This is a genomic window from Enterobacter sp. MGH85 (assembly GCF_001037655.1).
Classification (GTDB): domain Bacteria; phylum Pseudomonadota; class Gammaproteobacteria; order Enterobacterales; family Enterobacteriaceae; genus Enterobacter; species Enterobacter intestinihominis.
Window position 1 is genome coordinate 3,479,795 of sequence record NZ_KQ089925.1, and the last position, 110,748, is coordinate 3,590,542.

Here is a 110,748-nt window from a genome sequence, read left to right on the forward strand (position 1 = left end):
TCTGCCTTCCCACTGACAGCCCTTACGCCATAAGGCTTAACTCAGGTTGTCACTAATTTCATAGGGTTACTGTTTTACCCCCTTTGCTGGAACCCTTCCGTTTCGCTTGCTATAGGTGAAGTACCCCTGCCGAAACATGGCATAACAACAGGCAACCGCAACAGGTGGTTGCTATAACGCATGCGCACAGGGAGACACACCGCAATGCACCCATTACTTAAACGTTCGCTGCTTTTTGTCGGCGCGATTATCGTGGTCCTCGCTCTCCTCGCCTGGGGAATTGGACTGGAGACGATTAAGGCGCGCCAGGTTGACCTGCTCTACCTCGGTCAACAGCACCTGATTCTGGTCTTTTCATCAATGTTCTTTGCCCTGCTGGTGGGCATTCCAAGCGGTATTCTGCTGAGCCGTCCGGCGGCACGGGGTATCGCCGAATACGTGATGCAAATCTTTAACGTGGGCAACACCCTGCCGCCGCTGGCCGTTCTGGCGCTGGCGATGGTGGTGATTGGCATCGGTGATAAACCGGCCATTATCGCCCTCTTTCTCGCTTCTTTGCTGCCAATTGTGCGTAACACCTATGCCGGGCTGTGCTCTGTTCCCGCGTCGTTGCTGGAAGCGGCAAACGGCATCGGCATGACCAAATGGCAGCGCCTGCATCAGGTCGAAATTCCTAACGCCTGGCCGGTGATGCTTTCCGGTATTCGCATTGCCACTGCGATTAACGTCGGTACCGCACCGCTGGCATTCCTGATTGGCGCCAGCAGCTACGGCGAGCTGATTTTCCCGGGGATCTATCTGAATGACTTCCCGACGCTGATCCTGGGCGCGGCGGCCACCGCCCTGTTCGCCCTGATTCTGGATACGCTGCTGGCGGCACTGGGTCGACTACTGAGCCCGCATCTCGCGCGATAATTATAACAAGGAGCTTCTATGAGACTGTTTTCCGGCCTGACGGCGCTGTGCGCCGCCGCGCTCTTCACCAGCCAGGCGCTCGCCGCGCCGCTGATCCTGGCAACAAAGAGCTTTACCGAGCAGCACATTCTCTCGGCCATGACCGTACAGTATCTGCAAAAGAAAGGAATTCAGGTGCAGCCGCAGACTAATATTGCGACGGTGATTTCCCGTAACGCGATGATTAACAAGCAGATTGATATGACCTGGGAGTACACCGGCACGTCGCTGATCATCTTCAACCATATCAACAAACGCATGTCGCCGCAGGAGTCATACGAGACGGTGAAACGCCTCGACGCAAAGCACGGTCTGGTGTGGCTTAAACCTGCCGATATGAACAATACCTATGCCTTTGCCATGCAGCGCAAGCGCGCCGAGGCTGAACATATCAATACCATGTCTGAGATGGTGGCAAAGATTGAGCAGATCCGTAAAACCGATCCAGATAACAACTGGCTGCTGGGCCTTGACCTGGAATTTGCCGGGCGTAGCGACGGGATGAAACCGTTGCAGGCGGCCTACAACATGGAGCTGGACCGCCCGCAGATCCGCCAGATGGATCCGGGGCTGGTCTATAACGCGGTGCGCGACGGGTTTGTCGATGCCGGGCTGATCTACACCACCGATGGGCGCGTGAAGGGCTTCGATCTTAAAGTGCTGGAAGACGATAAAGGCTTCTTCCCGAGTTACGCCGTGACGCCAGTTGTTCGAAAAGACACGCTGGAGGCTAACCCGGGGCTGGAGGAGGCGCTGAACACCCTCTCAGCCCAGCTCAACAACGACGTTATCACCGAACTGAATAAAAAGGTGGATATCGACCATCAGTCACCGCAGCAGGTCGCCCGTGATTTCCTGCGTAGCAAACAGTTGCTGTAGGAGGCGCTATGGAGACGATTCACTATATTCTCGACAACTGGGACTATCTCTTAACCCTGACGCTGCAACACCTCTGGCTGGTGGCACTCGCCGTGGGCCTGGCGATTGTTATTGGCGTGCCGCTGGGTATTTTAATTGTCCGCCATAAATGGCTGGCAACGCCGGTGCTGGGGATTGCCACCATTGTGCTCACCATCCCGTCAATTGCGCTTTTCGGCCTGATGATCCCGCTCTTTTCGCTGATCGGTCAGGGCATTGGCGCCCTGCCCGCGATTACGGCGGTGTTCCTCTATTCACTGCTGCCGATTGTGCGCAACACCCACACGGCGCTCGACAGCCTGCCACCCGGCCTGCGCGAAGCGGGACGCGGCATCGGCATGACCTTCTGGCAGCGTCTGCGCTGGGTGGAAATCCCAATGGCGCTGCCGGTCATTTTTGGCGGCATCCGCACCGCCGTGGTGATGAACATCGGCGTCATGGCGATTGCTGCCGTGATTGGCGCGGGCGGTCTGGGCCTGCTGCTGCTTAACGGTATTGGCGGGAGTGATATTCGTATGTTAATTGCGGGCGCGCTGATGATTTGTCTTTTAGCGATTGTGCTCGACTGGTTGCTGCACCGTTTGCAGGTGGTACTGACTCCGAAGGGGATTCGATAATGATAAAACTGGAAAACCTCACCAAACAATTTTCACAGAAGCACGGCCAGACGTTTAAGGCCGTCGACAACGTCAATCTGAACGTGCCTGAAGGGGAAATGTGCGTGCTGCTCGGCCCGTCCGGCTGCGGGAAAACCACTACCCTGAAGATGATTAACCGTCTCATTACGCCAAGCAGCGGGACGATCCTGATTAACGGCGAAGACACCAGCGGGATGGACACCGTGACCCTGCGCCGCAACATTGGCTACGTGATCCAGCAGATTGGCCTGTTCCCGAACATGACTATCGAAGAGAACATTACCGTCGTGCCGCGCATGCTGGGCTGGGACAAAGCGCGCTGTAAATCCCGTGCCGAGGAGCTGATGGATATGGTGGCAATGGATCCACATAAATTCCTTCACCGCTATCCGCGCGAAATGTCCGGCGGTCAGCAGCAGCGTATCGGCGTCATCCGCGCGCTGGCAGCGGATCCTCCGGTCCTGCTGATGGATGAACCATTCGGCGCGGTTGACCCGATTAACCGTGAGGTGATCCAGAACCAGTTCCTGGAGATGCAGCGCAAGCTGAAAAAGACCGTGATGCTGGTGAGCCACGATATTGACGAAGCGCTGAAGCTGGGCGACCGTATTGCCGTCTTCCGTCAGGGGCGTATTGTTCAGTGCGCCAGCCCGGACGAGCTGCTGGCGAAACCCGCCAATGAGTTTGTCGGCTCGTTTGTTGGTCAGGACCGGACGTTGAAACGCCTGCTGCTGGTATCCGCGGGCGACGTCACCGACCAGCAGCCGACGATTACGGTACGCGAATCGACGCCGCTGCCAGAGGCCTTCGCCACCATGGATGACAACGATATTCGCGCCATTACCGTGGTTGATGATCTCGGCAAACCGCTGGGCTTTGTGAAGCGCCGCGAAGCGCGTAATGCCAGCGGCAGCTGCGGTGATATTCTGCATCCGTTCCGCATGACAGGTAAGGCCGAGGATAACCTGCGCGTGGTGCTTTCTCGCCTGTATGAGAGCAACACCAGCTGGATGCCGATTGTGGACGAGGACGGACGCTATAACGGCGAGATATCCCAGGATTATATTGCGGAGTATTTGAGCTCAGGGCGTACGCGCCGGGCGTTGAATATTCATAGCGAGAGTTAAGCATTCAGGCCGGGTACTGCCCGGCCTTTTTCCGCACGCATACCTTTTGCTAACCTCACGTTTTCCCGCCACAATATCGTATCGTCCCCGTTAATCACGACTTCATGCAACGTCTTCACGCTTACCCCGACATCCGCGCGATGTTTCGCCGTCTCCTGATTGCTACTGTCACCGGCGTGCTGGCAGCGCTGGCCGTTGCGGTGTTCCGCCACAGCATGTATCTGCTGGAGTGGTTGTTTCTCAGCAACGAAAGCGGAAGCCTGGTGAATGCCGCTGCCGCGTTATCGCCCTGGCGGCGGGCGCTCACGCCTGCGCTGGGTGGTCTGGCCGCGGGAGTGCTACTGTGGGGATGGCAGCGCATGACGGCACAACGTCCCCACGCCCCGACCGATTATATGGAGGCGCTGGAGACGGGTGATGGCCAGTTTGATTACGGCGCCAGCCTGGTGAAATCCCTCGCCTCGTTGCTGGTGGTCGCCAGCGGCAGCGCCATCGGCCGGGAAGGCGCCATGATCCTGCTTGCCGCCCTCGCTGCCTCCTTTTTTGCACAACGTTGTACGCCGAAATCCGAATGGAAACTGTGGATCGCCTGCGGTGCCGCCGCCGGGATGGCCAGCGCCTATCATGCGCCGCTGGCGGGCAGCCTGTTTATCGCAGAGATCCTGTTTGGCACGCTGATGCTGGCCTCCCTCGGCCCGGTGGTGATTGCCGCTGTGGTGGCCCTGCTGACCACGCGCCTGTTAAGTCCCGGCGCGAATACACTTTATGATGTCCATCTCAGCGAGATGCTTACGGCGGTGGATTATTTCCTGATCGTTGGCGTGGGTCTGCTGGCTGGCGTTTGCGGCCCGCTGCTGATGTGGCTGATGGCGGCCAGCCACAGGCTGTTTCTGCGTATCAAACTTTCACCGCCGTGGCAGCTGGCGCTGGGGGGGCTGATCGTCGGGCTGCTGTCGCTGCTGACGCCGAAGGTATGGGGGAATGGCTACAGCGTGGTTCAGGCGTTTTTGCAGTCGCCGCCGTTGCTGTCGGTAATTGCCGGCGTCTTTATCTGCAAGCTCCTGGCGGTGCTGGCAAGCAGCGGGTCCGGCGCACCGGGAGGCGTGTTTACGCCAACCTTGTTCGTTGGTATGGCAACGGGAATGCTGTTTGCGCAGATCTTTGCGCTGTGGTTTCCTGGCTCTGAGACGGCGATCCTGCTTGGGCTGGCAGGAATGGCGACGCTGCTCGCCGCCACAACGCATGCGCCAATCATGTCGGCCTTGATGGTATGTGAGATGACCGGGCAGTATTTTTTACTTCCCGGTTTGCTGGTTGCCTGTGTTGTGGCGTCGGTATTGTCGAGAACGCTACGCCACGACTCGATCTACGGCCAGCATACCGCCGAAAGCCGAGAGATCGATATAGTGCGCTAATTCGCGCTGCTCGGCGCGGGGCAGATAAGGCAGTTCGCCTACCAACGGGCCAGGCAGCTTTTTGCTCAACACGTCGATGATTTCTGCGTAGTGCGCAAGGCCCGGGTTAATACGGTTCGCCACCCAACCAATCAGTGGCAGGCCGTCATTAGCGATAGCCTGCGCCGTCAGCAAGGCATGGTTGATGCACCCTTCCTGAATGCCCACGACCATAATCACCGGCAGCTGCTCCTGCACCACCCACTCGGAAAGGGGACGTAAATCGTTCATCAGGCTGCGCCAGCCACCGGTCCCTTCAACGACAACGTGGTCAACCTTTTCACTCAGATTTGCCAGGCCATCAGAGAGCAGACTGTAGTTGATAAGCCCACTGTGAGCGACGCTGCTTTCCTCTTCGCTTAACGCGATGGGATTGACGGCATCATAAGGCAGTTCCAGAGACGAGACGCTTTGCAGAACCAGGGCGTCCTTATTGCGCAGCCCTTCTGGCGTCTCTTTACTGCCTTTTGCTACCGGCTTGTATCCTGCAACGCGTTTACCGCTTGCCGCCAGGGCCTGAAGTAACGCGCGGGATACGACGGTCTTCCCGACAGACGTATCCGTACCAGTAATAAAGAAACGCTTAAGCATGACTCATTCCACCTCTTGGGTATGCTTCAAAAAATATAAACCAGGTAAATAATTCAGTGGGGAAAGTCTACGGGAAGCGTGCGCTACCCGGCTTGAGATAGCGCAATTTTTCGTACATCTATGGAAAAGAGTTAGCCCTGAAGCAAACGAATCAGTAACGAGCCGTTGTACATCGCATCTTTTACCAGCGCGGCGCCAGCCATCGTACCTTGGTTGGAAAATTGCGTACTTTCCACCACGATGTTTTTACTGTATGCGGGAAGCGCCTGCTGGTTGATGCAGGCGGAAATCGCCGGAAAGAGGATATCCGCCGCCTGGCTGAGCGGGGAGCCAATCAGTATTTTTTGCGGGTTAAACAGGTTCACCATAATGGCCAGAATGCGCCCGACATTATTGCCCACGCCGGTAATGATGTCCTTCGCCAGCAGATCGCCCTGCCTTGCCGCAGTGCACAATGCCTCGACGCTCAACGGTTGACCGTGCAGCGTGGAGCTCATTGACTGGCTGAGCCGCACCTGCGCCAGCTCCAGCACGCTTTCAACGCTGGCAATTGTCTCCAGACAGCCATGGTTACCGCAGTAGCAGCGTTTTCCGTACGGATCGACCTGCGTATGGCCAATCTCCACCAGGCTACTGCTGCCAGCATGCAACAGACGCCCGTCGGTGATCACACCTGCGCCAACGTTATGATCAATCACCACCTGAATCACGTCGCGCGCGCCCCGGGAAGCGCCAAACAACGCCTCCGCCATCGTCCAGGCGCTGATATCATGCTGAATGTAGACCGGCACACCGGTGTGGTTTTCCAGCACGTCGCCCAGCGGCATCTCTTTGACGTTTTCATAAAACGGCATGCGGTGCACAATGCCATTTTCGGTATCAATAATTCCCGGCAGGGTGATCGCAATCGCCGTTAAACGTTCAAGGCGCTGCTGGTGACGAATAAAGAACTGGTCGATGTGGGTCAGAATGGCATCGAGAAGTGGTTGCTCTGCATCGAGCGGGAGGTCCAGCCGGTCTTCCACCACCAGCTTGCTGCTGAGGTCGCGCAGCGCGAGGAAGATTTCCCCGCGGCTAATTCGCAGCGACAGGTAGTGCCAGGCTTCCGTTTCCACCACCAGCCCTACCGCCGGACGGCCACGGCTGCCCGGCTCCTGAATTTCTGTCTCCTGAACCAGATGGGCTTCCAGCATTTCGCGGACAATCTTGGTAATACTGGCGGGTGCCAGTTGTGCCAGGCGCGAAAGATCGATACGCGAAACCGGACCCAGCTGATCAATCAGGCGATAAACGGCGCCCGCGTTGGTCTGCTTGATCTGATCGATATGCCCTGGCTGACTATCAGCAACCACCTCGTACTCCCTTATTTTCGAGCTTCGAAATAAACTGAGGGCTATGGTGAAGCACTTCAATGGCTGACGTCAAATTTTTACTTAGCCATGTGATTTACTGCACATTTTCGCCCGCTTTTCCCTATAAATAACGCCCGTAAGAAGCGGTAATTAATTGTTCTTTGAAACGCTGTGCCGCATGGCTCTGTTCATGATGTTTAGACCACACCAGCCACATCTCCGAGACCGCATCCTGCTCGGCAATATTCACCCAGCGCATTTCCGGCAGTTGTACCCGTTTAAACGAGGCCGGAAGAATCGACACGCCAAGCCCTGCGGCAACGAGACCAATGATCGTCATGGCTTCCCCCACTTCCTGCGCGATAGTCGGGACAAGGCCATATCGCCGCATCAGACCAAGAATATCGTCATACAATCCGGTACCCACCTGTGGGTCAAAAAAGACAAAGGGTTCTTTCGCCAGTTCAGCCAGCGTGACGCTATGCTGCGCGGCGAGCGGGTGATCCCGGGGGATCATCGCCATCAGCGGTTCGCGGAGGATCACCTGCCACGCCAGGGTATCAGGCAACTGCGTGTTACGCATTAGCCCCAGGTCGAGCGATCCTTCATTAAGCGGCGATATTTGCTCCCGGGTATTTATTTCGCGCGTCTGAATATGCACATCCGGAAAGTTACTGCGAAACGAGGATAGCGTTTGTGAAACAGCGCTGATGAAGGGGGCCGACGAGGTAAACCCGATGCGCAGCTCTCCCGTCTCCCCGAGATGAAGCCGTTCCGCTCTGGCGGCGGCGTCCACCACCATACTCAGGATCTGTCGGCTATCGGCGAGAAACTGTTTTCCCGCCGCCGTCAGGCTCACGCTGCGGTTGGTTCGCGCCAGCAGACGCGCCCCAACCTGCTGCTCAAGGATCTGGATCTGTTGGCTCAGCGGTGGCTGGGAGATATTCAGCCTTGCCGCAGCACGACCAAAATGGAGCTCTTCAGCGACGGCGACAAAATAGCGCAGATGGCGCAGCTCGATATTCATATTTTTAAAGTATCATTTGAGATTATTAATATATTAGACAGAATATTTACATTTTCCTACCCTAATCTTGTGGTCATACCCGTCACCAGAAACCACGGGGAAGTTTAAGCAAGGATTATGTGTGAGCCGTACAACGACCGTTGATATCGCGCCGGCCAGCGACATTGATGATTTACCCGCAGTACCGCAGCCGGTTCAGTTTATAAAACGTGGTACCCCCCAGTTTATGCGCGTCACGCTGGCGCTCTTTTCAGCGGGTCTCGCCACTTTCGCCCTGCTCTACTGCGTTCAGCCGATCCTGCCGGTCCTGTCGCATGAATTTGGCGTGTCGCCAGCCAGCAGCAGTATTTCACTCTCCATTTCAACCGGGATGCTGGCGATCGGTCTGCTGTTCACCGGGCCACTTTCAGATGCCATCGGGCGTAAGCAGGTCATGGTAACGGCGTTAATGCTGGCCTCCGTGTGTACCTTGCTGTCCACCATGATGACCAGCTGGCACGGCATTCTGGTCATGCGCGCGCTGATTGGGTTATCCCTCAGCGGCGTGGCGGCGGTCGGGATGACCTATCTCAGCGAGGAGATCCACCCGAGTTTCGTGGCCTTCTCCATGGGGCTGTACATTAGCGGGAACTCTATCGGCGGGATGAGCGGACGCCTGCTCAGCGGTGTGTTTACCGATTTCTTTAACTGGCGCATTGCGCTGGCCGTAATCGGCTGCTTCGCCCTCGCTTCGGCGCTGATGTTCTGGAAAATCCTGCCGGAATCGCGCCATTTCCGCCCGACTTCTCTGCGTCCGAAAACACTGTTTATCAACTTCCGTCTGCACTGGCGCGACAAAGGTTTGCCGCGATTGTTTCTGATGGGATTCCTGCTGATGGGGTCATTTGTCACGCTGTTTAACTATATTGGCTACCGGCTGATGCTCTCGCCGTGGCATCTTAGCCAGGCATTGGTGGGTTTGCTCTCTGTGGCGTATCTCACCGGGACGTGGAGTTCACCAAAAGCGGGCGCCATGACCGCGCGCTTCGGCCGTGGTCCGGTGATGCTGGTGTCCACCGCTGTGATGTTGTTCGGACTGCTGATGACGCTTGTCTCTTCCCTGTGGCTGATTTTTGCCGGAATGCTGCTCTTCTCTGCGGGATTCTTTGCCGCGCATTCTGTTGCCAGCAGCTGGATTGGCCCACGCGCGCGCCGCGCTAAAGGTCAGGCTTCGTCTCTGTATCTGTTCAGTTACTATCTCGGTTCCAGCATTGCCGGGACTCTCGGCGGGGTGTTCTGGCATAACTACGGCTGGAACGGCGTGGGCGGATTTATCGCGCTGATGTTGTGTGCGGCACTGCTGGTGGGCGCGAGCCTGCATAAACGACTGCATTAACATTCAGCCCTCTTCGTGTTTAAATCGAGCCGATGCTAATTTTTGTCATCGGCTGATTCAGACACGAGGACTTCATGAAAAACAATAACTATCAACAACTCACCCGCACCTTCCAGCGTCTCTCCCGCTTCACTCACCTCTCCTCCATCGCCAGCTGGGACATGTTTACCATGATGCCGCCCGGCGGCAGCGCCGCGCGCGGTGAAGCGCTGGCGGAGATGAGCGTCCTGCAACATCAGATCCTGACCGATAAAAAAGTGGGTGAATGGCTGGCGGCGGCGGCAGAAGAAGATCTGAACGACGTTGAGCAGGCCAACCTGCGTGAAATGACGCGCCACTACCAGCAGGCCACTTTACTGCCGGAATCGCTGGTAGAGGCCAAATCGCTGGCGGGCAGCAGGTGTGAACACGCCTGGCGTACTCAGCGTCCGGCCAACGACTGGCAGGGCTTTTCAGCCAACCTGAAAGAGGTGGTGAAACTCAGTCGTGAAGAAGCCCGCCTGCGCGCTGAGGCTAAAGACTGCACGCCTTACGACGCGCTGCTGGATATCTTTGAACCCGACATGACCAGCGCTCGCCTGGATGTGCTGTTCGGCGATCTGAAGTCCTGGCTGCCGGAGCTGCTGGCAAAGGTTGTGGAAAAACAGGCTCAACGATCGTTCGTTCCGCCACAGGGTCCCTTCCCCACCGCCACCCAGCGCGAGCTGGGCCTGGAAGCGATGAAAATGCTTGGCTTCGATTTTAACGGCGGTCGTCTGGACGTTAGCGCCCACCCGTTCTGCGGCGGCGTGCCGGAAGATGTGCGTATCACCACGCGTTACGATGAAGATGAACTGCTCAGCGCGCTTTTCGGCGTGATCCACGAAACCGGACATGCCCGCTACGAGCAAAACCTTCCGCGAGCGTGGGCCGGCCAGCCCGTTGCGCTGGCGCGCTCTACGGCGATCCATGAATCCCAGAGTCTGTTTTTTGAAATGCAGCTGGGCCGCAGCGACGCTTTCCTGAAGCATCTGCTTCGGGCGGTCCATGCCCGTTTCGGCAGCCAGGCGGCATTCAGTGAAGAGAATTTTATTGCCTGGAATCAGCGCGTGAAACCGGGCTACATCCGCGTTGACGCAGATGAAGTGAGCTATCCGGCGCATGTGGTATTGCGCTATGAGATTGAGCGCGCGCTGATCAATGGCGAAATCGAAGTGGATGATATCCCCGCGTTATGGGATGAGAAAATGCAGGCCTGGCTTGGATTATCCACCAAAGATAACTACCGCAACGGCTGTATGCAGGACATCCACTGGACCGACGGCGGTTTTGGCTACTTCCCGTCTTACACGCTGGGGGCAATGTATGCGGCACAGCTGTTTCATGCCGCCAAAACTGCGCTGCCCGGGTTGCAGGCATCCATTGCCGGGGGCGATTTCTCGGCGCTGTTTGACTGGCTGCGTCAGAATATCTGGCAGCACGGCAGCCGTTTCAGCACGTCGCAGCTCATCACCCAGGCCACAGGTGAAGATCTGAATATCCGCTACTTCCGCGAACACCTGACGTCCCGCTACCTGTAAACGAACGCGCCGGGGGCCACCCCGGCGTTGTACATATGGTTACACGCCGATACCAATCACTCACGGAAACCCCGAATTTACAGGGATATAGTTATTTCAACGGCCCCGCAGTGGGGTTAAATGAAAAACCAAATTCGAGGGTATGAAAATGAAAAAAGTATTAGCTCTGGTTGTTGCCGCTGCTATGGGTCTTTCTTCCGCTGCATTCGCGGCTGAAACTACCGCCACCGCAGCGCCTGCGGCATCCACCGCTGCTCCGGCCAAAACGGTTCACCATAAAAAACATCACAAAGCGGCTAAACCAGCGGCAGCACAGAAAGCGCAGGCCGCGAAAAAGCACCACAAAAAAGCGGCAAAACCTGCGGTAGAGCAGAAAGCCCAGGCGGCTAAAAAGCATCACAAAAAAGCGGCAAAACACGAAGCGGCTAAACCTGCTGCACAGCCAGCAGCGTAAGAGTACAAGCTTAACCGTGCCCTTCGGGGCACGTTGGTAAACCGGCGCTGAACGGGATTGCGGTCAGCGCCGTTTTTTTATCCGGAGGGCGTATGCTGCGGCGCTATCGGTTTGAGTTCATTCTTATCCTGCTAATTTTATGCGCGCTCATCGCCAGCCACTTTTATCTTTCCTGAATGTAGCACGCTGATTTTACTCCCACTTTCTCGCCGTCGCGTCTATAGTATTTTCATAGGGTTCACTTTTAATAATCATAATTACCCCCACCAGAGTGTGATATGCGTAAATCTGTTGTGTTGTTACTGGGAACGTTTAGCCTTTTTGCAGGCTTTTCACATGCGGATGAGGGCGACGATGACGCCATCAGCGCCAAAGAGGTAAAGACGCTGTTTTTTGGTCATGACGATCGTACGCGTGTCACCGATCCTACCGAAGCGCCCTGGGATGCCATCGGGCAACTGGAAACCGCCAGCGGCAATCTATGTACCGCAACTCTCATAACGCCACGCCTTGCGCTGACGGCGGGTCATTGCCTGTTAATGCCGCCCGAAGGCAAACCGGATAAAGCGATCGCCCTGCGCTTTGTCTCGCAGAAAGGGATTTGGCGCTACGAAATTCACGGTATTGAGGGGCGGGTGGATCCGTCGCTCGGGAAACGCCTGAAACCGGATGGCGATGGATGGATTGTGCCGCCCGGGGCGGCATCCTGGGATTTCGGGCTGATCGTTTTACGTTATCCGCCGTCCGGGATCGCTCCGCTACCGCTCTTTGATGGTGACAAAGACGCGCTCACCGCCGCCCTGAAAGCCGCCGATCGAAAAGTGACGCAGTCAGGCTACCCTGTTGATCACCTCGATTCGCTGTACACCCATACGGACTGCGTGGTGACGGGCTGGGCGCAAAACAGCGTGCTTTCGCATCAGTGCGATACGCTACCGGGTGATAGCGGATCGCCCCTGATGTTAAAAACCGTTAACGGCTGGCAACTGATTGGCGTTCAGAGTTCTGCTCCGGCAGCGAAAGACCGCTGGCGCGCCGATAACCGAGCGTTAGCGGTGACCGGTTTTCGCGACCGGCTGGAAGCCCTGGCGCAGCAGTAGGTCACTCAGGCCAGTTTAATCATGATCATGCCAGCGAGCAGTAATACCAGCCCTATCCAGCCTTTATGGTTTAAACGCTGCCCGAACATAATCCAGCCTGCCGCCAGGGTGGCGGCAATACCGAAGCCGCCCCACAGCGCGTAGGCCACGGAAAGATCGATGCCTTTCACCGCCTGCGACAGGGCGCTAAACGCCCCCAGAACCGCGGCAATCGATAACAGGCCGTAGGCTTTGCGACGAAAGCCGTCGGAGAACTTCAAAAAGACGTTCGCAATAATTTCCAGAACGATGGCGAAAGCCAGCCAGGCCGCGTGGATCCATTCAAACTGCTGCATGGGTCTGCTCCTTCTGCTGTTTGGCTGGTTTGCGCGTACCCGATTTAATCAGCACGATACCTGCGACCAGGGTCGTCAGCCCGGCAATTTTCATTGTCGTCAGGGTTTCATCAAATATCATGACGCTGAACAGCGTGATCAATAAAATACCAACACCTTCCCACAAAGCGTATGCCACGCCCAGCGCGATTTTTTTAACCGCGAAAGAGAGGAATATATAGGAAAGTGTAATCATGATCAGCATCAAAATAAATCCGGTGTTGCCGTCACTCACGCTCGCCCATTTCATCGACAAGGTGCCGGTAATTTCAGCAACGATAGCCAGAGCTAATAAAATCCAGTAAAACATGTTTTTCTCCTGCTTGAGAATATAATCCATCGAGGCTCGCTGCGAACAGCAAACCAAAAAAGTGGGAATTAAATCAGTTAGCTAAGCGCATAGCGCCAGCTCAGGCAGAAGACGTGACTATAGCGCGGAACGCCAGTGTTGTTCACCGGAAAGCGTGCAGAGGGAGGTAGAAAACAGAGCAGAGTTGTTTGAAAAATACGTCCTGAACAAATTGTCCATAAAATTACAATTATCCGCGGTGTTGCTTCTCGTCTTTGCGGATGAAAATTGTCCTCAGTAGTTGAACACGCCTGATTTGTATCATAAGCCAGGAATTTACTCAAAGCCTTTTCATTTCTTTACCCAGTCTGTTTGATTTTGGTTAGTTTTTTTAATCCGCTTTCCCCTCTATTATAAATAAAAAACTGTTCAGGAACGTCCATGGCCAAACCCATTATCACCCTCAACGGGCTTAAGATCGTCATCATGCTGGGCATGCTGGTGATCATTCTGACCGGCGTTCGTTTTGCGGCCGATATCATCGTGCCCTTTATCCTGGCGCTTTTTATCGCGGTGATCCTCAATCCACTGGTGCAGCGAATGGTGCGGCTGCGCATCCCGCGTGTGCTGGCGATAAGCCTGCTTATCAGTATTATTATCGTTGCGATGGTGCTGTTAGTCGCCTATCTGGGAACCTCCCTGAACGAGCTGGCGCGGACGCTGCCGACATACCGCTCTTCCCTGGCGACCCCGCTGCTGCAAATTGAACCCTGGCTGCAACGCGCGGGTATCGAAGTCTCGGTTGAGGAACTGCTTAAATACATCGATCCGAATGCCGCCATGACGATTGTCACCAGCCTGCTGGCACAGCTCTCCAACGCCATGACCTCGATTTTCCTGCTGTTCCTGACGGTTGTGTTTATGCTGCTGGAAGTTCCACAGCTGCCTGCAAAACTCCAGCACATCATGGTGCGTCCGGTAGAGGGAATGGGTGCTATTCAGCGCGCGCTCGACAGCGTTTCACGCTATCTGGTGCTGAAAACGGCCATCAGCCTCGTGACGGGATTAGTGGTCTGGGGGATGCTCGCCGCGCTGGATGTGCGTTTTGCCTTCGTCTGGGGGCTGCTGGCCTTTGCGCTCAACTATATTCCTAACATTGGCTCCGTGCTGGCGGCGATCCCCCCTATCCTTCAGGTGCTGGTTTTCAGCGGTTTGTATGATGCCCTGATTCTGCTGGCAGGCTATCTGGTGATTAACCTTGTCTTCGGGAACATTCTCGAACCACGGATAATGGGACGCGGGCTGGGGCTTTCAACTCTTGTTGTGTTCCTGTCCCTGATTTTCTGGGGCTGGCTGCTCGGGCCTGTCGGCATGCTGCTCTCCGTTCCGCTGACAATTATTGTCAAAATTGGCCTGGAGCAGACCGCCGGTGGACAAAGTATCGCTGTACTGCTGAGCGACATGAGCCATAAGGCCGATTAATTGTCCATCGACAGCATAGGCTTGCCCGTTCTTCCCGCTTCGCGGTAGTTGCCCACTGCCCGCTGCCATTCCGACAGCGGGTAGAGGGTAACATCGCTGCACTGGCTGGCGCGCAGTTTAGGCCAGATGCGCCGAAACTCCGCCTGCCACGCCTCAGCGCTCAGCGCGTCCAGATAGTTACGAATGTGAAACCACGCCACGCGCGGCAACGGCCGCTGCTGCCGGAAGGTCTGCCCGGAGAGTAGCCCGTAGCAGACAAAGGTACCGGTTTCGGGCATCACGCTCAGGATCGCCTCCGCCAGGCTGCCGCCCGTGGCGTCGTACACCACCTCCGCTTGCGCGGCGGCAGCGTTGACGGCGGCCGTATCATCTTGCGCAATCGGGACGATCCCCATTTCAGCCAGACGTTGAGCGTGCACGGGCGAGCGATGGATCCCGTAAACCGCCTCTGCACCCGCCTGGCGTGCCCATTGCCCGAGCAGAACGGCGCAGTCAGAACCGGCAGCGGTGAGCAGCACCGTTTTCCCGACCGGAGGATAACGGTCCAGCATCATCTGAGCGGCAAGCGGGTTGATATACGCCCGCGCGGCAAGAAGCGAGTCGATGTCGTCCGGGACGGGAACCGCATACGCCACCGGGCAGTCGACATAGCGCTGCCAGGTTCCCTGCCCCCGTAACGGCAGAACCCGCTTGCCCAGCATCGCCGGGTAAGCGGCGGGCGTTTCGGTCACTATTCCGACCCCTTCATAACCGGCTATTGCGGGCAGCGGCGTGCGATGGCGATATGCCCCGGTGATGGGGATGAGATCGGAGGCGTTCACCGGAGAAAAAAGCATGCGCACACGTATCTCTCCCGGCTGTCGCGGTGACAATGGTGTGGTTTCCGCTTGCAGTACCGATTCAGGCTCACCAAACCGGCGATACCAGAGGGCCAGATTACGCATTGCGATCGCGCCATCCCATTTCCGGTGCGACATGTTTCAGGATGGACTCGATCACATGTGCGTTGTATTCCACGCCCAGCTGATTCGGCACGGTAAGCAACAGCGTATCCGCTTCCGCGATCGCTTCATCCTTTTTCAACTGTTCAATCAGCTTGACTGGCTCTGCGGCATAGCTGCGTCCGAAAATGGCCCGCGTTTTCTCATCCAGATAGCCAACGCTGTCGCTCTCATTGCGGCTTGAACCGAAATACATCCGGTCGCGATCGTCCATCAGGGCAAAAATACTGCGGCTGACCGAAACGCGTGGCTGACGGGTATGCCCTGCCTCGGCCCAGGCCTGTCGGTAGGCACGGATCTGTTTTGCCTGCTGAATATGGAACGGCTCGCCGGTTTCATCATCTTTCAGCGTTGAGCTTTGCAGGTTCATCCCCAGTTTTGCCGCCCATACTGCCGTTGCATTGGAGCCAGCCCCCCACCAGATACGATCGCGTAAGCCCTCTGAATGCGGCTCCAGACGCAACAATCCCGGCGGGTTTGGGAACATCGGCTGTGGGTTAGGCTTCGCAAACCCTTCACCGCGTAATACATCAAGCAGTACCTCAGTGTGACGGCGCGCCATATCAGATTCGTTTTCCCCGTCCTGCGGCACGTAACCAAAATAACGCCAACCATCAATCACCTGCTCCGGGGAGCCCCGGCTGATACCAAGCTGTAATCGCCCGCCGGAGATGAGATCTGCCGCGCCAGCATCTTCCGCCATATACAGCGGATTCTCGTACCGCATGTCGATCACGCCCGTCCCGATTTCGATGCGTTTGGTTTTCGCGCCTATCGCAGCCAGCAAGGGGAATGGCGAACTGAGCTGGCGGGCAAAGTGGTGCACGCGGAAATAAGCCCCGTCCGCGCCCAGCTCTTCAGCGGCGACAGCCAGATCGATGGACTGTAGCAGCGTGTCAGCTGCGGTTTGCGTGCCGGACTGGGAAGACGGCGTCCAGTGACCAAACGACAAAAATCCGATCTTTTTCATAGTGGAGTATCCTGATAAAGCATTGCGTTATCCCTACTCTACGCATTAACCGATGAGAATAAATGGTGATTATTTAACGGAATGCTTCAAATAAACTGACAGAAATACGCAAATCGCACGCTGCCTTCCCGCAGAGGAGGCATTCTCCTGGCATCTCAAAATGGGATATAGTGTGAACTGTTCTCTTTTTTAACAGGTAACATCAGCAATGGCTCTGATTCCCAAAAACTACGCACGGCTGGAAAGCGGCTACCGTGAAAAAGCGCTAAAAATTTACCCGTGGGTCTGTGGACGCTGCTCGCGGGAGTTTGTGTATTCGAATCTTCGTGAACTCACGGTCCACCATATCGACCACGATCACACCAATAATCCGGAAGATGGCAGTAACTGGGAGTTGTTGTGCCTGTTTTGCCATGACCACGAACACTCAAAGTACACCGAAGCGGATCAGTATGGCACCACCGTTGTCGCAGGTGAGGATGCGCAAAAAGACGTGGGTGTCGCCACGTTTAACCCCTTTGCCGATCTCAAGGCGATGATGAACAAGAAGAAGTAATATCGGCGGCTTTACTGCCCATACCTGCCGTATGGGCAGTCAGAAAGATAAAGGTAATGTATTCCAGTCACAGATTGAACAAGGAGACGGCCTTAATATCGGCTTCAGGATTCACGCGTTTTACAGCCTCTAAAAACGCAGCAAAGTTTTGATTAAACACCGTCAGATTATTATAAAATTGCACCTGTTTTTCACGGGTTCCCTCAAGATAGCTCACAGACCAGATCCGCCTGTTATTTACCACTGTCGAGCCCGGCTTAATTTTTACGATAGCGGCCAGCTCAATTTTACGGGTGACGCTATTTATGACCTCGTATAAATACTGCTCATCATAAAAATAGGTTTTACCTGACGATCCGCCAAACCAGGAAGGATGGGTAGAGATTTTTTTCATTCCCCGGCTGTCGGCAACGATGCGCTTTGGATGCCGAATACGCCTGATGAAAAAGCGCATCAGCATAATCAGTGCCGTGAAAAACAGCACCACGAAAATAAAATTAATGCTCTCCCGCATATTTCGTTACCTGCCACGCATAACTCAAAGTGGCGAAGTATAGCGTAGCCCGGTAGCTCAGGGAACGTACGCGATGCAATCGCAGATGGAACGGGAAATGCTCTTATCTCGCCACGCAACATGATGTGCGGATCTCCTCACGGTTAAGCGTTATTAACAATTGCTGCTAAGTTGTAAGTTTCTCCTTGCCGGACAGGACAAATCAGTTATCGTGCCTGGCAACTTTTTCAGCAATAAAAAACAGTGGGATGCGCTATGGCGATTTTTGATGGTCACAATGACCTGTTGCTTAATTTATGGCTTCATCATCGCCAGGATCCGGTAACGGCCTTCTTCTCCGGCATTGAGAACGGACACCTCGATTATCCGCGCATGCAGCAAGGCGGATTTTCCGGCGGGCTGTTCGCGCTGTTCGTGCCGCCGCAGGAGTATATCGCCCGCATGGCGCCGCACTACGCCAGCGAGCCGTGGCAACCGATCGACATTCTCTGGCAGCAGTTGACGATCCTCAAGCAGCTTATCGCACACTCCGATGGACGGGCGCGATTGTGCCTGAGCGCGGCAGATATCGAACGCTGCCGTCAGGATAAGGTGCTGGCGATGGTGGCGCATATTGAGGGTGCGGGCGGTTTTGACGGCGAGGGTGGCGATCTACAGGCTTTCTATGCCGCTGGCGTGCGCAGCATTGGGCCTTTCTGGAACATTGCTAACCGTTTTGGCACTGGCGTTAACGGGGCGTTTCCCGGCAGCCCGGACAGCGGCCCAGGGCTTACCGCAGAGGGTATCGCCCTCATTAAGCACGCTAACGCCCTGAACATGCTGATTGACGTTTCTCATATGAATGAAAAGGCGTTCTGGGATACCGCTCGTCATTCCTCTTCACCGCTGGTCGCCACCCATTCCAACGCCCATACGCTGTGCCCGCAACCGCGCAATCTGACCGATCGGCAGCTGCTGGCTATCCGCGACAGCGGCGGCGTGGCAGGGGTCAATTTCGGCAACGCCTTTCTGCGCGCCGACGGTAAACGCGATAGCGATACCCCGCTGAGCACAATCGTTCGTCATATCGACTATCTTATTAACATCATGGGCGACGATCATGTCGCGCTGGGCTCCGATTTTGACGGCATCACGTTACCTGATGATTTGCATGATGTGAGTGGTTTACCGCGGCTAATCAGCGCGTTGCGTGACAGCGGCTATGATCAATTTGTGCTGAATAAGCTGCTGTGGGGCAACTGGCAAAAGGTATTGCAAAATGTTTGGCAACAATAGGTTACGTTGTAAACATTACGTTAATTCCTTACATCTTTCGGGTTGAGCTTTGCCCCACTGTGACGCATTATTTGATGACCATCACAAAACTGGCACAAACAATGGTGTTGGTGCTGCATTTTTAAAGAGGAAAAAACGATGTGGAAGAAACCTGCTTTTATTGATTTACGTCTTGGCCTGGAAGTGACGCTGTACATTTCCAACCGCTAATCGCTCAGCCCGCCATCCGTGCGGGCATTTTTGTTTTACTACCTGGCCTATCTTCATGTTTATTAAAGTCCTCGGTTCCGCCGCCGGCGGCGGTTTCCCTCAGTGGAACTGTAATTGCGCCAACTGTCAGGGTTTGCGCAACGGTACCCTTCAGGCGACCCCCCGCACCCAGTCGTCGATCATCGTCAGCGATAACGGCGAAGAGTGGATACTGTGTAACGCCTCGCCCGATATCAGCCAGCAGATTGCCCATACGCCAGAACTGAATAAGAAAGAGGTTCTGCGCGGCACGCATATTGGCGGCATTATTCTCACCGACAGCCAGATTGACCACACCACCGGGCTGCTCAGCCTGCGCGAGGGGTGTCCGCATCAGGTATGGTGTACGCCGGAGGTGCATGAAGATCTTTCCAGCGGATTCCCGATTTTTACCATGCTCCGGCACTGGAACGGCGGCCTGATTCATCATCCGATCGCACCGCTCACCGCCTTTAGCGTGGAAGCCTGCCCTGATTTGCAGTTTACCGCTGTCCCCATCGCCAGTAACGCACCGCCCTATTCGCCGTGGCGCGACCGCCCGCTACCGGGGCATAACGTGGCGCTGTTTATCGAAAACCGCCGCAACGGTCAGACGCTGTTCTACGCGCCGGGTCTCGGTGAACCCGATGACGACATCCTGCCGTGGCTTAAAAAAGCGGACTGTCTGCTGATTGACGGCACCGTCTGGCAGGACGATGAACTGCAGGCCGCTGGCGTCGGGCGCAATACCGGCCGCGATATGGGCCATCTGGCGCTCGGCGATGAACACGGCATGATGGCGCTGCTGGCCTCACTGCCGGCAAAGCGCAAGATTCTGATTCACATTAATAACACTAACCCGATCCTTAACGAGCAGTCGCCGCAGCGTCACGCCCTCACGCAGCAGGGAATTGAAGTGAGCTGGGACGGGATGACCATCACGCTTCAGGACTAACTATGCACATTCGTGAAACGCTCTCCCCGCAAGAGTTTGAACACGCCCTCCGGGCGAAAGGCGCCTACTATCATATTCACCATCCGTACCATATCGCGATGCATAACGGCGAGGCCAGCCGCGAGCAGATCCAGGGCTGGGTGGCGAACCGGTTTTACTACCAGACGACGATCCCGCTGAAAGATGCGGCCATTATGGCGAACTGCCCGGATCCGCACACGCGTCGAAAATGGGTGCAGCGGATCCTCGATCACGACGGCAGCAACGGTCATGACGGCGGGATCGAAGCCTGGCTACAGCTGGGCGAAGCCGTAGGGCTTAGCCGCGACGACTTAATCAGCGAACGCCACGTGCTGCCCGGCGTTCGTTTTGCCGTGGACGCTTACGTTAACTTCGCCCGCCGCGCCAACTGGCAGGAGGCGGCATGCAGTTCGCTCACCGAACTGTTTGCCCCGCAAATTCATCAGTCGCGTCTCGACAGCTGGCCGCAGCACTATCCGTGGATCAAAGAGGAAGGCTATTTTTATTTCCGCAGCCGCCTCAGCCAGGCCAGCCGCGACGTTGAACACGGTCTGGAGCTGGCGAAGAGTTACTGCGATAGCGCAGAAAAGCAGAATCGGATGCTGGAGATCCTTCAGTTCAAACTCGATATCCTGTGGTCGATGCTCGACGCGATGACCATGGCCTACGCGCTACAGCGTCCGCCTTATCACACGGTCACCGACAAAGCGGCCTGGCACACAACCCGACTGGTATAAGCATGCAAAAAAACTCCATCGTCGCCTTTCGTCGCGGCTATCGCCTGCAATGGGAAGCCGCTCAGGACAGCCATGTCATCCTTTATCCGGAAGGCATGGCTAAACTCAATGAGACCGCGGCCGCAATCCTCGAACTGGTCGATGGCCAACGCGACGCGGCGGCCATCATTGCCATACTCAACGAACGGTTCCCGGAAGCCGGCGGCGTGGATGACGACGTCGTAGAATTCCTGCAAATCGCTTATCAACAGAAGTGGATTATTTTCCGTGAGCCAGAATAAACCCGCCGTCAATCCACCGCTGTGGCTGCTGGCGGAGCTGACCTATCGCTGTCCGCTACAGTGTCCTTACTGCTCTAACCCGCTGGACTTTGCCCGGCAGGATCAGGAGCTGACCACTGAACAGTGGATTGAGGTTTTCCGCCAGGCGCGGGCGATGGGCAGCGTGCAGATAGGTTTTTCCGGCGGCGAACCGTTGACGCGTAAAGATCTGCCGGAGCTGATCCGCGCCGCCCGCGATCTCGGTTTTTATACCAACCTGATCACCTCGGGAATTGGCCTGACGGAAAGCAAGCTCGACGCGTTCAGCGAGGCCGGTCTGGACCATATCCAGATTAGCTTCCAGGCTAGCGATGAAGTGCTCAACGCCGCGCTGGCGGGGAATAAAAAAGCCTTCCAGCAGAAGCTGGCGATGGCCAAAGCGGTCAAAGCGCGCGATTACCCGATGGTGCTGAATTTCGTCCTGCACCGGCACAACATCGACCAGATCGATAAAATCATCGAGCTGTGCATTGAACTGGACGCCGACGACGTCGAACTTGCCACCTGCCAGTTCTACGGTTGGGCGTTCCTTAATCGTCAGGGCCTTTTGCCGACGCGAGAACAGATCGCCCGCGCGGAACGTGTGGTTGCCGACTATCGGCAAAAAATGGCCGCCAGCGGCAATCTGACCAACCTGCTGTTCGTCACCCCTGATTATTACGAAGAGCGACCAAAAGGCTGTATGGGCGGCTGGGGGTCGATTTTCCTCAGCGTGACCCCGGAAGGCACGGCGCTGCCCTGCCACAGCGCGCGCCAGCTACCGGTGGAGTTCCCCTCGGTGCTTGATCAGAGTCTGGAATCCATCTGGTATGACTCTTTCGGCTTCAACCGCTATCGCGGGTTTGACTGGATGCCGGAGCCGTGCCGCTCCTGCGATGAAAAGGAGAAGGACTTCGGCGGCTGCCGCTGCCAGGCCTTTATGCTCACCGGGAATGCTGATAACGCCGATCCGGTGTGCAGCAAATCGCCGCATCATCATAAAATTCTGGACGCGCGACGCGAAGCAGCCTGTAGCGACATGAAAATCGGCCAGCTTCAGTTCCGCAACCGTACCCGTTCGCAGCTTATCTATAAAACCCGGGAACTGTAGCGATAATGACCCCCCGCATCGTGGAGCTGGCAGGCGGTTTACGCGCAACGCTGGTGCATCAGCCGCAGGCGACACGCGCGGCGGCGCTTGCGCGCGTGAGTGCCGGAAGCCATCACGAGCCACCGCGCTTCGCCGGTCTTGCGCATTTACTTGAGCACCTGCTGTTCCGCGGTAGCCAGCGCTATCAGGGCGACGATCGACTCATGGCCTGGGTCCAGCGTCAGGGCGGTAGCGTCAATGCCACCACGCTGGCTCGCCACAGCGCATTTTTCTTCGATGTGGCCGCCGATAACCTGTCCGACGGCGTCGCGCGGCTGCGGGATATGTTGCAGGCGCCGCTGCTTTCATGCGATGACATACAGCGCGAAGTGGCGGTCATTGATGCGGAAAACCGGCTCATCCAGCAGCATGATTCCGCCAGGCGCGAAGCGGCGGCACGCCACGCGATGGAAGAACCCACAGTTTTTCGCCGTTTTCAGGTAGGTAGCCAGGATTCTCTGGGGCAGGACCCGGGATCGCTGCAAACCGCGTTGCGCGACTTTCATCGGCGCTATTATGTGGCCGGACACCTGCAATTGTGGCTGCAAGGGCCGCAAACGCTGGATGCGCTGGCCGAGCTTGCCCATACGTTTGCGTCCGGTTTTGCTTCTGGTGGCATGCCTGAAACCGTTCCCCCGTTGCGTCTTAGCGCTGAAGCAGATTTTCAGCTGGCAGTGACAGAGCGACCCGCACTGTGGCGTTGTCCGTTAATTCGAAAAAGTGACAACGTCACCTTATTTCGGGAGTTTTTACTGGACGACGCCCCCGGAAGCCTGATTGCCGGGCTGCGGGCGCGCGGGCTGGCAGAAGATGTCACACTGAACTGGCTTTATCAGGATAACGATAACGGATGGCTGGCGCTAACGGTTGATAGCGAACGACCCGAGGAGATTGACTCGCATATTACCCACTGGCTACGGGCGCTACAGCAAACGACGGATGAGCAGCAGCGGCATTATTATCGGCTGGCACAGCAGCGTTTTAGCGCCCTGCCGACGCTGGAGCAGCTGCGCCAGCGGGCGTTCGGTTTTGCGCCCGGTGCGGCGCCCGTAAGTTTTTCTGCCTTTTGTGCCGATTTACTGGCGGCGCCCACCTCGTATCTGGCCTGCAAAAAAATTGAAACCGCTGAAATTATCGCCAGCCAGGGGTTTGCTCTGCCGCTTAGCCATTGGCGTCGCCAGCCGGTTGCAGATGATAGCCCCATCGCGTTTTCCTTCTACCCGCAGACTGCCAGGTATGTTACGCCAGCCCCGACGTCAGAAGCCGCTCCGCTGCTGCATTTGACGGCGCAGACACAACCGCCAACGCTGATCCTGCGCAGGCCTTTTTATTCGTGCCTGGAACGGGCGCAGGGGGTGGCGATGGGCAAACAGTTACGCCCTCTCCTTGCTGAACTGCGCCATATTGACGGCAGCGGCGAGTGGCAAACGGTTGACGGTAGCTGGCAGCTCACCCTGCGGCTTCCTGACGCCGTGGTGACGGCGGAACACATCATCGGGGCGATAATCGATCGCCTCTCCCACCCCGCCCCGGCTCTTACGCCAGTGCCAGAAGGCATTGCCATCCGTGAGCTGCTTCAGCAATTGCCTGAACGTCTGGCATCGGATCCGCTACGGGACGGCTGGCTGGCGGCGCTAGTTGGCGGCAACGCCGAACACGCGCACGGGTTAGCCCGGCAGCTTGGCCTGCTCCGGGCGCCAGTTAACGCTAAGGGGTCGCCGTTTAGCGATTGTCCCGGCGGAATCGAACGTATCCCGCACGCCAGCGCGGACTCGGCGCTGCTGGTGTTTATTCCCCTGCCGCCGGGCGCATCGCTCGCCGCGCTGCGGCTGCTGGCGTTATGCTGCGAACCGCAATTTTTCCAGCGCCTGCGCGTGGAACAGCAGATTGGCTACGTGGTCAGCTGTCGCTATCAGCGTATTGCCGATCGCGATGGCCTGCTGCTGGCGTTACAGTCGCCTGACCGCTCTCCAGTGAACCTGTTGGGTTGCTGCAAACAATTTTTGCGTGAGCTGACGCTGTGCGATGTGACGGCGTTCAGCGTATTGCGACAGCAGCTGGCGATGCAAATCCGGTCACCGATGAATGCCAGCGCCACGGCAGTAGCCGCCCTGCGCCAGCGCTATGGTTTACCGGTGTTAACGCCGCAGGCTGTTGATGCCCTGCAACATGACGAGATAATCGCACTATGGCGCGAGATGACTCGCCATCGCCGTCGCTGGCGGGTGCTTTTCACGGGCTGACCGGACCCGCCGCTTTCTTCATATCCGTGGTTTTTAGTCAAAATAAAGCCCCGTACTACGACGGGGCCAGGTTGCTTATTTCGCTGTTATTTATCCAGCGCGTAGGCAATCACGTAGTCACCACGATCCGGCGACTGGCGTGCACCGCCAGCAGAGATCAGAATGTACTGTTTGCCGGTTTTCGGTGATACATAGCTGATAGGTCCGCCCTGGCTACCCACCGGAAGACGCGCTTTCCACACTTCTTCCCCCGTAGAGGAATCAAAGGCGCGCAGGTAGTAATCCTGGGTTCCCGCAATGAAGACCAGACCGCCCTGCGTGGCCAGCGTACCGCCCAGCGTCGGCATACCGACAGGCATTGGCATACGCATTTTTACCCCAAACGGACCGGTATCCTGTACGGTACCGACCGGCACCTGCCAGACGATTTTCTGCGTTTTCAGGTCAATGGCGGAGAGAGAGCCAAACGGTGGTTTCTGGCACGGAATGCCCAGTGGTGACATGAAACGGTTTTTGTTGACCGAATACGGCGTTCCTTTCATCGGAACGGCGCCCATCCCGGCGTTCACGGCTTCACCACCCGTATTTGCCACCGCGCTCTGCGGATCTTGCTTAATCAGCTGAACCCACAGGCCCAGACGCATGTCATTGACGAAGATATACTGGTTGTTCGGATCGGTGGACAAACTGCCCCAGTTCATTCCCCCCAGCGAGCCCGGGAAGCTCAGGGAAATATCGGTTCCCGGCATCGTGTACAGACCGTCATAACGCATTGATTTGAAGCTGATACGACAGGCCAGCTGGTCAAACGGCGTCGCCCCCCACATATCAGATTCTTTCAGGGTTTCTGCGCCAATCTGCGGCATCCCCACAGAGCGAGGCTGCGTTGCCGGGTACTGTTCACGTGGAATATCCGCTGGTTTTACCGGAACCTCTTTCACTTCAGTGAGCGGTTTACCCGTCAGGCGATCGAGAACGTAAATTTGCCCCGCTTTAGTGCCCACTACCACCGCGGGCTTGTTGCCCTCTTTCGTTGGGAAATCAACCAGGCTCGGCTGCATCGGGATATCGAAATCCCAGAGGTCGTTATGCACGGTCTGGTATACCCACTTCTCTTTCCCGGTAGTCGCATCCAGCGCGAGGATTGAGGTGGCGTATTTGTGATCTTCCGGAATACGGTCAGCGCCCCACAGGTCGACAGAGGAACTTCCCATCGGGATAAACACGGTATTCATCGACGCATCCCAGGACATAGGGGCCCAGGAGTTTGCGGAGCTGCGTTTGTAGTGTTCGCCCGGCTTCAGAACATAGTTCGGATCCGGATTACGCGGATCGAACGCCCAGCGCAGCTGGCCGGTGATCACGTCATAACCACGTATTACGCCGCCCGGCATATCGGTGCTGACGTTATCCGCAACGCGGCCGCCAACCACGACCGTGGTACCCGCCAGCGTCGGGGCCGACGTCAACACATAGGTTGGATCTGACGCGTCGCCCATTCCTTCATGCAGGTTAACGCTGCCGTAAGTACCGAAGTCCGGGCAGAATTTGCCGTTATCGGCGTCTAACGCGATCAGCTTACCGTCAATGGTATTCATCAGGATACGGCGCTGGCATGCCGCGCCCGGTGCGACCTGCGCTGGCAGAACCGGTGTGGAGCCGGCTACCGTTGGCTGTGCCAGCGGTTTGGTGGCATCAAAGTACGCCAGGCCACGGCAGCGCATCCAGATGGCAGACTTAGCGTTGATTTCCGCTTTCCAGATCTCTTTCCCGCTATCGGCATCCACGGCGATCACGTTGTTATGCGGCGTACAGAGGAAGACACGATCGCCTACCTGTAGCGGCGTTTGCTGATCTTCTGCGCCATTGCCATCCGGACTTTGCGGAATATCACCGGTATGGTAGGTCCAGACCGGTTTCAGGTTTTTCACGTTGTCACGGGTTATCTGGTCCAGCGCCACAAAGCGACTACCGCCAGCCGTATTACCGTAGTGATCCCAGTTCTGCTGTTTCGCCTCTTCTTTTACCGGCACCAGCGGGCGCTTTTCGCCGCTAAATGGCACGGTCGGATGGGGTTGAAACATCTGAACAAAGGTGACGCCCATGCCGATAATAAGGACCGCGCAGACCGCCATCGCCCCTTTCGTAGAGGACGGTTTTCCTTCACGCTTACGCAATGCAGGCCAGGTGGCTGCTGCCAGCACCATCAGCCCGGCGGGTACCATTAATCGGGAAACCAGGGGCCAGAAGTCGAGTCCGGCATCGAAAAATGCCCAAATCAGGGTGCCAAGAAACACCAGAGCAAACAGCCCTACGGCAGAGGATTTGCGGCGGAAAAACTGAATTGCAGAGAGCAGCGTGAAAACCCCGGCAATGAGAAAGTACCAACTCCCCCCCAGGGAAACCAGTTTAAAACCGCCGATGGCAAAAAACAGCCCCGTCACAAGAAGTACCACACCCACCAGCAGGCACCACGGGCCTAACCAGCCCAATGGGCGGGGATTATTGTCTGACATAAAAATGAATCTCCTGATTACTTTATATAAAGCAGGGTTTTATTAACTGCCACGATGTTAAAACCCTGCACAACGCTAATTGTTCGTATGCGAAGCATAAATTAAAAAGAGAACGTAGACAAAATCTATTATGTCGGAAGAAATGAAAACCAGCGCGATTGCATGGGTTTAACAGGGTTAAAATAGCGAATATCGCTAACTACGTCACCGATACTGGAATATATGACCAGCCGGAAGTTGCTTAAAGGATTAATATCAGGATTCCCCCAAGGCCGGTCTTATAGCGTCAGATTTTTACAGCTGAGCCTTCAAACAGAAGATTTAATTAAGCAATAACCATGAATAAGCACAGGGGTAAACCTGAGTTCAGTTTCAGGAAGAAATTATCAATAATTTTAGAGCGTCTGGTGCGTTGAACATTCCGTCATTATCAGCACTGAAAATGTGACTTTCCGCATCAAAGCGGACTCACAGAGTGACAATACAAACACTATTAAATCACTTAATGAAGTCTTGAATCACAGAAAATCCAAACATTAATTCACTGCGCCTTCACTAGCCATTGACTTTAAACCAAGACTAGCGCATATTTTACAGCACAAATTAACAAGACAATTTTTGGAGGACGTTTTCTATGCCAGCCCGTGATTATCCCGACAAGCGTGTTGCTCGCGGTGTAGCAAAGGAGGCCGATCTCAGGATGTTAAGTGCGCGCATCGATCCAGCGCTGATGGAGTACATCCGCATTACTGCGTATGAAACACGGAAAAGTAAGCAGGAAATCGTGGCGGAAGCGTTAGCACTTCACCGCCAAAGGAATCAGATTGTGTCATAAACACCAAAAGCCCGAAAAATCCCCCCGGGCTTTTGCTGCTGTCTGGGTTACTCTACCAGCGTATTTAACGTCTCCAGCGCCTCAGGCGGCAATACTAGATCGGCTGCCGCCAGGTTTTCACGCAGATGCGCCACCGAAGAAGTACCCGGGATCAAGAGGATATTTGGCGAGCGTTGCAGCAGCCATGCCAGCGCCACCTGCATAGGCGTCGCATCCAGTGAATCCGCCACCGCCTGTAGCCCGGAAGATTGCAGTGGCGTGAAACCACCCAGTGGGAAGAACGGCACCCAGGCAATCCCCTGCTGCGCCAGCGAATCTACCAGCGCATCGTCACCGCGATTCACCACGTTGTACATGTTCTGTACGCATACCACGGAAACCATCTTCTGCGCTTCAGCCACCTGCGAAGCAGTGACGTTGCTCAGCCCAATATGGCGAACCAGCCCCTGTTGTTGCAGCTCCGCGAGGGTGCTTAGCGGCGCGGCAATCGAGCCTTCCGCTGGTCCGTGGGCGCTAAACATGATCCGCAGGTTAACCACGTCCAGCACATCTCGCTTCAGGTTGCGCAGGTTGTCATGCACCGCCTGCGTCAGCTCCTGGGCGGAAAACGCCGGCAGCCAGGAGGCGTCCTCGCCGCGTCGGGCTCCGATCTTGGTCACAATCGTAAGGTCGTCCCGGTAGGGATGAAGCGCCTCGCAAATAAGCTGGTTGGTCACATGGGGGCCGTAAAAATCGCTGGTATCAATGTGATTTACCCCCGACTCTACCGCTTCACGCAACACCGCCAGCGCCGCATTTTTGTCTTTTGGCGGACCAAAAACGCCAGGTCCGGCAAGCTGCATCGCGCCATAGCCAAACCGTTTAACCGTACGCGTTCCGAGCGTGAATGTTCCGCATTTATCTATGCTGCTCATGCTGACCTTCCTCATTAAAATGATCCGGGTTTACAACAGGTTCCGCAACGAAACCATTAGTTAAGCAATAGTAAAATTAAAGTTTAAATTCGCTACGACGATAGTATTGATGTAACCCTGCCTCTTCTATTACGGATGACCGCCATGCTGAAAAATCTGCACGTGATTACCGGTATTATCTTTGCCCTCACCATATTCTGTCTGCTGCAAGTTGTCACGGGAGGGTTGTTCTACTCTGCCGTTAACAACGATCGTCACAACTTTCAGAACTCCGGGTTGCTCAATGCCCAGCAGGAGAGCCTGAGCGACAGTGTGAACACCCTGGTGAAAACGCGCGTTACCGTCACCCGCGTGGCGATCCGCTACCTGAAAAACCAGCGCGACCCGGCCTCTCTCGCGGCAATCAATACGCTGCTGGGCACCGCGAACGGTTCGCTGGCCAAAGCAGAAGACTATTACAAAAACTGGCAGGCGATTCCGCAGGTGAAGGGGCAAAATGCCGCGCTCACCGAAGAGATGCAGAAAGCCTGGAAGAACATGCACGAGGTAATGCGCTTGTCCATTGCGTACTTGCGCGCCGATAACTATCAGGCCTATGGCGACCTGGACGCCCAGCAGGCGCAGGATGAGATGGAGGCGGTCTATACCCGCTGGCGCGCGGAAAACAACGTGCTGCTTAAAGCCGCCGCCGAAGAGAACCAGAACAGCTTTACCCAGATGCAGTGGACGCTGGCGGCGATCTTCCTGACCGTTATCGCCGTGCTGGTGGTGATCTGGCAGGGTTTACAGCACCTGCTCCTGAGACCGCTCAACGCCATCATGAACCATATTCGCACCATCGCGAGCGGCGATCTGACGCAAAACGTCGCGATTACCGGGCGCAACGAAATGGGCCAGCTGGCCGCCGGTCTGCATGAGATGCAACAGTCGCTGGTCAGCACCGTCAGCGCCGTGCGCGGCAGCACAGATTCTATCTACACGGGCGCAGGAGAAATTGCCGCCGGGAGTAACGACCTTTCCGCCCGAACCGAGCAGCAGGCAGCCTCGCTGGAAGAGACCGCCGCCAGCATGGAAGAGCTGACGGCCACGGTGAAACAGAACTCGGATAACGCTCGTCAGGCGACGCTGCTGGCAAAGAATGCGTCTGAAACCGCCGCACGCGGCGGCCAGGTGGTGAATAATGTAGTGCGTACCATGAATGACATTGCCGACAGTTCTCAGCAAATTGCGCATATCACCGGCGTTATCGATAGCATTGCCTTCCAGACCAACATTCTGGCGCTCAACGCGGCGGTTGAAGCCGCCCGTGCCGGCGAACAAGGCCGCGGCTTTGCGGTGGTGGCAGGCAAAGTACGGACGCTGGCCAGCCGCAGCGCGCAGGCGGCAAAAGAGATCAAAGGGCTTATTGAAAACTCCGTCAGCCGGGTGAATACCGGCTCGGAACAGGTGAGCGAGGCGGGTGCGACCATGAAAGAGATCGTCGCGGCCGTGACACGCGTAACCGATATTATGGCTGAAATCTCGTCGGCGTCTGACGAGCAAAGCCGCGGTATTGAACAGGTCAGCCTGGCGGTCTCGCAGATGGACAGCGTAACGCAGCAAAACGCCGCGCTGGTACAGGAGTCGGCAACGGCGGCGGCGGCGCTGGAAGATCAGTCTGAACAGCTGCGCCAGGCCGTGGCGGCATTCCGGCTGAACATGCAGGAAAACACCGCTCCGCGGCCAAAAAATACAAAAGCACCGCAACTGTTGCGTCCCGCCACGGTCAGTGCCTCAGGTGACACAAACTGGGAGACGTTCTAGGCCTTACCGTTAACGGCTGCGCTTGGCGTGACGTTCCCAGTTCTCCTGTTTCGCCTCATCGGATTTTCGGAGTGAAACATAACATGCCCCGCTGCCGCCGTGATGCGGCAGCGCCACGCAGAAAGCCTGCACGTCCTCGAACTCAGTTAACCAGCGGGCAAGATAACTGCGCACCACGTTCGGGTGCGAATTCTGCTCGCGGCCCTTTCCGTGAATGATAATCAGGTTACGTAAACCGTCGCGGCAGGCCTGGCGAATGAAGGCGTACAGCATCTGGCGGCAGCGTTCGGCGGGCTGACGCAACAGATTTAAGCTGGCCTGTCGGGCGTATTTACCCGAGCGCAGCTTGTCAATAACGCCCTGCTGAACGCCCTCGCGCTGGAACATCAGCGGCTCTTCAAGCGGCAAGAGTTCCAGGAAACCCAGTGTGAGAAAGTTGTCGAGCTGCTCGGTATCGATCTCCTGGCGAACCCGGGTATTACGGCTTTGCTGCCAGTGGATATCGGTGCAGCGTTTCAGGGGCTGGACATCCTCCATGGCGTCAAGAAAAAGTGATTTGTCGTCAGGGTTCATGGAAATCCTCCGGGCACATCGGGGCTTGTACTATACCTGCACCGGGCAGGGGCCTCAATAACCCTTACCGCAAGGGGCAAGATAAATATTAATCTGATGAATATATATAGCTACCATTAAAGTTATTTAAATATTACTTAACTAAAACTACAGCAGAGTTAAAATAAGTGATTTGCGTTGAAATTTTGTAAAACCAATGACGTGCCGCCTTTCTTTTTTCAGGAAAGATGTTATACCTAAATATACCTGCCTCATGGATATAATACCCAGGATTTGCGAAAGGACGCACTGCTGTGTGTACTGTAGGGTCTGTCTGATGTCGGACAGGCTCTATTTTTTCTTTGGCAATTTCACGATAAAACTATTTTTCTCGCTTCCCTTCTGAATTGTGTAATTAATGATTCAGCCAGGGGCGTCTGGCGTGCATCACGGCGCTGAATTAAATAATAGGCCGCTCTGGGAAGTGTTTCCACAACCGGCAGCATGACCAGCCGGTGCGCCAGCAGCGGGTCGCAGCCCAACTCCTGCGGCAGCACGCTCAGGAAGTCACTTTGTGCGACAAGGCTAATACAGGACGAAAAGGTTTCGCAAACGACGCCAATACGCGGTATCTGCGAGTGATGATGAAATATATCCTCAAGCTGCTTATAATAACTTCCCCGCGGCGTTGGCAATGTCCAGTTATAATGAAGAAGTTCATTAATAGAGGTAGCCCCCAACGCCGGATGTCCTTCCCGACAAAATACCGCAAAAGGTTTCTCAAAGAGTTTTTCAAACGTAAATTCGTGATCGTAAGGCCCCTGATAATAGGTATTGATGGTAAAGTCCAGCTCACCCTGGCGTAATTCATTGATCATTGATACCAGCTGACCTTCCATAATCCGCACTTTGATCTGAGGATGCTGCGCATGAAAACGGGAGATAACGGCGGGCATCAGGCTGCGCGCCACGCTGGCACCCATCCCAATATTGATCTGCCCGGTCAGCTCCCCCTGACGCTGACGGATATCATCCTGCGCTGCGCGAAGCTCTTCCAGAATCAAATTAGCGCGGTGATAAAACCCTTCCCCGCACTCGGTCAGGGCGACACCTTTACTCCGGCGCACAAACAGTTGTGCCGCCATGCCCTCTTCCAGCTCTTTAATGGATTTAGTCAGCGCGGGCTGCGAAAGATTCAGCACCCGGCTGGCTCCGCGAATACTGCCCTGACGCGCCACTTCGACAAAAGCCCGAATTTGATGAAATTTAATCTGAAATGACATAACCCGACCGATAACCGTTGTTTATCAGAGTAAAGAAACTGTCATCTACTTTAATGGAATCGGATGTGCGAGGGTAATTCCTGAACGGTTAAAACTGTGAAAAATCGCTTAGTGATAAGTAAAAACTATCACAGCGTGAAGCAGTTCACATATTTTAATGATGACAGGAAAAGATATGAACGCACTGGCGCAGTACATCCACACATTAGCCCCCCAACTGAGCGCATGGCGTCGCGATTTTCACCATTTCGCGGAATCCGGCTGGGTGGAGTTTCGCACTGCCGCGAAAGTCTCGGAGATCCTGGACTCGCTGGGTTACGAGCTGGCGATGGGTCGCGATGTCGTGGATGCCGAAAGCCGGATGGGGTTGCCCGATGATGCAACCCTGGCGCGGGAATTTGCCCGCGCCCGCGCGCAAGGCGCACCGGAAAAATGGCTCGCGCCGTTCGAAGGCGGGTTCACCGGCATTGTCGCGACCCTGAATACCGGTCGCCCCGGCCCGACGCTGGCCTTTCGCGTGGACATGGATGCGCTTGATCTGAGCGAAGCGCATGACGACAGCCACCGGCCGTACCGCGACGGTTTTGCCTCCTGTAACCCGGGCATGATGCACGCCTGCGCGCACGACGGCCACACCACCATTGGTCTGGGGCTGGCGCAGGTGCTTAAGCAGCATGAAGCCCAGCTCAACGGCACCATCAAACTGATCTTCCAGCCTGCCGAAGAGGGTACGCGCGGCGCCCGCGCTATGGTCGCTGCAGGGGCGCTGGACGACGTGGACTACTTTACCGCCATTCATATTGGAACCGGCGTTCCGGAAGGGACGGTGATCTGCGGCAGCGATAACTTCATGGCGACCACTAAATTTGACGTGCGCTTTACCGGCGTTGCCGCACACGCTGGCGGTAAACCGGAAGAGGGCCGTAACGCCCTGCTCGCGGCGGCCCAGGCCGCTATCGCGCTGCATGGCATCGCGCCACACAGCGAAGGCGCGTCCCGGGTTAACGTCGGAGTCATGCAGGCGGGCAGCGGACGCAACGTGGTTCCGGCTGATGCGTTGCTTAAGGTTGAAACCCGCGGTGAAAGCGAGGCTATTAATCAGTATGTCTTTGAGCGCGCGCAGGCGGTGATTACCGGCGCGGCAGCACTCTACGGCGTAACAGCCGGGATAAACCTGATGGGGGCGGCGACCTCCAGTGCCCCCTCCCCGGCCTGGGTCGATTATCTGCGCGAACAGGCAAGCCAGGTGCCCGGCGTGACTCATGCCATTAATAAGGTCAAAGCCCCTGCGGGCTCCGAAGATGCCACGCTAATGATGGCCCGCGTGCAGCAGAACGGCGGCATGGCCTCGTATATGGTCTTCGGCACCGAACTGAGCGCCGGACATCACAACGAAAAATTCGATTTTGATGAGCAGGTGATGAACGTTGCCATCGAAACACTGGCGCGAACTGCGCTTAATTTCCCGTGGACGCGAGGTGTGTAATGCAGGAGAACTACGCTTTTATCGCTGATGCCATCGACACGCGATGTCAGACGTTTACCGATATTGCCGACGACATCTGGGATCATCCCGAAACGCGCTTTGAAGAGTTCTGGTCCGCCGAACGGCTCGCCAGCGCGCTGGAAGCCGAGGGCTTTACCCTGATGCGGGAAGCCGGAGGCATTCCCAACGCCTTTATTGCCAGCTACGGCAGCGGCAAGCCCGTTATCGCCCTTCTGGGCGAATACGACGCCCTGGCCGGGTTGAGCCAGCAGGCGCACTGCGCGACGGCGCAATCCGCCACCCCGGGGGCTAACGGCCATGGCTGCGGGCATAACCTGTTGGGTACTGCTGCCTTTGCCGGTGCGGTGGCGGTGAAAAGCTGGCTGGAACAGCAGGCGGCAGCGGAACGGTACGATTTTACGGCTGCCCCGGCGAGGAAGGCGGCTCCGGTAAAACCTTTATGGTGCGTGAAGGATTATTTGACGACGTGGACGCTGCCGTGACCTGGCATCCGGAAGCCTTTGCCGGAATGTTTAACGTCAGCACGCTGGCCAATATTCAGGCCGCCTGGCGGTTTAAGGGGATCGCCGCCCACGCCGCAAACTCCCCACATCTGGGACGTAGCGCGCTGGATGCCGTGACGTTGATGACCACCGGCACAAACTTCCTCAACGAACACATCATTGAAAAAGCGCGCGTTCATTACGCCATCACCGATACCGGCGGAATTTCGCCTAACGTGGTGCAGGCTCAGGCAGAAGTGCTGTACCTGATCCGCGCTCCGGAGATGGCCGATGCGCAGCAGATCTACGCGCGCATCGAGAAAATCGCCAAGGGCGCGGCGATGATGACCGAAACCACTGTCGAGTGTCGCTTTGATAAAGCCTGCTCCAGCTATCTGCCGAACCGTACGCTCGAAGGGGCCATGTACCGCGCATTGCAGCATTACGGCACGCCGGACTGGACGGAAGAAGAACGCGAATTTGCCCGTGAAATCCGCGCCACGCTCACGGCAAACGACCTGCAAAACAGCCTGAAAAACATAGCCGCAACGGGGGCCGAAGAGGGAAAAGCCTTTGCCCGACGCCATCACGAAACGCTACTGGTGGATGAAGTTGCCCCTTACGCCATCACCGATAACGTGCTGGCAGGCTCCACCGACGTGGGGGATGTCAGCTGGAAGATGCCTGTCGCACAGTGCTTTAGCCCCTGTTTTACCGTCGGCACCCCGCTGCATACCTGGCAATTGGTGGCGCAGGGGCGTACCTCTATTGCCCATAAAGGCATGCTGCTGGCCGGAAAAGTGATGGGCGCGACCGCGCTGCATCTGCTTCAGGATGCCGACCTGCTGCGAAAATGTCGGGAAGAATTTGAACAACACATAACAGAAAAACCGTACGAGTGTCCGATCCCACAGGACGTGACACCGTCACCTTTAAAATAAAAAAACACAACACAACACGACAACAGTCCCGAGGAACGCCCATGAGTATGTCTTCCATACCTTCGCATTCCCCATCCGGTAAGCTCTATGGCTGGGTTGAAAGGATCGGCAATAAAGTGCCGCACCCTTTCCTGCTTTTTATCTATTTAATTGTCATCCTGATGGTCGCGACAGCCGTGCTGTCCGCCTTTGATGTGAGCGTGCGCAGCCCGGCCGACGGCAGCATGGTGGCCGTAAAAAATCTGCTCAGCGTGGAGGGGTTGCACTGGTTTTTGCCGAACGTGATTAAAAACTTCAGCGGTTTTGCGCCGCTGGGCGCCATCCTGGCGCTGGTGTTAGGCGCGGGTCTGGCCGAACGCGTGGGTCTGCTGCCCGCGCTGATGGTGAAAATGGCCTCGCACGTCAGCGCGCGTTATGCCAGCTATATGGTGCTGTTTATTGCCTTCTTCAGCCATATCTCGTCCGACGCGGCGCTGGTGATCATGCCGCCGATGGGGGCGCTGATTTTCCTCGCCGTTGGCCGTCATCCTGTTGCGGGCCTGCTGTCGGCGATCGCGGGCGTCGGCTGTGGGTTTACCGCTAACCTGCTTATTGTGACCACCGATGTGCTGCTCTCCGGCATCAGCACGGAGGCAGCCAGCACCATCGATGCGGCCATGCACGTCAGCGTGATCGACAACTGGTACTTTATGGCCAGTTCGGTGATTGTCCTGACGATTGTCGGGGGGCTGATTACCGATAAGATCGTTGAGCCGCGCCTGGGTAAATGGGAAGGCCGGAGCGATGAAAAGCTGGAGACGCTGAGCAAAGAGCAGCAGTTCGGCCTGCGCGTCGCCGGGATCGTCTCGCTGGCATTCATTGCGGCTGTGGCGCTGATGGTGGTGCCGGAGAATGGCGTGTTGCGCGATCCGATCAAACACACCGTACTTCCCTCGCCGTTTATTCAAGGTATTGTGCCGCTGATAATTCTCTTCTTCTTCGTCGTTTCGCTCGCCTACGGCATCGCTACCGGTAAAATCCGCCGTCAGGGAGATCTGCCGCACCTGATGATCGAGCCGATGAAGGAGATGGCGGGTTTTATCGTGATGGTGTTCCCGCTGGCGCAGTTTGTGGCCATGTTTAACTGGAGCAACATGGGCAAGTTTATGGCCGTGAGCCTGACGGACGCGCTGGAGGCGGCGGGGTTGAGCGGGGTTCCGGCGTTTGTCGGCCTGGCGCTGCTGTCGTCCCTGCTGTGCATGTTTATTGCCAGCGGGTCGGCCATCTGGTCGATTCTGGCCCCCATCTTTGTCCCCATGTTTATGATGCTCGGCTTTCATCCGGCGTTCGCCCAGATCCTGTTCCGTGTCGCCGATTCTTCGGTGATCCCGCTGGCGCCCGTGTCACCCTTCGTTCCGCTGTTTTTAGGCTTCCTGCAACGCTACAGACCGGAGGCTAAGCTGGGTACCTACTATTCGCTGGTCTTGCCCTATCCGCTTATCTTCTTAGGGGTATGGCTGGTGATGCTGGTGGCGTGGTATCTTGTCGGCCTGCCGATTGGACCGGGTATTTACCCGAGGCTGAACTAAGGAATACTGATGCTGAGATTACTCGAAGACAAGATTGCGACACCGCTGGGGCCGCTGTGGGTTATCGCGGATGAAGCGTTCAATCTTCGCGCTGTTGAGTGGGAAGAGCACAGCGACCGGATGGTTGAGCTGCTCAACATTCATTATCGCGCCGAGGGTTACGAGCGTATTACAGCCCGTAATCCTGGCGGGCTGAGCGATAAACTGGCGGCCTACTTCGAGGGCGATCTCAGCATTATTAATACCCTGCCAACCGCCACGGCGGGTACCCCTTTTCAGCGCGAGGTGTGGCAGGCGCTACGTAACATTCCCTGCGGGCAGGTGATGCACTACGGTCAGCTGGCAGAGCAGCTTGGCCGTACCGGCGCGGCGCGCGCAGTCGGTGCGGCAAATGGCTCAAATCCCGTCAGCATTGTGGTGCCTTGCCATCGCGTGATCGGGCGCAACGGCACCCTCACCGGCTATGCCGGGGGCGTACAGCGTAAAGAGTGGCTGCTGCGTCACGAAGGGTATTTTCTGCTGTAATTCCCAGGCTTTTTGTGCTTAATTTTCTTCCTGTTAGGCTAATAATCCTTAATCATTCTGTGGAATTTCAAGGAGATGGCAACTCGCTGCCGTCTCTTGTCTTTATTGGGGGTTTGCCAGACTTACGTCCTTACCAAAAAGATGTTAAAATTGACCAATATCAATTAAGGCTTGAGCAAACCTATGATCCCGGAAAAGCGAATTATACGACGCATTCAGTCTGGCGGTTGTGCTATCCATTGCCAGGATTGCAGCATCAGCCAGCTCTGTATCCCGTTTACTCTGAATGAGCATGAACTCGATCAGCTTGACAATATCATCGAGCGCAAAAAGCCTATTCAGAAAGGGCAGACGCTGTTTAAAGCGGGAGACGAACTGAAATCGCTCTATGCTATTCGTTCTGGCACCATCAAAAGCTACACCATTACCGAACAGGGCGACGAGCAGATCACTGGCTTCCATCTGGCGGGCGATTTAGTCGGCTTTGACGCCATCGGTAGTGGCCATCACCCGAGCTTTGCTCAGGCGCTGGAAACCTCTATGGTTTGTGAAATCCCGTTTGAAACGCTGGACGATCTGTCCGGTAAGATGCCGAACCTGCGTCAGCAGATGATGCGTCTGATGAGCGGTGAGATCAAAGGCGATCAGGATATGATCCTGCTGCTTTCCAAAAAGAATGCCGAAGAGCGTCTGGCCGCCTTTATCTATAACCTCTCCCGCCGTTTCGCGGAACGTGGCTTCTCCCCACGCGAATTCCGTCTGACCATGACGCGTGGCGATATTGGTAACTATCTGGGCCTGACCGTGGAAACCATCAGCCGTCTGCTGGGTCGTTTCCAGAAGAGCGGAATGCTGGCGGTTAAAGGTAAGTACATCACCATTGAAAACGGTGAAGCGCTGGCCATTCTGGCGGGTCACTCACGTAACGTGGCATAACTCTCCCAGATATCTTATGCCAGGTCGATAAATTTTCATGATTATTGATCTGGCAAAAACTTCCCCCCTGTTTCATTCAAGATATATAGGTTACTCTTTTACTTACAGACTGTGGTGACAGTAGTAAGGAGACCTGTATGGCAAAGTATCAAAATATGCTGGTGGCTATCGATCCGAATCAGGACGATCAGCCAGCATTACGACGTGCTGTGTATTTACATCAACGGATTGGTGGCAAAATTAAAGCCTTTTTGCCGATTTATGACTTCTCATACGAGATGACCACCCTTCTGTCGCCTGACGAGCGCACCGCTATGCGTCAGGGAGTGATCAGCCAGCGTACCGCGTGGATCCGCGAGCAGGCGAAGTATTATCTGGAAGCGGGCGTACCTATCGATATCAAGGTGGTCTGGCACAACCGTCCTTTCGAAGCCATTATTCAGGAAGTGGTGGCCGGTGGGCATGACCTGCTGCTGAAAATGGCGCACCAGCATGACAAACTGGAATCCGTGATTTTCACCCCGACCGACTGGCACCTGCTGCGCAAATGCCCTTGTCCGGTATGGATGGTGAAAGATCAGCCGTGGCCTGAGGGCGGGAAAGCCGTCGTGGCGGTCAATCTGGCCAGCGAAGAGGATTATCACAATTCGCTGAACGAGAAGCTGGTGAAGGAGACCCTTCAGCTTGCCGACCAGGTTAACCATACCGAAGTCCATCTGGTGGGAGCCTATCCGGTTACGCCAATCAATATCGCCATCGAGCTGCCTGAATTTGACCCGAGCGTGTATAACGATGCGATTCGCGGTCAGCATCTGCTGGCCATGAAAGCGCTGCGCCAGAAATTCAGTATCGATGAGAACATGACCCACGTAGAAAAAGGGTTACCGGAAGAGGTTATTCCGGATCTGGCGGAGCATTTGCAGGCCGGGATTGTGGTGCTGGGCACCATTGGCCGGACCGGTATTTCTGCCGCGTTCCTGGGTAATACCGCCGAGCAGGTGATCGACCATCTTCGCTGCGACCTTCTGGTTATCAAACCGGATCAGTATCAGACGCCGGTTGAACTGGACGATGAGGAAGACGATTGACCCCAAAATGAAAGCCCGCCGGTAACGGCGGGCTTTTTTTATTGCGCTTCGCTCAACCGTTGCGCCGGTGCCTCGTCGCCAGCATTCATCCAGGGCGCGTGCAGAACCATGCTCGGCAGCGCCAGCTTGATCTCCTGCTGGTTCAGCCCCTCCAGAATACGAATATTGATCTCCTGCTGAATATCCATGTACTTGTTGTAATCCGCCGTATTAACGATATGGACCACCTCGAAGGTCAGGCGATCGCGATCGAAGCCCAGGAAATGGGCGCGGTCAAACTTCGTTTCCCCGACGTCGGTAATGATCTGTTTGACCATATCACCCACTGAACGCAGTTTTTCCGGCGCCGTGTCGCTGGCGACCCCGAAGGTAAAGACGATCCGGCGCGTTTGCATCCGCTTGTAGTTATGCAGCGTCTGTTGCAGCAGGATGGCGTTCCCACAGACAATTTGCTCCCCGCTCAGGCTACGGATACGAGTGGTTTTCAGGCCGATGTGCTCTACCGTCCCGGCGACATCGTTAAACACCACAAAATCGCCGATTTCGAACGGCTTATCAAAACCGATGGAGAGCGATGCAAACACGTCGCTCAGGATCGTTTGCACCGCGAGGGCGATAGCAATACCCCCTACCCCAAGGCTGGCAACCAGAGCAGTGATGTTGACGCCCGCGTTAGCAAGGATAGACAGCAGCATCACTGACCAGACAATGGCACGGAGGATAAGCCCCGTGATCACCAGCGTCACCGGGTTTTTATGGCTTCCCGGCGCCAGCATGACGTGACGAAGCCACGACACCACCCCCTGATCCATCCACAGCGCCACCTGGATAGCAAAGACCAGGAACCAGGCGTGGCTCACGGTACCAAAGAGATGATCCGGTAAGTCGACGAAACGCAGGCTGAACAGCAGCGCCACGACAAAAAGCAGGAAGCGGCTGGTGCGGTTAAGCATATCCGTCAGGATAAAACGCATCCGGTTGGTGGTGGGATGCTTGTCGCCCCAGGTGGTGATCCCTTTCTTAACAAAGGCGATCAGGCGCGTCAGCAGCCAGTACACCAGCAGAGTTACAAAGACTACCGTGGCGACGCCAATCCAGAATGATGGCGTCATCATCAGCGCGATGATGTCAAAGCGGGACAGAAATTGCATTACACCTCCTCGTATTACACAAAGGGTAAAGTATAGACAGAGGAGAATGGCTGACCGCAGAAATAAGAAAACCGCCCCCAGGGGCGGTTTGACAGGATGAAGCGGAATTAAAGAGATTTCAGAATCGCATCCACGCTGGCCTTGGCGTCGCCAAACAGCATGTGGGTGTTATCTTTAAAGAACAGCGGGTTCTGCACGCCAGCATAGCCGGTGTTCATAGAGCGTTTGAAGACAATGACGTTCTGCGCCTTCCACACTTCGAGAACAGGCATACCCGCAATCGGGCTGCGCGGATCGTCCTGCGCCGCCGGGTTAACGGTGTCGTTGGCGCCAATCACCAGCACGGTGTCGGTGTCGGCGAAATCATCGTTGATCTCGTCCATTTCCAGCACGATGTCGTAAGGCACCTTCGCTTCCGCCAGCAGCACGTTCATGTGGCCTGGCAGACGCCCCGCCACCGGGTGAATACCAAAGCGAACCTTGATACCGCGCGCGCGCAGTTTCTCGGTGATTTCCGCCACCGGATACTGCGCCTGCGCCACCGCCATGCCATAGCCCGGGGTGATGATAACGGAATGCGAGTTTTTCAGCATCTCTGCGGTGTCTTCCGCACTGATTTCACGGTGTTCACCCACTTCCTCATCAGAACCGGTTGATGAACCGTCAGAACCGAAGCCACCCGCGATGACGCTGATAAACGAGCGGTTCATCGCCTTACACATGATGTAAGACAGGATCGCACCGGAAGAACCGACCAGCGCACCGGTGACAATCAGCAGGTCGTTGCTCAGCATAAAGCCTGCTGCTGCCGCTGCCCAACCGGAGTAGGAGTTCAGCATGGAGACGACTACCGGCATATCTGCCCCGCCGATAGACGCCACCAGATGCCAGCCGAAGGCTAGCGCGATGATGGTCATCACCAGTAACGCCAGCATCTGCAAGCCTACGCTTTCGGTACGCACGAAGACCACCAGCAGCACAAAGGAAACGACCAGCGCCGCCAGATTCAGCTTGTGGCGGTTAGGCAGCATCAGCGGTTTGGAAGAGATCTTCCCGCGCAGTTTGCCGAACGCCACGATTGAGCCGGTGAAGGTCACCGCGCCAATGAAGATGCCGAGGAACACTTCGGTCAGGTGGATGTTCACCAGAATCGGTTCCAGACCCGGTTCGTGGTACAGATAGCTGTTGAAGCCCACCAGCACCGCGGCCAGACCCACGAAGCTGTGCAGAATAGCAACCAGCTCCGGCATCTCGGTCATTTCAACGCGTTTCGCAAGACGAATACCAATCGCACCACCGATGATCATCGCCACCAGGATCCACGCCACGTTGCCGGTGTCCGGCCCAAAGATGGTGGCAATCAGCGCAATCGCCATCCCGGCGATACCAAAGTTATTTCCCTGCTGAGACGTTTCGTGTTTGGAAAGCCCCGCCAGACTGAAAATAAACAGGATTGCAGCAACAATGTATGCGGCTGTAACTAATCCTCCAGACATATGCTACCCCTTAGCCTTTACGAAACATTTTCAGCATGCGCTGAGTCACGGTGAAACCACCGAAAATATTGATACTGGCGATCAGCACTGCAATGAAGCTCAGGAAGCTGATCCAGCCGCCATGACCAATTTGCAGCAATGCCCCAACCACGATAATCCCGGAGATGGCATTGGTAACCGACATCAGCGGGGTATGCAGCGCATGGGAAACGTTCCACACGACGTAGTAACCCACCACGCAGGAGAGCGCGAAGACGGTGAAGTGGCCAAGGAACTCTTTTGGCGCGACGTCCGCCAGCCAGCCAAACAGGATAATGACCAGCGCCATGATGGCGTATTTGCGCCACGGCGACGCAGGTTTCGCTGGTTCTGCAGGCTCAGGCGCCGCTTTCGGCGCAGCCTGAGGCTGAGCGGAAACCTGTATCGGCGGTGCAGGCCAGGTGATTTCCCCTTCACGCACCACGGTCACGCCGCGCACCACCACATCATCAAAATCAACGGTGATGTTGCCGTCTTTCTCTTTGCAGAGCAGCTTCAGCAGATTAACGAGGTTCGTGCCGTACAGCTGAGAGGACTGGGTTGGCAGACGTCCTGGCAGGTCGGTATAACCGATCACCTTCACGCCGTTCGCGGTCGTCGTGACCTGATTTGGCACGGTATACTCACAGTTACCGCCGTTTTGCGCCGCCAGATCGACAATCACGCTGCCCGGCTGCATGGAATCCACCATCTCACGGGTGATCAGCTTCGGTGCCGGTTTACCCGGAATAAGCGCGGTGGTGACAATGATGTCCACCTCTTTTGCCTGCGCCGCAAAGAGCGCCATTTCCGCCTTAATAAAGGCTTCAGACATGACCTTCGCGTAACCATCACCGCTGCCCGCTTCTTCCTTGAAGTCCAGCTCAAGGAATTCGGCGCCCATACTCTGCACCTGCTCCTTCACTTCCGGCCGGGTATCAAACGCACGAACAATAGCGCCCAGGCTGTTTGCGGCCCCAATAGCGGCAAGACCTGCCACACCGGCACCAATTACCATCACCTTCGCGGGTGGTACTTTGCCTGCGGCCGTAATTTGACCGGTAAAGAAGCGACCAAACTCATGCGCAGCTTCGACAATGGCGCGATAGCCGGCAATGTTTGCCATAGAACTCAGCGCATCCAGAGACTGCGCGCGCGAAATACGCGGCACGGAATCCATCGCCATCACGGTGACACCGCGTGCCGCCAGCTTCTCCATCAGCTCCGGGTTTTGGGCTGGCCAGACAAAGCTCACAAGCGTGGTGCCCGCGTTCAGCAGTTCAATTTCACTCTCTTCCGGTGCGTTTACCTTCAGAATAATGGGTGATTGCCAGACCTCAGCACCGTCCACTACGTCCGCGCCAGCCTGAATAAAGGCCTCGTCATCGAAACTCGCCAGTTTGCCCGCGCCGCTTTCAATCGCGACGGTAAAACCCAGTTTAAGCAGTTGCTCCACCGTTTTTGGTGTTGCCGCTACGCGGGTTTCATTGGCTAACCGTTCTTTTGGTACCCCAATACGCATAGTTTTCCCTTCCATCGGTTTGTGATGATGGTTTGTCGATAATTGCCCGCGGTTCGTATCAATTTTCACCATCGCGATAACGACGGAGAATGATTAACCCCGGAAAATAAAACAGTAACAAACTTTCTATAACCTACTGAAAATAGCGCCCGTGATCTACCGCCAGAAAACACTATTTCTTATTTTATCTGTGAAAAATAAGCGATCGGGGTCACTGACAGAGATATTTACCTTAAATTCGCCTTCAGGACCGATAAATCGCGCAAGCGAAGCGGTAAAAACATGATATAGCGCCATAAAAGAACAACTCATTAACATTAAATTAACTTGTAAAAGTCATATGCTTAATCAGTTTTTCTTGTGAAACGCCTGTTTTTTCCACATATCACAAAATGTTATCGAATCAGGTCCTTTGCTGAGCACAGGCTGTGAAAAATGCCGCAGACAGCGACGGGTGTTAAATGCCATAATCGGGACCGTCTCAAATTAACAACAACACCAGTACATGGTTTGCGCAAGGCGAAGGATTATTTTTATGAAGCTTAAGAACACACTCCTGGCGTCCGCACTTCTTTCCGCGACCGCCCTGTCAGCGAATGCTGCGACAGAGTTGACGCCGGAGCAAGCGGCAGCGTTAAAACCTTTTGACCATACGGTCATTGTGGGTCGGTATAATTCCATTGGCGATGCCGTCGCCGCCGCATCAAAAGCCGCCGATAAAAACGGCGCTGCCTCGTTTTACGTTGTTGACCAGTCCGATCAGGGCAACAGCGGTAACCAGCGCGTGACTGTTGCGCTGTACAAAGAGAATGCCCCAAAGGCAGATGAACAGAAAAACCGCGTGATTAACGGCATTGTTGAACTGCCGAAAGATCAGGCTGTTCAGCTGGAACCGTATGACACCGTGACCGTTCAGGGCTTCTACCGCAGCCAGCCTGAAGTTAACGATGCCATCACCAAAGCCGCGAGAGAAAAAGGCGCTTACGCGTTTTATATCGTGCGTCAGGTTGATGCCAACCAGGGCGGAAACCAGCGTATTACCGCCTTCATCTATAAGCAAGATGCGAAAAAACGCGTAGTGCAAAGCCCGGATGCGATTCCAGCGGATTCAGAAGCCGGTCGTGCTGCGTTAGCAAAAGGCGGTGAAGAAGCGAAGAAAGTTGAAATTCCGGGCGTAGCAACGTCTGCGGCACCAAGCGCAGAAGTGGGTCGTTTCTTTGAAACCCAATCCACCAAAGGCGGTCGTTATACCGTTACGTTACCAGACGGCACGAAAATTGAAGAGCTGAACAAAGCCACTGCCGCGCAGATGGTGCCGTTCGACAGCATCAAGTTTACGGGCAACTATGGCAACATGACAGAAATCTCCTATCAGGTGGCGAAGCGTGCTGCGAAGAAAGGCGCGAAGTATTACCACATCACCCGCCAGTGGCAGGAACGTGGCAACAACCTGACCATCAGTGCCGATCTGTACAAGTAACAAAACGGTTTCATAAAGGCGGCGCAGTGCCGCCTTTTTTGTTACTTTTTTTCTGATTTCTGCCCCATGTCATTGCATGCATCCGTCACACTCCGTAAAATCCCGCGCCTTAGCGTGATCCACCATTTTTATGCGCCTTAGCGAAATAATTATTCTGGATTTGGACTTTTCATAACAGGAAGCCAATGGAAAAGAAACTTGGCCTGAGTGCGTTAACTGCACTTGTATTGAGCTCAATGCTGGGCGCGGGCGTATTCAGTTTGCCGCAGAACATGGCGGCCGTCGCCAGCCCGGCCGCATTACTGATTGGCTGGGGCATCACCGGCGTCGGGATTTTGCTGCTGGCGTTCGCCATGCTGCTGCTGACGCGTATCCGACCGGATCTGGACGGCGGAATATTCACTTACGCCCGTGAAGGTTTTGGCGAGCTGATTGGCTTCTGCTCCGCCTGGGGCTACTGGCTGTGCGCGGTGATCGCCAACGTCTCCTATCTGGTTATCGTCTTCTCGGCGCTCAGTTTCTTTACCGATACGCCCGAACTGCGCCTGTTTGGTGACGGCAATACCTGGCAGTCCATCGTAGGCGCCTCGGTGCTGCTGTGGATTGTTCACTGGTTGATTTTGCGCGGTGTTCAGACCGCGGCCAGCATTAACCTGGTGGCGACGCTGGCCAAGCTGGTGCCGCTTGGCCTGTTCGTCGTGCTGGCCTTCCTCGCCTTCCGTCTCGATGTCTTTACGCTCGATTTCAGCGGTATTGCGTTGGGCGTTCCCGTCTGGGAGCAGGTGAAAAATACCATGCTGATTACCCTGTGGGTGTTCATCGGTGTTGAAGGTGCCGTCGTGGTCTCTGCCCGCGCGCGTAACAAACGCGACGTGGGACGCGCCACACTGCTGGCCGTCCTGGCGGCGCTGGGCGTTTATCTGCTGGTGACGCTGCTGTCGCTCGGTGTGGTGGCCCGCCCTGAACTGGCGGAGATGCGTAATCCGTCCATGGCCGGGCTGATGGTGAAAATGCTCGGTCCCTGGGGTGATGTGGTTATCGCGGCAGGTTTGATTGTCTCCGTCTGCGGCGCGTACCTGAGCTGGACCATTATGGCGGCGGAAGTTCCGTTCCTGGCCGCCACGCACAAAGCGTTCCCGCGCCTGTTTGCCCGTCAGAATAAAAACAGTGCGCCATCGGCCTCTCTGTGGCTCACCAACATCAGCGTGCAGGTCTGTCTGGTGCTGATCTGGCTCACAGGTTCGGACTATAACACGCTGCTGACCATCGCCTCCGAGATGATTCTGGTACCCTATTTCTTAGTGGGCGCATATCTGTTAAAAATTGCGACCCGCCCGGCACACTATGCGGTAGGCGTAGGTGCCTGTATTTACGGTCTATGGTTATTGTATGCTTCCGGCCCGATGCATCTGCTGCTGTCCGTGGTGCTCTACGCGCCAGGCCTGCTGGTGTTTATCTACGCTCGCCGTACGCATCAGCTTGATAATGCCCTTAAGCGCCGCGAAATGGCGTTGATAGGTTTGCTGTTAGTCGCTGCCGTACCGGCAACGTGGATGTTAATGGGATAGCGCCGCCTGTCCCATTGTTGAACTGAAAAGGAGATTACGATGGGACACACGCAGCAACGCCCAATATTGATCACTGGCGCAGGCCGTCGCATCGGCCTCGCCCTCGCCCATCACTTTCTCAATCTTCGCCATCCGGTTATCGTCAGTTACCGCACGGAATATCCCTCCATTGAAGGGCTACGACATGCCGGAGCCGTCTGCATTCAGGCGGATTTCTCCACGGATGAAGGTATTCTTGCTTTCGCGGAAAAAGTGAAATCGACCACCCGCGGGCTGCGGGCGGTTATTCACAACGCCAGTACCTGGCTTCCTGAAAAAGCAGGACATTCGCTCAGCGAAACGCTCGCCTGCATGATGCAGATCCACGTTAATGCGCCTTATCTGCTCAACCATGCCCTACAGGATCTGCTACGCGGACACGGCCATGCCGCAGGCGACATTATCCATTTCACCGATTACGTGGTGGAGCGAGGCAGCGATAAACACATCGCCTACGCGGCCAGCAAAGCCGCGCTGGATAATATGACTCGCTCGTTCGCGCGCAAGCTGGCCCCCGAGGTAAAAGTCAACGCGATTGCCCCGGCGATGATTTTATTTAACGAGGGCGATGATGCCGAGTATCGTCAGCAGGCGCTTAACAAATCGTTGATGAAAATTGCGCCCGGCGAGAAAGAGGTGATCGACCTGATCGATTATCTGCTGACCAGCTGTTACGTCACGGGAAGGACGTTTGCCGTGGACGGTGGCCGCCCGCTGCGCTAGTGAAAGCGGCTCCAGAAGAAGATGAGCACCCAGGCGCTGAGGCTCCAGCAGACCACCGCCCCGCCCAGCGCCAGGGGCAGACGCAGAAAACCGGTGAAGTACCACAGCGACAGCAGATAGATGAAATACGGGATGATTGACCACATCCCGAATACAATGGTGGCACGCAGCGCCTCTATACCCCGCTCAGAGGCCACAATATAGTGCGCAATTAACGCAAAGGTGGGAAACAGCGGGATAAGCCCGGCAATGTAGTAGTTCTTCGTTTTAGCCAGCACCCCAATCAGCAGCACGACCAGCGCACCCAGCGCGGCTTTGATCAACAGCCCCATTCTTTTCCCTTAACAATCAAATAACATTCCCGTGCAGGATAACGGAACTCCGGCTAATTATGAAAGATTAATGGAAGGTTAAGGTTGTGCGGTGTATGTTGACGTTTTTCGCGATGACAGACGTAGTATGAATAAGATTGTTTATGTTGAAGATGAACCCGAAGTGGGTCAATTGATCGCCGCTTATCTGGGTAAACATGATATTGAAGTGGTTGTCGAACCTCGTGGCGATCGCGCTGAAGACGTCGTCACCCGCGAAAATCCGGACCTGGTGTTGCTGGACATTATGCTGCCCGGAAAAGATGGCATGACGCTTTGCCGGGATCTGCGCGCGAAGTGGGACGGCCCGATCGTGCTGCTGACCTCTCTCGACAGCGATATGAATCATATTCTGTCCCTTGAGATGGGCGCGAATGACTACATCCTGAAAACCACGCCGCCGGCGGTCCTGCTTGCCCGTTTGCGCCTTCATCTGCGTCAGCGTGCCAGCGCTGAGCGTGAAGCGCCTGCGCCCTCTTTAACGCCGCATAAGGCGATGCGGTTCGGCACGCTTTCTATCGACCCGGTCAACCGACAGGTTATGCTTTCCGGGGAGCTGATTGCGCTCTCAACCGCAGATTTTGACCTGCTGTGGGAGCTGGCAACTCATGCCGGGCAAATTATGGACCGGGATGCATTGCTGAAAAATCTGCGCGGCGTAAGTTACGACGGAATGGATCGTAGCGTTGATGTGGCGATTTCTCGCCTGCGAAAAAAACTGCAGGACAGCGCCACCGAGCCCTACCGCATTAAAACCGTACGTAATAAGGGCTACCTGTTTGCCCCGCACGCATGGGAAACCTGAAAAAAAACTACACAGTAAATTTCGAAAAATAACTTGCGATGCATCAGGAATGTTATCGGTATACGTCGTAAGTTTTCGATTATATGCATCGTTAGTCATGAAATATCCTTTGATCACATTCCTCTTACCTGTTCAATTTCGATGTGCATTTTTCGCGTAAACAAAAGTAGCTCTAATGTATTTCATTGCTATAGTACAATATATATTCAGCAGTTCAGGAACCATCATCGATCAAAAATCCGTCACTTAAATGCACATTGTGTTAAAAATGAACTTTACAATTGACTAAATTATTATCTTATCCTTATGAAAACAAAGGGGATATAGTTAGCATATAAATAATATCGATCTTTTTCAATAGCTTACGCGTTTGCAGAAATCTAATTCTCATGCTAAACCTTATACTCTCTCAATTATTTAATGAACGAGGTATAGCAATGTCATGGAGAGTCATTAGCTCGGTAATTTGTCCTAACACGGGAATCGTTTATTCAAGCATCTTGGGACTCAAGTTCTTGAAACTCATCATTTGGTATGAAAGCGATGTCTATTTGTACCCCGGCGATAGGATATATCCGACAAAGAATGGCGTCTTCATTAATGGTGTTTTCAAGCCAATATCGATATACAACATCTCCCCTTACAACGAGATGTTATGGAGTGAAATTAAAAACAAGATGGCCTGCCCATACAATCGAAACCAGGAAGAGGAGATATGTACCTACGCGGTGCATTGCAACGCGCGTAAGTGTCCGCATGGGTTTATCACGAATCCACTGATTGTCAGCACAGTCAAATCCAGACATTAACGAATGTTGGTAATGTTCAGGTTACAAAGATAAGTATCGTTGTCGCACCGTTTGCGCCGGATACCTCTCACTGGTAAACGCCATAAATAAAGCCACCCGGAGGTGGCCTTTGTCATTGTTATTCTGATTCACAAATACTCTCAATCGCAAATAAACTCGTATAGCGAAGCGTAAACGGATTACCCGGGCATTGATGGAATAAAGCGATGCCGTGTTTTATTACCTTTCGACGAATACCCCTTTTCAACGCATCATGCCTGACTTGCGCCCATAGCGACCCTGCTGGTAAAAGACGTGTAGTGAAGCCCCTGTTTCGGTGAAATTAATGAAGAAGCTGTTTGTTCAGTTTTATTTACTGCTGTTTGTCTGCTTTCTGGTGATGACCATGCTGGTCGGGCTGGTCTATAAGTTCACCGCAGAGCGTGCGGGCAGACAATCCCTGGACGATCTGATGAAAAGCTCGCTCTACCTGATGCGTAGCGAGCTGCGCGAAATTCCTCCGCATGACTGGGCACGTACGTTAAAAGAGCTGGATCTGAATCTGTCGTTTGATCTGCGTATCGAACCCATGAAGGATTTTGATTTAGCGCCGCCGGCGATGCAGCGTTTGCGCGACGGAGACATCGTCGCACTGGACGAGAAATATACCTTCATTCAGCGTATTCCGCGCAGCCACTATGTCCTGGCCGTCGGGCCAGTGCCCTATCTCTATTACCTGCACCAGATGCGCCTGCTGGATCTCGCCCTGCTGGGCTTTATTGCCATCTCGCTCGCTTTCCCTGTGTTCATCTGGATGCGACCGCACTGGCAGGACATGCTGAAACTGGAATCCGCCGCACAGCGTTTTGGGGAGGGTCATTTAACTGAACGCATACATTTCGATAGCGGTTCCAGTTTTGACCGTCTCGGTATTGCCTTTAACCAGATGGCCGATAACATCAACGCCCTGATTGCCAGCAAGAAGCAGCTTATCGACGGCATTGCGCATGAACTGCGCACTCCGCTGGTACGCCTGCGTTATCGCCTGGAGATGAGCGAGAACCTCACCGCCGCGGAATCGCAGGCCCTCAATCGGGATATTGGCCAGCTTGAAGCGCTGATTGAAGAGCTGCTGACCTATGCCCGCCTCGATCGGCCTCAGACGGAGTTGCACCTCAGTACGCCGGATCTTCCCGTCTGGCTACAGACGCATATTAACGATGTGCAGAGCGTTAACCCTCAGCGAAAACTGCTGACAGCCATTACCCCCGGCGCGTACGGCGCGCTGGACATGCGCCTGATGGAACGCGTGCTGGATAATCTGATGAATAACGCCATGCGCTACAGCGAAACCACGCTGCGCATAGGTTTAGATTTGCAGGGGAGCCAGGCAATTCTGTGTGTGGAAGACGATGGCCCCGGTATTGAGCCAGCGGAGCGTGAAAAAGTTTTCGAGCCGTTTGTGCGCCTCGACCCCAGCCGCGACCGTGCTACCGGCGGCTGTGGTCTGGGGCTGGCTATTGTCCGTTCTATTGCCCAGGCGATGGGCGGTTCGGTTCGCTGCGAAGCGAGCGAGCTGGGCGGGGCCCGTTTCGACTTTAGCTGGCCGATCTATCACAACATTCCTCTTCCCGTACCTGCCTGAACTAAACCGCACGCTGGCCTGACCCGGCGTGTTGTGCTATATCAGTAGTATGTTGTAACTAATTAAGGACTATTATGGCGACTTACGATCTCATCGAAAGGCTTAACACCACATTTCGGGAAATAGAGCAGGCGTTACTGACCCTGACGGCGCAACTACAGGGCTGCCGCCTGCTGGCCGCCCGCGTCTTTTCCCTGCCCGAGGTGGCGAAAGGCGCGGAACACGACCCGCTGAACACCATTGAGGTAACGCAGCATATCGGTAAAGTGGCGCTGGAACTGACGTTGCAGCACTATCGCCGCCTTTTCATCCAGCAGCAGTCCGAAAATCGCAGCAGTAAGGCCGCCGTTCGCCTGCCCGGCGTCATCTGTCTGCAAACGGATACCGCAACGCGTGAAGCCATTGAGGCGCAAATTACGCATATTAATACGCTGAAAGCCGCCTTCGAGAAAATCGTGACCGTTGAATCCGGGCTGGCACCGGCTGCCCGTTTTGAATGGGTGCATCGCCAGCTTCCGGGGCTGATCACCCTGAATGCTTACCGCACGCTGACGGTACTGCGCCACCCCGCCACGCTGCGCTTCGGCTGGGCCAACAAGCACATCATTAAAAACTTCACGCGCGACGAGATCCTGGCTCAGCTGGAGAAAAGCCTGAAATCGCCGCGAACGGTCGCCCCGTGGTCGCGGGAACAGTGGATTGAACGGCTGGAGCAGGAGTACCACAGCATTGCCTCCCTGCCGGCTGATACCCGTCTTAAAATAAAGCGTCCGGTCAAGGTGCAGCCTATCGCTCGTGTCTGGTATGCGGGACAGCAAAAGCAGGTGCAATACGCCTGCCCGACACCGCTGATTGCGCTCTACGATGCCGATCAGGGTGCGGTGGTGCCGGATATAGGAGAACTGCTGAACTACGATGCTGAAAACGTTCAGCATCGCTATAAACCCCAGGCACAGCCGCTACAGCTGATTATCCCGCGGCTGCACCTGTATGTGGCGCAGTGATTACCTGATGCTGCCGACCATCGCTTCCGGGCGGACCCAGGCATCAAACTCGGCGTCCGTCAGGTAGCCCAGCGCCAGCGCAGAGGCTTTCAGGGTAAGCCCCTCTTTGTGCGCTTTTTTAGCGATTTCGGCCGCTTTGTCATAACCAATATGGGTGTTTAGCGCCGTGACCAGCATCAGGGACTCATTCAGCAGCTGGCTGATTCGCTCGCGATTAGGCTCAATGCCCACCGCGCAGTGCTCGTTAAAGCTCTCCATGCCATCGGCCAGCAGACGAATCGATTGCAGTACGTTGTGGATCACCATCGGGCGATAGACGTTAAGCTCGAAGTTACCCGACGCGCCGCCCATGTTGACCGCAACGTCATTACCCATCACCTGACAGCACAGCATGGTCATGGCTTCGCACTGCGTCGGGTTTACTTTACCCGGCATAATGGAGCTGCCCGGCTCGTTTTCCGGAATGCTGATTTCGCCGATGCCGCAGCGCGGGCCGGAGGCCAGCCAGCGCACGTCGTTGGCGATTTTCATCAGCGAGGCTGCCAGCCCTTTCAGCGCGCCATGGGTATGGACCAGCGCATCACAGGTCGCCAGCGCTTCGAATTTATTCGGGGCGGTAACAAACGGCTGCCCGGTGATCTTCGCCAGCTCTCCGGCCACGCGCACCGCGTACTCGGGATGGGTGTTTAACCCGGTGCCAACCGCCGTTCCGCCGAGCGCCAGCTCCGCCAGATGCGGCAGGCTGTTGTCTATATGCTTAAGATTGTGCTCCAGCATCGCCACCCAGCCGGAGATCTCCTGGCCAAGCGTCAGCGGCGTGGCGTCCTGCAGGTGCGTACGACCAATTTTTACAATGTCGCCGAAAGCCTGCGCTTTCTCGTTAAGCGTAGATTTGAGCACGTTGAGTTGCGGGATAAGCTGCTCGCGGATAGCGATGACGGCCGCCACGTGCATGGCCGTCGGGAACACGTCGTTGGAACTCTGGCTTTTATTCACGTCATCGTTCGGGTGAACCTTCCGCTCCATGCCGCGTACGCCGCCAAGCAGCTCGCTTGCGCGGTTCGCCAGCACCTCGTTCATGTTCATGTTGCTCTGGGTGCCTGAGCCGGTCTGCCAGATGGCAAGGGGGAATTCGTCGGGATGTTTGCCCTCCAGCACTTCGTCGGCGGCATTGATGATGGCGGAGGCTTTATCGGCATCCAGCAGGCCCAGATCCTGATTGACTTTGGCGGCAGCGCGTTTGGTCAACGCCAGCGCCTGGATTAGCGAGACGGGCATTTTCTCTGTCGAAATGCGGAAATGCTCCAGCGAACGCTGGGTTTGCGCGCCCCATAGCTTGTCGGCCGGGACGTCGATGGCGCCCATGGAGTCTTTCTCGCGGCGATGCATTGTCATTACTTACTCCTTGATAACAAAGATGGGATTGCTCACATGCTTAAGAGATAAGTATTGATGACTTCTGAGAAACGTTATGGCGCTTTGTGCGCTCTTTTTGATGTCGGGTGGCGGCTGCGCCTTACCCGACCTACGAGAATGTAGGCCGGGTAAGCGTCAGCGCCACCCGGCAATTTACAGAATTACTTCACACACGCCGAACACTGGGAAGACTGGATCTGTTTGAAGAAGTCGTTACCTTTGTCATCCACAAGAATGAACGCCGGGAAGTCTTCCACTTCAATTTTCCAGATCGCTTCCATTCCCAGTTCCGGGTACTCCACGCACTCCAGGCTCTTGATACTGCCCTGTGCCAGCACCGCTGCCGGGCCGCCGATGCTGCCGAGGTAGAAGCCGCCGTGCTTGTGGCACGCGTCCGTCACCTGCTGGCTGCGGTTGCCTTTCGCCAGCATGATCATGCTGCCACCGTTGGCCTGCAACTGGTCGACGTAGGAGTCCATACGGCCCGCCGTCGTTGGGCCTAACGAGCCGGAAGCATACCCATCAGGCGTTTTTGCCGGGCCTGCGTAGTAGATCGGGTGATCTTTAATGTACTGCGGCAGCCCTTCACCGTTGTCCAGGCGCTCTTTCAGCTTCGCATGGGCGATGTCGCGGCCAACAATAATCGTCCCGTTCAGAGAAAGGCGCGTTGAAACCGGATACTGCGAAAGCTGCGCCAGGATCTCCTTCATTGGGCGATTCAGGTCAACGCGTACCGCTTCGCCCTCACCCGCTTTACGCAGTTCTTCAGGGATGTATTTGCCCGGGTTGTTCTCCAGCTTTTCGATCCAGATGCCGTCGCGGTTGATCTTCGCTTTGATGTTACGATCCGCAGAGCACGACACGCCCATCCCCACTGGACAGGATGCACCGTGGCGCGGGAGGCGGATCACGCGAATGTCATGCGCGAAGTATTTGCCGCCAAACTGCGCGCCCAGCCCCAGATTCTGCGCTTCGTCCAGCAGTTCCTGCTCAAGCTGCACGTCGCGGAACGCCTGACCATGTTCGTTACCTTCCGTTGGCAGGCCATCGTAGTATTTGGTTGAGGCCAGCTTAACGGTTTTCAGGGTGCTTTCAGCAGACGTACCGCCAATCACAAACGCGATATGGTACGGCGGGCAGGCCGCCGTGCCGAGGGTGCGCATTTTCTCAACCAGATAGTTCTTCAGCTTGCCCGGGGTAAGCAGCGCTTTGGTTTCCTGGTAAAGATAGGTTTTGTTGGCTGAACCGCCGCCTTTGGCGATGCAGAGGAATTTGTACTCGTCACCGTCGACGCTGTAGAGGTCAATCTGCGCAGGCAGGTTGGTGCCGGTGTTCACCTCTTTGTACATGTCCAGCGCCGCGTTTTGCGAATAGCGCAGGTTGTCTTCGGTATAGGTGTTGTAGACGCCGCGCGCCAGCGCCGCTTCGTCACCGCCGCCGGTCCAGACGCGCTGGCCTTTTTTACCGGTGATAATCGCCGTGCCGGTGTCCTGGCAGGTCGGCAGAATGCCTTTCGCCGCGATATCAGAGTTACGCAGGAATTGCAGGGCAACGTATTTGTCGTTCTCGCTGGCTTCCGGGTCGCTCAGAATATCGGCAACCTGCTGCTGATGCGCCGGACGGAGCATAAAGGAAGCATCGTGGAAGGCTTGCTGCGCCAGCAGCGTCAGCGCCTGCGGGTCAACTTTGAGGATCTCCTGCCCTTCAAACTCAGAGACAGAAACGTAATCGCGGGTTAACAGGTAATACTCGGTCCGATCCTGACTGAGGGGGAAAGGATCCTGATAATGGAAGGGTTTATTCGACATTGTTCTCTCACTTACTGCTTCGGTCTGTTTATTCAGGGCAGATGTTCCGCTGCCCGGCTTAAAAGCGAGTCAGCTTATCCTACACAATTTTTTAACAAAAACTGAGACTAGTACGACTTTTTACATCCGCAGGTTACTTCCATTCGGTTTATTGCTTTAATACGCGAAGTTAATTCCACATATGAATCAGGGCTTGATAATGCAAAAACTCATCAACTCAGTGCAAAACTACGCCTGGGGAAGTCAAACTGCGTTAACGGATCTCTACGGTATCGCCAACCCGGACAACCTGCCGATGGCAGAGCTGTGGATGGGCGCGCACCCGAAGAGCAGCTCAAAAATTGAAGATGCCAGCGGCCAGGTGCGCAGCCTGCGTGATGTCATCGATGCCGACAAAGCCGCGCTGCTCGGCGATAAAGTGGCGAATCGTTTTGGTGAGCTGCCTTTTCTGTTCAAGGTATTGTGCGCCGACCAGCCGCTCTCCATTCAGGTTCACCCGAACAAAAAAGCCTCTGAGCTGGGCTTTGCCAAAGAAAATGCCGCCGGTATTCCGTTAGACGCCGCAGAGCGTAACTACAAAGATCCTAACCACAAGCCGGAACTGGTTTTCGCCCTTACCCCTTTCCTGGCGATGAATGCCTTCCGCGAGTTTTCCGAGATCATATCCCTGCTGCAACCGGTCGCTGGGGCTCACAACGCGATCGCCCACTTCCTGGAAAACCCGAACGCAGAAGCCCTGAGCGCGCTGTTTGCCAGCCTGCTGAATATGCAGGGCGAGGAAAAATCCCACGCGCTGGCGGTGCTGAAAGCCGCGCTGAACGACCAGCAGGGTGAGCCATGGGACACCATTCGCGTAATTTCCGCGTTTTATCCGGACGACAGCGGCCTCTTCTCTCCGCTGCTGCTGAACGTGGTGAAGCTCAACCCGGGCGAAGCGATGTTCCTGTTCGCTGAAACCCCGCACGCCTACCTGAACGGCGTGGCGCTGGAGGTGATGGCTAACTCCGATAACGTACTGCGCGCGGGCCTGACGCCAAAATACATCGACATCCCTGAGCTGGTTGCCAACGTGAAGTTCGTGGCGAAACCTGCTGCGGAGCTGCTTACTCAGCCGGTGAAAAACGGCGCAGAGCTGGACTTCCCGATTCCGGTTGACGATTTTGCCTTCTCCCTGCATGACCTCAGCGCAGACGAAACCGCCATTGCACAGGAGAGCGCCGCGATCCTGTTCTGTGTGGAAGGCGAAGCGACGTTGCATAACGGTAGCGAGCGTCTGCTGCTTAAACCGGGGGAGTCCGCTTTTGTCCCGGCAAACGAGTCGCCTGTCTTCGTGAGCGGCACTGGTCGCCTGGCGCGCGTTTTTAATAAGCTTTAGGGACTTACTGAATTTTTTAACAACTCTTGCTAAGCTAGTAACAGGCGTTGTAACACCAGGCGGTTTTAACCGCCTGGTTTCATTTTAGGGATAATCGCAATGAAAAAATCGGTCGTAGCGGTAGGAGTGATTGTTGCTTTAGGCGTGATCTGGACGGGTGCTTCCTGGTATACCGGGAAACAGCTGGAAAGCCGTCTGGCAGAGATGATGGCGCAGGCAAACAGCGAAATTAAGCGCAGCGCGCCTGAAGCAGGTCTGGAGCTGAGCTACCAGAACTACCAGCGTGGCGTCTTTACCAGCCATATGCAGGTGGTGGTGAAGCCGGTAGCGGGCAATCAGAACGCCTGGCTGAAACCGGGCCAGAGCGTGGTACTGGATGAAGTGGTCAGCCACGGTCCGTTCCCGCTGGCACAGTTGAAAAAGTTTAACCTGATCCCCTCTATGGCATCCGCCAGAACCGTACTGGTAAATAACGAGGTGACGAAGCCAATTTTCGATATGGCGAAAAATGAGTCGCCGTTCGAGATCAATACCCGCATCAGCTATGCCGGTGATACGCGTTCCGACATCGACCTGAAAGCGCTGAATTACGAACAAGGCACCGATAAAGTCGCCTTCAGCGGCGGTAATTTCCAGCTTGATGCCGATCGCGACGGCAAGAATGTCTCTCTGACCGGCGATGCCGCCAGCGGCCTGGTGAATTCAGTCAATGAATATAACCAGAAGGTCCAGCTTACCTTCAACAACCTGAAAGCCAGCGGCAATAGCCGTATGACCGATTTTGACGAGCGTATTGGCGATCAGAAGCTGAGCCTCGATAAGATCGCCATTGCGATTGAAGGTAAAGAGATGGCAGTGCTGGAAGGCATGGATCTGGACGGCAAGTCTGACGTTTCCAAAGACGGTAAAAGCATCAACACCCAGCTGGATTACAGCCTGAAAAGCCTGAAAGTACAGAATCAGGACCTGGGTACCGGCAAGCTGTCACTGAAAATTGGCAACATTGACGGCCAGGCATGGCACGAATTTAGCCAGAAATACAGCAAAGAGAGTCAGGCTCTGCTGACCGATGCCGCCCTGCAACAGAACCCGCAGGCGTACCAGCAGCAGGCGATGGCCGTGCTGTTTAATAACCTGCCGATCCTGCTGAAAGGCGAGCCGGTAATTACCGTTGCGCCACTGAGCTGGAAAAACGACAAAGGCGAAACCAACTTCAACCTGTCGCTGTTCCTGAAGGATCCGGCGGCCGCGACCGGCGAGCCGCAGACCCTGGCGCAGGAAGTTGACCGCAGCGTGAAATCGCTCGACAGCAAGCTGACCATCCCGATGGATATGGCAACCGAGTTCATGACGCAGATTGCGAAACTCGAAGGGTATGGTGAAGAAGATGCAGGTAAACTGGCAAACCAACAGGTGAAAGGCCTGGCGGCGATGGGCCAGATGTTCCGCATCACGAAGGTGGAAGACAACACCATTTCCACCAGCCTGCAATATGCTAATGGCCAGGTAACGCTCAACGGCGACAAAATGCCGCTGGAAGATTTTGTCGGCATGTTTGGTATGCCGACGCTGGGCATTCCGGCACCGGCTGAACCGGCAGCGCCGCCAGCAGTACCGCAGCAGTAAACGAAAAACCCCTCGCATGAGGGGTTTTTTTATTGCCAGGCGATGTGCAGCGGAGATTACTTCACCGTCACTAACCGCGCCGCCACAATCTGATGCCCGGCCTGCACGTCCGTATTTTCAATACGCTGCATAATTCGGTCTGCCAGGGTGTACCCCATTTCACGAGCCGGCGTCGTCGCCCAGACGATGGGGAGATCGTCTAGCGCATTTTCACCGACATCCGCAAATGCCCCCAGCGCCACCTGATGGCCGAAGAACGTTTCTACCCCGCCCTCACCGCTCTGGCGTCCGGCGCGGATCAAGCCGAACCACGCCCCCATCGCAATCACATCGTTATAGCAAATCACCGCGCAGATTGTCGGGCTGTTGCGAAGCAACGTGCCGATGGCTTCGGCGGCTTTTTTCTGGCTGGACTCACACTCCACCACCCATTCGCTGTGAAACGGCAGGCCGTATTTGATGAGCGTGGAGCAGTAACCGCCCACCCGCTCCGCACGCGTCAGGGACGAGCTTTTACCGCCGAGCCAGGCGATGCGCTGATGGCCGCGATGAATAAGATGCTCGGTCAGCATTTGCGCGGCCTGCATGTTATCCGGCCGAAGGGTATCGGCTTCGTCGAGATAGCTGGCGCGTGACGCAACCACCAGCGGTACGCCTTTCTGCGCCGCGCGCTCACACAATTCACTGCCCACACCGGACGCGCCGGCCACGATCACCCCATCCACCCCTTGCGTCAGCAGCATATCCAGCCTGGAGAGCAGCTGCTCCGGTTCGCGCCCACCGTGGAGCAGGAAAACCATTCGCCCCTGCGCTTCAAGCGCCTCGGTAAGCCCGGCGGTCAGTTCTGCATAAAACGGCGACGCGAGGTCGCGAACAATCAGCCCTATCACCCCGCTTTGCCCACCGCGCAGCGCCGACGCCTGGCGATTACGCACAAAGCCCAGTTGCTCAACGGCCTCGTTGACGCGCTGACCCGTAGCAGGAGAGATGCGCCCCTTCCCGCTCAATACCAGCGAAACGGTGCTAACGGAAACCCCCGCCGCCAGCGCGACATCGTTGATGGTGATCTTTTTCGCTACAGCCATGTGGTGACGTGACTCCTTGATAATGAGATCGCTAAAACGTTTTATCAATACGTTATCTTTATACTACCAGTAAAAGCCTGAGAATGTGATTTAGCGCGCACTAAAGTTTGATAAAACGTTTTATCTTCTCGCCCCATCGCGGTCGTTAAATCTCTTTCTACCATTTAAGGAGTCGTTTTATGACGACGAAAGCAGCACAAAAAATATCGCTGTGGGAGTTTTTCCAGCAACTGGGCAAAACCTTTATGCTGCCCGTGGCGCTTCTCTCTTTTTGCGGGATCATGCTGGGGATCGGCAGCTCGTTAAGCAGCCATGACGTCATTACTCTAATCCCTTTCCTCGGAAATCCGGTACTGCAGGCGATCTTCATCTGGAGACTATTAAGTCTTTTAACGAAGTGGCTTGATGTTGGATTGATGTGCGGTAACTTCTGCTATGTTGCCGCGATACGATTTGTCATGTGCAATGAACTAACGTCGTTTCGCGGTAACTTTATGCCCCACCCATGCCCCATCACACCACCCTGTCATCCTGCATCACGCTGTTGATGAAGAACGTCACCCGCCCCATCACCTCAACCTCTTCCGCAGCCTCCCCCTCTATCGCTTCACCATCATCACAAATCAGCGCCCTGCCCATGACCCTGGCAACCGGCGCGGTACTGCGTCTGATTGTTTTGTTTACGGACTCCGTAGATCTGGACGCTGCTTTCCTGTCCGCCGACCAGGGCTGTTCCGGTGCAAACGGGTTGCTGTTTCTCAATAACGCCAGCGCAACCGGAGAGCAATACCGCTACCGCCAGGCAAAGAATCATATTTTTCATAGTGGTTATATCCCAGGGCATTCATGAAGCTACACAATAACAATATGAATCAACGGGATATAATTGATTTGGTAGATCAATTATTCGAAATTGATCGCTAAAAACGATCAATCATAATTGGCGCAGTTAATGGCCATAATCACGTTCCTCAGATTCGAATACGTAACGTTCTGAAGGTTGCCGCCGGGGGTTGTCTGCGGCCTGGCGAATATCCGCGTATTGCTTCCCTCAAGTTTTGCCATGCTCTTGTATATAGCCGAGTATGGCTGCGGCTGACCGCCAGCCGATACAACCCCGGTAATTAGCCCCAGCATGGCAGGCATGCAGGCCCACTTCCCCGCCAGAGTTGTATTGATGTTGTATCCTGAGCTGGCATCCACCCCGGCGGTACCGAGGGTGACAACATCGCTCAGCGTGCGCGTTTCGTTTGTTAAAATCAGCGTCCCTGATGCATCCCACACAGCCAGCCCGTAGTCTGGCTTTGTCTGCGGGAAAATAGAGAAAAAATAAACGTACGCTGTGCCGGTTGCATTCGGTCTGAGAAAATCAATCGTGATGGTGTTCCCGCTTATCGTCTGAGTGATTTCGACCTCAACCGTGCAATGAACGAACGCGACAACGGGCTGACCTGCGGGGAATGTGTGCGTCACTTTGGTATTGAACCCCGATGTTCCCTGAAGTGCCGCTGTCTTTCGCGCCTGAAGAGCGATTGGCGAGCTGTTCGCGGTCACCCATACTTCCCCGCTCGTGGTCGTCAGTAAAACGCCATACTCCGCCATTTATGCCCTCTCGATCTGGAAAATGAGATAAGCCGCTGCCGCAGGCTCAGTCCCTGCTGAGTAGTCGGTATCACCTGCTGCTGACACTGTTGCTGTTCCCCCCGAAATGGTGATCTTCCTCCGACTCGTACCAAACTGATCGCCGTTCATGCTCTGAAAATAGGTCAGCCTGCAACCCGGTGGAAGCGCTACTGTGTAAGAGCCTGTTTTCTGGTTCTGGGCCAGCTGGAGATAGCCACAAACGCTGACAGGTTTAACGCCATAGTTGTTTACCTTGCCTGATGCGTCCCATGTCTGAACACCATATTCCGCCATCCAGTTCTCCTGAAAAAAAAGAGGCCCCGTAAGAGGCCTCCCGTTACCATGTTCCCGTAATTCTCCCGATCTGCACCCTCAACACATTGTTGGCATCCTTGACACTAATCGTCTGATTAGTCTGCTTCATCGCCCCCTCACCAGCTGTCGAACCGTAGTTCTCAAACGTACCGCCCTTATCCAGCCTCCATCCGACTGAGCCAGCGACATAGTTATTGGACTGGATGTAGTTGCCGATCTTGTTGTTGTTGATGGTGCCATCACCTATCAGCGCGTCTCTGATGAACACCTGCCCGTTCTGAATAACGAACGGAAGGGTCACCGTGGCTCCGGCCTGGTGCGTTACGGCGAAGCGGTCAGCCAGGAAGATGACCTGCGACTGCATGCCGGACGGCGTATTCTCAACGCCGATCCCCATCCCTGCGGCGTAATACTGCCCGTTGCTGGAGACACCAACCTTGATGTTGTACATCGCCTTCAGATCGCCATTAACGTTCGCGATGGCCTGAGCATTGGTTGTGATCGCTGAAGTGTGCCCGTTGACGGTCGCCGTGATGCTGTTTACCTGCGTGGCCATAGCCTGCTGGTAATCGGAGAGCGTCTGGTTCAGGCTGTTGATGGATGCCTTGTTTCCGTTCACGTCAGTCTGCAAACTCAGCAGCGAACGCGCCGTTGCCTCCTTCTCGTTGACGATCACCTCATCAATGCGGTCCAGCTGCGCGCTGTTACCGGCGACCGATGCCGACAGCGTTTTGCGCGCGGCCACCTGCGCCAGGTTGCCCTGAATAATCGCGATGGCGGAGTTCTTCACTCCCCCCGCCATGCCGTCCACAGACACGCTGATGTTATCGATGCGTTGGCCCAGCGCGGTATCAGCCGTCGCCACTGTCTGCTCAAGCTCGCTCAGAGAAGAAGACACATCTCCGACCGTGCTCGACAGGTTTGTAACGCTGGTCTGAACCTTCCCGATATCCTGGGCGTTTTTGGCGATTTCCTGCGCCTGTTGCGCCAGTTCGTCGTTGGCCTGTTTGATGTCGTCAGCCATGCCAGCAATTTTTTCATTGCTGTCTACCGCGTTCTCGATCAGGTCTTTGAACGTATCGGAGCCTTTCATGTCCTCCAGGATTGCACCAGTGATATCACTGAAATCGTCCGTTGGTTTTCCAGAAGCCTCTACAAATCCTGAAACGCCAAATGCATTACGAGTTCGAACATAAACGTAATAAACATGGTCAAACTTAAGTTTTTGGATGGTCCACTGATTGCCACGGCCAAGGAATTGAGCTTTATTCTCAATGTCGTCGGACAATGGAATCGGAGTCTCACCTGCGTACCAAAATTCAAAAGAAGTATCAGATGTGGCAGTAACAGACATGACCGGAACTAAAGTGGCCTGAAGTGGGCCAGGTATCCACTGAACCGAGTTCGGGGGCTTAGGCGCTCCGATAATCAGGCTTACCTGAGTCTCAGCGCCTTTCATTCCATTTTCGTTTCGACCACGAACCCCAAGCGTGTAACTTCCTGCATTCAGGCCGTAAAACTCATATCGGAACTGATCGGTCTCATACTGCGCAACTAATTTCCCATCAGCACTGTAAACGTAGAGTTCAAACATCAGCTTTTTTGTGGTTGTAGCTGTTTCCCAGGTTGCTGTGACCTGAATGGTCTCAGAATTTGTGTTAATGATGCGCAGATTTTCAATGTTTGGCACACGGTAGCCATTAAGGGTATCGCTGGGAATGTCAAAAACAGCCCCCTCATCAACAATGGCCTGCTTATTTGGATCGTGCTGGGAGGCGCTAATGCTGTAGACAGAGTTATTTTCTGTTTCGGCAACGCTCAGAATCCTGAAAAGGCGGATCGCCACGCTTGCGGTTGAAATGGCAAATACAGTTCCCGCCCTCACCCATTCAGGTTCGTTTTTGAGTGTGACGTTGTTTCCGTTAACGCCATCAATCTCATAGCGAGAGAACTTTCCGTCCCTCCCCATAATCGACATAGTGGAGCCGTCCGTTACTACCGAGGAATCAACCGCGTCAACCGTTATCACCCTCCCGGAATGAGAAACAATTCTCCCCCCGAGGCGAGTTCCTGCGTAGTCATTATCCATGACCTCAACGATATCACCCGGCGTGAAGTGGATAGCATCGCGTGCCATCTGGAAAGACAGTCTGCTGCTTTCACGCTTTGCTGTTTCCAGCAGCCATTTACCTGCCCGCCATGCCTGTCCGCGAGAGGTGCAGCCAAACGCCTCCAGAGTGGTTTCGTTGTAGTTCCCTTTGGCTATCATCTCATCGTCGGAAACGTACTCTTTCACCTGCTCCCATCCGTTGTCGGGGTCAGTCCAGGACACTACAACCGCATTGTATTTCTCTGAACGCTTTACAGAGCTTCGTTTGAACTCGCCATTCACAACGTTGGCATTCGTGATTGTCGCAATCGGATCCTGTGGAGCGTCCAGCATTACGGACAGGCGCAGGCCGTCCCACAGCGCAATGCCACGGAACATGCTCGCTATCTTGTCGAGAATGTCTCGCGCACTCGTCTGCTCTGTGATGTAGGCGTTGAGCGTCATGCGTGGCTCTTTGCCGCCATACCCATCATCTACAAGCTGATCGCAATATTGCGACAGAATGTAGAGTGCGCCATCGTCAACATCGATGTATCCGGCGCGTTTCGCCAGGCCAAATCGGGTGTTTTTCGCCAGCTCACGGAACAGCCACGCCGGGTTGTTAGTCCATGCCTTTTTGAAGCCCCCCGTCCACAGCCCGGAGTAAGTTCTGGCAATTGGCTCGTAGTTATCCGGTACGTCAACGATCAGCCCGCGAAGATGATATGTGCGGCTCGGCGTGTCGGTGTACTGGTCACGGTCGATGACTGAGCCGGCAACAGCAGAGAACGGATAGCTAAGGTTGTCGTCGGTGATCTCGCTGTAGCTGTTCCAAACAGTCCCGTTTGACAGCAAATCGCTGCTGCTGTCAGGCGTAATGCGGCGAACGCGGATATCAAACGGTTTGGTGTCGGGGGCATCAATGACGTGCGCCTCAAGGTACTCGCCAGAGATTTTCCCTGTAATCGTGACCGTCTTCTCCATGACCCAGCCCGACGAGCCAGTTCTGGTCTCGATAACCATCGTTACAGAGGTGTTTTTCTGGTTACCCTTGGAGTCCTGCTCCATGAGCCCGGTGACGCCGATGTTAAAACGAACGCGGGTCACGTCCTGATCTGTCACGGTTCTAACCAGCGGGGTATCGTAAGTGACCTCAGTGTTAACAATGGTCGTCGCTTCGATTGCAGAGAAGCCGTTGATTGGCTCCTGAGTTTCCGATCCAGGTCGCCAGGCAACACTAATGCCGTTCACGTTGACATTACCGTTCGAGTCAGTGATAGGCGTCTTATTCAGCTTGAATGAAGACAGGTGCTCCTGATCCACCGGGCCCGCGATTGGCCCCTCAGATATCAGATCCAGTACCCGATAGAATTGTTTTGATTTGAGGTTATCGTCGAGTAGTTTTGGGGTTGATGCTTTACCGCCACCTGAAGACATAATGCCACCTTAGCTAATAGATTCCGTCCAGTCCTGGTTGTTGCTTGTGTCGATACCGAGTGAAATTACGTTCGAACCGACCTCCATTTCTCCCAGTAGGAGTGGCACCGCGCGCCCCTGCCCCACCCGGTTCTCAGCACTGGTAAATGAGTTATTTGTGAGCGTATTGGTCTCTGCGGCTTCTGCGGAGGTTTTGGTCTTCATGTTGCGTGACATGTAAACCGAATAAGCTATAGACGCTACGCTAACGGCAACCGCAATCCATGCGGCCGCAGCGGCGGTGATCGCCCCCTCCACTACCGGCACGAACAGGACCACTGAGCCATCTTTAAGGTGGCGGTCCATATGCCATTGCATCGCAGATGCCTCAATATCCTCGCCCGCTACCCGCACACGCAGCTTTGTATTGAGAAAGGCTTTTTTGAATTCGAAATCCTGCGCCAATAGGAGGCGTAATCCCTGCGCGGGAGTATCAACGTTCAGGGATATCTGGCGGTAAAATCGGCGTAGACTGCCTGCAAATTTAAAGATGAGCACTGTTCGTGTCTCCAGATTGAGTGCGTCTGCTTGATGTATGCCCGGCGCATTTGTTCTCGTCTGCTGAGGTGTCCGGCATGGTCATGGTGAAGCACCAGGTTGTCATGAAGGAGAATCATTGAGTGGCATGGGTCGGCGCCGGGGAATGGCTGCCTGATAATGACGTCGCCTGGTTGTGCATCCTGCATGGATACCTGATAGAAGCCATTGACCTGCATATTGGCGAGATAGAGATTTTCTCCCCGCAACCACCATCCGTTAGTCCTCCCGAAGTCCGGCAGGTCGATGCCGCAAAGATGATATGCGTCCCGGAAAAGCGTGTAGCAATCCATAATGCCGTGGTCGAACCTGCGCCCCAGCAGGAGTGGCACAGGCCTGTATTTCCTCAGTTGCCCGCCAGATGCAAGCCACCATGGCAGCCCCGTCATTACCTGCATCTGCCGGTCAGCACCAGAAAGCGCTGGCTGGCTTTGCGGGTGCGAATGAAAAACCGCTGTAACCTCTCCTTCATCCTCTGCTGCAAGCCAGTCATCGTCACTTATACGGAAGTGATGCCAGGGCTCCGGGTGAACATTCCGACAGCGGAACAACTGCCCGCCATCCAGGATTAAGCCGCACACCTCATCCTGCGACGATGCCGCATAATCGAGTAATTCCTGCATCATGAAACCTTCTGAGAGCCGGGGAAGCTGCTGATTGGCATTGGTTCCGGTCGTGGATAACGGAAGCGGCAGCCGCTACGGCGGTGAGAGCACTTATCTTTCGCCGGGTCAGTGGTTGGATTGTCGCGCTCATCTGCAACCGGCGGCCCGTCATATCCGCACCCGACGCCGCGATACAGCCACTGGCAGACGTCGGCAAGGATGGTTCGCGCCGGGATGATAGCGTTGTCGCAGTCAATCGGTGTCGCCAGCGTGTAAGTGACCTGCTCGAATGTCTCTTCGGTCATCTCTTCCACAACGTAGCGGGAAACGGCTTCCTGAGTCGGATCTGCATCAGGGTTTCCATTCGGGAAATTCACCGCATCCAGATTTTTTACCGGAACCTGCCGGCGAGTTATAACCACACCGAGCATATCGTCGAAGTCGTGGTTGATGCCCGTCAGTAAACCCGTGACGTTCGCCACCACCATTGTTGGCCGGGCATATGTGCCTTCGTTCTTTGACTCGAACCCTTCGACTGCTATCGGGTATGCCTGATACTGATTCCCCTTCCAGATCACATTTCCGTAATATCCATTGGTGCCGGAATGGAACCGGATAAGGTCTCCGCCAAAGGGTTGCAGGTCGGCTTCGAACAGGTCGATAAACGCGCCTACTCCGGCGTCGACGCTATCAATAATCATACTGGCTGGTATGTCGCGCACGGCAAACTCCCATAAAAAAAGCCACCAAGTGGTGGCTACTGTTTGAATATCAGGATGTTGCTTACTGATAACCCTGGTTAACGTGTAAGCTCAGCCCGTCAGTGGTGGGACACTGACGTAACCATCGAAGGGGGATGGCTGATTACCTCTGATAAAGGAAAAATAATGTCAGAATTGAAATTAAACGCTATTGACTTTATTTCTTTTGCGGTCGCTGGAAATACATTTAAATTAAAAGCTAATTTGATTGGCCCTAATGACCAATTTCATTCGGTAAACCTAGATATAGCGCCAGATGAGATAAAGAATAAAACCATCGGTGAGATTGAAAAACTTGCTATTCAAGCCTTGCGTTCAGCTTGAATTACGGCAATTTGATCTAATTTCGCAGTGATTTGATTATAAGCACAGGTGTGAGCGCTAATAACTTCTTCCATCTGTGCTTTCATTGAATCAACCATAGCCTCTAACTCTTCAACACGTTGTTCTAAAGTCATAACTGTCTCCCGCCTTTCGGCTTATCGTGGTACTTGTTCAAAAGTGGCCGTTAGTTCGTATAGCGGCCCGGTCTTTGTCATATTCCAGGATCGGCAGACAAACAGCTTCCTCACTCCCGTATCGGATGACGTCCAGTAGAACGATTCAACCGCCCCCCTGGCCTTGAGGAATGCCTCAGCATCCTTCGCAGGGTTACTGCGGCACGCTCCGCTGACGCCGCGAAAGGTGAGCGAGTATTTATCCATCAGTGGATTGATACCCTTCACCTGTCGCTGTTCGTAACCGTCGCCGAGCTTAACAACGGCTACGTTTGGGGTACGTTCAACCTGGTAAGCTCGCTGTGGTGTCCATGTGAATGTTTCTGGCACTATGACCTCCGTAGTAACCCGTTAGGGCGCTGCTGATCACGAATGGTGCTGAGGCTAACCTGCTTCATCATCTGCGCCATCTTAGCCATGGTCGCATCGTCTATGCCGCCAGTGGTGTTGATTTCGAAAGTGATGTGCTGCACCACCCCACCGCCTCCTCCAACCTTATCAGCAGGAATGATCTTCCCTGACTGGTTCGGGATGAATGCCTGCTGCCCACCTGCGGTCTGGAAGATTTCAGAGCGTCCATCTTCGTTGATGCGGTAGGCGTTGCCGGCTGATACTGTGCCGCCGTAGCGACGGCCGCCTGCAAGAGCCAATCCTTTCGCGGCAACCATGGATTCTGCATAAGCAGCCTGACCTATTGCTGCGGCGCTGCCGTACGTTGCGATTGAGGCGCTCATTGCTGCCGGAGCCCACGCTGATGCAGCAGCGGTAGCCTGAGCCATAGTCGACGCTAATGATGATGCCGCTGCAGCCTGTCCCATTAACTGGCTTTTAACCCATTCAACGCCCATCTGAACGAAGCCGCCAACAACGCTGTTCAGGATGGTAGTGCCGATGTTTGCCAGAGACTCCTGAAGGCTCTGAGTGCCGTTAATCAGCCCGGTTATGGCATTGGTCGCCCCGCCCTGAAGCGAATCTACAGCGTCAGCCATGAGCCGGTTGGTGGTGCTCTGGTTGCGATAGATTTCCCATTGGGCAGCGATGCGGGCCTGCTCGTATTCAGTATTGGCAGCATTCATCAGTTCGAGGCCACGCTGAGTGATTTGCCCCTTTTGAGTCTCAAACTGCTGGATGAGAGCCAGTTCCTGCGCGTGCTGATTTGCTAATTGCTGAACCGGGTCGATTTCACCAATAGCGGATTGCTGCGGTGTTACCGCCTGCTGGGCCCGGATTTTTGCCAATCTAATCTGATGGTCTGCCTCCAGACGTTCTGAGGCTTGATCATATTGCTTTTTACTTATGAGTTGAGCTTTGAACGCCGCTTTGATTGCTGTAACTGAATCGTCATAGGAGCGATTCTCTGCATCTTCTGGCAGCTCTTGAAGGGCGACAGCAAAACCCTTGGTAGCATCCGCCGCATCTAAAGCGGCTTGTTTATATTGCCTTGCCTTGCTTCTCTGCTCATCAGTAGCTTTAGAGCCAAGAGATTGTTCTGCTCGAAGAAGTTGCTGTTCCCTTGTCAGGGTTTGCGTCGAGTCTGCAACAAGTTCTGCCTCTTGCTTTAAATTTTCCAGCTTGCTAGCAATGGCTGCGGCTTGCGTGGCTGATGTTTTAGATTCTTCGTTGTTTTTCTTCAAAGCGGCAGTATTGCGCTCAGTTAAAGCATATTGATCTTGCAATTGCTTAATGCGCGGGTCGTTGTTCTTCCAGCCAGCATCCTCGGCATCATACTGCGCCATTTGTCTGGCTCGTGCCTCTCCCTCAAGTTTTGATAGTGCTAGTCTTCTCTGTGCATTTTGCAGCAGCTTTTGGGTGGCTTTGTCATCGCCTGTCGTATCTAGCGCATTAAATGCCCCGCCATTTTTAGCATTGTTAGCGGCCTGCGCTCGCAGGTGTGATATTTCCGCCTCTACCTGCTTTAACTTGAATGCCGCACTAATTCTTCTTTCTTGAAAATTGTCATCAGTCTCGTACCACCGCTGGCCGTCTTTAACTTCATCATTGAGCTCTTGCTGTAATTTGATTAGCTTTGGCATTCTTGCAGCATTGCCAGCATTATTGTTATAGAAGTTCAGGTTATCGGCGACGCTTTGCATGAGCCCCGCCAATGTAGATGTAAGCCCTATGGCTTGGTTGAGGTCGCTTATTGCATTCTTAAATCCTACATCTAAGCTGTTCTTTGCTCTGTCGATACTGACAGGCATTTTACTAAATTCTTCATTAACATTTTGCGATTGCTTCTGAATTGCATTGAGAGCGTCCTGGGCTGTTAATTTGCCCTCGAGCATTCGCTGTCTTAACTGCCCAAGAGAGATACCGAGCCCTGCCGCTATCTGCCTGGCAAGCTCAGGCATTTGTTCAATTATTGAGTTAAATTCTTCTGCCTGGATGGTTCCTCTGGACAAAGATTGGCCGAACTGCCTTAAAGCGTTTGCCATTTCCTCAGATGACGACCCACCGATTGTGCCAATTTTTTGTAGGGTAGATGTCAGCTGTAATATCTGATTATTAGTTGCACCTGTTTCTTTTAATGACGTAGTTAAGGACTCCCAGAGTCTTTGTGTTTCTCCGAGCCCGCTACCGGTTTCAGAGGCGATGACAGAAAGAGCCTCCATTGATGACTTTGCTGACTCGACACTAGGGCTAAGTCTCGTAACCCTGGCTTGGAGAGTGTTCATCTCATCACCAATAGATATTAGCCTTTTAGCCATGTCTATTGTGAAAGCTGCAGCAATCGCAACTCCAACTTTATTAAGCCCTGTACTAAGTCTGTCTGTCGCCCTGTCAGCGCGAGATAAATCCCCTTCCATTTTGGATGTTATGCGATTTACATCCTTTCCAGCCGTCAACAACTCTGCCGTATCAGCTTTAATTGTGTACTCAATATCACCGACGTTCTGCGCCATCATCGTTCTCCAGGCATAAAAAAACCCGCCAAAGCGGGTTTTTATTTATATTGTTTGTACTATTTACATTTGGTTTGAAGATCTTCTTCAGCGATGGCGCCTTGCTTAGAGAGGTCGTAAATCGTTGGGCCATCTATGGAGATCTGACTGGATTTTTCTACCACGGGTGCAATGAATACCAGAGAGGCTTTTTGGTTAGACTTGCTTACAACCGCTTTGCCACAGACGTTACCAAACCGGGCATACGCTGTATCCCTGTCATCAGGGAAAAATCTAACCTCTGTCACTGACTCTACTTTGACATCTTTTGGGAAGAAACCGTTCTGTACTTTTTTTTGTACTGCATTAACAATATCCGCATCAGTTGCTGCGAGAACAGCAGGTGAAGCTAAAAGTGCAACGATGAATAAATACTTCTTCATATCCCTATCCCCTTTGGTAAAAGATGAGGGAATCCTAGCAGGGATCTCCCGCTCGAAAAAGAAAAGCCACCCGGAGGTGGCTTGTCAGTATACCCAGCAGATTAGCGGTTTTCGCAACCAAGCTGAGATTTATCGATGATTTGAGTACCTTCAACACGGAAACCATACGTGCCGAACAGGAACGCATGGTTAAGCTGATAGATAACAACATCGCTCAAACCTACAGAGCACTTATCTTTTTCGATGGCGCGATCCATTGCTGTTTTGACGCTAGGAATGCCCAGAGGGAAAATGACAATCGGAGCTTTGTCTTCACCAGTTACGCGCTGACCTTTTTCAAACTTAGCTGCGTTCAGGTTATAGTTTTTGGTACTGCCTACAGTCATATCAGCAACACGAACAGTACAGCCAGACAGCATTAAAGCCCCGAGAGCTAAAGCAACTACTTTTTTCATTTTATGTTTCCTTTGATTGCAATCGGAAACATCTTAACAGCGTGGATTTTATGATCAAATAAAACCCGCAGTTAAGCGGGTTGGGATGTCGATTGGCTGAGAAATCGGCGGATTGGCGGACTTTTACGCCGATTAAAAGATCTTGCGCAAATCCACGTTGTACACCGCCATCCATGCAGCGCGAGGCCAGGACTTCACGGTGCCAAAACGCGGATCCTCAACCTCATGCGGTTCGGCGCTATTCTCCCTGCACCACTTGCGCAGTGGCTGCCATTTGAATTTCTGTCCGAGCTTCTTCTCTACCGGGATAATGGCGGCATAGTTTTTTCCTTCCCCGATGCGTTCCGCCAGTTTGTTTTTGGCACGAACAGCAGCGGAAGCTGTTGCCATCGCGGTTACTTCGCGTTTCTCAGAGATCCAGCGCTTCTCTTTAACTGCACGATCGCGCTGTTCAGCAATAATGCGGTTCTCTTTCACTTTTGTCAGGAGGTCTTCCAGAGCTGCTTCATAGGTCAGCGGGATACCCATTGATGGAGTTGGACGGAAGTAAGCATCCTCAAGGCGTTCGAAAAAGGCCCATGCTTCGTCAGTATCAACAATCTTCGACATACGGGCCGCGCCCTTTTCGGTCCAAAAAACAACAGAGCGGGCTTTGCTCGAAATTTGTGCGTGACTATTAGTCACTCGCAAATCCTTCAGCTCTTGGCCTTTAATGGTGAAGATGTGGATGCCCTCAATGAAGCGGCTGGCATTGCGCGAAAGGTTTTTCCTAATATTAGCCTCATCAGAACCATAACCTGCGGCCAGCGTTTCAGTCGTAACAACACGCAACCCCTTCCATTCAATCACTGGCAGTGGCTTGGGATCGACATTTGGTTCATGAACTGCTAAATTTAAAGAAGTCATTGGTTGGACCCTTATGACAAGTTTCAAAGGAAGCCGGTAGCTCGAACTATCGGCTTTTTCTTTTTGCGCCATCCCATGCGCCCATCAGTGAATCCATCCGTCTTCGCCGCGGAGTTTTGCCAGCACAGGCTGAGCGCTACTTACGACAAAATTCGTGTTATCCAAGTTTTGTGTTTCTCGGAGTAAAATCTTTTTGGTTTCGTCCGTCATGTACCTGGTTTCATGTGCGATATCGCGTAGCTTGCCTGAAAGTTCAGATCCCAGTTCGCGCATCGCAGGATAGAGCTTCTTGCTGATCTGCTGGCTCTTTTCCATCCAGAGCTGCAAGTAACAAAGACTCACCAACTCCTCATCAGAAAACTGCTTGGCGATCGGTGAGTCCTTAACCTCGCGATCCAGGATGTCCAGCGCCCAGCGTCGGAAATCTTTGGCCTTTGGTGTTGAGGCAAACATCGCAACCAAATGAGCGCCTCGAAGTGAATAAACCCTGACCGATTTGTTACGTAAGCTATTGTTTATCCCGTTGACCTTCATATTGAGTGTCAATGACATCGACTCGGAAAACTCATCAGCATTACGTGCATAAATTTGGCTGATGGCATCAGTTTTTTTATAACCGAGTGCCTTCGCCAGTTCGGTGGAGGTAAACCAGATAGCCCCGCCTTCTGTCACTGGGTTAAATGCGAATCCTTGGAAGTTGTAATCTGATTTTGCTACAATATTCATGTCGATATTTTCCTTGCCGGATTTGTTCGATACCGAAGCCCTGACTGTTAGCGCAGCCGGGGCTTCAACGTTTTTATGCTTGAGCACTTTTCTCACCTGCCAATCCGTACACCTTTCTCAGCTGGTAAATAAGCTCTGTATTAAACTGACGACACTCATCGCCACCGTTCTTCTCGATAGCCTTACGTACGTCTTCAGGGAAGCGAACCTTGCGTTGGTACATGTCTTTTGCCTTTTCCATTAAACCCTCCAGTAAATGCCCCACCGTGAGGCTTGATGTAAGTGTCACACCGTGCGTCATTGCTGTCAACCCCACGGTGGGGCATAATTTACTTATTGTGAATTTTTTGTAGGCATAACGCTGAACATGAGCAGAGAAGATCCGCAGCTACGAATCAGGCTTCCAGTTGAACTTAAAGAGAAAATTGAAGACTCTGCCAAAGCTAACAACCGTTCAATGAATGCAGAAATTGTGCAGAGGCTTGATGGTAGCTTTTTGGCAGAAGTGTCAGATGATGAGGTCATCTCTGCCGAAGAGGCTATTCAGATAGTAAGCAAGGCAAGGGATGAGCTATCAGCGATAATTTTCAAAAGAACTTTCTCTGAGATTAATAAAAAGGTCAGAATTGGTCACACCACCTTCCATATCCACCTTGATGATTTGGAGCTTGATGGGCTAAGCGATGAGGATTTCGATACCGTCTTCCAAAAAACTTTCCTACGCCTTAAAGAGCTTGGTTATGAGATATGGGAAAAAACTTGGGATGTGACCGGCTTCACTGCTGAGATTCCTGAGAAAAAGCCCACCTGAGTGGGCCATTTAGTGCGGCCCATGCCTCTGCGCATCCATCGCTAGCATCTGCTCTGCCCAGTCCATAACCTCGTCGTATTTCTCCTGGGTTGGCACCTTCCCTTTATCCTTCTGCGGGAACTTGGCATTCATGGCAGCCCGGAAGCTGGTCATCGTCATGTTCCAGGCGTCCGCCTCGCTCATTCCGAGGTGGGCAACGGCGGTGTAAACGAATGTACGGGCATCGAATTTATCGCTGTACTCGGCTTTCTTACTCTCAAGTTCCTCTGGCGGCTGATCGCCCATTACGCCATGAAGAATCAGGTGGCGCGCCAGCTGGATGACGTCCTCAACTGGCAACGAGCCAGGCTTAAACACGAGGCGTCCCGCCGTAGTCACTGAGTAAGAGCCGATGATTTCAGCAATGTCGCCTTCAGAGCAATGCCTGACTACGTTAGCTGCAGCTGCTGCCATGTCTGCAAAGCAGCGTGCATTAGCCGCTTTGAGTATCTGCTGGTCCGCAATTCTGTGCTTTGGGTAATGGCCTGCATGAACTTTCACGAAAGCATCAACGATTTGTTCAGGCGTTCCGATTCGGGACATGGCCAGAAATGAAGGGTTGAGGAATATCTCTTTGCCGCCGGCGCGAATGACAGCCTGGCCGATATCGGTGATTGCTTTCATAGCTTTACCGACGCCCGAAGTTTCGATGTAAAATGCCATTAGGGAAGCATTCAAGCAGCATGACGTTTTTGATATGAGATGTCAGGTCTTCCATTGTCATCCGGTCTGCTGCTATCTGTTTTTTGATATCCAGCACGGCACTTTGCACCTGATTTTTCACAGCATTTTCTATCAGCGCTTCAATATTATCATCAACACCTGAGTGAATTTTGCATTCGAACCTATCAGCGGTGAACGTTACCATATTCTGGACTGGCTTATTTTTTCGAACACCAAGGCTGATGTAGTAGATATTGGTCACCGACTGATCATCCTCAGGGTTCACAGCGTGAACTACACCACTAATGAATGCATCATTGATGAATACTCGACCGCCGCGGTCAATTTTGAACCCGTCATAATTGCGCAAACTATCATCGATTTCTTCCAATTTTTTCTGTACGTCGGTAGCGTTCAGTTCGATTTTGATAGTTACTGTCTGTTCTTTTTGGTTTCCCATTGGATCTATCCTTTAAAAAGGGGCTTGCGCCCCTTTGCTTATGCTTCGTTCACGGTAACCGTCGCTGGGTTAGATGTGACCGTGCCGGCGGTTGAGGATGTTACCTGGCAGGAGTAAGAACCCGCATCACCCGCAACGACGCTGGCCTTCGTGTAGGTAGCGTTCGTCGCACCAGAGATGTCAGTTCCGCCCTTCTTCCACTGATAGGTCAGAGTGGAGCCGTCAGAGACATTGGCTGCCACCGAAAGATTGAGCGCATCGCCCACCGTGAGCGTGCGGTTCTGCGGCTGCGTAGTGATCGCGATTACGGCGCCGACATCACGCACATCCACCTGACCCGCGCTTGAAGCCTCAATTGACCATGTGGCCACGTCATCATGAGGGGCTTCGTCTTCCCAAGAAGTCACCATGAACGGGCCTTCGGTAATATCATTTGGAGAGATGATTTTCAGCCAGACATACGGCTGATTGCTGGTCTCTGCCGGCGGGTTGTAAACGTGACGCTTCAGCGCGTTCTGCGCATAGACATCTTCTTTTCGGGTTACGCCATCTCCAGAGAACGAGATGTTTTTGTAGGTTACGAGATTTTCCTGCGTATACGCCGCACTCATATCAGCGGTAGCGTCTGCGGTATCCCATTCGGCGGAAACAGTCTTCCCGCGCATCATGCCAAGGCGCTTATAGTCACCGTTGGCGGGTTGTGATTCGGGGCAGCCAATCGCGTAGTAAACGACGACATCACGCCCTGTGAAAGCACCAGCTTCACATGCCATGTCTTTATCTCCGTGTTATCGGGAAATGATGGTTTGAAATGAAATATCGAAGAGGTAGCGACCTTCTTCGGTCTGGATGGCGGGGATACCGCCGATTGGCTGCATCGAGATGATGCACTCAGTCTGGTAGTCGTCGATCATCGCCTGACGTATTGCATCAGCGTGGTCTTCAACTTCGTTAATGTCGCTGTCGTTCTGACCGGAAAGAACAAGGAATCTGAAATAATCTCGTGTTATAGCCTCATCAGGCTTGCCGCCACCGCCCTGCTGGATGACGAGGTATCTTTCCCCTTCAGTCCCTTCCAGCTCGCTCCAGAAGCGTTTCTGAACGCGATAGCCGACATCAAAACCGTGGGACTGCAACCACGCTCTCAGAGCGTCATACACCTCGCTACGCGTCATACTTTGTATCCTTGCCTGATGATGGCCTTAATCTCGTTGAGGCCGTCGCGCTCAAAGCCTTTGGTCAGGAATCCCGGCTCGGCATCTGGATCCCAGTAGTTCCCCTTCCCCGTGCCGCCGCCGAATTCTTTTCCCGCGCGAGTTCTTCCGAAGTGTTCACGCGGCTGGCCTTTTAGCTTCCCGGACATACCATGAACGGCGGCAGCGTATGCTGCTGTGTACCCGACTTTTCCCTGCATCCCCCCAGGCATTGGTTCAAGCTTTCTGTATTGGCTGTTGATAAGGGTGGATGTGTCAATGGGAGTGAGTAGCGCAGCGTAAGAAGAACCGACAATCATAACCTCAGTCAGCACTCTTTCGGTGCGTGGACCGGCAATGTCTGTCAGCACCTTACGGGTATTCATCTGGACGCGCTTGATACCTTTAACGGGCATGATCACCTCAAGTCAGAATTTTGTAGTCGGGCTCCTCGCCGAATGGCGACATATCCCATTCCGTCACCGCCTTGATGACGTTTGCACCAGCTTTCAGCGGATCGGCCTGAGATGTTGTGTCACCTCTGGCGATGTACCAGTCACGCTGCGGCATGGTTGAGCTGACGCCGTTACGCTTCAGTTCAGTGAAGAAAATCAGGTTAGTGGTGAACTCTTTACCATTGGCATCTACCGCAACCTCATTGTTAGCCGTCCAGGTGCAGTCAATCAGGTATGGTGTGCCGTTTGTCCAGGTGTTGTTCCAGTCGTCATAGGCGCGAGGGTAGACAGTGGCGACATTGGTGTAAGACCAGTTAGCCGTGGCTGACACTATTATCCTCCCACCGGATAACCTCCGGATTCTCAGCGGCTACCTTCCGGCACAGCAAATACCATTCACCGTTACTTTTAACGTAACCCGTGACCCGCCGCCCGCAGTCAGTGATAACCCAGACCTTTACGAAGGGCTCAGGAAGCCTCTGCTTGACCGATATCAACGCCATCATCGACTCCCGTTGCACATGCAGCCGCCCCGGGCAATCCAGATGCCAGCGAAAGCGGTGTTAGTCGGATCAGGCGGGATCAGGCTTGTAGCGCATCCATACTTATCTAGTCCCCTCAGAAGCCCCAGAGAGGCTTTCCATCGGTCAGCAAAAGACAGGTACCGAAATGAGCGTGATGCGCCGTTGGGCCCTGTCTGAGAACTGATGTACTTGTCACCCTGCCCCAGCGCCATTAGCCCCAGCAGGTAGGACTGTATTAGCAGAGCGGTTGCGGGAGGGTAATGCGCATCCAGACACTCCTGAATGCTGCCAGCCTGCTCTAAAAGAGCCTGCAGGATGAAATCAGGCAGCGTGATACCGACTGACTCCAGATATTCCTTGGCCTGTACTGTGGTAATCATGCGAGCCTCTGATAAGCCCTCCGAAGAGGGCAAAAAAAAACCGCCTTAGCGGCGGCTGTTATTCAGCGGGGAAAAGCTTTTCGAGCTCGCCTTCCGGCAGCAACTCGGTGAGCTTCTCCAGTCCCAGGTTGCCTTTATGCTCAATGCCCAGCGCATCGAGTCGGGCAATGACTGCCTCTTTGCGCGCTTTGTTGTCAGTGCCAGCGCCCGGGGTTGCAGGTACCAGTTCCGCAGCAGCTTTATCGGACAGCTTGCGCACATGCGGTTTCAGCGACGGATGAACTTTGCACAGCTCAACAACGTCACCAAGCGCAACGCCGTGCCACGGCTTAACCACTTCGTATTTTTCAGCCATGATTGCTCCTTAAGCCAGGTTAGCGCCGTAGACAACACCAGACAGGCCTTCGCCGTCTTTCTTAATCTGCAGGCCTTCTGCGGACATGATCTGGAAGTTGTAGTTGCTCTGCGGCATCAGGCGCGGGAGCGGTACAACGCCCACAGCCATACCTACCAGAGGAGAAATCACATCCTGTCGGCGCTCGTACGCCAGGAACTCGTTACCTTCCAGTGCATAGGTCATCTGGATAGACTTAGCAGGAATAAACTTGCTGATCGCATCCAGAACGGTTCCGCTAAGCAGCGCATTTGTGCCGGTGTTGATATCCACCAGATACGGCTTAGCCATGTTGGCCCAGACTTCAGGGCTCACCCACAGCTTGTCGTAAGCTGTAACCTTGTTACGGCGGGCAGTGAGGCCAAATGGACCTGTAGGGCCAAAGAATGCCAGTAGCTCAGCCGGTGTAGCGGTGGTGAGATTGATGTTGGCGCCGCCAGCGCCACTACCCAGGTTGATTTTTTGAGTGTTGCGGTGGTTTTTCATACCTTGCGCTGGCAGACCATCAACCACGATGCTGGCATCGCCGTTCAGGTAAAAGTCTACGCGCTTCTTGTGAAATTTACGCATCTTGGCCGACTGAGACTCCAGAGCCAGATCGATGCCGACAGTGCTCAGTCCGGCAGCATGGCGCCAGTTAACGCCGTAACCAGCAGTGAATACCGGGATCGGGTCGCCATCAGAACCAAACTCAGTATTATCGAAAGAGTAAGACGCCTGACCATCGATGCTGATAGACACATCATCCGCGATATCGCCGGAGACGTTATACAGCTTTGCTGTTTTTCCAATCGGCAGCACGGTCTGCACACCCATCAGGTCATTGACGATTTCCATGCCAATTTCCTGATCGCGCATCTGGATAATCTGGCGGTCAATTTCGGCCCAGAATTCACGCGTAAAGCCTCCGATGGCATTCGCCGCCAGCATTTCATGCGTCATGCGCGTGCGGTACCGCCTCACGCTTTGCTGAGCCAGATTGGCAAACTCCTGCGCCGTGCCGCGCTGATACGCCGGGTTGACGTAATCAGCCCAGAACCAGAATCCTGTCTCGTTATCTGCACCTAAAATCTCATCAACCAGCAATGAGGCATTGCTGAGGAGCATTGATAGCTGGGTGGAATCGAGGTCGAAGGTGTAACGCTGGTTTACTGATGGCGATGCAGGAATGCGGTCGAGAATGCCCTTGTACGCCTTGCCAATTCGCTTCATTCGCCTGGCGAACTCGCTCATTGCCCCGCGCTCAAGTCGGTCGGCACCCGTCGGGTCTTTAAGGTTTCCCGGAAGTATCGGTGACTTCGCTTTCCTCTTCGTCATCATCTACCTCTGGAAGTGGTTCGGGCGAACCCTCATGCCCTGCGGCCACGCGAATTTCTTCACCAGTAAACACCTGCTCACCCGTGCCGATGGAAGCGCTGTTGATTTGCGACATCTTCTGAGCGGCATCCAGTTTTTCACTGTCGCTTTGCGCATTGAGGTCGTCCCAGATAACGGTCTTCTGACTGACCGGATCGAGGATGCTTAATTCGATCAGCTTGTCGCAGAAGTCCTCAATCTCGAATGACAGGTCGCCACGGCGAGACTGGCAGCGAGTATTGAAGTATTTCTGGTCTTCGGTGCTGGAGCGCTCGGCCTGCTGATTACCAACCAGAATGCGCGTCGGGATATCAACTCCTGCGGCGGCTGTTTGCAGGTTTACGTTATAGGTTGGAGACGGATCAGAAACCGGAGAAACGAGGGAGGTTACGCTGGCCCCCTGGAGAGAAAGCAGCACATCATTTCCGCGATTCATCTCGCGTGCAGCGTCATTAAATTTATCCTGCAACTCATCTACTTTAACGCCGTACATAGATGCAATGCTGCCAAAGTCGATTTCCTTGTCGAAACTAAGTGCTAACTGGCGAGCGGCGTTCTTCAGGAATGACTCACCAGACCCGCCCTCTACCTTCTCCAGGCTCACAAAGGCGTTATAAGCTGGCTCAAGGAAGCCAATAGCATCGTCTGAGTAATCACCAAGGATGAAAACGCGATCGGGGTGGATATTGACGCGGCGACTTGAACCATTCGGCAAGCGTTCGGCGTACTGCCACATTTTCGGCTGACCGTAAGTCTTCGAGTTCAGCCCAGTGTCCCACTCGCTCACCGTTAGCGATCCGGCCCACGCCACGGAAACCTTCTGCAACCCTCGACCTTTGGTAACCGGAAGGTTCCAGTCTTTTTCGTCGCGGATGTGCAGAAGGATTCCTGCATAACGACCGACAAGACGGCGGCGATCCGCCTCAGAGAATGAGCGCCAGAATCGGTTGGTGAATACCTGCTTGGACTTTTTCTCCCAGGCGGTTTCTTTGCGCTTTTTGTCTGCCTGATCACCCTCGATGATTTCCGGGTTAGTCTGCCAGCACTTGCCCACCAACTTCTCTACCGCTCCGTGGGCTATGCCACCACGGCGGTACAGTGCGTAGAGGTTTTCGTAGGTTACCTGCTCAGGGAATCCATACTCGCACCATGCGGAATGGCGCTTATTGTCCAGCCCCATAGTTGGCGCCATCAGTCCCATACGAGCGCGCGCCATCCGCGCATCGTTCAACGCATGGTTGACGGCGAGAGTTAATTTGTCAGTCATGGTTTGTCCGTCAGCGTTTCAGCGGCGGGATTTTTGGTCCTTTTGCCGGAGTGAATGATTCAATCTTTCTGAGCATCAGAGTGCGACAGTGCCTTGGGATGTAATTTAGAGGCATGACTCTTTCGAACCTGATGATTTTCCCACAGGCGCAGCACCAATATTCGGTCATGTACGCACCCCCTTATCGTTGTTTTGGCGGTGGTAATACCTTGCCGGAAGATTTCGACGCGCATGGCTGATAACCAGGCCATTCATTGCGCTTTCTCTCGCAGCCCGGGCATTTGCATTTATCTGCCATAGCTATCTCCTTTGTAGACGCTTAGGAATCATCATCCCGGCCATCTGTCCCTTGCGCTTAATGTGTCCGTCAAGGCTGTAGCGGATGCCGTCCCAGCAGTGTTCGTAACCGTCGGCCAACTTCGGTAACACCTCACCCGTGATACGGTCCGTTTTGTACGACCACATGCGGGCTTCACGCGCTACGTTCTTGCAGCGCGGATGGATAATGATTTCGTCGAAGCCGCGAAGATGGGCGATCCCGTCCTCAACGCTCCCCTGCCATTTCTCAGCAGCTGAGATGTTGAATCCCTGCCGCTTGAGATAGCTAATCGTCTCGGGTCGAGCGGAGTCGGCCTTGATGGGCCAGTCACGAGATCCGGGGATAGTGTCGTACAGCTCTGGCATGTGGTCGAGCTCTGTCTGCTGCCCGTATGCCTCGTACTCGATATACAGCCGGTTATGCAGGATGAACGAGCGCACCAGAGTGTTCGGGTCTTTAGCGAAACCGAAGTCAGCACCGAAGAACAGGCGATCGGCCTCTTTCCATAGCTGGTCCGAGAACTCGGCAATCCGGTATTTCCCGGCCAGCACCTGCTTATCGGAGTTTTCGAGGTAAGCGCCTTCCCACACCCATGCGTATGTCGCTGGGTCGAGGCGTCGCTGGTCGTTCTGTCGCTCACCTTCCAGCACGTCAGGGAACCACGGGTTATCCGTATAGTTCATCTCAACGGTGATGCAGTCGTCTCCAGCCTCTTTGCGGAAACGCTTGTCCGTGGCGCTACCGTCGCGCTCCGGGTTCCACGTCACCCAAATCTCTGAGCCTTCTTCACGAACGGTCGGGCTCAGCTTCTGCCAGGCTATTTCGCTGACTGATTCAGCCTCGTCCACCCAGCAGAGAATGATGCGCGCTTTCGACTTGATGCTATCGAGGTTATGCCGCAGACCGCAGAACACGTAGTTAACGCTCTTGTCGATGGTGCGGATGTACTTTTCGCCAATGTCAAAGTTGGAAGCCAGCCATGGAACAGACAGGATCGCCTGTTTCACCTCCTGCATGCTCGACTCTTCCAGCGAGTTCATGAACTCACGCGCGCAGAGCACCACGCCGCTTTCACCGTTCATCATCGACTGATACGCCTTTACGGCAGTCATCAGGGCGAATGTGCGCGTCTTGGCGCTGCCGCGTCCACCGTGCGAGCACCGATAACGCTTATTCACGGCGGTGAACAGTGGCGCAAGCTTCGCGGGGATCGGCAATTGAACGGCGTTACTCATGCTTTGGCTCAACAGGCAGTAGCTGGATGATTGTTGGCTGCGGCGTCATGCTGCCATCAGGGCTTGTATGCTCGACTTTCTGGCGATTAGTGTAAGCATCGCCCATTTCTTTGGCGGCCTGCTCGATAATCTGCGAGGTCATGCCGTAGTTCTTCATCTTTTCAGCATTGGTCGCCATTCTGTCGAGAACGCGCAACCGGTACGCTTTATTTGCGATCGGGATGTCGGCGATCTCATTCTGGAATCGTTTACGGGTGGCGTTGAAAAGGTCAATCCACTTCTGGCTCAACTTGGCCGCCATTGCGTTGCCTGGCGTATATTGCGACACCTGCTGCCGTGAGACATCAATGCCATATTCAGCCTTTACAAGCTCAATGACTTTTACCGGGGTCTCGTAGCAGGCGAGTGATTGAACGATGAAGGCTTTAACCTCTGTCGATAATGCTGCCACAGGCTACCTCCATGACAATCTGAATAAAGCGTTACGCCAGCTTCAACATGCACGTCCCGCATGACCTGGCTATATCGATATGAGCCACTTCTGCTGGCGCATTGGCCGCATCAACGAGCTCCTGTACTTCTTTGCTGGCACCGTATCGACGCACGACACCAGTGAATTCTTCGACGTCGTGGCCGCGCAGTGTAAGCACTGGCTGCCCGGTCTCTTTGTTGAACCTTGGCGCACCGAAATCATCGGTGGCCTGGGCAATGTGGTAAAGCTCATGCTCTACCAGTGCGCAGAACTCAAGGTCGCTGCATTGCGAGCAGTAGTCAGCTGCCAGCGTGATGATGAACTTCGGGATTCGCCCGAACCATTCATACATCTGCTGTTCCATTCTGGCTTTCTGCCAACCACCGGCCCGGAGCATCACCTGCTCGGCCTGGCCGAGGACGTAGCGCCCTTTCTTCGCGAAAGAGTCAGACGCCCACATGAAGCAGAGGTCAGCTTCAAGCAGATGTTCGTGGTCAGGGTTATGGATGCTGCCGGAATCGCTGAGGATTTGGCGGCTTACCCACTCATGCACTTCATTGGCGGTAATGAGCCGGGTGTATGGCTGCCAGTTGTCGGAGGCGATGAAGTTAACTGGCGGATAAGGCCTGCGCTCGTCATCGTTAGCCATGGGTTACTCCGTTTTTTGTTCGGTCTGCTCATCCGGTACCGGCGTGAACTCCACGCGCTTCACATCAGCAGGAGCGAAATACAGCCACTGCCCCGTTTCGGTCGCCAGCGGCACAAAGCCGTTCACCAGCTCAGGCTGACGTCGTGACATCTTGCCCGTGAAGGTTTCGCCTGTTTGGGTGGTTAGCGTGATTTGGTAGATGTCGGACATTGAGAGCCTCTTTATCCGTTGATTAGGATGCGGCTATTAAAAAAGCCACTCGCAAGTGGCCTTTGTGATGGCATCACAACAACTCTGAAGTTATTTACTTATTCCGTTCTCTAATATTGTCCTTAACGACTCTATTAATTACGTCCATATCGTCTTTCATCATCCACTCATAACTGTATCTGCTGATAGGATTCATAGACTCATAGTCGCTGGCCACCTCTCGCATCGAGAAATCACCACTTACATGCCTATTCGCTATGTAGATGCCATTAAGTAAAAACATTAAAACTACGACAATCATAACCAAAGCTATGGGTTTGAGCTTATTCATTTTTGTTACCTTATAGCCCTCAGATAATTGATAATACTATAAGGCCTACCAATAGGTTAATACTTACTTCAGGCACTGCGTGTCTATATATTCCTGCATGCCGTAAATCATTTTGTTAACGGTTGCGATTCCGTCTCTGTGATCGAAATAATTCCGTCGAGCGTCTGGAGTAAGTTCGGGGGAACCTGCATCATCCACGCCGGTGGCGGAGGTGGCTTTTGGCACTCCAGGGCAGGTTGCGGCGATGCGCAGCCGTTTAGCGCCAGAATCGACATCCCGACGCAAATCGTTAATGGTTTTTTTCGCATCGGACAATTCCTTCGTGTATTTGGCATCCAGCGCAGCGACATCACGCTGGCGGGTCTGCATGTCTTTGATGGTGTCGTTAGCCAGGCGGAGACTTTTGGTGGCTTTGTCGCGCTGGTCTTTATAGGTGATGGCGTTGTCGCGGTAGTGGTTAACGAAGAACGCCAGCACGCCGATTACCGACACCACAATCAGTTGCAGCCAGCAACGCTTAACCAGCGCGCCAATCATGATAGGAACAGAGCCCGCTCTGCCTCCCGCCGACGTGTCAGCCCATTCAGCACCTTCCCACCAGCTTTATTCCAGCGCAGGAACTCATCGGCAGCGCCAGTGTAATCACCGGCGTTGAGTTTTCGCAGGAGAGTCGAAGTCGATAAGGACCGGGCGCCGAGGTTATACGTAAACGATACCAGGGCGTCGAATTGTCCCTGAGTCAGACCAACTTTAACCAGGCGGGACACGTCGCTCTCGTAGCTGACCAGTCCGGTCTTCAGCAGGCGCTCTGCCGTTTCCTGCTTGATAGTCATACCCGCGCGGATCGGTTTGCCGTCGACAGGCTGAGTCCAGCCATAACCGATCGTCCATACACCGACGCTGTCCTGGTAACGGTGTCGTTAACGATGCAGTAGTGCTGTCTCATACGCCACCTCCTAGAGGTAACGCAGAATGCAGAGAATCGCAGGTGCATTTCTGCATCTGTGACAAGGTGAGGATTTCAGATTGTGGTCGCATTTAAGTCCCCTTAAATGCGCAGAAGTCACCGGAGTTGTTCAAGCTCCGATGACATGATTATGGACGGTTGATTCAACAAAATCAACGCGAGAAAAAGGCCTCCGGAGAGGCCCTGGCTGTCGATATGGGGATTCCCATATCGCTTGTATGGCAGTTACACCAAATCGGGCAATTTGAAGCCTGCCATGTCTTCCGCCCGGATTGGAGGCGATAGGCAGTCAGCAAACACCAGGGTGCCATCGAGCAAAATCACGAAACCCCACCCCATAAACAGGTTGGCACTACACCAGTCAGCCTTTAGGGGCACATCTGGCATCTTGTCTGGAAAGACTGGGTAATGCTCAGCCAGCCACTTCATTGCGTCGCAGCGATTGAGAGTATATTTGTCGTACATCACGCCTCCTGCTGCGGTGCTGCTGGCAGTGGCATCCAGTGGGTTACGCATTCAACAGGCACATTATCGCAGTAGAAATCCCAATATCTGTCGTAAGCCCCAGACCAAATCTCTCCATACTCAGTGAATACCAGAATGGCTTTAAATTGCTCCGGCATCCGCTCACTGCACCGAATCCACCCCTGCACAGGCTCGGCACCCTGAAGCATGGCGGCGCACATTGCGTCATATTCAGAAATTGGCTGCAACCTGTATCCATCAGGCACAGATACCGCCGTTGGCGGGGCGGTGTAGAGTGGAATCTCTGTAATTTCGTACTCGTTGATATCTTCCTGAGACCAGTTGCCAAATCTTGTATGCAGGCTAAACCGAGCATCAGCGTGAAGATTGTCTTTGTACATGTACGCCACAGGCTCCACTTCGAGCGATGCCAGTGCTATACGCGCCAGCTCGTTCAGGATTGCCACATCAGCGTGACCGAGGGTGTAACCAGCTTTCAAATCGGCAACTGCTTGGACGGCATGTTTGTCGATGTTGCTCATTGGGCGGCTCCTTCAAATTGGTAAGAAATTTTAATTCCCAACTTTTTAGCCATGGCATGCTCAGCGACGGCACCTTCCGACTCTTGCCACCCATGCAGCATGTGAATGGCGTCGGCGCAGCGAAGCATCGCCAGGCAGATGTCCATATACTCACGCTGAGATAAACCATCCGGGAGCGTGGCCGGATTTAATGCCACATGACCACCTGATAACATCTGCTGTGCTACTGCGTTAAACATCGGACGGTTGTAGTTTTCGTAACCCGTCATTGGTCCTGCGATGTAAATTTTCATACCCATGCCCTCCCGTACTTGTCTGATAACTCGCCAATTTGCCTGTGGATTTCCGCAAGGTCACACCCTGCGCACCCCAGAGCTTCGGCTATGAGTTCTTCCTGTTCTTTGGATGGCCCCGCTTGGAGAATCTGATTAAGTTTCCTGTTCGATACGCCGCAGTGCTTGGCGATGCTGATGAGCGTTACACCGTTACCCTTCGCCATGGTCCTAACCATCAAGCGATAATCACTCCATTCGCTCATACCCCTACCCTCCCCCAAACCATCAAAATTCGTTTCATCGCCGGGCTGTTGCGGCATTCCTGAAATATTCCGTTGGTGCAGCTGCGCGCGGTTCCGTCCTGCTCTTCCGACGTCGCCAGGCGATAAGTCACCGTTCGCCAGACCTTGCTTACCCGGACAATCTTGCGGGCCCGCTCTAGGTCGATAGCGTTCTTTGTGATGCAGTTGATGGTCATGCCGCATTCTGTGGCCACATCCTTCGCGGTGAAGGTCCGGTGCGTTTCGAGATAACGCAGAATTGCCTGTTTGCCTTTCATCAGAAGCCCCCTTTCTTTTTCGGCTGCTGCTCGCGCCCGCGGCGTTCTGCGGCGGCTGCATGCTGGTCTGTGTCGTAAATTGCCCCGTTGATCTGATTGCAATAAACCGTGCCGGTACTGCCATGGCGGTTGAGTCGCAGGATTAACTCCGTTTCGCAAGGCGGAACGCTGTCATCGAAAGCACCTTCTCGGTGGATACCAACCCAGTAGTCGCAGTCCTGCTCAATCTGTCCTGTGTCGCGAGAATCGCTCGGCAACGGGCGTTTATTCACTCGCTTCTCCAGTTCACGGTTGAGCTGGGTCAGCAGCACGACGACGCAGCCAAGCTCTTTGGCGAGGTTCTTCAACCCTTTGGTGATCATCCCGTAAGCCAGATCATTACGGTCGGCTTTTTCGGCGGTCATCAGCGTCAGGTAGTCAACCAGAATCATGCCTACGCAGCCCTTCTCGCGTTTGATTCGGCGACTTTCGCTAACGATGTGCGCCAGTGACAGGCCTGGGGTGTCGTCGATGTACAGCATGTCGATTTCACTCAGTCGGCCGGCTGTAGCGATCGCCTTCTTAAAGTCGCCGTCGTAGTCTCCCTGGTACTGATCATCGGCGTCATCCGTGGCGGGCATGTAAAAAATGCTCGGATTTACGCCGGACTTCTGACCAACAAGCTTTTCGAGGATCTGGTCGCTGGGCATTTCCAGGCTGAACATCAGCGCTGGTTTTTTCTCACGAACCGCGCAGTTGATCGCCATCTGCCCGTACAAGGTTGTCTTGCCCATCTTTGGCCTTGCGCCAATCACAAACAGGGAACCTTTCACCAGACCCTTAGGAGCCAGCAGTCGGTCGAGTGACGGGATACCGGTACTCATGCCGCGCTGTTCGCCTGATGGACGCCAATGGCATCAGCTGCTTTTACCTGGCCAACTTCGTCGACATACTCGGCGAGTGAAATTTTCATGTTTAGCGTTGCTCCTTACCGTTAATACAAAAACAATACCACAAGTATTAGATAAATCAATACCGCCGGTATTTTAAAAATATGAGCTTTGGTATTAATATCTGATAATGGAAAAGAAAAAGATCCTCACCCCCGCTCAAGTGGCTGATTCAAAGCGTTTAAAAGCCCTTTACGAAGCGAAGAAAAAAGAACTGGGTATTACTCAGCAATCCATTGCGGACGCGCTGGACATATCCCAGGGTGCCGTTGGCCATTATCTCAATGGAAGGAACGCTTTAAATACAGCGGTAGCATCGGTCTTTGCGAGGCTTCTTGGGATTAGTGTCTCTGATTTCAGCCCGTCACTTGCGAAGGATATCTCTGATATGAGCTCGGTGGCGTCGGAAAATACTTCTTTCGCAGGGCATTATTCACCTGGCTCAAAATATCCGGTGATTAGCAAAGTTCAGGCGGGCGCCTGGTGTGAAGCGGTTGAGCCGTACACCCTTAAAGATATCGACCTTTGGCTTGAATCAGATGCTCACATTCAGGGGGAGGCGTTCTGGCTGCAGGTTGATGGTGACTCAATGACAGCACCGGCGGGTCTTAGCATCCCAGAAGGAACCTTTGTCCTCTTCGATACTGGGCGCGAGGCAATCAACGGCAGTCTGGTAATAGCAAAGCTATCCGATTCGAACGAGGCAACATTTAAGAAGTTAGTGATCGACGGTGCGCAGAAGTACCTGAAGGGTTTAAATCCACAGTGGCCATTGGTAGCGGTGAATGGTAACTGTCGAATTATCGGTGTTGCTGTAGAGACGAAGATGCGGCTGGTCTGATCGGCGTATAGCTGGTGAGTAGAGATTGAGCGACTATAAGCGCTCACAAGACAATAATATTCAGGATGATATCAATCAGTGGCTAAAAAAGGTGACTTTAAGCCTACTCAGAAAGAGGTTGATCAGGCCATTTCTCGCCCCAAAAAAGTAACCTTTAACGGTGTTACTTGGAATGGTAGTGAGGGACGAACTCCGATCTGGTTTAAGTTGGATCTCAAGGCTTTTGATGGTAATGGCAACCCAATTACTGGCGTAAGATTCATGCTGCATTGGCGTGCACCTATCGTTGAAGGTGTTGATATCGTCAAGCTTTCTTTTGTCATGTTTTTTCATGATAAGCGGATTTATGCTCTCGACCCATACCCAGCTGATAACAAGCCTCACCGCAATAAATCTATAATTAATCATCCGGACTTTGTTGAGGTTGCTCGCGGCCCGCACTATCACATGTACTTCGAAGCGGCCGGCGAGGAGATAGCACTAAAACTCGATACCGACATTAGCCCGGATGACTTTTTGGGCTACTGGAATTATTTCTGTCGGGCGCTTAATATCACTTATGAAGGCCAGCCGCCTTTACCAAATCAAGACAAATCAGGTCAGCTATCATGGGAAATGTAACGTGTTCAACAGTAATATCTAAGCTCGGGTTTGAATGCCACCCAATGAGCGACACGTTGCTGCGCGTTGTTAGCCCATTCACTTACTATGACGATAGCGAGCACATAAGCGTATTTGTTCAGGAAATGAGTGGTCAGTATAGGATCACTGATTACTGCGACACGTTGATGAACATCGAGGCTCGAGGCATCCACCTGACAAAAAAGAAAATTGACTTGATAAGGTCATCGCTCGCATCGCAGGGGATCACTTTGAATGATGCTGGCGAAATATCCGCCTGGGCCGATGAGCTTTCAGTTGGGCAGGTTACGGCAAGCGTCATAAGAGGTGGGTTGCTGGCATCTGCTCAAACTGCAGATTGGTATGCGGAAGTTAAAGATGACAAGTTTGAAAAATGCGTGATTAGTTATCTAAAATCCGTAGGACTTGGTACAAGGTTGGCACTAAAAGAGAAGGTGCGGGGCATTAGCGGGCATAATATCACCGTTCCATTAACCTTAAGAAATGAGTCCCCACTTGTAGCTCCAAAGCGAGGATTTACAGTCAGCTTATCCAGCAGTAAAGGCTGGAATACCGCTCACTCAACCGTGGGGAAAATCGTAGATTTAAGCCAGGCGGTCCCAGCCATAAGCAACAGATTTGTGATTGTTGATAGTGATGGGTTAACACCTGAATTACAGCAGTTATCATTGCTTTTCAATGATACAGCTTTAGTGCTTCCTTTCCACAGCAGGCACACTTGGATAGAATCACTCGTCGCTTAAACTACCCCGGCCACTGCGCCGGGTTTTTATTTGCCCTTCCGCACTATCTCAGCTGCATCCCTGTTCACACCCTTACCTATCACGTTTCCCGTTTCCTTCCGGTACCGTTCCAGCTTGTCGATGATGTTTTGCTGGGTCATAGGTAAATCTGCCAGTGACAACTCCATGACCGCCCGCCCCATCGCCTGAATTTTCATGCTTATACGCTCTTCATCCAGAACCATGCACATCCCTCCTGCTGTTTTTTTAAGCGTAGCACTGGTATTTACAAAAATAAAATCACATCAAATTCATACTCTTAGTATTAATCAAAGATTTATTAATACTGGCGGTATTGCTATATATTAATACCGCTAGTATTGTTAACCCATCGAAACGAAACATCGACAGCTGAGCGAAGTTAGCCAGCGGCGGATAGCAAGTCGCCTGCTTTTTAACAACATGCAGATTTACAGCGTCAATGACCTGTTAAGACCCCTACACGAAAACGTGCTGTATCACCGGGTGAGATCCGGTCGGTGAGAGAGTATCCCCGCGCGAGAGCGAGAACGGCGTGAGAACGGGCAACACTGGCAGGGAGTTGGCGCTGACCAATACAGGGAATGTTTTGGGGTGTGGTGAAGCTCAACGGCGAGCTAGCAGATAGGCGGCTGTGAAAATACTAGTCATGTAGCGGAACGCTGCGCGCACTGCAATCGGCATCGCACCGATGGAAGCTGGTTCGACTCCAGCCGCCACACCACCAAAGCATTTCTCCCGCATCAGCGGGTAACGACAGAGGGTAAGGCGATGAAAACAAGTAGCGGACAAGAGATTTTAAAGGGCTTCAATGTTCGGGATATCTCTGCTGATTATGACGAGCCAAGGTTTGATGTTTTGTTTGTCCATGATGATGGCAAATGCCGGTATTCAAACGATGTTTTTGGTTCTGAGCAAGAAGCCATCAGTTACGCAGAAACATGTAATGCCAACACAGCAGACGATGAGTGCTGGGACTACTACCAGCACTCTTCAACCAGCAACGACTGGAAGCTGATTCAACACATTGAAGCTAAAGCCGCCTAACCAGCGGCTTTTTTCATACCTGGGGTCATTTACGAGTGGCTCAAGTTATGACAACCGGCGGCCATCCACCGCCCATTGAAACACTGAATAAATGCGTTGAAGTCTTGTATTAACCGTTCCGTTCGCCGCGATAAGGCCAAGAGGATTTATGAGTGATTTGGAGTTTGGCTTAAAGATATACGCCTTATGGTTTGTCGGGACATTTCTGCTCGGCATAGCAATCAACTCGCTGACGAAAAAAGAGCATCGCCAGCCACTTTCAAAACTAGCCATTGACCATGTACGCATGTCTTCCGCAATAACCATTGTGGGCCTGATTGTGTGCGGTATGGGCTGGTTCTTATTCAAGGTGGTGTGAGATGACAGTCACCCACAACGGCAAGCAGTACACAGCCAAAAAGCTCAACGATAACGAGTGGCAGCTGACGTCGGTATCGAACCCGCGTGAAAAGCTGACGCTGAACCGCTGGCACATGAAGCTGGCTGACCTCCTGGAACAGGTTGAGGTGAAGGCATGATCAACCACTACGGCACCACCCCGCTCATTCGCCAGTGCGTCACGCCCGGGATGATGGCAATGCATGAAGGCCGGGCCTATCGCGTCTCAGCAGTCATTCAGGAGCGTAAATGGGTCTACCTGCACACCGATGCAGAAATCATCCGCCTCAGTGACTGCGTGATTGACGTTCTTCTGGACGGTCACGGAAACCCTATCCAGCACTAACCACCCTATTCAACCGATCGGCCTGGCTCAATGCGGGCGGGATCTGCACATCCAAATTTCAGGAGTTCAGCCATGAACGCATACCTCACTTACGACCGAATCGAAGATCGGCGCTGGGTTGAGCAGCAGCTCACCGACGAGAAGGAGATGTGGATCGACAACCGGGCGAAAGAACTGATCGCCATGTTCCCGAAATATGCTCTGCAAATGAGTAGCCTGTTCCTGCCCCAGGAAGCCCAGTTTGCGCTTATCGGAGAAAAGGCCGAAGAGGCATACAACGAATACATAACGGCCTGCGCATATGCCCGTGCCGAAGAAGAATGGCAGCGCCAAGCGCCCTGCCCGTTCTAAGGAGTGATCATGAGCTTAACCCTTGTTGATTTCGTCAAACAACAGGAGCCGCTTTTCATTAAGGCGGCCACTGACGAGCGGATGGTGTGGGCGAAGGAAAGCCAGTTCGCCATCCAGCTATTTCAGAACAATGACTACCTCGCGAAAGTTGCATTCCAGAACCAGACCAGCACGCAGAACGCGATCGTCAACGTTGCGGCCATCGGCATTTCGCTAAACCCGGCTCAGAAGCTGGCTTACCTGGTTCCGCGTAAAGGGGCAGTTTGCCTCGACATCAGTTACATGGGCCTGATGCATATTGCACAGCAGTCTGGCGCCATTAAGTGGTGCCAGTCGGCAATTGTTCGCAGAAACGATCAGTTCCGCCGCGAGGGGCTCGATAAGCCGCCGATCCACATCTACAACGACTTCGATACTGAAGAGCAGCGCGGGGACATCGTAGGCGCGTATGTAACGGTAAAAACTGACGATGGTGATTACCTCACCCATACGATGCGCATCGATGCCATCTACTCCATCCGTGACCGGTCTGAAGCATGGAAGAAGTACAAATCTGACAACAGTAAAAAGTGTCCATGGGTCACTGACGAAGAACAGATGATCCTCAAAACAGTCGTAAAGCAGGCAGCAAAATACTGGCCTCGCCGTGAGCGCCTGGACGCCGCCATAGACCACGTTAACACCGAGGGCGAAGAAGGTATCAACTTTACAGCAGAGCGTCAGCCTGAGCGCGATATAACGCCGCTTAGCGAAGCCACGCAGAAAGAGATAAACGACCTGCTTGTCTCTTTGGATAAGACATGGGATGCCGATCTTCTCCCTCTCTGTTCACGCATTTTCAAACGCCCTATCTCGCAGCCAGCCGACCTAACAGAAGTGGAAGGTGTTAAGGCTCTCGGGTTCCTCAGGCAAAAGGCGGCAGCATGACACCAGAAATTATCCTGGCCCGGACCGGTATCGACGTAACTACTATCCAGCAAGGCGATGAGGCGTGGCACCGGCTGCGCCTTGGCGTCATTACTGCCTCTGAAGTGCACAACGTCATATCCAAGCCAAGATCGGGCAAGAAGTGGGCAGACATGAAAATGTCCTACTTCCACACGCTGCTCGCCGAGGTATGCACCGGCGTCGCGCCAGAGGTTAACGCCAAGGCGCTGGCCTGGGGCAAGCAGTACGAAGAAGACGCCCGCACCCTCTTCGAGTTCACCACTGACGTGAAAGTCACGGAGTCTCCGATCTTGTTCCGTGACGAGAGCATGCGCACCGCGTGCTCCCCTGACGGCCTGTGCAGTAATGGGTTCGGCCTTGAGCTTAAATGCCCTTTCACCTCTCGCGACTTCATGAAATTCCGCCTTGGCGGTTTCGAAGCCATCAAGTCTGCGTACATGGCCCAGGTGCAGTACAGCATGTGGGTGACCGGGAAAGAAGCCTGGTTCTTTGCCAACTACGACCCGCGCATGAAACGCGAAGGCATTCACCACGTCGTCGTTGAGCGGGATCCGCAATACATGACCAATTTCAACGAAATGGTGCCGGAGTTCATCGAGAAGATGGACGAAGCGCTGGCGGAAATTGGCTTCACGTTCGGGGAGCAGTGGAAATGAAACGCACACCCTTCTATCGCAGGCCCGGGCGTACCGGACAATTCTCCGGCCTCCGTGAACGCGTTATCTGGATGATTCAGACGCGTGGCCGCCCGGTAACGGGCAGCGAAATCGCTGAGAAGTTTGGCGTAACGCTGATTGAGTTTAACCGGGTCGCCAACGGCATTACCCGCGGCTCCGGACAGATAGCGCAGATCGTTGAGACTGAGAAATGGCTCAACGAAGACGGCATCTGCGACCGGACATTCGACCTGGTCACGAAGCCAAAAGTCGTAACACCACAGGGCAAATCGCGGCTATTCACCCGGCGCGCAATAGAGCAGTCGCAGGAAGGTAGACGGCAGGAGTGCATAGCACGTGCCGCCCGCCGTAGCCGACTGATTGCTCAGGGCCTCTACATCGACGAAATGGAGTCAGTGCTATGAAAGCGTGGTCTCTCGAAGAGCTGGCGCTGCTGTGGCGACACTCAAACGCTGAAGTCGCTGAGATTACCGGCCGCTGCATTGAAGAGGTAGGAGATAAGCGGCTGCAAACCAATATTGAGCGTAATGGCTGGGATGTTAACGATCCGGAGCGTGCATCATGAAATACGGAAGCGTGTGCAGTGGTATCGAAGCTGCCAGTAAAGCGTGGGAACCCATCGGCTGGAAACCTGCCTGGTTCTCTGAAATCGAACCGTTCCCATCCGCAGTCCTCGCCCATCACTGGCCGGAAGTAACCAACCTCGGCGACATGACCAAAATCGCCGATGCGGTGCGCGCTGGTGATGTCGAAGCGCCTGATGTTCTGGTCGGTGGTACGCCTTGCCAGGCATTCAGCATCGCCGGCTTACGTGAAGGCCTGTCTGATGACCGCGGGCAGTTAACTCTCTCTTATGTGGAATTAGCCAATGCAATCGACGCAAAGCGCCGCGAACGCGGTGATCCAGAAGCAATCATCGTCTGGGAAAACGTCCCCGGCGTGCTCAGCAGCAAAGACAATGCCTTCGGGTGCTTTCTGGCAGGACTTGCCGGAGAAAGCAGTGAGTTGCAGCCAGCAGGGGAAAAATGGACGCACGCAGGTTGTGTGTCTGGACCAGAAAGGATTATCGCCTGGCGCGTCCTTGATGCTCAATTTTTCGGAGTGGCCCAACGACGCCGCCGTGTGTTCGTTGTCGCAAGTGCTCGAAAAGGATTCGATCCCGCAGCGGTACTTTTTGAGCTCGACAGCGTGCGCCGGGATACTCCGCCGCGCCGAGAATCGCAACCGGAAATTGCCAGAAATGCTGGAGAACGCTCTAAAGTCGGTAGTCACTGGGATAACCCAGCAAACCCCCACCCAACCCTGAATCAATCCAACAATATTGGCGGAATCGGCGCTAGTAATCAGGAATTGTTTAGCCAGCGCGGTTCCGGGCTCGTATCAGATTCTTACTCTGATGTTTCCCGAACTCTTCTTGCAAAAGAAAACGACAGCACTGCCGAGGATTTGGAAACTTATGTCGTTCATGGAACTCAAGATCCAGACATTAACCGAGAACTTGCGCACACACTTGGCCGCAACAACGGACAAGAAAACGCCTGCATCGCATTTAGCTACAAAGATAATGGCGCAGATGCGACGTCGGATTTATCGCCAACGATACGCGCAGGAAACCACGATAAAAGCCATGCCAATAGCGGCCAGCCTCCTGCGATAGCCATTGCAGGTAATACCATTGGTCGCGCGCCAGAAAATGGCGGTAACGGAACGGGTTACTGCAAAGAGGTGGGTTACACATTGACTAAGTCAGATCAGCATGGTGTTGCGTATGGAATGCAAGTTCGCCGCCTAACTCCAATTGAGTGCGAGCGCCTTCAGGGATTTCCTGATAATCACACTCTGATCGGCTGGCGCGGGAAGGATGCTGCTGAATGCCCGGACGGGCCCCGATATAAAGCCATCGGCAACAGCATGGCAGTACCGGTAATGCGCTGGATTGGTGAGCGCATCGCCGCAGCGCTGCCAGCAGAGAAGTTGAATGGTGATTATGGCGGGAGTAAAACACCGCTCGACCAGCGCGACCTCTGGCGCACTCCACCAGCCCTCTTCGCTTCCCTTGATGCTGAGTTCTGCTTCCAGCTTGATGCCGCCGCGGCGCCTCATAACGCACTGTGCCGGAAGTTCATCACCGCCGAGCAGAACACGCTGGAAACGCCCTGGGCTGATTACCTGAATGTTCCTGGCTACGTCTGGCTGAACCCACCTTATAGCGACATCACGCCGTTCGTTAAGAAGGCTGCCGCCGAGAGCGCCAATCAGATCGGCACGGTAATGCTGGTGCCGGCAGACACTTCGGTTGGCTGGTTCAAAGAGGCTATCCAGACAGCCAGCGAGGTGCGCTTCATCACAGCAGGGCGGCTGGCATTTATCAACCCGGTCACCGGTAAGCCGGTAAGCGGCAACAACAAAGGGTCGATGCTCATCATCTGGCGACCGTACCCGCGTACACACTGCCACTTCGCAACTGTGGACCGGGACGAGCTGATGGCTTTCGGGGCGAAACTTCTCGCCCGCCGGGAGGCCGCATGACGCCAGAAACAGACAACGCCATCCGCGCAGCCTGCCGCCGCTGCACCGAGGAAATCCAGCAGGCCATGCGCAAGAAGCCAAAGCCTAACTGGAACGAAACGGTGCCTCCCATCATCAACAAGCATCACAAGAAAATTGAAGCTCTGGGAGTTAGCCTCCTGGAGTTCGTCGTATACACAGGGCGGCTTAATCGCCGCTTCGGAGTGGAATCGTGAAAGTTTATATTGCCGGGCCCATGAGCGGCCTACCTAATTTTAACCGCGCCGCTTTTAACCATGCGCATTTTCATCTCTGGTCGAAAGGCCATATTGTTCTGAATCCCGCCCGTCTACCAGATGGATTAACCCAGGGCGAGTACATGGACATCTGCCTGGCAATGCTTCGCTGTGCTGATGCTATCTACATGCTTGAAGGCTGGGAGCACTCCGCTGGTGCCCGAGCGGAGAATGCCCTGGCCGAGAAGCTGGAAATGGAAATTATCTTCCAGGAAGAGGAACGCGCCGCATGAACAGAGCCTCACCCGTTGATTTGAGGAAGAGCCTCGAAATCGCCAACAACCTCGCACACATCGGGATTCGCTTTGTGCCGATCCCGGTAGCTACAGAGGAGGAGTTCCAGACGCTGGCCGCCGAGCTATCTCGACGGCTTGAGCAGATGGCTGTCGAAGCCGAGAAGAATGAAGGCGGTGCAGCATGAAAGCACTAATCACCAGGGAGCTTAAGGCTCCTTTTTTATTGCTGGCGTTCACCTTCAACCGAATTAACCGACAGTTCCGGGAGCACCCATGAAACGAACATCCATAGCATTAGCTGTCATGGCCGGCACTCTGGCTTCGATTAAACCGTGCAGCATCGCAGAAATTCCCCCTTCTCTATGTACCGGAAATAGCTACCCGGTTAGCGGCGGGAAGACTGGCATTGCAGCGGCGCGTCGAGCCGCCAAGAAACGCAGGAGAGCACGAAATTGCTGACATCATCGACACCGCAGCAGAGATTGAAGAGCTTCAGCGTAACGCTGCCCTTTCCGCTCACCGGCTCAACCGTAACGCCGTATCAGCTGAGCGTTGTGAAGAATGCGACGAACCAATACCCGAGCCGCGGCGCGTTGCCGTTCCCGGCTGCCAGACGTGCGCGGATTGCCAGGGTGTTATCGAGTTGAAGAATAAGCAGAGGGGGGTGTGATGCCAGATATCACTCGTGAGGAGGTAGAAAAACTGCTTTCTTACAATCCGGAAACTGGTGAGTTTAGATGGAAGATCAAATGGGGAAATCAGTCTGCCGGTAATTTAGCAGGAAATACTGACAGACTTGGTTATCTCACCATCCAAGTGCACAGGAAGCTTATTAAGGCCCACCGAATAGCATTTCTTCTCATGACTGGAAGTTGGCCGAAAAGTTACATCGACCACATAAATAGAAACCCTCGAGACAACAGATTCTGCAATTTACGCGAAGTAACCCCACTCCAAAACACCATGAATCGTTCCGTCGCATCAAACAACACTTCCGGTGTCGCAGGAGTTTCTTATGAGGAGAGAAGAGGAAAGTGGCGAGCTCACATCAAGGTGAACGGAAAAATGAAAAGCCTTGGATATTTCAAGCAAAAAGAAGATGCGATAGCGGCCAGAAAAAAAGGTGAAGAAACTCACTTCGGCGAATTTTCAGCACGATAAATACAGATCGCTGCGCGCCCAGCGTGCGGCGTAAGGAGAATTATGAGCACCATTCAGGACATACGAAACCAGCTATCAACCCTGGTTACCGAGGCGCACAAAGTGGCGTGCTCCCTCGATATAGGTGATGAGCGAACCGAGGCTTTCGAGCTATACGAAGCGCTTCGTCGACTTCAACGCCAGGGTGCCGCTGGTGAAATACTTTCCGCAACAAACCCACTCCTCGCCTCGCCATATTACGACGAGGGCTGGGACGAAGACGAAGATGACTGACGCAACTGATAGCCAGTTATGAGCTGGCTATTGGGTGCGAAAGCACCGCCTCACATCCCTTGATGTTATTGCCGCCTACGGGCGGCTTCTTTTTGCCTGGAGAAAACCATGAGCGACATTATTCAGTTGGTACCGAATAAATGGGTCACAGAGGAACTTTTAACTGCGACAACCGGCATGTCAAAGCACATGATTCAGCATGCCCGCCGGTCTACCTGGATGGAAGGAAAGCATTATCGCCATGTTGCCCCTGATATGGCACCTAAGCAAAACAGCCCAATCATGTATAACCGCGATGAGATAAACCACTGGATCGAGCACCAAAGCCCAGCGAAACGCCGGAGAATATCTGCTTAAATGTCCTTTGGCACATCAAACGAGGAATGATTATGGCAGCATACCCAACAGGCGTAGAGGTTCATGGCGAATCGTTACGCATATGGTTCATATATCAGGGAAAGCGTGTCAGGGAAAATCTCGGCGTTCCTGACACGCCAAAAAACAGGAAAATGGCAGGCGAGCTTCGGGCTTCAGTCTGCTTTGCGATAAAGACAGGCACATTCAATTATGCCTCACAATTCCCGGATTCATCGAACGCAGAGAAATTCAGCACTGTCAGAAAGCAAATCTCCCTACTTGAACTGAAATCGAAATGGCTCGGACTTAAGGAGATGGAGCTTAGTCTCGGGACTTTGCGGCGTTACGATTGCCACCTCACAACAACCATCGAAACTATTGGTGAGCACAGGTACATCGGCAGCCTGAACACTGAAGATATCCTTAGCGCCAGGAAGGAGCTACTGAACGGCTGGCAGAAAACCAGGCATGGACTGAATCATCCACCCAAAAAAGGAAGAAGCGTTCCTACCGTCAATAGTTATATGGCATGTCTTGGCGGGATGCTTGGCTTTGCTTTCAAAAGTGGATACCTGAAAACCGATCTGATGGCAGGTATTACCCCTCTCGCAAAAGAAAGACCCATTCCAGATCCTCTTACTTCTGATGAGTATCAGAGAGTGGTTGCGGCCTGCCCAACGCTACAGTTTCAGAATATGGTTATCTTTGCGGTAAATACAGGCGTCAGGCATGGCGAACTAAGCGCGTTATCCTGGGAGGATGTGGATACTGTCAACTGGACTGTTACAGTGTCACGGAACTATTCCCTGAAGGGAAACTTCACCCTGCCAAAAACCAACGCCGGGATTCGAACAATACAGCTGACCCAGCCAGCAATTGATGCCCTCAAGGCGCAAATGCCACTGACCAGAATGATGGCATCCCACAAGGTAAGCGTCAGCCTACGGGAATACAAGAAAAAGAGAACTGACGAATGCACCTTTATATTCTCCCCGTCCATTACTTCAATGAACGGCAAGAAGACAATGTGCTACGTTCCCGGGTCTATTAATTCGGCCTGGCGCACTGCCCTGCGTCGTGCAGGCGTCCGGCAAAGACGATCTTATGAAACCAGAAACACATATGCTTGCTGGGCACTGGTAGCTGGAGCGAATCCAAACTTCGTTGCGCACCAGATGGGCCATTCGTCAGCGCAAATGCTCTTCACGGTTTACGGTAAATGGATGACCGAGAATAACCATGACCAGGTGGGCATTTTGAACGCGTCTTTTACTCAAAATGCCCCACTGATGCCCCATAGAAAAACCGCATAACCTCAAGTATCTGATTTTAAATATCAATATCACTTCAATCATGATTCATCTGGATGAGCAAGGTCGGCTCTTTTGCCTTTAGCTTCCTGCCGGTAATGTTCTGTATCGCCATTCCTCTGGGTCTGGCGCGCGAAAACAAAGGCGTGGCGGCGTTTGCGGGCTTCGTTGGCTATGCGGTCATGAACCTTGCGGTTAACTTCTGGCTGACCGCCAAAGGGATCCTGCCCACGACCGACGCGGCGGTACTGAAAGCCAATAACATTCAGAGCGTGATTGGAATTCAGTCCATCGATACCGGGATCCTTGGAGCCGTGATCGCGGGAGTGATTATCTGGATGCTGCACGAGCGCTTTCATAACATCCGCCTGCCCGATGCGCTGGCCTTCTTCGGCGGCACCCGCTTTGTGCCAATCATTACGCTGGTTGTGATGGGTCTGTTTGGTCTGATCATCCCTCTGATTTGGCCGGTTTTTGCCATGGGGATCACCGGAATTGGCCGCATTATCAACGGCGCGGGTGATTTCGGCCCGATGATTTTCGGTACGGGTGAACGTCTGCTGCTGCCATTTGGTTTACAGCACATCCTGGTTGCCCTGATCCGTTTTACTGAAGCAGGCGGTACTATGGACGTTTGCGGTCATTCCGTTAGCGGCGCGCTGACCATCTTCCAGGCCCAGCTGAGCTGCCCGACCACGCACGGCTTCTCTGAAAGTGCGACGCGTTTCCTCTCTCAGGGGAAAATGCCTGCCTTCCTCGGCGGCCTGCCGGGCGCTGCGCTGGCGATGTACCACTGTGCCCGTCCGGAAAATCGTCATAAAATTAAAGGCCTTCTGATCTCCGGCGTTATTGCCTGCGTGGTGGGCGGTACAACAGAACCTATCGAGTTCCTGTTCCTGTTCGTGGCACCGGTGCTGTACCTCATCCACGCCGTACTGACGGGCCTGGGCTTTACCGTGATGGCTGTGCTCGGTGTAACCATCGGTAACACCGACGGTAACGTGATTGACTTCGTGGTATTCGGTATCCTGCACGGCCTGTCCACCAAGTGGTATCTGGTGCCGGTTGTGGCCGCCATCTGGTTCGCGGTTTACTACGGGATCTTCCGCTTCGCCATCACCCGCTTTAACCTGAAAACGCCTGGCCGCGATACCGATACGGCCACCAGCGTTGAACAGGCAGTGGCCGGTACCGTTGGGAAATCCGGATATAACACGCCGGCTATTCTGGCGGCGCTGGGCGGTGCGGATAACATTACCTCTCTGGATAACTGCATCACCCGCCTGCGTTTGTCGGTGGCGGACATGTCCAAAGTGGATACCAACGCACTTAAAGCTAACCGGGCTATCGGCGTGGTACAGTTAAATCAACACAATTTGCAGGTCGTCATTGGCCCGCAGGTACAGTCAGTGAAGGATGAGCTGGCAACCCTGATGCGAACCGTCGAAGCCTGATGCCTCGCCCCCCTCGTCATGAGGGGGTTTTACTTTACGGAGCACCGTCATGTTTGATTTTTCTACCGTCGTGGATCGACACGGCACCTGGTGTACCCAGTGGGATTATGTCGCTGACCGTTTTGGGGCTGCCGACCTGCTGCCCTTTACCATCTCTGATATGGATTTCGCCACCGCTCCCTGTATTACCGATGCGCTGCACCAGCGCATCAACCACGGCGTGTTTGGCTACAGCCGCTGGAAAAATGACGAATTTCTGGCTGCCGTGGCGCACTGGTTCCGGCAACGCTTTAACAGTCAGATTGATACCGAAACCGTAGTGTATGGGCCGTCGGTCATTTATATGGTCTCGGAGCTGATCCGCATATGGTCCGCGCCTGGCGACGGCGTGGTGGTTCATACCCCGGCTTACGATGCCTTTTATAAAGCCATTGAAGGCAACCAGCGTACCGTTGTTTCCGTGCCGATGCAGAAAACGGCGCGTGGCTGGGACGGCAATATGGCCGCGCTGGAAGCGGCGCTGGCAAAACCGGAAAACACGGTTCTGCTGCTGTGTAGCCCGCAAAATCCAACCGGCAAAGTCTGGACGCGGGAAGAGCTGGCCACTATTGCAACGCTTTGCAGCCGTCATGATGTGGCGGTAATCAGCGACGAAATTCATATGGACATGGTATGGGGCACGCATCGCCATACCCCGTGGAATGAGGTTGCACGCGGTAAATGGGCGCTGCTGACCTCCGGTTCCAAAAGCTTCAATATTCCGGCACTGACGGGCGCCTGGGGGCTTATCGCCGATGACGACAGCCGTAACGCCTATCTGAATGCATTAAAAGGGCGGGACGGACTCTCTTCCCCTTCCGTGCTGGCGCTGACCGCGCACATTGCTGCTTACCGGCAGGGCGAACCCTGGCTGGACGCGCTGCGGACCTATCTCGAAGAAAACCTGCGCTACATTGCTGACGAACTGAATGCTGCATTTCCGACACTCAACTGGCAACCGCCAGAGGCCACATATCTGGCCTGGATTGATCTCAGCCCACTCGGTATTGATGACAAAACGCTACAAAACGTGCTGATTGAACAGCAAAAAGTGGCCATCATGCCGGGATATACTTATGGGGATGAAGGAAAAGGCTATGTGCGACTGAACGCTGGCTGTCCGCGTAGTAAGCTTGAACAGGGCGTTCAGCGCCTCATCGCGGGCATCAACACTCTGCTGTAAATTATTTGCGCAACGGAATATTCCCTTGCGCAAATAGCTTTTTCCCCCGTTTTGTTTTTATAATATGGCGCACTTTAACCAGCAAAGAGTGCGACCATGATTGATACACGCCTGCCTTTAACTGATATTCACCGCCACCTCGACGGGAACATTCGTGCCCAAACTATTCTCGATCTTGGTCGCCAGTTCAATTTAACGCTTCCTGCCGAAACGCTTGAAACCCTGATCCCCCATGTCCAGGTGACGTCGAACGAGCCGGATCTGGTAAGTTTTCTGAGCAAGCTTGACTGGGGCGTGAAGATGCTGGCCTCGCTCGATGCCTGTCGCCGTGTCGCCTTTGAAAACATCGAAGATGCCGCTCGCAACGGCCTGCACTATGTCGAACTGCGTTTCTCTCCGGGCTATATGGCGATGACCCACAGTCTCCCCGTAGCGGGCGTGGTTGAAGCGGTCATTGAAGGCGTGCGTGAAGGCTGCAAAACCTTTGACGTTCAGGCGCGTTTGATCGGCATTATGAGCCGTACCTTCGGTGAAGCGGCCTGTCTTCAGGAGCTGGAAGCGTTACTGGCGCATCGCGACCAGATCACCGCCATCGACCTGGCCGGTGATGAATTGGGCTTCCCGGGCAGCCTGTTCCTGTCTCATTTCAACCGCGCACGTGATGCAGGATGGCATATAACTGTTCATGCGGGCGAAGCTGCGGGGCCGGAAAGCATCTGGCAGGCCATTCGTGAACTGGGTGCGGAACGTATTGGTCACGGCGTGAAAGCCATTGAAGATCGCGCGCTGATGGATTTCCTCGCCGAACAACGTATTGGAATCGAATCCTGCCTGACCTCCAATATTCAGACCAGTACAGTGGCGTCGCTGGCGCAACACCCACTGAAAACCTTCCTTGAACACGGGGTGCTGGCTTCACTGAACACGGACGATCCGGCGGTTCAGGGCGTGGATATTATTCACGAATACAACATCGCCGCGCCGCAGGCCGGGCTGAGCCGCGAGCAGATCCGTCAGGCGCAAATCAACGGGCTGGAGATCGCCTTCCTGACGCCTGAAGAGAAACAGGCGCTGCGCGATAAAGTTGCTCAGTAGTCCTCTTTACTGCCGGGTGGCGCTGCGCTTACCCGGCCTACGAAAGCGTTTGGCACTTATGCCAGACAGAGCGTTGCGCGATGTTTGGCAGATTCGATCCCCAGCTCGATGAGCTCCATAATCTGGATTGCCTGGCTCGCCGGAACCGGATTTTCACCTGAACCGTTCAGCGCGTCACGAATTGCGGCGTAATACGCCGGATAGTTCCCAGGCTGGGTCAACACCGTCTCTTCAACCAGTACCTCACCCTCCGCACGCGTCACCACCCCGTCCCGCATGTCGTAGCCCCAGTCCTCCTGCGGTAAGCGTTCGCCATTTTTGAGGCGCTCTTCCTGCGGATCCAGGCCGAACTTCACATAGCTGCCGCGCGCCCCGTGAAGGATATAGCGGGCCGATTCCGCCGCCGCAAGCATTGTCCCGTGCAGCACAATGCGCCGCTGCGGATAACTCAAAACGGCGTGGAAATAGTCGGTGGTCTGCGCCCCCGGCCTGAGCTGCGCTAAATCGACCGTCATGCTTACGGGCAGACCAAACAGATGAACGGCCTGATCGAGAAGATGCGGCGCTAAGTCATACCAGATGCCGCTGCCCGGTCCCGCCTGCTCGCGCCAGCGATCTCGCACCTGCGGACGATAACGATCGAAGTGAGACTCAAAAAAAGCAATTTCGCCGAGCGTGCCTTCGTTTATCAGCGCTTTGATCGTCAGGAAATCACTATCCCAGCGCCGGTTGTGAAAGACCGACAATAACCGACCCAGGCTTCGCGCCAGCGCATCCAGCTCGCGCGCCTGTGACAACGTCACGGTAAAAGGCTTATCGACAACGACATGTTTGCCAGCCTCCAGCGCCGCTTTCGCCAGGGGGAAATGGGTGTCGTTAGGGGTGGGAATGACAATAAGGTCAATATTAGGATCGTTAAACAGATGCTTAGGCTCCGTTACCACCGGCACGGCTGGCCAGTCGGCATGGACTTTGGTTTCATCGCTGCTTGTGATAGCCGCCAGTTCCATTCCCGGCGTGCCAGCAACCAGCGGCGCATGAAAGGTTTTGCTTGCGTACCCGTAGCCAATAAGACCGACGCGGATGTTTTCACTCATCGTATGCCCCCTCGCTGTGCGCTTATTTATCACTGGCCTTGTGCTTAACGCACAGATTAATAATGTGCCCTGTGAGTTAAAATAGCATCTCGCGACAGCTTTTTTTGTTACCTCGCATTAAAGTGTGTATATGGGGCCCGGGAATCGTTCCCAAAGCGCTTGCTCTGTCGAAAAGGCCGCTGTAACATTTGCAATCTGTATTTATGGATAAATTACAAACACAAAATATGTCATCAATAATTAATCGAATCATTGAATTAGCGGGATGGATTGTCCTTGGCGTTTCAGTCGTGTTGCTCGGCATTGCCAGCCATATCGATAACTACCAGCCGCCGGAGCCTGTTACTGTTGCTCAACAAAAGTAAGCCGCATCGTCATAAAGCGTGACACATTACGTCATGGAACGTATTGCCAGCCGTAATGAACGGGGTTACCCTTCTCTTCCAGGCATCTGCTGATGCCTGAATCTTCGCAAAGAAAACTCCTAATTTCGTCGCGTTACCCGAGTGGACAGTTTACGTCTTTATTAATCCGTTTATTATTCGAACGCATTACCTTTATGGGTATTACCCTTTTATATGGAAACTTATTAATATGACAGTTCAGGACTATTTATTAAAATTTCGCAAGATCAATTCCCTCGAAAGCCTGGAAAAACTGTTTGACCATCTGAACTACACGCTGTCGGATAATCAGGACATCATCAATATGTACCGCGCGGCTGACCATCGTCGCGCCGAACTCGTCTCTGGCGGTCGTCTGTTCAACGTGGGGGAAGTACCTAAATCTGTCTGGCGTTACGTTGTATAAGAAAGTAGCCTTCGGCGTGAAATGTTATATACTCTCCGCCCTGCAAATTTCTGTATAACATTTCGCGCAGACTATGGGAGAGCGTATGACCGCATTGCCTGGAGAGAGAATTGGGGGCTGGTTAATCGCCCCGCTGGCATGGCTGCTGGTGGCTTTATTAAGCGCTTCGCTGGCGCTGTTGCTTTACACCACTGCACTGGTTACTCCTCATGCTATCCAGACACTGATGTCTCAGAGTGCGCTCAATATTGCGACGTGGTTTGTGTCGTTCGTTTTCGCAATCGCGATGTGGTACTACACGCTTTGGCTGACCATCGCCTTCTTCAAACGCCGCAAAAGCGTGCCGAAACATTACATTATCTGGCTGCTGGTCTCCGTGCTGCTTGCCGTCAAAGCGTTCGCTTTTTCGCCAGTTTCTGATGCACTGGCGGTTCGCCAGCTACTCTTTCCGTTGCTTGCAACGGCGCTTCTGGTGCCCTATTTCAAGCGGTCGACGCGCGTTAAGAAGACCTTCGTTAACCCGTAATAACCTTACAGTTAACCTGTTGTGGCCTGTTGTCGTTTATCCGATAATAGGCGGCTCTTTTATTTCAGGCTAAATAATGACCGATTACTTACTGCTCTTTGTCGGAACTGTGCTGGTTAATAACTTCGTACTGGTGAAGTTCCTTGGCCTGTGCCCGTTTATGGGGGTCTCCAAAAAGCTGGAGACGGCAATGGGCATGGGGCTGGCCACCACCTTCGTGATGACGATGGCCTCCATTTGCGCATGGCTGATTGATACCTGGATCCTGATCCCGCTGGACATGCTCTACCTGCGCACCTTGTCCTTTATTCTGGTCATTGCGGTGGTGGTGCAATTTACCGAAATGGTAGTGCGTAAAACCAGCCCTGCCCTGTATCGCCTGTTGGGTATTTTTCTGCCCCTCATCACCACCAACTGTGCTGTGCTGGGCGTGGCGCTGCTCAACATCAACCTTGGGCATAATTTCATGCAGTCGGCGCTGTACGGTTTTTCCGCGGCGGTCGGTTTCTCTTTTGTTATGGTCCTGTTCGCGTCGATTCGCGAGCGTCTGGCAGCGGCGGATATTCCCGCGCCGTTTCGCGGTAACGCCATCGCTCTGGTGACCGCAGGTTTAATGTCTCTGGCCTTTATGGGCTTTAGTGGTCTGGTGAAGTTGTAATGAGTGCTATCTGGATTGCCATCGCGTCCATCAGCGTACTGGGACTCGTCTTTGGCATCATTCTGGGTTATGCCTCCCGCCGGTTTGCGGTAGAGGACGATCCGGTGGTAGAAAAAATTGATGAGCTTTTGCCGCAGAGCCAGTGTGGGCAGTGCGGCTACCCTGGCTGCCGTCCTTACGCTGAGGCGGTGGGCGTGCAGGGAGAAAAGATCAACCGCTGCGCGCCGGGTGGCGAAGCGGTCATGCTTAAAATAGCTGCCCTGCTGAATGTCGATCCGCAGCCTGTCGACGGCGATGAACAGGCGCAGGAGCCCGTTCGTGCCCTTGCTGTTATCGACGAAGCCAACTGCATCGGCTGCACCAAATGTATTCAGGCGTGCCCTGTCGACGCCATTGTAGGCGCAACCCGCGCCATGCACACCGTTGTGGCGGACCTGTGCACCGGTTGTAACCTCTGCGTGGCCCCCTGCCCGACGCAGTGTATAGAACTCCGCCCGGTTGAAACGACGACCGAAAGCTGGAAATGGAATCTTCAGACCATTCCGGTTCGCAATATTCCTGTGGAACAACATGCTTAAGTTATTTTCTGCTTTCAGAAAAGAGAAGATCTGGGACTTCGACGGCGGTATCCATCCCCCGGAAATGAAAACCCAGTCAAACGGTACGCCGCTGCGTCAAATTCCGCTGGCGACCCGCTACGTGATGCCATTGAAACAGCACATCGGCGCGGAAGGCGAGCTGTGCGTGAAAGAAGGCGATACCGTCCTTCGCGGCCAGCCGCTGACCTTTGGTCGTGGACGTATGTTGCCGATACATGCCCCGACTTCGGGCAAGGTGGTGGCTGTTGCCCCCCATACCGTTGCCCATCCCTCGGCGTTGTCTGAGCTGAGCGTCATCATTGAAGCCGACGGGGAAGATCTCTGGATCGATCGTGACGGCTGGAGCGACTACCGTTCCCGCAGCCGTGAAGCGCTGATTGAACGCATTCATCAGTTTGGCGTAGCAGGTCTTGGAGGCGCTGGCTTCCCGACCGGCGCCAAGCTTCACGGCGGCGGCGATAAAATCGAAACGCTGATTATTAACGCCGCCGAGTGCGAACCGTACATCACCGCCGATGATCGTCTGATGCAGGACTGTGCCGCGCAGGTGGTGGAAGGTATTCGCATTCTTGCGCATATCCTGCAACCCCGCGAAGTGCTGATCGGTATTGAGGACAATAAACCGCAGGCCATTTCGATGCTACGTGCGGTACTGGCGGACAGCCATGATATCGCCCTGCGCGTGATCCCGACCAAATACCCGTCAGGCGGGGCGAAGCAGCTGACGCAGATCCTGACCGGAAAACAGGTCCCCCACGGGGGCCGTTCGTCCGATATCGGCGTGCTGATGCAAAACGTGGGTACTGCCTACGCGGTGAAACGTGCGGTGATTGACGGCGAGCCATTGACCGAACGCGTCGTCACGCTGACCGGCGAGTCCGTCTCCCGTCCCGGCAACGTCTGGGCGCGTCTGGGTACGCCGGTGCATCATCTGCTGGAACAGGCTGGCTTCTGCCCGGGGAGCGAGCAGATGGTCATTATGGGCGGCCCGCTGATGGGCTTTACCCTGCCGTGGCTGGATGTGCCAGTGGTGAAGATTACCAACTGCCTGCTCGCCCCTTCCCCAACGGAGATGGGCGAAACGCAGGAAGAGAAAGGTTGTATACGCTGTAGCGCCTGCGCGGATGCGTGTCCGGCAGACTTGCTGCCGCAGCAGTTGTACTGGTACAGCAAAGGCCAGCTGCACGATAAAGCCCAGGCGCATAACCTGGCTGACTGTATTGAATGCGGTGCCTGTGCCTGGGTCTGCCCAAGCAATATTCCGCTGGTGCAGTACTTCCGTCAGGAGAAAGCCGAAATCTACGCTATCTCCATGGAAGAAAAACGTGCCGCTGAGGCGAAGGCCCGCTTTGAAGCGCGCCAGGCGCGACTGGAGCGCGAGAAACAAGCCCGTCAGGAACGCCATAAGCAGGCTGCCGTGCAGCCTGCGGCGAAAGATCAGGATGCGATTAACGCTGCCCTCGCCCGTGTGCGGGAGAAGAACGCGACTGCCGCTCAGCCGGTAGCGATCGTGTCTGGCCAAAAGCCGGACAATAGCGAAGCGATTGCCGCCCGCGAAGCGCGTAAAGCCGAAGCGCGCGCACGTCAGGCGGAGAAGGCGCAAAACGCCAAACCGGAAGCCGACACAGACCCGCGTAAAGCGGCGGTGGAAGCGGCTATCGCCAGGGCAAAAGCCCGTAAAGCCGGTCAACAGACAGTGGTGGTTGAACAGGAAGCGACCGATCCGCGCAAGGCGGCCGTTGAAGCCGCTATCGCCCGCGCCAAAGCACGTAAAGCGGCACAGCTTCAGCCTGCCGAAGAGAGTGAAGCGCCTGTCGACCCACGTAAAGCCGCCGTTGAAGCGGCCATCGCCCGTGCCAAAGCACGAAAAGCGGCACAGCAGGACGAACGGCCTGCGGCCGCCAACGACGATCCACGCAAAGCCGCAGTCGCCGCCGCGATTGCGCGTGTTCAGGCAAAGAAAGCCGCGCAGCAAGCCGTTAACGAGGATTAAATGGTTTTCAGAATTGCAAGTTCCCCTTACACCCATAACCAGCGCCAGACATCGCGTATTATGATGCTGGTGTGCCTGGCCGCGTTGCCAGGTATTGCCGTACAGTGTTGGTTTTTCGGCTGGGGTACGCTTTTCCAGTTAGTTCTGGGTTGCGCCAGTGCCGTCGCAGCGGAAGCAGCGATCCTGAAGCTGCGCAAAATGGAGGTGACTCGCATCCTGAGCGATAACTCCGCCCTGTTGACCGGCCTGTTGCTTGCCATCAGCATTCCCCCGTTCGCCCCGTGGTGGATGGTAGTATTGGGTACGATATTTGCGGTGATCATCGCCAAGCAGCTGTACGGTGGGCTGGGCCATAACCCGTTTAACCCGGCAATGATTGGTTACGTGGTGCTACTGATCTCCTTCCCGGTACAGATGACCAGCTGGCTGCCGCCGCATGAGATCGCCGCCACGGTGCCCGGCTTTATGGATGCCCTGAACGTTATCTTTACTGGCGACACCGCGATGGGCGCGGATATGAACGCGCTTCGCATGGGCGTGGATGGCATCAGCCAGGCCACCCCGCTCGATACCTTCAAAACCTCCCTGCGTGCCGGCCACAGCGTCGAGCAGGTGATGAAATCGTCTATTTACAGCGGCGTACTGGCGGGTGCGGGCTGGCAGTGGGTCAATCTGGCCTACCTGTTGGGCGGTGCCTTCCTGCTGCAACAAAAAGCGATCCGCTGGCATATTCCGGTGAGCTTCCTGGTGACGCTGGCCGTCTGTTCAACGCTCGGCTGGGTCATCTCACCTGAGTCACTGGCCAGCCCGCAGCTCCATCTGCTCTCCGGCGCGACCATGCTCGGGGCATTCTTTATTCTGACCGATCCGGTCACCGCCTCTACCACCAACCGAGGTCGTCTGATTTTCGGCGCGCTGGCGGGCTTGCTGGTCTGGCTTATTCGCAGCTTTGGTGGCTATCCGGACGGCGTGGCATTTGCCGTACTGCTGGCTAACATCACCGTTCCGCTCATCGACTACTACACGCGTCCACGCGTGTACGGTCATCGCTAAGGGTTACGCCATGCTAAAGACTATGCAAAAACACGGCGTCACGCTGGCGATCTTCGCCGCCGCCCTCACCGGGCTGACCGCGCTGGTAAATGAACTGACGAAAAGCACCATTGAAGAGCAGGCAATGAAGCAGCAAAAGGCGTTGTTCGATCAGGTGATCCCATCAGACTTCTATGATAATAACCTGCAAAAAAGCTGCTTTGTCGTGCAGGCCCCGCAGCTCGGTAAAGGAACACACCGCGTTTATATTGCCCGTAAGGGCGAGAACCCGGTGGGTGCCATCATGGAAGCCACCGCGCCGGACGGTTACTCTGGCGCAATTCAGCTGCTGGTAGGCAGCGATTTTTCCGGCACCGTGCTGGGTACGCGCGTGACGGAACATCACGAAACGCCGGGCCTTGGCGACAAAATTGAAACACGCCTGAGCGACTGGATTTTACACTTTGCCGGTAAGATGATTCATGGCGAGGACGATCCTGCTTTCGCGGTGAAAAAAGATGGCGGTGAGTTTGACCAGTTCACGGGCGCCACGATTACGCCCCGCGCGGTCGTCAACGCCGTCAAACGCGCCGGTCTGTATGCCGAAACGCTGCCCGCGCAGATCAATCATCTTTACGCCTGTGAGGAGTGACCATGAGCCAGGTTAAAGAGGTTATCGTCCAGGGACTCTGGAAAAACAACTCGGCACTGGTACAGCTGTTGGGATTGTGCCCGCTGCTGGCGGTGACGTCTACCGCCACCAACGCGCTCGGGCTGGGGCTGGCGACCACGCTGGTGCTGACCCTG

Annotated in this window: 128 protein-coding genes and 8 pseudogenes (1 of these 136 running past the window's edge); 73 read left to right on the forward strand and 63 right to left on the reverse strand. The window is 54.3% G+C overall.

All coding sequences use genetic code 11. From position 1 onward, the window contains the following. Window positions 1–204: 204 nt before the first annotated feature. The 5 genes from osmY (at window position 205) to clcB (ending at window position 5,052) form a co-directional block, all read left to right on the forward strand. Entirely contained in the window at window positions 205–915 is a 711-nt protein-coding gene (gene osmY, locus SK51_RS16285; protein ID WP_023306107.1) for an osmoprotectant ABC transporter permease OsmY, read from the forward strand. Window positions 916–933: 18 nt separating this feature from the next. Further along, on the forward strand, window positions 934–1,833 hold the full coding sequence (gene osmX, locus SK51_RS16290; protein ID WP_023306106.1) for an osmoprotectant ABC transporter substrate-binding protein OsmX: 900 nt from the start codon (window positions 934–936) through the stop codon (window positions 1,831–1,833). An 8-nt stretch (window positions 1,834–1,841) separates the two neighbouring features. After that, a complete protein-coding gene (osmW, locus tag SK51_RS16295) occupies window positions 1,842–2,489 on the forward strand; it encodes an osmoprotectant ABC transporter permease OsmW (protein WP_022647970.1) in 648 nt (215 codons plus the stop codon). After that, a complete protein-coding gene (osmV, locus tag SK51_RS16300; protein WP_022647969.1) occupies window positions 2,489–3,637 on the forward strand; it encodes an osmoprotectant ABC transporter ATP-binding protein OsmV in 1,149 nt (382 codons plus the stop codon). Before osmW ends, osmV begins: the two co-directional genes overlap by 1 nt. Window positions 3,638–3,741: 104 nt before the next feature. After that, window positions 3,742–5,052 (forward strand): voltage-gated ClC-type chloride channel ClcB, encoded by a 1,311-nt coding sequence (gene clcB, locus SK51_RS16305; RefSeq protein WP_023306105.1) that lies wholly within the window; start codon window positions 3,742–3,744, stop codon window positions 5,050–5,052. Here the strand turns inward: clcB and bioD are convergent. The 3 genes from bioD to SK51_RS16320 form a co-directional block, all read right to left on the reverse strand. Continuing rightward, window positions 4,987–5,682, reverse strand: coding sequence for a dethiobiotin synthase (bioD, locus tag SK51_RS16310; protein ID WP_015570628.1), 696 nt, complete (start codon window positions 5,680–5,682; stop codon window positions 4,987–4,989). The genes clcB and bioD overlap by 66 nt on opposite strands. 131 nt (window positions 5,683–5,813) lie before the next feature. Continuing rightward, complete coding sequence (gene mlc / locus SK51_RS16315; protein ID WP_023306104.1) at window positions 5,814–7,034, reverse strand: sugar metabolism global transcriptional regulator Mlc; 1,221 nt, start codon at window positions 7,032–7,034, stop codon at window positions 5,814–5,816. A 121-nt stretch (window positions 7,035–7,155) separates the two neighbouring features. Further along, the gene (locus SK51_RS16320; RefSeq protein WP_023306103.1) at window positions 7,156–8,061 is read right to left on the reverse strand and encodes a LysR family transcriptional regulator; all 906 of its coding nucleotides are present in this window, start codon (window positions 8,059–8,061) and stop codon (window positions 7,156–7,158) included. Between the two features lie 121 nt (window positions 8,062–8,182). Here SK51_RS16320 and SK51_RS16325 point away from each other — a divergent pair, with 121 nt between their 5' ends. From SK51_RS16325 to SK51_RS16340, 5 genes are all read left to right on the forward strand, one after another. Further along, window positions 8,183–9,436, forward strand: coding sequence for an MFS transporter (locus tag SK51_RS16325; RefSeq protein ID WP_022647964.1), 1,254 nt, complete (start codon window positions 8,183–8,185; stop codon window positions 9,434–9,436). A 74-nt stretch (window positions 9,437–9,510) separates the two neighbouring features. Next, window positions 9,511–10,995 carry a carboxypeptidase M32 gene (locus tag SK51_RS16330; protein ID WP_048206809.1) on the forward strand — a complete coding sequence of 495 codons (1,485 nt, stop codon included), beginning with the start codon at window positions 9,511–9,513 and terminating at the stop codon, window positions 10,993–10,995. Window positions 10,996–11,143: 148 nt separating this feature from the next. After that, entirely contained in the window at window positions 11,144–11,449 is a 306-nt protein-coding gene (gene asr / locus SK51_RS16335) for an acid resistance repetitive basic protein Asr (RefSeq protein WP_022647962.1), read from the forward strand. 92 nt (window positions 11,450–11,541) lie between these two features. Beyond that, complete coding sequence (locus SK51_RS25895; protein WP_057979992.1) at window positions 11,542–11,625, forward strand: small membrane protein YdgU; 84 nt, start codon at window positions 11,542–11,544, stop codon at window positions 11,623–11,625. A 102-nt stretch (window positions 11,626–11,727) separates the two neighbouring features. Next, window positions 11,728–12,549: a trypsin-like serine peptidase gene (locus tag SK51_RS16340; protein WP_023299991.1), complete on the forward strand. Its 822-nt coding sequence runs from the start codon at window positions 11,728–11,730 to the stop codon at window positions 12,547–12,549. A gap of 5 nt (window positions 12,550–12,554) precedes the next feature. On the opposite strand, the gene mdtI is transcribed toward SK51_RS16340, so the two are convergent. The 3 genes and pseudogenes from mdtI to SK51_RS25900 all read right to left on the reverse strand — a co-directional run bounded on the left by mdtI (window position 12,555) and on the right by SK51_RS25900 (window position 13,521). Beyond that, window positions 12,555–12,884, reverse strand: a complete 330-nt coding sequence (gene mdtI, locus SK51_RS16345) for a multidrug/spermidine efflux SMR transporter subunit MdtI (protein ID WP_022647960.1) — start codon at window positions 12,882–12,884, stop codon at window positions 12,555–12,557. Continuing rightward, window positions 12,871–13,233 (reverse strand): multidrug/spermidine efflux SMR transporter subunit MdtJ, encoded by a 363-nt coding sequence (gene mdtJ / locus SK51_RS16350; protein WP_032671588.1) that lies wholly within the window; start codon window positions 13,231–13,233, stop codon window positions 12,871–12,873. Before mdtJ ends, mdtI begins: the two co-directional genes overlap by 14 nt. Window positions 13,234–13,350: 117 nt before the next feature. Then, window positions 13,351–13,521 (reverse strand): annotated as a pseudogene (locus SK51_RS25900) (protein YdgV). 132 nt (window positions 13,522–13,653) lie between these two features. Between SK51_RS25900 and SK51_RS16355 the strand changes: the two are divergent. Then, window positions 13,654–14,694, forward strand: coding sequence for an AI-2E family transporter (locus SK51_RS16355; protein ID WP_003857467.1), 1,041 nt, complete (start codon window positions 13,654–13,656; stop codon window positions 14,692–14,694). Here SK51_RS16355 and SK51_RS16360 read toward each other — a convergent pair. Both SK51_RS16360 and SK51_RS16365 read right to left on the reverse strand, forming a co-directional pair. Continuing rightward, complete coding sequence (locus SK51_RS16360) at window positions 14,691–15,638, reverse strand: zinc-dependent alcohol dehydrogenase family protein (protein ID WP_032671154.1); 948 nt, start codon at window positions 15,636–15,638, stop codon at window positions 14,691–14,693. The genes SK51_RS16355 and SK51_RS16360 overlap by 4 nt on opposite strands. Continuing rightward, entirely contained in the window at window positions 15,631–16,665 is a 1,035-nt protein-coding gene (locus tag SK51_RS16365) for an LLM class flavin-dependent oxidoreductase (protein ID WP_023306099.1), read from the reverse strand. Before SK51_RS16365 ends, SK51_RS16360 begins: the two co-directional genes overlap by 8 nt. 208 nt (window positions 16,666–16,873) lie before the next feature. On the opposite strand from SK51_RS16365, the gene yajD reads away from it, so the two are divergent. After that, entirely contained in the window at window positions 16,874–17,221 is a 348-nt protein-coding gene (yajD, locus tag SK51_RS16370) for an HNH nuclease YajD (RefSeq protein WP_006808895.1), read from the forward strand. Window positions 17,222–17,288: 67 nt separating this feature from the next. On the opposite strand, the gene SK51_RS16375 is transcribed toward yajD, so the two are convergent. Then, window positions 17,289–17,735: a hypothetical protein gene (locus SK51_RS16375; RefSeq protein ID WP_023306098.1), complete on the reverse strand. Its 447-nt coding sequence runs from the start codon at window positions 17,733–17,735 to the stop codon at window positions 17,289–17,291. A gap of 255 nt (window positions 17,736–17,990) precedes the next feature. Here SK51_RS16375 and SK51_RS16380 point away from each other — a divergent pair, with 255 nt between their 5' ends. From SK51_RS16380 to pqqF, 7 genes are all read left to right on the forward strand, one after another. Beyond that, window positions 17,991–19,010, forward strand: coding sequence for a dipeptidase (locus SK51_RS16380; RefSeq protein WP_023306097.1), 1,020 nt, complete (start codon window positions 17,991–17,993; stop codon window positions 19,008–19,010). A gap of 138 nt (window positions 19,011–19,148) precedes the next feature. Further along, window positions 19,149–19,220 (forward strand): pyrroloquinoline quinone precursor peptide PqqA, encoded by a 72-nt coding sequence (gene pqqA / locus SK51_RS24390; RefSeq protein WP_002905689.1) that lies wholly within the window; start codon window positions 19,149–19,151, stop codon window positions 19,218–19,220. A 55-nt stretch (window positions 19,221–19,275) separates the two neighbouring features. After that, on the forward strand, window positions 19,276–20,193 hold the full coding sequence (gene pqqB, locus SK51_RS16385) for a pyrroloquinoline quinone biosynthesis protein PqqB (RefSeq protein ID WP_023306096.1): 918 nt from the start codon (window positions 19,276–19,278) through the stop codon (window positions 20,191–20,193). Between the two features lie 2 nt (window positions 20,194–20,195). Continuing rightward, window positions 20,196–20,951: a pyrroloquinoline-quinone synthase PqqC gene (pqqC, locus tag SK51_RS16390; RefSeq protein ID WP_023306095.1), complete on the forward strand. Its 756-nt coding sequence runs from the start codon at window positions 20,196–20,198 to the stop codon at window positions 20,949–20,951. Window positions 20,952–20,953: 2 nt separating this feature from the next. Further along, window positions 20,954–21,232: a pyrroloquinoline quinone biosynthesis peptide chaperone PqqD gene (gene pqqD, locus SK51_RS16395; protein ID WP_003857508.1), complete on the forward strand. Its 279-nt coding sequence runs from the start codon at window positions 20,954–20,956 to the stop codon at window positions 21,230–21,232. After that, window positions 21,219–22,361, forward strand: a complete 1,143-nt coding sequence (gene pqqE / locus SK51_RS16400) for a pyrroloquinoline quinone biosynthesis protein PqqE (protein ID WP_022647952.1) — start codon at window positions 21,219–21,221, stop codon at window positions 22,359–22,361. Before pqqD ends, pqqE begins: the two co-directional genes overlap by 14 nt. Before the next feature lie 5 nt (window positions 22,362–22,366). Then, the gene (gene pqqF, locus SK51_RS16405; RefSeq protein ID WP_048206810.1) at window positions 22,367–24,643 is read left to right on the forward strand and encodes a pyrroloquinoline quinone biosynthesis protein PqqF; all 2,277 of its coding nucleotides are present in this window, start codon (window positions 22,367–22,369) and stop codon (window positions 24,641–24,643) included. Window positions 24,644–24,729: 86 nt separating this feature from the next. On the opposite strand, the gene SK51_RS16410 is transcribed toward pqqF, so the two are convergent. Then, entirely contained in the window at window positions 24,730–27,159 is a 2,430-nt protein-coding gene (locus SK51_RS16410; RefSeq protein ID WP_023306093.1) for a glucose/quinate/shikimate family membrane-bound PQQ-dependent dehydrogenase, read from the reverse strand. 634 nt (window positions 27,160–27,793) lie between these two features. On the opposite strand from SK51_RS16410, the gene SK51_RS16415 reads away from it, so the two are divergent. Next, entirely contained in the window at window positions 27,794–27,994 is a 201-nt protein-coding gene (locus SK51_RS16415; protein WP_023299982.1) for a hypothetical protein, read from the forward strand. Window positions 27,995–28,041: 47 nt separating this feature from the next. Here the strand turns inward: SK51_RS16415 and SK51_RS16420 are convergent, their stop codons facing one another. Further along, window positions 28,042–28,908 carry an aldo/keto reductase family oxidoreductase gene (locus SK51_RS16420; RefSeq protein WP_023299981.1) on the reverse strand — a complete coding sequence of 289 codons (867 nt, stop codon included), beginning with the start codon at window positions 28,906–28,908 and terminating at the stop codon, window positions 28,042–28,044. A 144-nt stretch (window positions 28,909–29,052) separates the two neighbouring features. Between SK51_RS16420 and tcp the strand changes: the two genes are divergently transcribed. Further along, complete coding sequence (gene tcp / locus SK51_RS16425; protein WP_048206811.1) at window positions 29,053–30,711, forward strand: methyl-accepting chemotaxis citrate transducer; 1,659 nt, start codon at window positions 29,053–29,055, stop codon at window positions 30,709–30,711. Between the two features lie 9 nt (window positions 30,712–30,720). On the opposite strand, the gene smrA is transcribed toward tcp, so the two are convergent. Both smrA and SK51_RS16435 read right to left on the reverse strand, forming a co-directional pair. Then, entirely contained in the window at window positions 30,721–31,284 is a 564-nt protein-coding gene (smrA, locus tag SK51_RS16430) for a DNA endonuclease SmrA (protein WP_023306091.1), read from the reverse strand. Between the two features lie 350 nt (window positions 31,285–31,634). Continuing rightward, a complete protein-coding gene (locus tag SK51_RS16435; RefSeq protein WP_032676258.1) occupies window positions 31,635–32,546 on the reverse strand; it encodes a LysR family transcriptional regulator in 912 nt (303 codons plus the stop codon). 175 nt (window positions 32,547–32,721) lie between these two features. Here SK51_RS16435 and SK51_RS16440 point away from each other — a divergent pair, with 175 nt between their 5' ends. The 6 genes and pseudogenes from SK51_RS16440 (at window position 32,722) to uspE (ending at window position 39,593) form a co-directional block, all read left to right on the forward strand. Then, window positions 32,722–34,032, forward strand: coding sequence for a M20 family metallo-hydrolase (locus tag SK51_RS16440; protein ID WP_023299977.1), 1,311 nt, complete (start codon window positions 32,722–32,724; stop codon window positions 34,030–34,032). Further along, window positions 34,032–35,476, forward strand: a pseudogene (locus tag SK51_RS16445) (M20 family metallopeptidase). The gene SK51_RS16440 and the pseudogene SK51_RS16445 overlap by 1 nt, the downstream one beginning before the upstream one ends. Before the next feature lie 41 nt (window positions 35,477–35,517). Then, entirely contained in the window at window positions 35,518–37,044 is a 1,527-nt protein-coding gene (gene abgT / locus SK51_RS16450; protein ID WP_022647942.1) for a p-aminobenzoyl-glutamate transporter, read from the forward strand. Window positions 37,045–37,053: 9 nt separating this feature from the next. Then, window positions 37,054–37,569, forward strand: coding sequence for a methylated-DNA--[protein]-cysteine S-methyltransferase (gene ogt, locus SK51_RS16455; protein WP_023306088.1), 516 nt, complete (start codon window positions 37,054–37,056; stop codon window positions 37,567–37,569). A 183-nt stretch (window positions 37,570–37,752) separates the two neighbouring features. Further along, the gene (gene fnr, locus SK51_RS16460) at window positions 37,753–38,505 is read left to right on the forward strand and encodes a fumarate/nitrate reduction transcriptional regulator Fnr (protein WP_000611906.1); all 753 of its coding nucleotides are present in this window, start codon (window positions 37,753–37,755) and stop codon (window positions 38,503–38,505) included. Between the two features lie 137 nt (window positions 38,506–38,642). After that, window positions 38,643–39,593: a universal stress protein UspE gene (uspE, locus tag SK51_RS16465; protein WP_003857535.1), complete on the forward strand. Its 951-nt coding sequence runs from the start codon at window positions 38,643–38,645 to the stop codon at window positions 39,591–39,593. Between the two features lie 38 nt (window positions 39,594–39,631). On the opposite strand, the gene SK51_RS16470 is transcribed toward uspE, so the two are convergent. The 3 genes from SK51_RS16470 to pntA form a co-directional block, all read right to left on the reverse strand. Then, entirely contained in the window at window positions 39,632–40,744 is a 1,113-nt protein-coding gene (locus SK51_RS16470; RefSeq protein ID WP_022647940.1) for a mechanosensitive ion channel family protein, read from the reverse strand. A gap of 107 nt (window positions 40,745–40,851) precedes the next feature. Continuing rightward, the gene (pntB, locus tag SK51_RS16475) at window positions 40,852–42,240 is read right to left on the reverse strand and encodes a Re/Si-specific NAD(P)(+) transhydrogenase subunit beta (protein WP_048206812.1); all 1,389 of its coding nucleotides are present in this window, start codon (window positions 42,238–42,240) and stop codon (window positions 40,852–40,854) included. A gap of 10 nt (window positions 42,241–42,250) precedes the next feature. Next, on the reverse strand, window positions 42,251–43,780 hold the full coding sequence (gene pntA, locus SK51_RS16480; protein ID WP_023306087.1) for a Re/Si-specific NAD(P)(+) transhydrogenase subunit alpha: 1,530 nt from the start codon (window positions 43,778–43,780) through the stop codon (window positions 42,251–42,253). Between the two features lie 535 nt (window positions 43,781–44,315). Here pntA and ydgH point away from each other — a divergent pair. The 3 genes from ydgH (at window position 44,316) to folM (ending at window position 47,590) form a co-directional block, all read left to right on the forward strand. Further along, window positions 44,316–45,260 (forward strand): DUF1471 family protein YdgH, encoded by a 945-nt coding sequence (gene ydgH, locus SK51_RS16485; protein ID WP_022647937.1) that lies wholly within the window; start codon window positions 44,316–44,318, stop codon window positions 45,258–45,260. Window positions 45,261–45,445: 185 nt separating this feature from the next. Beyond that, window positions 45,446–46,828 (forward strand): amino acid permease, encoded by a 1,383-nt coding sequence (locus SK51_RS16490; protein WP_023306086.1) that lies wholly within the window; start codon window positions 45,446–45,448, stop codon window positions 46,826–46,828. 39 nt (window positions 46,829–46,867) lie between these two features. Beyond that, window positions 46,868–47,590: a dihydromonapterin reductase gene (gene folM / locus SK51_RS16495; protein WP_023306085.1), complete on the forward strand. Its 723-nt coding sequence runs from the start codon at window positions 46,868–46,870 to the stop codon at window positions 47,588–47,590. Here folM and SK51_RS16500 read toward each other — a convergent pair. Beyond that, a complete protein-coding gene (locus SK51_RS16500; RefSeq protein WP_022647934.1) occupies window positions 47,587–47,922 on the reverse strand; it encodes a GlpM family protein in 336 nt (111 codons plus the stop codon). The genes folM and SK51_RS16500 overlap by 4 nt on opposite strands. Before the next feature lie 127 nt (window positions 47,923–48,049). Between SK51_RS16500 and rstA the strand changes: the two genes are divergently transcribed. From rstA to tus, 4 genes are all read left to right on the forward strand, one after another. Further along, window positions 48,050–48,766 (forward strand): two-component system response regulator RstA, encoded by a 717-nt coding sequence (gene rstA / locus SK51_RS16505; protein ID WP_032671147.1) that lies wholly within the window; start codon window positions 48,050–48,052, stop codon window positions 48,764–48,766. A gap of 437 nt (window positions 48,767–49,203) precedes the next feature. After that, window positions 49,204–49,575 carry an anti-adapter protein IraM gene (gene iraM / locus SK51_RS16510; protein ID WP_023299972.1) on the forward strand — a complete coding sequence of 124 codons (372 nt, stop codon included), beginning with the start codon at window positions 49,204–49,206 and terminating at the stop codon, window positions 49,573–49,575. A gap of 325 nt (window positions 49,576–49,900) precedes the next feature. After that, window positions 49,901–51,199, forward strand: coding sequence for a two-component system sensor histidine kinase RstB (rstB, locus tag SK51_RS16515; protein WP_023306083.1), 1,299 nt, complete (start codon window positions 49,901–49,903; stop codon window positions 51,197–51,199). A gap of 74 nt (window positions 51,200–51,273) precedes the next feature. Beyond that, window positions 51,274–52,203 carry a DNA replication terminus site-binding protein gene (tus, locus tag SK51_RS16520; RefSeq protein WP_022647930.1) on the forward strand — a complete coding sequence of 310 codons (930 nt, stop codon included), beginning with the start codon at window positions 51,274–51,276 and terminating at the stop codon, window positions 52,201–52,203. Here tus and fumC read toward each other — a convergent pair whose 3' ends face one another. Next, entirely contained in the window at window positions 52,204–53,598 is a 1,395-nt protein-coding gene (gene fumC, locus SK51_RS16525; RefSeq protein WP_023306082.1) for a class II fumarate hydratase, read from the reverse strand. It lies immediately after the preceding gene. A gap of 182 nt (window positions 53,599–53,780) precedes the next feature. After that, window positions 53,781–55,427 (reverse strand): class I fumarate hydratase FumA, encoded by a 1,647-nt coding sequence (gene fumA, locus SK51_RS16530; RefSeq protein ID WP_048206813.1) that lies wholly within the window; start codon window positions 55,425–55,427, stop codon window positions 53,781–53,783. Window positions 55,428–55,626: 199 nt separating this feature from the next. On the opposite strand from fumA, the gene manA reads away from it, so the two are divergent. After that, window positions 55,627–56,802 (forward strand): mannose-6-phosphate isomerase, encoded by a 1,176-nt coding sequence (manA, locus tag SK51_RS16535; protein WP_023306081.1) that lies wholly within the window; start codon window positions 55,627–55,629, stop codon window positions 56,800–56,802. A gap of 99 nt (window positions 56,803–56,901) precedes the next feature. Next, window positions 56,902–58,428, forward strand: a complete 1,527-nt coding sequence (locus SK51_RS16540) for a YdgA family protein (RefSeq protein WP_022647926.1) — start codon at window positions 56,902–56,904, stop codon at window positions 58,426–58,428. A gap of 56 nt (window positions 58,429–58,484) precedes the next feature. On the opposite strand, the gene SK51_RS16545 is transcribed toward SK51_RS16540, so the two are convergent. Beyond that, window positions 58,485–59,513, reverse strand: a complete 1,029-nt coding sequence (locus SK51_RS16545) for a Mal regulon transcriptional regulator MalI (protein WP_032676260.1) — start codon at window positions 59,511–59,513, stop codon at window positions 58,485–58,487. A 179-nt stretch (window positions 59,514–59,692) separates the two neighbouring features. On the opposite strand from SK51_RS16545, the pseudogene SK51_RS24395 reads away from it, so the two are divergent. Next, window positions 59,693–59,887, forward strand: a pseudogene (locus tag SK51_RS24395) (PTS sugar transporter subunit IIBC); the annotation flags it as partial. 242 nt (window positions 59,888–60,129) lie between these two features. On the opposite strand, the gene cor reads toward SK51_RS24395, so the two are convergent. The 7 genes from cor to SK51_RS16580 form a co-directional block, all read right to left on the reverse strand. Next, a complete protein-coding gene (gene cor / locus SK51_RS25660; protein WP_075551278.1) occupies window positions 60,130–60,336 on the reverse strand; it encodes a phage exclusion lipoprotein Cor in 207 nt (68 codons plus the stop codon). Between the two features lie 107 nt (window positions 60,337–60,443). After that, window positions 60,444–61,115 (reverse strand): hypothetical protein, encoded by a 672-nt coding sequence (locus tag SK51_RS16555; RefSeq protein ID WP_022651030.1) that lies wholly within the window; start codon window positions 61,113–61,115, stop codon window positions 60,444–60,446. Continuing rightward, window positions 61,116–61,430 carry a hypothetical protein gene (locus SK51_RS16560; protein ID WP_017382568.1) on the reverse strand — a complete coding sequence of 105 codons (315 nt, stop codon included), beginning with the start codon at window positions 61,428–61,430 and terminating at the stop codon, window positions 61,116–61,118. It lies immediately after the preceding gene. Between the two features lie 43 nt (window positions 61,431–61,473). Further along, entirely contained in the window at window positions 61,474–64,977 is a 3,504-nt protein-coding gene (locus tag SK51_RS16565) for a TipJ family phage tail tip protein (protein WP_082193724.1), read from the reverse strand. A 9-nt stretch (window positions 64,978–64,986) separates the two neighbouring features. Continuing rightward, window positions 64,987–65,514, reverse strand: a complete 528-nt coding sequence (locus SK51_RS16570; RefSeq protein ID WP_023234680.1) for a tail assembly protein — start codon at window positions 65,512–65,514, stop codon at window positions 64,987–64,989. Next, the gene (locus tag SK51_RS16575; RefSeq protein ID WP_048207213.1) at window positions 65,457–66,176 is read right to left on the reverse strand and encodes a C40 family peptidase; all 720 of its coding nucleotides are present in this window, start codon (window positions 66,174–66,176) and stop codon (window positions 65,457–65,459) included. Before SK51_RS16575 ends, SK51_RS16570 begins: the two co-directional genes overlap by 58 nt. Then, complete coding sequence (locus tag SK51_RS16580; RefSeq protein ID WP_032676266.1) at window positions 66,176–66,880, reverse strand: phage minor tail protein L; 705 nt, start codon at window positions 66,878–66,880, stop codon at window positions 66,176–66,178. The genes SK51_RS16575 and SK51_RS16580 overlap by 1 nt, the downstream gene beginning before the upstream one ends. 165 nt (window positions 66,881–67,045) lie before the next feature. Between SK51_RS16580 and SK51_RS16585 the strand changes: the two genes are divergently transcribed. Next, complete coding sequence (locus SK51_RS16585; protein WP_022651024.1) at window positions 67,046–67,243, forward strand: hypothetical protein; 198 nt, start codon at window positions 67,046–67,048, stop codon at window positions 67,241–67,243. On the opposite strand, the gene SK51_RS25325 is transcribed toward SK51_RS16585, so the two are convergent. The 8 genes from SK51_RS25325 to SK51_RS24410 all read right to left on the reverse strand — a co-directional run bounded on the left by SK51_RS25325 (window position 67,222) and on the right by SK51_RS24410 (window position 73,069). After that, window positions 67,222–67,377: a hypothetical protein gene (locus tag SK51_RS25325; RefSeq protein WP_022651023.1), complete on the reverse strand. Its 156-nt coding sequence runs from the start codon at window positions 67,375–67,377 to the stop codon at window positions 67,222–67,224. The genes SK51_RS16585 and SK51_RS25325 overlap by 22 nt on opposite strands. Window positions 67,378–67,398: 21 nt before the next feature. Then, window positions 67,399–67,746 carry a phage tail protein gene (locus tag SK51_RS16590; RefSeq protein WP_048206815.1) on the reverse strand — a complete coding sequence of 116 codons (348 nt, stop codon included), beginning with the start codon at window positions 67,744–67,746 and terminating at the stop codon, window positions 67,399–67,401. Continuing rightward, window positions 67,746–70,319 (reverse strand): tape measure protein, encoded by a 2,574-nt coding sequence (locus tag SK51_RS16595; protein WP_048206816.1) that lies wholly within the window; start codon window positions 70,317–70,319, stop codon window positions 67,746–67,748. The genes SK51_RS16590 and SK51_RS16595 overlap by 1 nt, the downstream gene beginning before the upstream one ends. Before the next feature lie 59 nt (window positions 70,320–70,378). Beyond that, on the reverse strand, window positions 70,379–70,741 hold the full coding sequence (locus SK51_RS16600; protein ID WP_048206817.1) for a hypothetical protein: 363 nt from the start codon (window positions 70,739–70,741) through the stop codon (window positions 70,379–70,381). A gap of 101 nt (window positions 70,742–70,842) precedes the next feature. Continuing rightward, window positions 70,843–71,196 carry a hypothetical protein gene (locus SK51_RS16605; protein WP_017384095.1) on the reverse strand — a complete coding sequence of 118 codons (354 nt, stop codon included), beginning with the start codon at window positions 71,194–71,196 and terminating at the stop codon, window positions 70,843–70,845. A 132-nt stretch (window positions 71,197–71,328) separates the two neighbouring features. Continuing rightward, window positions 71,329–72,102 carry an ORF6N domain-containing protein gene (locus tag SK51_RS16610; RefSeq protein ID WP_032676270.1) on the reverse strand — a complete coding sequence of 258 codons (774 nt, stop codon included), beginning with the start codon at window positions 72,100–72,102 and terminating at the stop codon, window positions 71,329–71,331. A gap of 84 nt (window positions 72,103–72,186) precedes the next feature. Beyond that, entirely contained in the window at window positions 72,187–72,828 is a 642-nt protein-coding gene (locus tag SK51_RS16615; protein WP_023303620.1) for a P22AR C-terminal domain-containing protein, read from the reverse strand. Between the two features lie 73 nt (window positions 72,829–72,901). Beyond that, entirely contained in the window at window positions 72,902–73,069 is a 168-nt protein-coding gene (locus SK51_RS24410; RefSeq protein ID WP_002462729.1) for a hypothetical protein, read from the reverse strand. A 126-nt stretch (window positions 73,070–73,195) separates the two neighbouring features. On the opposite strand from SK51_RS24410, the gene SK51_RS16620 reads away from it, so the two are divergent. Further along, window positions 73,196–73,639, forward strand: a complete 444-nt coding sequence (locus SK51_RS16620) for an Arc family DNA-binding protein (protein ID WP_023303619.1) — start codon at window positions 73,196–73,198, stop codon at window positions 73,637–73,639. 9 nt (window positions 73,640–73,648) lie between these two features. Here the strand turns inward: SK51_RS16620 and SK51_RS16625 are convergent, their stop codons facing one another. The 26 genes and pseudogenes from SK51_RS16625 to SK51_RS25330 form a co-directional block, all read right to left on the reverse strand. Further along, a complete protein-coding gene (locus tag SK51_RS16625; RefSeq protein WP_230679794.1) occupies window positions 73,649–74,341 on the reverse strand; it encodes a DUF6246 family protein in 693 nt (230 codons plus the stop codon). After that, a complete protein-coding gene (locus SK51_RS16630) occupies window positions 74,307–74,801 on the reverse strand; it encodes a hypothetical protein (RefSeq protein ID WP_053072950.1) in 495 nt (164 codons plus the stop codon). The genes SK51_RS16625 and SK51_RS16630 overlap by 35 nt, the downstream gene beginning before the upstream one ends. Window positions 74,802–74,839: 38 nt before the next feature. Further along, window positions 74,840–75,574: an immunoglobulin domain-containing protein gene (locus tag SK51_RS16635; protein ID WP_048206820.1), complete on the reverse strand. Its 735-nt coding sequence runs from the start codon at window positions 75,572–75,574 to the stop codon at window positions 74,840–74,842. Between the two features lie 15 nt (window positions 75,575–75,589). Next, window positions 75,590–75,976 carry a phage tail termination protein gene (locus SK51_RS16640; protein WP_048206821.1) on the reverse strand — a complete coding sequence of 129 codons (387 nt, stop codon included), beginning with the start codon at window positions 75,974–75,976 and terminating at the stop codon, window positions 75,590–75,592. Further along, entirely contained in the window at window positions 75,973–76,410 is a 438-nt protein-coding gene (locus SK51_RS16645; protein WP_032676434.1) for a hypothetical protein, read from the reverse strand. Before SK51_RS16645 ends, SK51_RS16640 begins: the two co-directional genes overlap by 4 nt. 7 nt (window positions 76,411–76,417) lie before the next feature. Continuing rightward, complete coding sequence (locus SK51_RS16650; RefSeq protein ID WP_032676275.1) at window positions 76,418–76,780, reverse strand: hypothetical protein; 363 nt, start codon at window positions 76,778–76,780, stop codon at window positions 76,418–76,420. Beyond that, window positions 76,764–76,952 carry a hypothetical protein gene (locus tag SK51_RS25665; protein ID WP_026080664.1) on the reverse strand — a complete coding sequence of 63 codons (189 nt, stop codon included), beginning with the start codon at window positions 76,950–76,952 and terminating at the stop codon, window positions 76,764–76,766. The genes SK51_RS16650 and SK51_RS25665 overlap by 17 nt, the downstream gene beginning before the upstream one ends. Then, on the reverse strand, window positions 76,952–77,353 hold the full coding sequence (locus tag SK51_RS25670) for a DUF7370 family protein (protein ID WP_023303612.1): 402 nt from the start codon (window positions 77,351–77,353) through the stop codon (window positions 76,952–76,954). The genes SK51_RS25665 and SK51_RS25670 overlap by 1 nt, the downstream gene beginning before the upstream one ends. Window positions 77,354–77,411: 58 nt before the next feature. Then, window positions 77,412–77,708 (reverse strand): hypothetical protein, encoded by a 297-nt coding sequence (locus tag SK51_RS16665; RefSeq protein WP_023303611.1) that lies wholly within the window; start codon window positions 77,706–77,708, stop codon window positions 77,412–77,414. A gap of 9 nt (window positions 77,709–77,717) precedes the next feature. Next, the gene (locus SK51_RS16670) at window positions 77,718–79,064 is read right to left on the reverse strand and encodes a major capsid protein (protein ID WP_155404794.1); all 1,347 of its coding nucleotides are present in this window, start codon (window positions 79,062–79,064) and stop codon (window positions 77,718–77,720) included. After that, a complete protein-coding gene (locus SK51_RS16680; protein WP_048206822.1) occupies window positions 79,018–80,370 on the reverse strand; it encodes an anti-CBASS protein Acb1 family protein in 1,353 nt (450 codons plus the stop codon). The genes SK51_RS16670 and SK51_RS16680 overlap by 47 nt, the downstream gene beginning before the upstream one ends. A 300-nt stretch (window positions 80,371–80,670) precedes the next feature. Next, entirely contained in the window at window positions 80,671–81,924 is a 1,254-nt protein-coding gene (locus SK51_RS16685; RefSeq protein WP_048206823.1) for a PBSX family phage terminase large subunit, read from the reverse strand. Continuing rightward, the gene (locus SK51_RS16690) at window positions 81,917–82,375 is read right to left on the reverse strand and encodes a DUF2280 domain-containing protein (RefSeq protein ID WP_048206824.1); all 459 of its coding nucleotides are present in this window, start codon (window positions 82,373–82,375) and stop codon (window positions 81,917–81,919) included. Before SK51_RS16690 ends, SK51_RS16685 begins: the two co-directional genes overlap by 8 nt. Window positions 82,376–82,406: 31 nt before the next feature. Further along, window positions 82,407–83,045: a putative metallopeptidase gene (locus SK51_RS16695; protein ID WP_048206825.1), complete on the reverse strand. Its 639-nt coding sequence runs from the start codon at window positions 83,043–83,045 to the stop codon at window positions 82,407–82,409. Between the two features lie 3 nt (window positions 83,046–83,048). Further along, window positions 83,049–83,255 carry a hypothetical protein gene (locus SK51_RS16700; RefSeq protein WP_048206826.1) on the reverse strand — a complete coding sequence of 69 codons (207 nt, stop codon included), beginning with the start codon at window positions 83,253–83,255 and terminating at the stop codon, window positions 83,049–83,051. Between the two features lie 94 nt (window positions 83,256–83,349). Further along, entirely contained in the window at window positions 83,350–83,586 is a 237-nt protein-coding gene (locus SK51_RS16705) for a hypothetical protein (protein WP_048206827.1), read from the reverse strand. Between the two features lie 63 nt (window positions 83,587–83,649). After that, window positions 83,650–84,123 carry a lysis protein gene (locus tag SK51_RS16710; RefSeq protein WP_048206828.1) on the reverse strand — a complete coding sequence of 158 codons (474 nt, stop codon included), beginning with the start codon at window positions 84,121–84,123 and terminating at the stop codon, window positions 83,650–83,652. Beyond that, window positions 84,120–84,476, reverse strand: a pseudogene (locus SK51_RS16715) (lysozyme); the annotation flags it as partial. The pseudogene SK51_RS16715 and the gene SK51_RS16710, both read right to left, overlap by 4 nt. A gap of 52 nt (window positions 84,477–84,528) precedes the next feature. After that, window positions 84,529–84,594, reverse strand: a pseudogene (locus SK51_RS25675) (hypothetical protein); the annotation flags it as partial. 184 nt (window positions 84,595–84,778) lie between these two features. Next, on the reverse strand, window positions 84,779–85,018 hold the full coding sequence (locus tag SK51_RS16720) for a hypothetical protein (protein WP_048206830.1): 240 nt from the start codon (window positions 85,016–85,018) through the stop codon (window positions 84,779–84,781). Next, a complete protein-coding gene (locus tag SK51_RS23625) occupies window positions 85,018–85,560 on the reverse strand; it encodes a DUF551 domain-containing protein (protein WP_053072951.1) in 543 nt (180 codons plus the stop codon). The genes SK51_RS16720 and SK51_RS23625 overlap by 1 nt, the downstream gene beginning before the upstream one ends. After that, entirely contained in the window at window positions 85,557–85,853 is a 297-nt protein-coding gene (locus SK51_RS16735) for a DUF4406 domain-containing protein (protein WP_017693170.1), read from the reverse strand. Before SK51_RS16735 ends, SK51_RS23625 begins: the two co-directional genes overlap by 4 nt. Continuing rightward, window positions 85,850–86,098, reverse strand: coding sequence for a hypothetical protein (locus SK51_RS16740; protein WP_048206831.1), 249 nt, complete (start codon window positions 86,096–86,098; stop codon window positions 85,850–85,852). The genes SK51_RS16735 and SK51_RS16740 overlap by 4 nt, the downstream gene beginning before the upstream one ends. Beyond that, window positions 86,095–86,394 carry a hypothetical protein gene (locus SK51_RS16745; protein WP_048206832.1) on the reverse strand — a complete coding sequence of 100 codons (300 nt, stop codon included), beginning with the start codon at window positions 86,392–86,394 and terminating at the stop codon, window positions 86,095–86,097. The genes SK51_RS16740 and SK51_RS16745 overlap by 4 nt, the downstream gene beginning before the upstream one ends. Continuing rightward, window positions 86,394–87,278: pseudogene (locus tag SK51_RS16750) on the reverse strand (DnaB-like helicase C-terminal domain-containing protein); the annotation flags it as partial. The gene SK51_RS16745 and the pseudogene SK51_RS16750, both read right to left, overlap by 1 nt. After that, window positions 87,254–87,346, reverse strand: coding sequence for a Cro/CI family transcriptional regulator (locus SK51_RS25330; protein ID WP_226876809.1), 93 nt, complete (start codon window positions 87,344–87,346; stop codon window positions 87,254–87,256). The pseudogene SK51_RS16750 and the gene SK51_RS25330, both read right to left, overlap by 25 nt. Before the next feature lie 107 nt (window positions 87,347–87,453). Here SK51_RS25330 and SK51_RS16755 point away from each other — a divergent pair, with 107 nt between their 5' ends. From SK51_RS16755 to SK51_RS16765, 3 genes are all read left to right on the forward strand, one after another. Further along, entirely contained in the window at window positions 87,454–88,164 is a 711-nt protein-coding gene (locus SK51_RS16755) for a LexA family protein (protein ID WP_023303585.1), read from the forward strand. A 78-nt stretch (window positions 88,165–88,242) separates the two neighbouring features. Then, window positions 88,243–88,785, forward strand: a complete 543-nt coding sequence (locus SK51_RS16760) for a hypothetical protein (RefSeq protein ID WP_048206833.1) — start codon at window positions 88,243–88,245, stop codon at window positions 88,783–88,785. Further along, window positions 88,773–89,549: a DUF1828 domain-containing protein gene (locus SK51_RS16765; RefSeq protein WP_048206834.1), complete on the forward strand. Its 777-nt coding sequence runs from the start codon at window positions 88,773–88,775 to the stop codon at window positions 89,547–89,549. Before SK51_RS16760 ends, SK51_RS16765 begins: the two co-directional genes overlap by 13 nt. 26 nt (window positions 89,550–89,575) lie before the next feature. On the opposite strand, the gene SK51_RS16770 is transcribed toward SK51_RS16765, so the two are convergent. Beyond that, window positions 89,576–89,773, reverse strand: coding sequence for a hypothetical protein (locus SK51_RS16770; RefSeq protein WP_048206836.1), 198 nt, complete (start codon window positions 89,771–89,773; stop codon window positions 89,576–89,578). Window positions 89,774–90,338: 565 nt separating this feature from the next. On the opposite strand from SK51_RS16770, the gene SK51_RS16775 reads away from it, so the two are divergent. From SK51_RS16775 to add, 22 genes and pseudogenes are all read left to right on the forward strand, one after another. Continuing rightward, entirely contained in the window at window positions 90,339–90,614 is a 276-nt protein-coding gene (locus SK51_RS16775) for a hypothetical protein (protein ID WP_048206837.1), read from the forward strand. A gap of 148 nt (window positions 90,615–90,762) precedes the next feature. Beyond that, window positions 90,763–90,972, forward strand: a complete 210-nt coding sequence (locus tag SK51_RS16780; protein WP_047717799.1) for a hypothetical protein — start codon at window positions 90,763–90,765, stop codon at window positions 90,970–90,972. Between the two features lies 1 nt (window position 90,973). Next, window positions 90,974–91,132 (forward strand): hypothetical protein, encoded by a 159-nt coding sequence (locus SK51_RS25450; RefSeq protein WP_048206839.1) that lies wholly within the window; start codon window positions 90,974–90,976, stop codon window positions 91,130–91,132. Beyond that, entirely contained in the window at window positions 91,129–91,338 is a 210-nt protein-coding gene (locus SK51_RS16790; RefSeq protein WP_048206841.1) for a cell division protein FtsZ, read from the forward strand. The genes SK51_RS25450 and SK51_RS16790 overlap by 4 nt, the downstream gene beginning before the upstream one ends. 72 nt (window positions 91,339–91,410) lie before the next feature. After that, window positions 91,411–91,689 (forward strand): host nuclease inhibitor GamL, encoded by a 279-nt coding sequence (gamL, locus tag SK51_RS16795; protein WP_048206842.1) that lies wholly within the window; start codon window positions 91,411–91,413, stop codon window positions 91,687–91,689. A 9-nt stretch (window positions 91,690–91,698) separates the two neighbouring features. Then, complete coding sequence (locus SK51_RS16800) at window positions 91,699–92,616, forward strand: recombinase RecT (RefSeq protein WP_048206843.1); 918 nt, start codon at window positions 91,699–91,701, stop codon at window positions 92,614–92,616. Continuing rightward, on the forward strand, window positions 92,613–93,293 hold the full coding sequence (locus tag SK51_RS16805; protein WP_048206844.1) for a lambda exonuclease family protein: 681 nt from the start codon (window positions 92,613–92,615) through the stop codon (window positions 93,291–93,293). The genes SK51_RS16800 and SK51_RS16805 overlap by 4 nt, the downstream gene beginning before the upstream one ends. Beyond that, entirely contained in the window at window positions 93,290–93,718 is a 429-nt protein-coding gene (locus SK51_RS16810) for a hypothetical protein (RefSeq protein ID WP_048206845.1), read from the forward strand. Before SK51_RS16805 ends, SK51_RS16810 begins: the two co-directional genes overlap by 4 nt. Then, on the forward strand, window positions 93,715–93,879 hold the full coding sequence (locus SK51_RS25455) for a hypothetical protein (protein ID WP_169804874.1): 165 nt from the start codon (window positions 93,715–93,717) through the stop codon (window positions 93,877–93,879). The genes SK51_RS16810 and SK51_RS25455 overlap by 4 nt, the downstream gene beginning before the upstream one ends. Further along, a pseudogene (locus SK51_RS16815) lies at window positions 93,876–95,204 on the forward strand (DNA cytosine methyltransferase); the annotation flags it as partial. The gene SK51_RS25455 and the pseudogene SK51_RS16815, both read left to right, overlap by 4 nt. A 36-nt stretch (window positions 95,205–95,240) precedes the next feature. Then, window positions 95,241–95,843 (forward strand): phage N-6-adenine-methyltransferase, encoded by a 603-nt coding sequence (locus tag SK51_RS25790; protein WP_242447805.1) that lies wholly within the window; start codon window positions 95,241–95,243, stop codon window positions 95,841–95,843. Then, window positions 95,840–96,058, forward strand: a complete 219-nt coding sequence (locus tag SK51_RS16820; protein WP_006176198.1) for a hypothetical protein — start codon at window positions 95,840–95,842, stop codon at window positions 96,056–96,058. The genes SK51_RS25790 and SK51_RS16820 overlap by 4 nt, the downstream gene beginning before the upstream one ends. Further along, window positions 96,055–96,351, forward strand: coding sequence for a DUF4406 domain-containing protein (locus SK51_RS16825; RefSeq protein WP_048206846.1), 297 nt, complete (start codon window positions 96,055–96,057; stop codon window positions 96,349–96,351). The genes SK51_RS16820 and SK51_RS16825 overlap by 4 nt, the downstream gene beginning before the upstream one ends. Further along, entirely contained in the window at window positions 96,348–96,539 is a 192-nt protein-coding gene (locus SK51_RS16830; RefSeq protein ID WP_048206847.1) for a DUF1382 family protein, read from the forward strand. Before SK51_RS16825 ends, SK51_RS16830 begins: the two co-directional genes overlap by 4 nt. 266 nt (window positions 96,540–96,805) lie before the next feature. Next, entirely contained in the window at window positions 96,806–97,024 is a 219-nt protein-coding gene (locus SK51_RS16835) for a TraR/DksA family transcriptional regulator (RefSeq protein WP_048207232.1), read from the forward strand. Continuing rightward, on the forward strand, window positions 97,024–97,515 hold the full coding sequence (locus SK51_RS16840; protein ID WP_047355337.1) for an HNH endonuclease: 492 nt from the start codon (window positions 97,024–97,026) through the stop codon (window positions 97,513–97,515). The genes SK51_RS16835 and SK51_RS16840 overlap by 1 nt, the downstream gene beginning before the upstream one ends. Before the next feature lie 42 nt (window positions 97,516–97,557). Then, window positions 97,558–97,788, forward strand: coding sequence for a hypothetical protein (locus tag SK51_RS16845; RefSeq protein WP_048206849.1), 231 nt, complete (start codon window positions 97,558–97,560; stop codon window positions 97,786–97,788). Between the two features lie 108 nt (window positions 97,789–97,896). Continuing rightward, window positions 97,897–98,145 (forward strand): excisionase family protein, encoded by a 249-nt coding sequence (locus SK51_RS16850; protein ID WP_022650951.1) that lies wholly within the window; start codon window positions 97,897–97,899, stop codon window positions 98,143–98,145. A gap of 32 nt (window positions 98,146–98,177) precedes the next feature. Then, a complete protein-coding gene (locus tag SK51_RS16855) occupies window positions 98,178–99,458 on the forward strand; it encodes a site-specific integrase (RefSeq protein ID WP_045345348.1) in 1,281 nt (426 codons plus the stop codon). 44 nt (window positions 99,459–99,502) lie between these two features. Next, window positions 99,503–100,909 (forward strand): annotated as a pseudogene (malX, locus tag SK51_RS16860) (maltose/glucose-specific PTS transporter subunit IIBC); the annotation flags it as partial. Between the two features lie 49 nt (window positions 100,910–100,958). Then, entirely contained in the window at window positions 100,959–102,131 is a 1,173-nt protein-coding gene (locus SK51_RS16865; RefSeq protein ID WP_023306016.1) for a MalY/PatB family protein, read from the forward strand. A 96-nt stretch (window positions 102,132–102,227) separates the two neighbouring features. After that, window positions 102,228–103,226: an adenosine deaminase gene (add, locus tag SK51_RS16870; protein WP_022647922.1), complete on the forward strand. Its 999-nt coding sequence runs from the start codon at window positions 102,228–102,230 to the stop codon at window positions 103,224–103,226. 56 nt (window positions 103,227–103,282) lie between these two features. Here the strand turns inward: add and SK51_RS16875 are convergent, their stop codons facing one another. After that, window positions 103,283–104,323, reverse strand: a complete 1,041-nt coding sequence (locus SK51_RS16875) for an oxidoreductase (protein ID WP_023306015.1) — start codon at window positions 104,321–104,323, stop codon at window positions 103,283–103,285. Between the two features lie 239 nt (window positions 104,324–104,562). Here SK51_RS16875 and blr point away from each other — a divergent pair, with 239 nt between their 5' ends. The 9 genes from blr to SK51_RS16920 form a co-directional block, all read left to right on the forward strand. Further along, on the forward strand, window positions 104,563–104,688 hold the full coding sequence (gene blr, locus SK51_RS16880; RefSeq protein ID WP_151884424.1) for a division septum protein Blr: 126 nt from the start codon (window positions 104,563–104,565) through the stop codon (window positions 104,686–104,688). A 229-nt stretch (window positions 104,689–104,917) separates the two neighbouring features. Beyond that, the gene (ydgT, locus tag SK51_RS16885) at window positions 104,918–105,133 is read left to right on the forward strand and encodes a transcription modulator YdgT (protein WP_000217941.1); all 216 of its coding nucleotides are present in this window, start codon (window positions 104,918–104,920) and stop codon (window positions 105,131–105,133) included. Window positions 105,134–105,218: 85 nt separating this feature from the next. Further along, a complete protein-coding gene (locus SK51_RS16890; RefSeq protein ID WP_015570663.1) occupies window positions 105,219–105,659 on the forward strand; it encodes a DUF2569 domain-containing protein in 441 nt (146 codons plus the stop codon). A gap of 76 nt (window positions 105,660–105,735) precedes the next feature. Next, complete coding sequence (gene rsxA, locus SK51_RS16895; RefSeq protein ID WP_022647920.1) at window positions 105,736–106,317, forward strand: electron transport complex subunit RsxA; 582 nt, start codon at window positions 105,736–105,738, stop codon at window positions 106,315–106,317. Next, the gene (gene rsxB, locus SK51_RS16900; protein ID WP_023306014.1) at window positions 106,317–106,895 is read left to right on the forward strand and encodes an electron transport complex subunit RsxB; all 579 of its coding nucleotides are present in this window, start codon (window positions 106,317–106,319) and stop codon (window positions 106,893–106,895) included. Before rsxA ends, rsxB begins: the two co-directional genes overlap by 1 nt. Further along, window positions 106,888–108,909, forward strand: a complete 2,022-nt coding sequence (gene rsxC / locus SK51_RS16905; protein WP_023306013.1) for an electron transport complex subunit RsxC — start codon at window positions 106,888–106,890, stop codon at window positions 108,907–108,909. The genes rsxB and rsxC overlap by 8 nt, the downstream gene beginning before the upstream one ends. Continuing rightward, window positions 108,910–109,962, forward strand: a complete 1,053-nt coding sequence (gene rsxD, locus SK51_RS16910) for an electron transport complex subunit RsxD (protein ID WP_023306012.1) — start codon at window positions 108,910–108,912, stop codon at window positions 109,960–109,962. It abuts the gene before it with no gap. A 10-nt stretch (window positions 109,963–109,972) separates the two neighbouring features. Then, window positions 109,973–110,593, forward strand: coding sequence for an electron transport complex subunit RsxG (gene rsxG, locus SK51_RS16915; RefSeq protein ID WP_023306011.1), 621 nt, complete (start codon window positions 109,973–109,975; stop codon window positions 110,591–110,593). 2 nt (window positions 110,594–110,595) lie between these two features. Beyond that, window positions 110,596–110,748, forward strand: partial view of an electron transport complex subunit E gene (locus tag SK51_RS16920; protein WP_003857592.1) — the 5' end (the start) only. The gene runs 534 nt beyond the window's last position; the window shows 153 of its 687 coding nt (coding positions 1–153); its start codon is at window positions 110,596–110,598; the stop codon falls past the right edge of the window.

Bases quoted from the DNA above. Each gene is read 5' to 3' on its own strand.
- osmY (WP_023306107.1), top strand. From the start codon at position 205: ATGCACCCATTACTTAAACGTTCGCTGCTTTTTGTCGGCGCGATTATC.
- osmX (WP_023306106.1), top strand. From the start codon at position 934: ATGAGACTGTTTTCCGGCCTGACGGCGCTGTGCGCCGCCGCGCTCTTC.
- osmW (WP_022647970.1), top strand. From the start codon at position 1,842: ATGGAGACGATTCACTATATTCTCGACAACTGGGACTATCTCTTAACC.
- osmV (WP_022647969.1), top strand. From the start codon at position 2,489: ATGATAAAACTGGAAAACCTCACCAAACAATTTTCACAGAAGCACGGC.
- clcB (WP_023306105.1), top strand. From the start codon at position 3,742: ATGCAACGTCTTCACGCTTACCCCGACATCCGCGCGATGTTTCGCCGT.
- bioD (WP_015570628.1), bottom strand. From the start codon at position 5,682: ATGCTTAAGCGTTTCTTTATTACTGGTACGGATACGTCTGTCGGGAAG.
- SK51_RS16320 (WP_023306103.1), bottom strand. From the start codon at position 8,061: ATGAATATCGAGCTGCGCCATCTGCGCTATTTTGTCGCCGTCGCTGAA.
- SK51_RS16330 (WP_048206809.1), top strand. From the start codon at position 9,511: ATGAAAAACAATAACTATCAACAACTCACCCGCACCTTCCAGCGTCTC.
- asr (WP_022647962.1), top strand. From the start codon at position 11,144: ATGAAAAAAGTATTAGCTCTGGTTGTTGCCGCTGCTATGGGTCTTTCT.
- SK51_RS25895 (WP_057979992.1), top strand. From the start codon at position 11,542: ATGCTGCGGCGCTATCGGTTTGAGTTCATTCTTATCCTGCTAATTTTA.
- SK51_RS16340 (WP_023299991.1), top strand. From the start codon at position 11,728: ATGCGTAAATCTGTTGTGTTGTTACTGGGAACGTTTAGCCTTTTTGCA.
- mdtI (WP_022647960.1), bottom strand. From the start codon at position 12,884: ATGCAGCAGTTTGAATGGATCCACGCGGCCTGGCTGGCTTTCGCCATC.
- mdtJ (WP_032671588.1), bottom strand. From the start codon at position 13,233: ATGTTTTACTGGATTTTATTAGCTCTGGCTATCGTTGCTGAAATTACC.
- SK51_RS16355 (WP_003857467.1), top strand. From the start codon at position 13,654: ATGGCCAAACCCATTATCACCCTCAACGGGCTTAAGATCGTCATCATG.
- SK51_RS16360 (WP_032671154.1), bottom strand. From the start codon at position 15,638: ATGCGTAATCTGGCCCTCTGGTATCGCCGGTTTGGTGAGCCTGAATCG.
- SK51_RS16365 (WP_023306099.1), bottom strand. From the start codon at position 16,665: ATGAAAAAGATCGGATTTTTGTCGTTTGGTCACTGGACGCCGTCTTCC.
- yajD (WP_006808895.1), top strand. From the start codon at position 16,874: ATGGCTCTGATTCCCAAAAACTACGCACGGCTGGAAAGCGGCTACCGT.
- SK51_RS16375 (WP_023306098.1), bottom strand. From the start codon at position 17,735: ATGCGGGAGAGCATTAATTTTATTTTCGTGGTGCTGTTTTTCACGGCA.
- SK51_RS16380 (WP_023306097.1), top strand. From the start codon at position 17,991: ATGGCGATTTTTGATGGTCACAATGACCTGTTGCTTAATTTATGGCTT.
- pqqB (WP_023306096.1), top strand. From the start codon at position 19,276: ATGTTTATTAAAGTCCTCGGTTCCGCCGCCGGCGGCGGTTTCCCTCAG.
- pqqC (WP_023306095.1), top strand. From the start codon at position 20,196: ATGCACATTCGTGAAACGCTCTCCCCGCAAGAGTTTGAACACGCCCTC.
- pqqD (WP_003857508.1), top strand. From the start codon at position 20,954: ATGCAAAAAAACTCCATCGTCGCCTTTCGTCGCGGCTATCGCCTGCAA.
- pqqF (WP_048206810.1), top strand. From the start codon at position 22,367: ATGACCCCCCGCATCGTGGAGCTGGCAGGCGGTTTACGCGCAACGCTG.
- SK51_RS16410 (WP_023306093.1), bottom strand. From the start codon at position 27,159: ATGTCAGACAATAATCCCCGCCCATTGGGCTGGTTAGGCCCGTGGTGC.
- SK51_RS16415 (WP_023299982.1), top strand. From the start codon at position 27,794: ATGCCAGCCCGTGATTATCCCGACAAGCGTGTTGCTCGCGGTGTAGCA.
- SK51_RS16420 (WP_023299981.1), bottom strand. From the start codon at position 28,908: ATGAGCAGCATAGATAAATGCGGAACATTCACGCTCGGAACGCGTACG.
- tcp (WP_048206811.1), top strand. From the start codon at position 29,053: ATGCTGAAAAATCTGCACGTGATTACCGGTATTATCTTTGCCCTCACC.
- smrA (WP_023306091.1), bottom strand. From the start codon at position 31,284: ATGAACCCTGACGACAAATCACTTTTTCTTGACGCCATGGAGGATGTC.
- SK51_RS16435 (WP_032676258.1), bottom strand. From the start codon at position 32,546: ATGTCATTTCAGATTAAATTTCATCAAATTCGGGCTTTTGTCGAAGTG.
- SK51_RS16440 (WP_023299977.1), top strand. From the start codon at position 32,722: ATGAACGCACTGGCGCAGTACATCCACACATTAGCCCCCCAACTGAGC.
- abgT (WP_022647942.1), top strand. From the start codon at position 35,518: ATGAGTATGTCTTCCATACCTTCGCATTCCCCATCCGGTAAGCTCTAT.
- ogt (WP_023306088.1), top strand. From the start codon at position 37,054: ATGCTGAGATTACTCGAAGACAAGATTGCGACACCGCTGGGGCCGCTG.
- fnr (WP_000611906.1), top strand. From the start codon at position 37,753: ATGATCCCGGAAAAGCGAATTATACGACGCATTCAGTCTGGCGGTTGT.
- uspE (WP_003857535.1), top strand. From the start codon at position 38,643: ATGGCAAAGTATCAAAATATGCTGGTGGCTATCGATCCGAATCAGGAC.
- SK51_RS16470 (WP_022647940.1), bottom strand. From the start codon at position 40,744: ATGCAATTTCTGTCCCGCTTTGACATCATCGCGCTGATGATGACGCCA.
- pntB (WP_048206812.1), bottom strand. From the start codon at position 42,240: ATGTCTGGAGGATTAGTTACAGCCGCATACATTGTTGCTGCAATCCTG.
- pntA (WP_023306087.1), bottom strand. From the start codon at position 43,780: ATGCGTATTGGGGTACCAAAAGAACGGTTAGCCAATGAAACCCGCGTA.
- ydgH (WP_022647937.1), top strand. From the start codon at position 44,316: ATGAAGCTTAAGAACACACTCCTGGCGTCCGCACTTCTTTCCGCGACC.
- SK51_RS16490 (WP_023306086.1), top strand. From the start codon at position 45,446: ATGGAAAAGAAACTTGGCCTGAGTGCGTTAACTGCACTTGTATTGAGC.
- folM (WP_023306085.1), top strand. From the start codon at position 46,868: ATGGGACACACGCAGCAACGCCCAATATTGATCACTGGCGCAGGCCGT.
- SK51_RS16500 (WP_022647934.1), bottom strand. From the start codon at position 47,922: ATGGGGCTGTTGATCAAAGCCGCGCTGGGTGCGCTGGTCGTGCTGCTG.
- rstA (WP_032671147.1), top strand. From the start codon at position 48,050: ATGAATAAGATTGTTTATGTTGAAGATGAACCCGAAGTGGGTCAATTG.
- iraM (WP_023299972.1), top strand. From the start codon at position 49,204: ATGTCATGGAGAGTCATTAGCTCGGTAATTTGTCCTAACACGGGAATC.
- rstB (WP_023306083.1), top strand. From the start codon at position 49,901: ATGAAGAAGCTGTTTGTTCAGTTTTATTTACTGCTGTTTGTCTGCTTT.
- tus (WP_022647930.1), top strand. From the start codon at position 51,274: ATGGCGACTTACGATCTCATCGAAAGGCTTAACACCACATTTCGGGAA.
- fumC (WP_023306082.1), bottom strand. From the start codon at position 53,598: ATGACAATGCATCGCCGCGAGAAAGACTCCATGGGCGCCATCGACGTC.
- fumA (WP_048206813.1), bottom strand. From the start codon at position 55,427: ATGTCGAATAAACCCTTCCATTATCAGGATCCTTTCCCCCTCAGTCAG.
- manA (WP_023306081.1), top strand. From the start codon at position 55,627: ATGCAAAAACTCATCAACTCAGTGCAAAACTACGCCTGGGGAAGTCAA.
- SK51_RS16540 (WP_022647926.1), top strand. From the start codon at position 56,902: ATGAAAAAATCGGTCGTAGCGGTAGGAGTGATTGTTGCTTTAGGCGTG.
- SK51_RS16545 (WP_032676260.1), bottom strand. From the start codon at position 59,513: ATGGCTGTAGCGAAAAAGATCACCATCAACGATGTCGCGCTGGCGGCG.
- cor (WP_075551278.1), bottom strand. From the start codon at position 60,336: ATGAAAAATATGATTCTTTGCCTGGCGGTAGCGGTATTGCTCTCCGGT.
- SK51_RS16555 (WP_022651030.1), bottom strand. From the start codon at position 61,115: ATGGCGGAGTATGGCGTTTTACTGACGACCACGAGCGGGGAAGTATGG.
- SK51_RS16560 (WP_017382568.1), bottom strand. From the start codon at position 61,430: ATGGCGGAATATGGTGTTCAGACATGGGACGCATCAGGCAAGGTAAAC.
- SK51_RS16565 (WP_082193724.1), bottom strand. From the start codon at position 64,977: ATGTCTTCAGGTGGCGGTAAAGCATCAACCCCAAAACTACTCGACGAT.
- SK51_RS16575 (WP_048207213.1), bottom strand. From the start codon at position 66,176: ATGCAGGAATTACTCGATTATGCGGCATCGTCGCAGGATGAGGTGTGC.
- SK51_RS16585 (WP_022651024.1), top strand. From the start codon at position 67,046: ATGTCAGAATTGAAATTAAACGCTATTGACTTTATTTCTTTTGCGGTC.
- SK51_RS25325 (WP_022651023.1), bottom strand. From the start codon at position 67,377: ATGACTTTAGAACAACGTGTTGAAGAGTTAGAGGCTATGGTTGATTCA.
- SK51_RS16595 (WP_048206816.1), bottom strand. From the start codon at position 70,319: ATGGCGCAGAACGTCGGTGATATTGAGTACACAATTAAAGCTGATACG.
- SK51_RS16600 (WP_048206817.1), bottom strand. From the start codon at position 70,741: ATGAAGAAGTATTTATTCATCGTTGCACTTTTAGCTTCACCTGCTGTT.
- SK51_RS16605 (WP_017384095.1), bottom strand. From the start codon at position 71,196: ATGAAAAAAGTAGTTGCTTTAGCTCTCGGGGCTTTAATGCTGTCTGGC.
- SK51_RS16610 (WP_032676270.1), bottom strand. From the start codon at position 72,102: ATGACTTCTTTAAATTTAGCAGTTCATGAACCAAATGTCGATCCCAAG.
- SK51_RS16615 (WP_023303620.1), bottom strand. From the start codon at position 72,828: ATGAATATTGTAGCAAAATCAGATTACAACTTCCAAGGATTCGCATTT.
- SK51_RS24410 (WP_002462729.1), bottom strand. From the start codon at position 73,069: ATGGAAAAGGCAAAAGACATGTACCAACGCAAGGTTCGCTTCCCTGAA.
- SK51_RS16620 (WP_023303619.1), top strand. From the start codon at position 73,196: ATGAGCAGAGAAGATCCGCAGCTACGAATCAGGCTTCCAGTTGAACTT.
- SK51_RS16625 (WP_230679794.1), bottom strand. From the start codon at position 74,341: ATGGCATTTTACATCGAAACTTCGGGCGTCGGTAAAGCTATGAAAGCA.
- SK51_RS16630 (WP_053072950.1), bottom strand. From the start codon at position 74,801: ATGGGAAACCAAAAAGAACAGACAGTAACTATCAAAATCGAACTGAAC.
- SK51_RS16635 (WP_048206820.1), bottom strand. From the start codon at position 75,574: ATGGCATGTGAAGCTGGTGCTTTCACAGGGCGTGATGTCGTCGTTTAC.
- SK51_RS16640 (WP_048206821.1), bottom strand. From the start codon at position 75,976: ATGACGCGTAGCGAGGTGTATGACGCTCTGAGAGCGTGGTTGCAGTCC.
- SK51_RS16645 (WP_032676434.1), bottom strand. From the start codon at position 76,410: ATGCCCGTTAAAGGTATCAAGCGCGTCCAGATGAATACCCGTAAGGTG.
- SK51_RS25665 (WP_026080664.1), bottom strand. From the start codon at position 76,952: ATGGCGTTGATATCGGTCAAGCAGAGGCTTCCTGAGCCCTTCGTAAAG.
- SK51_RS25670 (WP_023303612.1), bottom strand. From the start codon at position 77,353: ATGATTACCACAGTACAGGCCAAGGAATATCTGGAGTCAGTCGGTATC.
- SK51_RS16665 (WP_023303611.1), bottom strand. From the start codon at position 77,708: ATGGCTGAAAAATACGAAGTGGTTAAGCCGTGGCACGGCGTTGCGCTT.
- SK51_RS16670 (WP_155404794.1), bottom strand. From the start codon at position 79,064: ATGACGAAGAGGAAAGCGAAGTCACCGATACTTCCGGGAAACCTTAAA.
- SK51_RS16680 (WP_048206822.1), bottom strand. From the start codon at position 80,370: ATGACTGACAAATTAACTCTCGCCGTCAACCATGCGTTGAACGATGCG.
- SK51_RS16685 (WP_048206823.1), bottom strand. From the start codon at position 81,924: ATGAGTAACGCCGTTCAATTGCCGATCCCCGCGAAGCTTGCGCCACTG.
- SK51_RS16695 (WP_048206825.1), bottom strand. From the start codon at position 83,045: ATGGCTAACGATGACGAGCGCAGGCCTTATCCGCCAGTTAACTTCATC.
- SK51_RS16700 (WP_048206826.1), bottom strand. From the start codon at position 83,255: ATGTCCGACATCTACCAAATCACGCTAACCACCCAAACAGGCGAAACC.
- SK51_RS16705 (WP_048206827.1), bottom strand. From the start codon at position 83,586: ATGAATAAGCTCAAACCCATAGCTTTGGTTATGATTGTCGTAGTTTTA.
- SK51_RS16710 (WP_048206828.1), bottom strand. From the start codon at position 84,123: ATGATTGGCGCGCTGGTTAAGCGTTGCTGGCTGCAACTGATTGTGGTG.
- SK51_RS16720 (WP_048206830.1), bottom strand. From the start codon at position 85,018: ATGTACGACAAATATACTCTCAATCGCTGCGACGCAATGAAGTGGCTG.
- SK51_RS23625 (WP_053072951.1), bottom strand. From the start codon at position 85,560: ATGAGCAACATCGACAAACATGCCGTCCAAGCAGTTGCCGATTTGAAA.
- SK51_RS16735 (WP_017693170.1), bottom strand. From the start codon at position 85,853: ATGAAAATTTACATCGCAGGACCAATGACGGGTTACGAAAACTACAAC.
- SK51_RS16740 (WP_048206831.1), bottom strand. From the start codon at position 86,098: ATGAGCGAATGGAGTGATTATCGCTTGATGGTTAGGACCATGGCGAAG.
- SK51_RS16745 (WP_048206832.1), bottom strand. From the start codon at position 86,394: ATGAAAGGCAAACAGGCAATTCTGCGTTATCTCGAAACGCACCGGACC.
- SK51_RS25330 (WP_226876809.1), bottom strand. From the start codon at position 87,346: ATGAAAATTTCACTCGCCGAGTATGTCGACGAAGTTGGCCAGGTAAAA.
- SK51_RS16755 (WP_023303585.1), top strand. From the start codon at position 87,454: ATGGAAAAGAAAAAGATCCTCACCCCCGCTCAAGTGGCTGATTCAAAG.
- SK51_RS16765 (WP_048206834.1), top strand. From the start codon at position 88,773: ATGGGAAATGTAACGTGTTCAACAGTAATATCTAAGCTCGGGTTTGAA.
- SK51_RS16770 (WP_048206836.1), bottom strand. From the start codon at position 89,773: ATGGTTCTGGATGAAGAGCGTATAAGCATGAAAATTCAGGCGATGGGG.
- SK51_RS16775 (WP_048206837.1), top strand. From the start codon at position 90,339: ATGAAAACAAGTAGCGGACAAGAGATTTTAAAGGGCTTCAATGTTCGG.
- SK51_RS16780 (WP_047717799.1), top strand. From the start codon at position 90,763: ATGAGTGATTTGGAGTTTGGCTTAAAGATATACGCCTTATGGTTTGTC.
- SK51_RS25450 (WP_048206839.1), top strand. From the start codon at position 90,974: ATGACAGTCACCCACAACGGCAAGCAGTACACAGCCAAAAAGCTCAAC.
- SK51_RS16790 (WP_048206841.1), top strand. From the start codon at position 91,129: ATGATCAACCACTACGGCACCACCCCGCTCATTCGCCAGTGCGTCACG.
- gamL (WP_048206842.1), top strand. From the start codon at position 91,411: ATGAACGCATACCTCACTTACGACCGAATCGAAGATCGGCGCTGGGTT.
- SK51_RS16800 (WP_048206843.1), top strand. From the start codon at position 91,699: ATGAGCTTAACCCTTGTTGATTTCGTCAAACAACAGGAGCCGCTTTTC.
- SK51_RS16805 (WP_048206844.1), top strand. From the start codon at position 92,613: ATGACACCAGAAATTATCCTGGCCCGGACCGGTATCGACGTAACTACT.
- SK51_RS16810 (WP_048206845.1), top strand. From the start codon at position 93,290: ATGAAACGCACACCCTTCTATCGCAGGCCCGGGCGTACCGGACAATTC.
- SK51_RS25455 (WP_169804874.1), top strand. From the start codon at position 93,715: ATGAAAGCGTGGTCTCTCGAAGAGCTGGCGCTGCTGTGGCGACACTCA.
- SK51_RS25790 (WP_242447805.1), top strand. From the start codon at position 95,241: ATGCGCTGGATTGGTGAGCGCATCGCCGCAGCGCTGCCAGCAGAGAAG.
- SK51_RS16820 (WP_006176198.1), top strand. From the start codon at position 95,840: ATGACGCCAGAAACAGACAACGCCATCCGCGCAGCCTGCCGCCGCTGC.
- SK51_RS16830 (WP_048206847.1), top strand. From the start codon at position 96,348: ATGAACAGAGCCTCACCCGTTGATTTGAGGAAGAGCCTCGAAATCGCC.
- SK51_RS16840 (WP_047355337.1), top strand. From the start codon at position 97,024: ATGCCAGATATCACTCGTGAGGAGGTAGAAAAACTGCTTTCTTACAAT.
- SK51_RS16845 (WP_048206849.1), top strand. From the start codon at position 97,558: ATGAGCACCATTCAGGACATACGAAACCAGCTATCAACCCTGGTTACC.
- SK51_RS16850 (WP_022650951.1), top strand. From the start codon at position 97,897: ATGAGCGACATTATTCAGTTGGTACCGAATAAATGGGTCACAGAGGAA.
- SK51_RS16855 (WP_045345348.1), top strand. From the start codon at position 98,178: ATGGCAGCATACCCAACAGGCGTAGAGGTTCATGGCGAATCGTTACGC.
- SK51_RS16865 (WP_023306016.1), top strand. From the start codon at position 100,959: ATGTTTGATTTTTCTACCGTCGTGGATCGACACGGCACCTGGTGTACC.
- add (WP_022647922.1), top strand. From the start codon at position 102,228: ATGATTGATACACGCCTGCCTTTAACTGATATTCACCGCCACCTCGAC.
- SK51_RS16875 (WP_023306015.1), bottom strand. From the start codon at position 104,323: ATGAGTGAAAACATCCGCGTCGGTCTTATTGGCTACGGGTACGCAAGC.
- ydgT (WP_000217941.1), top strand. From the start codon at position 104,918: ATGACAGTTCAGGACTATTTATTAAAATTTCGCAAGATCAATTCCCTC.
- SK51_RS16890 (WP_015570663.1), top strand. From the start codon at position 105,219: ATGACCGCATTGCCTGGAGAGAGAATTGGGGGCTGGTTAATCGCCCCG.
- rsxA (WP_022647920.1), top strand. From the start codon at position 105,736: ATGACCGATTACTTACTGCTCTTTGTCGGAACTGTGCTGGTTAATAAC.
- rsxB (WP_023306014.1), top strand. From the start codon at position 106,317: ATGAGTGCTATCTGGATTGCCATCGCGTCCATCAGCGTACTGGGACTC.
- rsxC (WP_023306013.1), top strand. From the start codon at position 106,888: ATGCTTAAGTTATTTTCTGCTTTCAGAAAAGAGAAGATCTGGGACTTC.
- rsxD (WP_023306012.1), top strand. From the start codon at position 108,910: ATGGTTTTCAGAATTGCAAGTTCCCCTTACACCCATAACCAGCGCCAG.
- rsxG (WP_023306011.1), top strand. From the start codon at position 109,973: ATGCTAAAGACTATGCAAAAACACGGCGTCACGCTGGCGATCTTCGCC.